This is a genomic window from Phragmitibacter flavus (assembly GCF_005780165.1).
Lineage (GTDB): Bacteria > Verrucomicrobiota > Verrucomicrobiia > Verrucomicrobiales > Verrucomicrobiaceae > Phragmitibacter > Phragmitibacter flavus.
This window is the reverse complement of the sequence record NZ_VAUV01000006.1, coordinates 288,090-385,024: the sequence shown is the minus strand read 5'-3', so window position 1 is coordinate 385,024 and position 96,935 is coordinate 288,090. Positions and strand designations below refer to the sequence as shown.

At 59.0% G+C, this 96,935-nt stretch carries 71 protein-coding genes (1 of these 71 only partly in view); 25 read left to right on the top strand and 46 right to left on the bottom strand.

What is annotated here, in order from left to right; all coding sequences use genetic code 11:
- A partial coding sequence (locus FEM03_RS09940; RefSeq protein WP_138086089.1) for a transposase family protein occupies nt 1-793 on the bottom strand: 793 nt, incomplete at its 3' end.
- Nucleotides 794-956: 163 nt separating this feature from the next.
- Here FEM03_RS09940 and FEM03_RS09935 point away from each other — a divergent pair.
- Nucleotides 957-2,264 carry a polysaccharide pyruvyl transferase family protein gene (locus FEM03_RS09935; protein ID WP_138086088.1) on the top strand — a complete coding sequence of 436 codons (1,308 nt, stop codon included), beginning with the start codon at nt 957-959 and terminating at the stop codon, nt 2,262-2,264.
- A 41-nt stretch (nt 2,265-2,305) separates the two neighbouring features.
- Here the strand turns inward: FEM03_RS09935 and FEM03_RS09930 are convergent, their stop codons facing one another.
- The 4 genes from FEM03_RS09930 to FEM03_RS09915 all read right to left on the bottom strand — a co-directional run bounded on the left by FEM03_RS09930 (nt 2,306) and on the right by FEM03_RS09915 (nt 8,586).
- Complete coding sequence (locus tag FEM03_RS09930; protein ID WP_138086087.1) at nt 2,306-3,202, bottom strand: helix-turn-helix domain-containing protein; 897 nt, start codon at nt 3,200-3,202, stop codon at nt 2,306-2,308.
- 64 nt (nt 3,203-3,266) lie between these two features.
- A complete protein-coding gene (ruvA, locus tag FEM03_RS09925; protein ID WP_138086086.1) occupies nt 3,267-3,884 on the bottom strand; it encodes a Holliday junction branch migration protein RuvA in 618 nt (205 codons plus the stop codon).
- Nucleotides 3,885-3,934: 50 nt separating this feature from the next.
- Nucleotides 3,935-4,879, bottom strand: coding sequence for a YihY/virulence factor BrkB family protein (locus FEM03_RS09920; protein WP_138086085.1), 945 nt, complete (start codon nt 4,877-4,879; stop codon nt 3,935-3,937).
- A gap of 71 nt (nt 4,880-4,950) precedes the next feature.
- Complete coding sequence (locus tag FEM03_RS09915) at nt 4,951-8,586, bottom strand: PAS domain S-box protein (RefSeq protein ID WP_138086084.1); 3,636 nt, start codon at nt 8,584-8,586, stop codon at nt 4,951-4,953.
- A 224-nt stretch (nt 8,587-8,810) separates the two neighbouring features.
- Between FEM03_RS09915 and FEM03_RS09910 the strand changes: the two genes are divergently transcribed.
- The gene (locus tag FEM03_RS09910; RefSeq protein ID WP_138086083.1) at nt 8,811-10,352 is read left to right on the top strand and encodes a YifB family Mg chelatase-like AAA ATPase; all 1,542 of its coding nucleotides are present in this window, start codon (nt 8,811-8,813) and stop codon (nt 10,350-10,352) included.
- Between the two features lie 112 nt (nt 10,353-10,464).
- On the opposite strand, the gene FEM03_RS09905 is transcribed toward FEM03_RS09910, so the two are convergent.
- Together FEM03_RS09905 and FEM03_RS09900 are read right to left on the bottom strand one after the other, a co-directional pair.
- Nucleotides 10,465-11,058: a hypothetical protein gene (locus FEM03_RS09905; RefSeq protein WP_138086082.1), complete on the bottom strand. Its 594-nt coding sequence runs from the start codon at nt 11,056-11,058 to the stop codon at nt 10,465-10,467.
- Between the two features lie 100 nt (nt 11,059-11,158).
- On the bottom strand, nt 11,159-13,981 hold the full coding sequence (locus FEM03_RS09900) for a peptidylprolyl isomerase (protein WP_206170946.1): 2,823 nt from the start codon (nt 13,979-13,981) through the stop codon (nt 11,159-11,161).
- A gap of 477 nt (nt 13,982-14,458) precedes the next feature.
- Here FEM03_RS09900 and FEM03_RS09895 point away from each other — a divergent pair, with 477 nt between their 5' ends.
- Complete coding sequence (locus tag FEM03_RS09895; protein WP_138086080.1) at nt 14,459-14,941, top strand: peptidase associated/transthyretin-like domain-containing protein; 483 nt, start codon at nt 14,459-14,461, stop codon at nt 14,939-14,941.
- A gap of 133 nt (nt 14,942-15,074) precedes the next feature.
- Here the strand turns inward: FEM03_RS09895 and FEM03_RS09890 are convergent, their stop codons facing one another.
- On the bottom strand, nt 15,075-15,989 hold the full coding sequence (locus tag FEM03_RS09890) for a PEP-CTERM sorting domain-containing protein (protein WP_138086078.1): 915 nt from the start codon (nt 15,987-15,989) through the stop codon (nt 15,075-15,077).
- Between the two features lie 408 nt (nt 15,990-16,397).
- On the opposite strand from FEM03_RS09890, the gene FEM03_RS09885 reads away from it, so the two are divergent.
- Nucleotides 16,398-17,750 carry a Gfo/Idh/MocA family protein gene (locus FEM03_RS09885; RefSeq protein ID WP_138086076.1) on the top strand — a complete coding sequence of 451 codons (1,353 nt, stop codon included), beginning with the start codon at nt 16,398-16,400 and terminating at the stop codon, nt 17,748-17,750.
- Here the strand turns inward: FEM03_RS09885 and FEM03_RS09880 are convergent.
- Nucleotides 17,717-18,586, bottom strand: a complete 870-nt coding sequence (locus FEM03_RS09880; protein ID WP_138086074.1) for a PEP-CTERM sorting domain-containing protein — start codon at nt 18,584-18,586, stop codon at nt 17,717-17,719. The genes FEM03_RS09885 and FEM03_RS09880 overlap by 34 nt on opposite strands.
- 147 nt (nt 18,587-18,733) lie before the next feature.
- Between FEM03_RS09880 and FEM03_RS09875 the strand changes: the two genes are divergently transcribed.
- The 3 genes from FEM03_RS09875 to FEM03_RS09865 are packed head-to-tail and all read left to right on the top strand — an operon-like array spanning nt 18,734 to nt 20,738.
- Nucleotides 18,734-19,219: a hypothetical protein gene (locus FEM03_RS09875; RefSeq protein WP_138086072.1), complete on the top strand. Its 486-nt coding sequence runs from the start codon at nt 18,734-18,736 to the stop codon at nt 19,217-19,219.
- Between the two features lie 12 nt (nt 19,220-19,231).
- Nucleotides 19,232-19,930 (top strand): pseudouridine synthase, encoded by a 699-nt coding sequence (locus FEM03_RS09870; protein ID WP_138086070.1) that lies wholly within the window; start codon nt 19,232-19,234, stop codon nt 19,928-19,930.
- 19 nt (nt 19,931-19,949) lie between these two features.
- Entirely contained in the window at nt 19,950-20,738 is a 789-nt protein-coding gene (locus FEM03_RS09865; protein ID WP_138086068.1) for a hypothetical protein, read from the top strand.
- Between the two features lie 21 nt (nt 20,739-20,759).
- Here FEM03_RS09865 and FEM03_RS09860 read toward each other — a convergent pair whose 3' ends face one another.
- The gene (locus tag FEM03_RS09860; RefSeq protein ID WP_138086066.1) at nt 20,760-20,987 is read right to left on the bottom strand and encodes a DUF4332 domain-containing protein; all 228 of its coding nucleotides are present in this window, start codon (nt 20,985-20,987) and stop codon (nt 20,760-20,762) included.
- A 211-nt stretch (nt 20,988-21,198) separates the two neighbouring features.
- On the opposite strand from FEM03_RS09860, the gene FEM03_RS09855 reads away from it, so the two are divergent.
- Complete coding sequence (locus FEM03_RS09855; protein ID WP_138086064.1) at nt 21,199-22,437, top strand: class I SAM-dependent rRNA methyltransferase; 1,239 nt, start codon at nt 21,199-21,201, stop codon at nt 22,435-22,437.
- A gap of 70 nt (nt 22,438-22,507) precedes the next feature.
- Here the strand turns inward: FEM03_RS09855 and FEM03_RS09850 are convergent, their stop codons facing one another.
- On the bottom strand, nt 22,508-23,215 hold the full coding sequence (locus tag FEM03_RS09850) for a PEP-CTERM sorting domain-containing protein (RefSeq protein WP_166442753.1): 708 nt from the start codon (nt 23,213-23,215) through the stop codon (nt 22,508-22,510).
- A gap of 490 nt (nt 23,216-23,705) precedes the next feature.
- Nucleotides 23,706-24,905: an FG-GAP repeat domain-containing protein gene (locus FEM03_RS09845; RefSeq protein WP_138086060.1), complete on the bottom strand. Its 1,200-nt coding sequence runs from the start codon at nt 24,903-24,905 to the stop codon at nt 23,706-23,708.
- Between the two features lie 136 nt (nt 24,906-25,041).
- Between FEM03_RS09845 and FEM03_RS09840 the strand changes: the two genes are divergently transcribed.
- Complete coding sequence (locus FEM03_RS09840) at nt 25,042-26,487, top strand: UDP-N-acetylmuramate--L-alanine ligase (protein ID WP_138086055.1); 1,446 nt, start codon at nt 25,042-25,044, stop codon at nt 26,485-26,487.
- Here the strand turns inward: FEM03_RS09840 and FEM03_RS09835 are convergent.
- Together FEM03_RS09835 and FEM03_RS09830 are read right to left on the bottom strand one after the other, a co-directional pair.
- Nucleotides 26,479-27,978: a hypothetical protein gene (locus FEM03_RS09835; protein WP_138086053.1), complete on the bottom strand. Its 1,500-nt coding sequence runs from the start codon at nt 27,976-27,978 to the stop codon at nt 26,479-26,481. The genes FEM03_RS09840 and FEM03_RS09835 overlap by 9 nt on opposite strands.
- A gap of 15 nt (nt 27,979-27,993) precedes the next feature.
- Nucleotides 27,994-29,109 carry a glycosyltransferase gene (locus FEM03_RS09830; RefSeq protein ID WP_138086051.1) on the bottom strand — a complete coding sequence of 372 codons (1,116 nt, stop codon included), beginning with the start codon at nt 29,107-29,109 and terminating at the stop codon, nt 27,994-27,996.
- Between the two features lie 274 nt (nt 29,110-29,383).
- Here FEM03_RS09830 and FEM03_RS09825 point away from each other — a divergent pair, with 274 nt between their 5' ends.
- The 3 genes from FEM03_RS09825 to FEM03_RS09815 all read left to right on the top strand — a co-directional run bounded on the left by FEM03_RS09825 (nt 29,384) and on the right by FEM03_RS09815 (nt 32,733).
- Nucleotides 29,384-30,472 (top strand): alpha/beta hydrolase family protein, encoded by a 1,089-nt coding sequence (locus FEM03_RS09825; RefSeq protein ID WP_206170945.1) that lies wholly within the window; start codon nt 29,384-29,386, stop codon nt 30,470-30,472.
- 196 nt (nt 30,473-30,668) lie between these two features.
- A complete protein-coding gene (locus FEM03_RS09820) occupies nt 30,669-31,763 on the top strand; it encodes a bifunctional chorismate mutase/prephenate dehydratase (protein ID WP_138086047.1) in 1,095 nt (364 codons plus the stop codon).
- 58 nt (nt 31,764-31,821) lie between these two features.
- On the top strand, nt 31,822-32,733 hold the full coding sequence (locus FEM03_RS09815) for an MBL fold metallo-hydrolase (RefSeq protein ID WP_138086045.1): 912 nt from the start codon (nt 31,822-31,824) through the stop codon (nt 32,731-32,733).
- A 48-nt stretch (nt 32,734-32,781) separates the two neighbouring features.
- Here FEM03_RS09815 and FEM03_RS09810 read toward each other — a convergent pair whose 3' ends face one another.
- The 4 genes from FEM03_RS09810 to FEM03_RS09795 form a co-directional block, all read right to left on the bottom strand.
- Nucleotides 32,782-33,450, bottom strand: a complete 669-nt coding sequence (locus FEM03_RS09810; protein ID WP_138086044.1) for a Uma2 family endonuclease — start codon at nt 33,448-33,450, stop codon at nt 32,782-32,784.
- A gap of 221 nt (nt 33,451-33,671) precedes the next feature.
- Nucleotides 33,672-34,523, bottom strand: coding sequence for a PEP-CTERM sorting domain-containing protein (locus FEM03_RS25575; RefSeq protein ID WP_138086042.1), 852 nt, complete (start codon nt 34,521-34,523; stop codon nt 33,672-33,674).
- A 30-nt stretch (nt 34,524-34,553) separates the two neighbouring features.
- Nucleotides 34,554-35,978 carry a DUF1501 domain-containing protein gene (locus tag FEM03_RS09800; RefSeq protein WP_138086040.1) on the bottom strand — a complete coding sequence of 475 codons (1,425 nt, stop codon included), beginning with the start codon at nt 35,976-35,978 and terminating at the stop codon, nt 34,554-34,556.
- 53 nt (nt 35,979-36,031) lie between these two features.
- Nucleotides 36,032-39,184, bottom strand: coding sequence for a PSD1 and planctomycete cytochrome C domain-containing protein (locus FEM03_RS09795; protein WP_138086038.1), 3,153 nt, complete (start codon nt 39,182-39,184; stop codon nt 36,032-36,034).
- Between the two features lie 179 nt (nt 39,185-39,363).
- Here FEM03_RS09795 and FEM03_RS09790 point away from each other — a divergent pair, with 179 nt between their 5' ends.
- The 3 genes from FEM03_RS09790 (at nt 39,364) to FEM03_RS09780 (ending at nt 42,467) form a co-directional block, all read left to right on the top strand.
- Nucleotides 39,364-39,900, top strand: a complete 537-nt coding sequence (locus tag FEM03_RS09790) for a sigma-70 family RNA polymerase sigma factor (RefSeq protein ID WP_240772730.1) — start codon at nt 39,364-39,366, stop codon at nt 39,898-39,900.
- Nucleotides 39,852-41,357 (top strand): DNRLRE domain-containing protein, encoded by a 1,506-nt coding sequence (locus tag FEM03_RS09785; RefSeq protein WP_138086037.1) that lies wholly within the window; start codon nt 39,852-39,854, stop codon nt 41,355-41,357. The genes FEM03_RS09790 and FEM03_RS09785 overlap by 49 nt, the downstream gene beginning before the upstream one ends.
- Nucleotides 41,358-41,450: 93 nt before the next feature.
- The gene (locus tag FEM03_RS09780; protein WP_166442752.1) at nt 41,451-42,467 is read left to right on the top strand and encodes a DUF5077 domain-containing protein; all 1,017 of its coding nucleotides are present in this window, start codon (nt 41,451-41,453) and stop codon (nt 42,465-42,467) included.
- 368 nt (nt 42,468-42,835) lie between these two features.
- Here the strand turns inward: FEM03_RS09780 and FEM03_RS09775 are convergent, their stop codons facing one another.
- Entirely contained in the window at nt 42,836-43,696 is an 861-nt protein-coding gene (locus tag FEM03_RS09775; RefSeq protein ID WP_138086034.1) for an alpha/beta hydrolase-fold protein, read from the bottom strand.
- Here FEM03_RS09775 and FEM03_RS09770 point away from each other — a divergent pair.
- Nucleotides 43,677-44,117: a DUF3127 domain-containing protein gene (locus FEM03_RS09770; RefSeq protein ID WP_240772729.1), complete on the top strand. Its 441-nt coding sequence runs from the start codon at nt 43,677-43,679 to the stop codon at nt 44,115-44,117. The genes FEM03_RS09775 and FEM03_RS09770 overlap by 20 nt on opposite strands.
- Before the next feature lie 36 nt (nt 44,118-44,153).
- On the opposite strand, the gene FEM03_RS25570 is transcribed toward FEM03_RS09770, so the two are convergent.
- The 3 genes from FEM03_RS25570 to FEM03_RS09755 all read right to left on the bottom strand — a co-directional run bounded on the left by FEM03_RS25570 (nt 44,154) and on the right by FEM03_RS09755 (nt 51,811).
- The gene (locus FEM03_RS25570; RefSeq protein WP_138086032.1) at nt 44,154-50,384 is read right to left on the bottom strand and encodes a beta strand repeat-containing protein; all 6,231 of its coding nucleotides are present in this window, start codon (nt 50,382-50,384) and stop codon (nt 44,154-44,156) included.
- Nucleotides 50,385-50,493: 109 nt separating this feature from the next.
- On the bottom strand, nt 50,494-51,339 hold the full coding sequence (locus FEM03_RS09760; protein ID WP_138086030.1) for a CvfB family protein: 846 nt from the start codon (nt 51,337-51,339) through the stop codon (nt 50,494-50,496).
- Nucleotides 51,340-51,589: 250 nt separating this feature from the next.
- Nucleotides 51,590-51,811 carry a hypothetical protein gene (locus FEM03_RS09755; RefSeq protein ID WP_138086028.1) on the bottom strand — a complete coding sequence of 74 codons (222 nt, stop codon included), beginning with the start codon at nt 51,809-51,811 and terminating at the stop codon, nt 51,590-51,592.
- A gap of 53 nt (nt 51,812-51,864) precedes the next feature.
- Here FEM03_RS09755 and FEM03_RS09750 point away from each other — a divergent pair, with 53 nt between their 5' ends.
- Nucleotides 51,865-52,521 (top strand): TVP38/TMEM64 family protein, encoded by a 657-nt coding sequence (locus FEM03_RS09750; RefSeq protein WP_138086026.1) that lies wholly within the window; start codon nt 51,865-51,867, stop codon nt 52,519-52,521.
- A 71-nt stretch (nt 52,522-52,592) separates the two neighbouring features.
- Here the strand turns inward: FEM03_RS09750 and FEM03_RS09745 are convergent, their stop codons facing one another.
- The 4 genes from FEM03_RS09745 to FEM03_RS09730 form a co-directional block, all read right to left on the bottom strand.
- Nucleotides 52,593-53,087: a hypothetical protein gene (locus FEM03_RS09745; RefSeq protein ID WP_138086025.1), complete on the bottom strand. Its 495-nt coding sequence runs from the start codon at nt 53,085-53,087 to the stop codon at nt 52,593-52,595.
- A 31-nt stretch (nt 53,088-53,118) separates the two neighbouring features.
- Nucleotides 53,119-53,958, bottom strand: coding sequence for a prephenate dehydratase (locus FEM03_RS09740; protein ID WP_138086023.1), 840 nt, complete (start codon nt 53,956-53,958; stop codon nt 53,119-53,121).
- A gap of 116 nt (nt 53,959-54,074) precedes the next feature.
- The gene (locus FEM03_RS09735) at nt 54,075-55,226 is read right to left on the bottom strand and encodes an SGNH/GDSL hydrolase family protein (protein ID WP_138086022.1); all 1,152 of its coding nucleotides are present in this window, start codon (nt 55,224-55,226) and stop codon (nt 54,075-54,077) included.
- A gap of 38 nt (nt 55,227-55,264) precedes the next feature.
- Nucleotides 55,265-56,200, bottom strand: a complete 936-nt coding sequence (locus FEM03_RS09730) for an AEC family transporter (protein ID WP_138086020.1) — start codon at nt 56,198-56,200, stop codon at nt 55,265-55,267.
- 556 nt (nt 56,201-56,756) lie between these two features.
- On the opposite strand from FEM03_RS09730, the gene mtnA reads away from it, so the two are divergent.
- The 5 genes from mtnA (at nt 56,757) to FEM03_RS09700 (ending at nt 62,866) form a co-directional block, all read left to right on the top strand.
- Nucleotides 56,757-57,866, top strand: a complete 1,110-nt coding sequence (mtnA, locus tag FEM03_RS09720; protein WP_138086018.1) for an S-methyl-5-thioribose-1-phosphate isomerase — start codon at nt 56,757-56,759, stop codon at nt 57,864-57,866.
- A 250-nt stretch (nt 57,867-58,116) separates the two neighbouring features.
- The gene (locus FEM03_RS09715; protein WP_138086017.1) at nt 58,117-58,509 is read left to right on the top strand and encodes a hypothetical protein; all 393 of its coding nucleotides are present in this window, start codon (nt 58,117-58,119) and stop codon (nt 58,507-58,509) included.
- 120 nt (nt 58,510-58,629) lie between these two features.
- Nucleotides 58,630-59,892, top strand: coding sequence for a transporter (locus tag FEM03_RS09710; RefSeq protein ID WP_138086016.1), 1,263 nt, complete (start codon nt 58,630-58,632; stop codon nt 59,890-59,892).
- An 8-nt stretch (nt 59,893-59,900) separates the two neighbouring features.
- The gene (locus FEM03_RS09705) at nt 59,901-60,584 is read left to right on the top strand and encodes a C39 family peptidase (RefSeq protein WP_138086014.1); all 684 of its coding nucleotides are present in this window, start codon (nt 59,901-59,903) and stop codon (nt 60,582-60,584) included.
- A 92-nt stretch (nt 60,585-60,676) separates the two neighbouring features.
- Nucleotides 60,677-62,866 (top strand): AMP-binding protein, encoded by a 2,190-nt coding sequence (locus FEM03_RS09700; protein ID WP_138086013.1) that lies wholly within the window; start codon nt 60,677-60,679, stop codon nt 62,864-62,866.
- A gap of 32 nt (nt 62,867-62,898) precedes the next feature.
- On the opposite strand, the gene FEM03_RS09695 is transcribed toward FEM03_RS09700, so the two are convergent.
- The 15 genes from FEM03_RS09695 to rfbA all read right to left on the bottom strand — a co-directional run bounded on the left by FEM03_RS09695 (nt 62,899) and on the right by rfbA (nt 85,756).
- Entirely contained in the window at nt 62,899-63,816 is a 918-nt protein-coding gene (locus FEM03_RS09695; RefSeq protein ID WP_138086011.1) for a cation diffusion facilitator family transporter, read from the bottom strand.
- Between the two features lie 253 nt (nt 63,817-64,069).
- On the bottom strand, nt 64,070-67,756 hold the full coding sequence (locus tag FEM03_RS09690; protein WP_138086009.1) for a redoxin family protein: 3,687 nt from the start codon (nt 67,754-67,756) through the stop codon (nt 64,070-64,072).
- Nucleotides 67,757-67,802: 46 nt separating this feature from the next.
- Nucleotides 67,803-68,969 (bottom strand): prenyltransferase/squalene oxidase repeat-containing protein, encoded by a 1,167-nt coding sequence (locus FEM03_RS09685; RefSeq protein ID WP_240772728.1) that lies wholly within the window; start codon nt 68,967-68,969, stop codon nt 67,803-67,805.
- A gap of 5 nt (nt 68,970-68,974) precedes the next feature.
- Nucleotides 68,975-71,347 carry a hypothetical protein gene (locus FEM03_RS09680; RefSeq protein ID WP_138086008.1) on the bottom strand — a complete coding sequence of 791 codons (2,373 nt, stop codon included), beginning with the start codon at nt 71,345-71,347 and terminating at the stop codon, nt 68,975-68,977.
- Entirely contained in the window at nt 71,344-74,754 is a 3,411-nt protein-coding gene (locus FEM03_RS09675) for a hypothetical protein (protein ID WP_138086006.1), read from the bottom strand. The genes FEM03_RS09680 and FEM03_RS09675 overlap by 4 nt, the downstream gene beginning before the upstream one ends.
- A gap of 20 nt (nt 74,755-74,774) precedes the next feature.
- Nucleotides 74,775-75,101 carry a hypothetical protein gene (locus FEM03_RS09670; protein WP_138086005.1) on the bottom strand — a complete coding sequence of 109 codons (327 nt, stop codon included), beginning with the start codon at nt 75,099-75,101 and terminating at the stop codon, nt 74,775-74,777.
- Nucleotides 75,102-75,258: 157 nt separating this feature from the next.
- Entirely contained in the window at nt 75,259-75,891 is a 633-nt protein-coding gene (locus tag FEM03_RS09665) for a hypothetical protein (protein WP_138086003.1), read from the bottom strand.
- A gap of 63 nt (nt 75,892-75,954) precedes the next feature.
- A complete protein-coding gene (locus tag FEM03_RS09660) occupies nt 75,955-78,150 on the bottom strand; it encodes a hypothetical protein (RefSeq protein ID WP_206170944.1) in 2,196 nt (731 codons plus the stop codon).
- A 112-nt stretch (nt 78,151-78,262) separates the two neighbouring features.
- Nucleotides 78,263-80,296: a BatA domain-containing protein gene (locus tag FEM03_RS25565; RefSeq protein WP_138086002.1), complete on the bottom strand. Its 2,034-nt coding sequence runs from the start codon at nt 80,294-80,296 to the stop codon at nt 78,263-78,265.
- The gene (locus tag FEM03_RS09650) at nt 80,293-80,727 is read right to left on the bottom strand and encodes a hypothetical protein (protein WP_138086000.1); all 435 of its coding nucleotides are present in this window, start codon (nt 80,725-80,727) and stop codon (nt 80,293-80,295) included. Before FEM03_RS09650 ends, FEM03_RS25565 begins: the two co-directional genes overlap by 4 nt.
- 181 nt (nt 80,728-80,908) lie before the next feature.
- Nucleotides 80,909-81,817 (bottom strand): DUF58 domain-containing protein, encoded by a 909-nt coding sequence (locus FEM03_RS09645; RefSeq protein WP_138085998.1) that lies wholly within the window; start codon nt 81,815-81,817, stop codon nt 80,909-80,911.
- A 33-nt stretch (nt 81,818-81,850) separates the two neighbouring features.
- The gene (locus tag FEM03_RS09640; protein ID WP_138085997.1) at nt 81,851-82,273 is read right to left on the bottom strand and encodes a four helix bundle protein; all 423 of its coding nucleotides are present in this window, start codon (nt 82,271-82,273) and stop codon (nt 81,851-81,853) included.
- 75 nt (nt 82,274-82,348) lie between these two features.
- Nucleotides 82,349-83,380, bottom strand: a complete 1,032-nt coding sequence (locus FEM03_RS09635; protein WP_138085995.1) for an AAA family ATPase — start codon at nt 83,378-83,380, stop codon at nt 82,349-82,351.
- A 206-nt stretch (nt 83,381-83,586) separates the two neighbouring features.
- Complete coding sequence (locus FEM03_RS09630) at nt 83,587-84,711, bottom strand: LOG family protein (RefSeq protein ID WP_138085993.1); 1,125 nt, start codon at nt 84,709-84,711, stop codon at nt 83,587-83,589.
- A 136-nt stretch (nt 84,712-84,847) separates the two neighbouring features.
- Entirely contained in the window at nt 84,848-85,756 is a 909-nt protein-coding gene (rfbA, locus tag FEM03_RS09625) for a glucose-1-phosphate thymidylyltransferase RfbA (RefSeq protein ID WP_138085992.1), read from the bottom strand.
- A gap of 101 nt (nt 85,757-85,857) precedes the next feature.
- Here rfbA and glf point away from each other — a divergent pair, with 101 nt between their 5' ends.
- Nucleotides 85,858-87,027, top strand: coding sequence for a UDP-galactopyranose mutase (gene glf, locus FEM03_RS09620; RefSeq protein WP_138085991.1), 1,170 nt, complete (start codon nt 85,858-85,860; stop codon nt 87,025-87,027).
- Nucleotides 87,028-87,112: 85 nt separating this feature from the next.
- Here the strand turns inward: glf and FEM03_RS09615 are convergent, their stop codons facing one another.
- Nucleotides 87,113-88,645 carry a sulfatase family protein gene (locus FEM03_RS09615; protein ID WP_138085989.1) on the bottom strand — a complete coding sequence of 511 codons (1,533 nt, stop codon included), beginning with the start codon at nt 88,643-88,645 and terminating at the stop codon, nt 87,113-87,115.
- Nucleotides 88,646-88,778: 133 nt separating this feature from the next.
- Here FEM03_RS09615 and FEM03_RS25110 point away from each other — a divergent pair, with 133 nt between their 5' ends.
- On the top strand, nt 88,779-92,312 hold the full coding sequence (locus FEM03_RS25110) for a sulfatase-like hydrolase/transferase (protein WP_240772727.1): 3,534 nt from the start codon (nt 88,779-88,781) through the stop codon (nt 92,310-92,312).
- A 127-nt stretch (nt 92,313-92,439) separates the two neighbouring features.
- On the opposite strand, the gene nrdR is transcribed toward FEM03_RS25110, so the two are convergent.
- Nucleotides 92,440-92,934 carry a transcriptional regulator NrdR gene (gene nrdR, locus FEM03_RS09600; protein WP_138085988.1) on the bottom strand — a complete coding sequence of 165 codons (495 nt, stop codon included), beginning with the start codon at nt 92,932-92,934 and terminating at the stop codon, nt 92,440-92,442.
- A gap of 68 nt (nt 92,935-93,002) precedes the next feature.
- A complete protein-coding gene (locus tag FEM03_RS09595; protein WP_206170943.1) occupies nt 93,003-93,965 on the bottom strand; it encodes an ADP-ribosylglycohydrolase family protein in 963 nt (320 codons plus the stop codon).
- A 9-nt stretch (nt 93,966-93,974) separates the two neighbouring features.
- Between FEM03_RS09595 and FEM03_RS09590 the strand changes: the two genes are divergently transcribed.
- On the top strand, nt 93,975-95,009 hold the full coding sequence (locus FEM03_RS09590; protein ID WP_138085986.1) for a threonine aldolase family protein: 1,035 nt from the start codon (nt 93,975-93,977) through the stop codon (nt 95,007-95,009).
- 204 nt (nt 95,010-95,213) lie between these two features.
- Here FEM03_RS09590 and FEM03_RS09585 read toward each other — a convergent pair whose 3' ends face one another.
- A complete protein-coding gene (locus FEM03_RS09585; RefSeq protein WP_138085984.1) occupies nt 95,214-96,077 on the bottom strand; it encodes an ADP-ribosylglycohydrolase family protein in 864 nt (287 codons plus the stop codon).
- A gap of 37 nt (nt 96,078-96,114) precedes the next feature.
- Nucleotides 96,115-96,935, bottom strand: partial view of a S8 family serine peptidase gene (locus tag FEM03_RS09580; RefSeq protein ID WP_138085983.1) — the end only. Its footprint extends 4,879 nt past the window's final position; 821 of the gene's 5,700 nt are visible here — the last part of the coding sequence; its start codon lies beyond the right edge, outside the window; its stop codon occupies nt 96,115-96,117.

Below are 96,935 nucleotides of genomic sequence, written 5' to 3'. Positions count from 1 at the left end.
TGTGATAGGGCCGGCTGCGCGTAAAACCCACGGCTTTGGGGCGTTGTTGAAAATAGCGCACCAAATGCCAGTTGAGGAACTCACTGCCGTTGTCGCAGTCGAAGCCCTCAATGGCGAAGGGCAACGCGGCTTCCACTTCGCGCGTGGCTTCAACGATGCCATGTGCGCCTTTGTTCCACACCGCTCGCAGGCTGGTCCAACCGCTGTAGATGTCGGTGTAGGTCACGCTCCAGATAAAGTCTCCCTCCAGAGAGGTGCCGCAGTGAGCGACGGTGTCAGCCTCAAGCCACCCGGGCTGGGTGATGTCCCAGTTGTCGGTGCGGATCGGGATGTGGTGTTTGAGCAGGCTGCCGGGTTTGGTGCCGCTGCGGCCACGGTGCTTGATTTTGGCTTTGCGCGGGGCCAGCAGCCGATCTGCCTGTGCGGCACTGATGCACAGCACCTGCTGACGAACGGCGGCTTTGAGCTTTCCTGCTTCAGCCTCGTAATGCGGCAGCCATAGCGGCAGCAGCTTCACCAGGCGCTTGCCGCAGGGCTGTTCCGCGCACTTCCAGATCGCCCAAAGCACCTCGACCACCTCCGTCGTGTAATGCGCTGGCCGTCCTTTGGCCTTGGCGGGATCGCCGCCCCAGCCCGCCTTGGCTCCCAGCAGTTTGATGGCGTGTTTGCGACTGTAACCAAACTGCTCGCACAGTTCATCAATGAGCCGTGAACGCCCCTGGCGACCACGGTTGGCATAGCGCTGCCGTAGGCGCGGCAGCATTTCTTCTCGGACTTTTTGACTCATCGGCATGGGTATGGGTTGCCGGTGTCATCCTTTTTGAGTCAACGACCTTTTTTCCTCCGCCCATCCACCCCGCCCCCGGTGTCAAAATTTTTGAGGCAACAGGGCCTGACCATCATCCGCTCGATTTTTAGTGCCTCCCCAAAGCCGATGCGATAATCTCCCAATCGCCATGTCCATCGACTTCCCGCTCCATCCCACGCGCCGCCAGTTTCTCCAAAACAGTTTCGCTGTCGCACTGGCCGGCATCCCTGCCATTGCCGCCGCTCAAGCGCAAGGCCGCAAACCACGCATCGTTCTGCGCTCCTCATGGCAAACCGTCAACATCGGCGACATCGCCCACACGCCGGGTGTGCTGGCCTTGCTCGAAAAACACCTCCCCGATGCTGAAGTTCGACTTTGGCCCAGCAGCGTTGCCGATGGCGTTGAAGCGATGCTGAAAGCGCGCTTCCCCAATGTGGTCATCATGGAACGCAGCCAGGAAGCGATCAAAGCAGCCTTCGAAGAATGCGACTTCCTCCTGCACGGCTCCGGCCCCTCATTGGTGGCCTATCGCGATGTCGCACGCTGGCGCGCCGAGACCGGCAAACCCTATGGCATCTACGGCATCACCACCGGAACCGTCAGCGACGAGCCACAAAACGTCCTGCACAATCCCGGCAAACAATTCACCCTGCGCGAGCTTTTTAACGACGCCCAGTTCACCTTTTTCCGCGACACCGTTTCGCTGCAAAAAGTCAAAGACGCCGGTATCACCTGTCCCATCATGGAATTCGGACCCGACGGTGCTTTTGCCGTGGACCTGCGCAATGACGCAGCCGCCGAAACCTTCCTCAAAACCAACGCCCTTGAACCTGGCAAGTTTCTCTGCGTCATCCCGCGCCTGCGCAACACGCCGTATTGGCTGATCAAAAAAGGAACGGTCTTCAATCAGGAAAAACACGACCGCAACGAGGCCATGAAGGAACACGATCACGCCCAACTGCGTGCCGCCATCATCGCCGTCACCCGCGAAACCGATCTTAAAATCCTCATCTGTCCCGAGGATCAAACCCAGATGGCCATCGGCAAAGAAATGCTTTACCAGCCGCTTCCCGACGACGTGAAAAAGAAGGTCGTCCTGCGCGAAAACTACTGGCTCACCGACGAAGCCCTCAGCACTTACGTGCGCAGCGCCGGATTGTTTGGCAACGAGATGCACAGTCCCATCATGTGCATCGGCAACGGCATTCCCGCCATCGTCTGCCGCTGGGAGGAACAGACCAGCAAGGGTTTCATGTGGCGCGACATCGGTCTCGGCGACTGGCTTTTCACCCTCGACAACGAGGACGAACTTCCCGGCATCGCCCCTGCCGTTCTCGCCATGGCCAAAGACCCTGAAGGCTCGAAAGCCAAAGCCCTCAAAGCCCGCGAAGTCGTCCTTGATCGCCAGCAGAAAACCATGGCCATCCTCAAGCAAAAACTTCCCGCAACGGCTTGAACGAACATTGGCCGACAAACCTCAGCCGACCTCCCACTTCCTCACATCCCCGAACTCTGCTGAAACTCGCGCCGCCAGTCGCGCGGAGTTTTATGCGTCGTTTTCAAAAACTGCCGGTTGAAATTCGCCAGGTTTTCAAACCCGCATTCCGCCGCGACCTCCACCACCTTGCGATCCGTCTCCGCCAGCAGCAAACAGGCCCGACCAATGCGCAGCTCATTCACATACTGCGGCAAGGTCCGACCCGTGCGAGCCTTGAAAAATCGACTGAACGCCCCTTCGCTCAAATTCGCCCGACGCGCCACCTCGTCGCGATCAATCTCCTCCGACAAATTTGCATGGATATACTGCAACACCCGGTGCATCCGACCCTGCGTGCCCACCTGCACACTGGTGGCCTGATAAGTCGGACTCGACAGCGGCGTCAAGTCACACGAATGCGCGAGTAGCTCCAACACCCCCAGCAACTCAATCAACCGCGCCAGACCCTCGCACTCCACCAGTTTCAGCAGCCTCGCCTCCGCTTCCACTCGCGTCTGCCCCGTCACCCTCAACCCCCGGCCTGCCTTGCGAAGCAAACCGCGCACCGCCTCGAGCTCTGGTCGCTGCATGAAGTCCGCGCCCATGAAGTTATCCAAAAAGCGGATCACAATGGCATGCACCGCATCGTCCGATTTGGGTGCCGTTTCATCCTGATGCCACACATGCGGCAGATTCGACCCCACCAGCACCAGATCCCCCGGCTTCAACCTCTCCATGCTGTCCCCCACAATCCGGTAGCCCTTGCTCTTCAATACCAGCGTGATCTGATGCTCCGGGTGAAAATGCCACAACGCCCCATAGCCCGTTCCTTTCACCACCTCGCACAAAAACGAAGCCTGCGGCGTCGGAGGCACCTGCTCTAAAATAGGCTGTCGCAACGCCGTGCGGTTCATCATCCATCCACCTTAACCGGAACGCCCCGCCCGACGCAACCCTCCAGCAAAAACTGCCCACACAACGCTAAACCCCGCGCAACACATCGCGCACCAGCCGGTCCGAGGTCAGCTCTGCCGACCCATCCCCTGCCTTCTTCACCAATGCCATCACCGCCTTCTGCGCCTCCGCCTGCTTGTAACCCAACGAGATCAGCGCCAGCACCGCATCCGTCTGCGCCTCCTGTTCCGGTCCCATCGACAAAGCCCCGGCCCCGCTCGCTTCCTGCCAGGTGCTCACAATGCCCACCTTGTCCTTCAACTCCAAAACGATCCGCTCCGCCGTCTTTTTGCCCACACCACTGATCCGCGACAGCGCCGTCACATCGTTGCGAATCACGTTGTCCTTGAAGTCCGCCACGCTCATCCCGCTCAGCACCGCGAGTCCCATCTTTGGACCAATCCCGCTCACCCGGTCGATCAACAATCGAAACAAATCCCGCTCCTCACCGCTCGCAAATCCATACAACGAATGATCCCGCTCCGTCACATGATAGTGCGTCAGCAACTTCACCTCGCCCACCTTTCCCGCCAGCTTGTCATACGTGCTCAACGGCACCAGACACAAATAACCCACCCCATGCACATCCAGCAAAATCTGGTTCGGCAAAGCTTCCACAATCGTGCCACGAAGTTGAGCAATCATCCTTCACGATGTGCGCGGAACCACCACCCAGCGCAACCACAAACATCACATCATTCATCGCGATCCTTCAGCTTATCCTTCAACGTCTTTCGCGCCGCTGCCATTCTCGCATCCGGCAAAGTCTTCGGCATCCCCGCATCCTTGCGCGAGCCCACCACGGTCGCATACGAATGGGTGATCTCCGCCCCAAAATAGAAAATCAACGCGCTGTAATAGATCCACAAGATCACCGCGATGAACGATCCCGCCGCCCCATAAGCCGACGCCACCGCGCTCTGACCCAGGTAATACCCGATAAAATATTTCCCCATCAAAAACAGCCCCGCGGTGATCATCGATCCCAACCACACATCCTTCCACGCGATCCGCGTATCCGGCAGCAGCTTAAAGATCAGCGCAAACAACACCGTCAACACCGCGAACGAGATCGCAAAATCCGTCCCCGTATCCATCAATCCCGCCAGCGGCAGCCCCTGCTCCATCGACAACACCCCCGTCAGCAAACGCTCCGCCGCCGCCAGCCACGCACTCAACAACAACGATGCCAGCAACACCACCCCAACGCCCACCGTCATGGCAAACGACAGCGCACGGCGATGCAAAAAATCCAAAATCCCCATCCCGCGCGTTTCCTTCATCCCCCAAATCATGTTCAGCGACTCCTGCACCTGCACAAACACCGCCGACGCCCCGAACAACAAAATTCCAACGCCCACCAAAGTCGCCGTCGACCCGCGACCCGACTTGCTGGTGCTCTCGATCAACCCCTGAATCGTCATTGCCGCCTCACGTCCCGTCAGCGACTCAATCTGCTCCACGATCTGACCCTGTGCCGCATTCTCCCCGAACACCAGGCTGATGATCGCTATCGAAATCACCACCAGCGGTGCCACCGACAACATCGCAAAAAACGCCAGCGCCGCCCCATGGGTGGTCGCACTGTGATTCACCCACCGCGTCGCCGCCTTGCGCACAATAATCCAGGCCGTTCTCATAATATCGATGCAGCGGAATTCCTCATCCGCGTTTCATGACATCGCATCATCCACGCCAGTTGGCCCTGTGGTCATGCTTCCATCCGGCTTTCGCCCTCACGCCCGCTTTCACTCACCCGCTGGATCGCCGCCACCAGCTTGCCCACATCAATCGGTTTCACCAGATGTTCGCTAAATCCCGCCTCGCGACTGCGCCGCATGTCCTCCTCCATCCCAAAGCCGCTCATCGCAATTCCCGGCAGCGGCTTCACTGCTTGAATGCGTCGCATCAATTCATAACCATTGCCATCCGGCAGGCCCAAATCGCTCACCACCAGATCAAACGCGTTCGACTCCACCGCCGCCAGCGCACTGCCGACATTCGAAACCGCCATCACGCGATATCCTGCCTTCTTCAGCATCCGGCTCAACATGCGCAACGTGTCGGCATGATCCTCCACCAGCAGCAACCTCGCGTGACCGTGATCCTCCTCCGGCACCTCGACCGATCCTCCTCCTTTCGTCGGAGCCTGCGCCATCGGCACCTCAATGATGAACGTCGAACCCTGGCCCTCACCCTCGCTCTCCGCGCGAATCGATCCTCCATTCAAGGTCATCACCGACTCACAAATCGCCAATCCTAAACCCAATCCCCCAAACTGCCGCGTTACGTCCGCCCCGCCCTGCTCAAACGCGTCAAAAATGTGCGGCAACGCCTTCGCCGGAATGCCGATGCCGCTGTCGCGCACCCGCACCTCATACCGATCCGTCGAAGCCGACAACTTCGACACCGTCACCTCCACCGTGCCCCCCTCAGGCGTGAACTTGATCCCATTTCGCACCACATTCCAAAGCACCTGCTGCAACCTCGCGGCATCCGTGCTCACGAACATCGGCTCATCCACGACCTCTTGGAATCGCAAAATCACCCCCCGCTCCCGCGCCTGCGGCCTGCAGATCCCGCACACATGCTTCACCGCCTGATGCAGATCCACCGTCTCCACCTTCAGCACCAGCTTGCCCGTGGTGATGCGGCTTAAATCCAGCAAATCATCAATCAACTTCGTCTCCAGCTCGATGTTGCGTTTCATCATCGCCAGATCCTCCCGCACCGTCACGGAAATGCCCGGGTCATGCTCCAACGCCGCCACCGCCATCAGCACCGGCGTCAACGGCGTGCGCAACTCATGACTCAACACCGCCAGGAAATGATCTTTTGCACGCGACACCCGCTCCGCCTGATCCCGCGCCACCCGCAACTCCGCTTCCGTGCGTTTCTGCACACTCACATCCGTGCACGCCCCCACCCATTCCCGCACACTTCCATCCGACTCCCGCAACGGAGTCGCCCGCGCCACAAAATGCCGCCATTCACCACTGTCCGCATGCCACAACCGGCCAGGCGATTCAAAAACGCCCCCCTGCTCACGTGCCTGCCGCCACCGCAAAGCGAACTCATCGCGATCCTCCGGATGAATCGCATCGAACCAGCCCAAGCCCCGGTGCGCCTCCCAACTTTGACCCGTAAACGCCTCCCAAGCCGGTTGGGGATCCGCAAACGCCCCTTCCGCATCCGCCATCCACACCACGTCTGCAATCACCGAGACCAGCGTGCGCAACCGCTCCTCGCTTTCCTGAATCCGCTCACGTGTCTCGACCTGCGCCGAGATGTCCATGAAATAACACACCACCCCATGTCGACCATCCGGCAGGGTGATCCGGTCTGTTCGCCAGGCATAAAACTCCCGCTCGCCCGTGTCCAACCGACGCTCCCCGCGCTCGGGCGACGCATACGCCTCACCCGTTTCCAATGTGCGTCGAAAGATGCCCATCACATCATCCACCATCTCCGTCGGCCATAAGCGCCGCAGCAACCCATCCAGCTCCTGTCCAATTACCTCTGGAACATCGCCAAACATCGTCTTCGACAGCGGATTCGCCTGCGCCACCCGCAACGCATCGTCCACCAGATACACCCCCAGCGGTGCCTGATTTAGTAATGTCTCAAACTGCGCCGTGCGCAGTTGCACCGCCTTTTCCGACCGTTTGCGTTCCGTCACATCCCGCGTCGTCCCCGCCACCGCCACCACCTCGCCATCGTCCCCCAGCACCGGCACCAGAATGTAGTCATAATCCCGCAACCCGTCCGTCTCATGCACAAACGGCACCTCCCCGCGCACCGAATGTTTGGTCGCCACCACGTGGTCAATTTCCCGGTCGTGCATCTCTGCATGCCAGGGCTCGTAACCCAGCTCAAGGCAATGTTTGCCGATCGCATCCCCCCTTGACCGGCCCCACATTTTCAGCAACGCCTCATTCGCATAAGTAAAGCGGTGGTCCAGCCCCCACACGTAAACCAGATCCGGCGTGTTCGACAACACCGTCTCATACAAACGCCGCTGCTGATCCGACTCCCTCGTCAGCTGCCCCAACGCCGTCTCCACCTGCTTGCGGTGCGTGATGTTGTTAAAAACGATCGCCACCCGGCGGCTCCCCGATCCCCCAATCCGAGATGCATGCACCTCAAACCAGCGGTTCATCGGCTTCGCCTCCTGCTCGAAACGCACCGCCATTCCCGACATCGCCACCCGACCATAAGTCTCCACCCAGAACGGCTCCAGATCCGGCACCAGTTCCAACGCCGTCCGACCCAGCACGCCCCTCAACCCGGTGAATTCCTCAAACGCCGGATTCGCCTGCTCAAACCGGTAATCCACCGGCCTTCCCTCACCATCGAAGAGCACCTCGATCACACAAAACCCTTCATCAATCGACTCAAACAAGGTCCGGAACCTCTCCTCCGAAACCCGCAACTCCTCCTCCACCCGCGCCCGTTCAATCAACGGCCACACCCGTGCCACCACATTCTCCAGCAAGCGCACATCCCCATTCTTCCATACCCGCGGCACATCCGAACATGCCTTCACCGAGGCCACCCAGCGCCCCTCATACAAAAACGGAGCCACCGTGTAGGCACGAATGTCGAGCGCCTCGTAATTGTCTGCAAAATCCCTGGTCCATTCATGCGCGCGCACATCATCAATGACGATCCTTCCCCGATACAACGCCTCACGCCATTCCTCCGTGCCCAACCGATCCATCCGATGCACCCCCGCCAGATCGTTCCCACTGCGCCGCCAGTCCGGCATGATCTTCAAAGCCCCACCCTCTGGCAGCACGTCAAAAAAATAACACCGGTGCAGTCCTAAAAACTCCCCCACCTCCCGAGTCGCCATCGCATTGATCTCCGCCGGATCCGTCACCATCGCCAGCTTCTGGCTCAGCTGACTCAAAAACGCCGCCTCCTGCTGCGCCTCCTGCCTTTCTGTAATGTTGGCAAAATAACACGCCACTCCCAGCCTCCCATCCGGCATCGCCACCCGCTCAATCTTCCATTGATATGTCTCCATCACCCCCAGATCCTGCCGCAACGCCGTGCTCCCCGACGTCTCAAACGCCTCCCCCGTCTCCAGCGTGTTGCGGAACACCTTGATCGCCTCCGTCGCAAACGGCTCCGCCCACACCACCCGCAGCACCTCATTAAAATCCCTGCCAATCAACGGCCTCACCTGCTCAAAAATCTTCATGGCCCCCGCGCTCACCTGCCGCAGCCGGAAATCCGCATCCACCAGATACACCCCGAAAGGAGCGTTCTCGATCAACCGGAACAACAGGTCATGCTGTTCCCCAGACAAGGAGGGTTCCGTGGTGCTGTCGATCGAGTTCACCGGTGCATGAAGATCAAAGATTGGGATGAGGCCTGTCAGTCACCCCAACCTTCCGCCCGTGTTTACCCACACGCGCGTCCAAGTCAAGCCATCGCAACCAACCACCTCCGATTCGCAGCCAGCCAAACACGCGGATGTATGCAACAAAATCAAAAACACCTTCGTTGCGGTTTTTTCCACACCACTCATCAAAAACCGTGCTACTCATGCATCAACACCCCCGTATGATTGCCCGCACCTATTCCGCCACCCTGCTCGGCGTCAACGCCGTCGAAGTCGAGATCGAATGCCACGAATCCCACGGCAACCAGTTCCGCATCACCATCGTCGGTCTCCCCGACACCGCCGTTAAAGAAGCCCGCGACCGCGTCATGGCCGCCGTCATCAACAGCGGTTTTTACATGCCCACCAGCGGCTACATCACCTTCAACCTCGCCCCTGCCGACCTCCGCAAGGAAGGCCCCGCCTTCGACCTCCCCCTCGCCCTCGCCCTCGTCTCCGCGCGCGAAAACCTTCCCATCGAAGCCTTGCGCGATTGCAGCATTGTCGGTGAACTTGCCCTCGACGGTGAACTACGACCCGTTCGCGGCGTGCTTGCCATCGCCCTCGAAGCCCGCGCCAAAGGCCGTCAGCGCCTCCTCGTCCCCAAACGCGTCGCCGTCGAAGCCAGCGTCGTCAGCGGCATCGACATCGTCGGCATCAACAACCTGCGCGAAGCCGTCGAATACCTGCGCGGCGACAAAAACATCGAACCCGAACCCTGCCGCGCCGCCGAGTTTTTCCAGGCCCATGAAAACTACGCCATCGACTTCAACGAAGTCAAAGGCCAGCAGGAAGCCAAACGCGCCATCGAAGTCGCCGTCGCCGGTGGCCATAATCTCTTGTTCGTCGGCCCGCCCGGCACCGGCAAGTCCATGCTCGCCAAACGCATCCCTACCATCATGCCTGCCATGAACGAGGAGGAGGCCATCGAGACCACCAAAATCCACAGTGCTGGCGGCCTCCTCGACGAAAACTGCAGCTTCATCGCCACCCGACCCTTCCGCGCCCCGCATCACACCATCAGCGATGCCGGACTTCTTGGCGGCGGCACCAATCCCGGTCCCGGCGAAGTCTCCCTTGCTCATCACGGCGTGCTCTTCCTCGACGAACTCCCCGAGTTCCGCCGCTCCACCTTGGAAGTCATGCGTCAACCCCTTGAGGACGGAAAAGTCACTATCTCCCGCGCCGCCGGTTCCATCACCTTCCCCGCCAATTACATGATGGTCGGGGCCATGAACCCTTGTGCTTGCGGCTACTACGGCAGCATTAAGATCCAATGCCGCTGCAACTCTGCCTCCATCCAGAAATACCGGCAGCGCCTCAGCGGCCCGCTTCTTGATCGCATCGATCTCCACGTCGAAGTCCCTGCGGTTGAATACAAAACGCTCACCTCCACCGAAGAAGCCGAATCCTCCACCATCATCCGTAAGCGCGTTGACCTCGCCCGTTCCATCCAGCGTGAACGATTCAAAAACGAACGTGGTCTCCACACCAACAGCGCCATGACCCCGCGCCTCATCCGCAAACATTGTGCCCTCGATCCTGAAGGTGCCGGATATCTCGAGCATGCCATGACCAGCATGAACTTCAGCGCCCGTGCCCATGACCGTATTCTCAAAGTTGCCCGCACCCTCGCCGATCTCGCCAACGAAGACCGCATCATCGCCGACCGCGTCCTCGAAGCCATCAACTACCGCGCGTTGGATCGCGCCTTGTGGAGTTGAGTGTTTGGAGTGCGGCGCTCCGCGCCGCTTTGGATCTCATCTTGCCAACGCCACCTCCACCCAGGCTTCCCTCCCCCAAAGCGGTGCCAAGCCCCGCACTCCAAAAAATCCCTCAAAAATCGTCCAGCACATTCACCTGATCCGTGTTGAATCCATAGATCGTCTTTACCACTGACGGAGCCGCCACTTGCTCAAACCAAGCCGCGCTGCACCAACGATACAAATTTGCCACCGGCACCAGCCCATGTTTTACCGCATTCTGATGCACGTAGTTCAGCCTTGCCAAATAGCTCTTCTCATAAGTCAGCCGCGTCTCCCAGTAGTTATTCCATACTTTGCGACCCCGCATCGCATCCAAACCATTGACCCATCCCGCACTGTGCTGATGAAAATCCGCCAGGAACCCTCGTAGCGAAACCGCCCCGTCTTCCGCTTCCTTGGGCGAATGACCGATGAAATGATAATGATTCGGAAACACCGCCCAAGCCTCCAGATCCCATCCGTATTTCGCTGCATACTTCAACAGACCATCGTGAAGCCCCTTTAGTCGCTCATTGCCAACAAAGAACGCTTCTTTCTGATAAGTCCCCGCCGTCACAATAAACGTCCCACCTTCCCCCAACCGATGTGCCGGCGCATGCGGCCAATATGGAGTGCGGCGCTCCGCGCCGCTTTGGATTTTTGGGGTGGGATCTTCCGGGGGCATTGATCCAGTTTATCGATGGCGCATCCCTTTTTCAAATCCCAAATCCAAAGCGGTGCCGAGCCCCGCACTCCAAAAGAATTCGAGGGGGGCGCTGATCCGGTTAATCCGGATCGGAATCCTTGATCAGACGCACTCTCAGAAAACGTGGATTGCCCACCGACACAGGGACCGGATCCAAAATCTTGAATTCGTAGTGAGTGTCGTGGTCGATGAAACGCGTGGGCAAATTGATGGCGGCAGTCTCCACTCCGGGTTGTGGAGGCCACGAATCAGCGGTCCAGGACCACACCGGTTCCCACGAAGCGGCTGACAGATTGCCCGAGACCTCCACCACATACTTCAAGCCTGGACCGAATTTGCGGGCATTGAACTGGATGCCCTGCCGGTCGGTGCCTGACACGTCCACGGTCACGGCCGTGGGTCGCACGGAGGCATCGTCGGCTTGAAGCACCGAACCCATGAAGGCAAACTCTTCGATATTCGTAAGGCCGTCAAAGTCCGCGTCGTCATCAAAGCCCTGCTGACCCACTGGCAGATTCCCCGCAAGCAACCATTCGTCGACGGTTTCACGCACCAGCACCGAAACCTCCCGGGTCACCACATTGCCGTCCAGATCAGTGACGGTATAAGTCACCGTGCTTTGTCCCGGTGAAAGACTGGTCATTTGCAACTCATCGTCCTGCAGGGTCACGGCCACGACAGCCGGGTTGGAGTTGTTGGTCATCGCAAAGTTCAACACTGGCACGGAGGTGATGGAATTGATCGTTACCGGAGCGGGTGGGGAAACTGGCAGGTCGGGAAAAAAATCCAGGACACTTCCGCTCGCTCCATCAATGGTGACGGTCCGGTCGCTCGTTGGCTGAGTGGAAAGCAGATCGGGCACGGTCATTGGACCAACCACACGGCCAAAGACGGTAAAACCGCCATTGGTAGCATCCAGGCCATCGGAGTTATCAACGAGATTGATAAAAAACTGGCTGGTAGCGCTGTCGGGATCGCCCCCAAATTTTGCCATCGCCACCGTTCCACGGACATTGGTGAGCCCCGATTCATTCTGAAGATCGGGCCTGGACGCAATTGAGGTCAACACATAGGGGGTATTCGGCACTTTATATCCGCCTGCTTGAACCACAAAACCGGGGATCAAACGGTGGAAAATCGAATCGTTGTAGTTCCCCGCCGGGTTCGGATCATTCACATAAGCCAGGAAATTCGAGACCGTCAGCGGCGTCGCTTCAGGGTAAAGCGCCATGTGATAGTTTCCGAGGTTGGTGTTTACCCGCACGGCAGAGGGGGTGTCGGGATCGGAAAACATCAGTCCGAGATCCCACTCCACCACTGCGCCCAATCCCATCGCCACCTGGTTCTGCGGAATCACCTCCACCGGCGCACCCGGGGCATGGATGGTCCGAATCGTCACCGTTTTGTTGGTCACCCAGCCATTTTGAAAGGTGGCTGACACCGGGACCTGAAACACGCCTGCCGATGGCGGAGTTCCTGAAAATACCCCGGTGTTGCTGTCAAATGAGAGCCAGCCGGGGAGGGCGGAGGCGCTCCAGGAAACCCTGGGCGAACCGGTGGTGACGGTCATCGGATGGGACAGATTCTGCCCAACCAGTCCTTGAAACTGGGGTTGGGGAAAGGTGTCTTTGGTGGTGAAGATCAGAGGATCTGACAATGCCGAGAACGTGAATTCCGTTTGTCCCGCCACATCAAATTGGAAGAAGGCCCGCACGGCGACCTGCACACCAACACCGGGTGGCAGGCCGGTCATGTTGTAAGTCGTTTGGTTGGCTGCCACCTCATCCCAATAAGTATACTGGGATTCACCGGGGTATTTGATAAGGATGTCGTAGCCACTCTCGGTCGCCGAATTGTCTGTCCAATTGAGAGTAGCGGAAGATTCGGTAATGCCAGCATTGGGTGCCGTTAAGCCGGTAGGTCGGTGAAAGGGCATTTGCACCGTGCTTATGTTCGAGGGAGCGGAATATACCCAGGTGCTTTGGTCATCAATCGTTCCATTTCCAATGGACACCGCACGCACGCGAAAATCATAGGACATGCCTGGAAAAAATGGACCATCGGGAGTCGTAACGATCGGATTCAAATGGCCTGGGGCCCCCGGAGGAGGATTGCCATTATACAAGTTCACCCGCACATATTCGACGGGCTCTCCAGTGATTTTTCCCTGCACTTCAAATCCCGACTCGCTCAAAAAGGGATCGACCCAGCTGTATTGAACACTGTTTTCACTGGCTGCGGTAGCAACAAAGTTGGTCGGCACGGTGGAAAATGCGGCGGTGGTGCCTACGACCTCAACGGAACTCGAATAGGTTCGCGTGTTGCCTGATCCCACCCGGTAGGCCTTGAGGCGGATTTTGTAGCTGGTGTTGGCCGTCAGCGAAGAGATGGAAACCGATGGTGGTAAGAGAAACAACCGGTCTCCAAGATACTCAAAGGGCCCGTTGGGCAAACGTTGCAACTCCAGTTCGACGCCGTCGTCCATGTGGGAGTTGTCAACCCAACTGAGATTCAACTGGCTGTCGCTTGCCGGAACCGCAGCCAATGACGAAGGGGCTGCGATGTTGGCGACGTCAGCCGCTGTGACGATGGTCGCTATCGCGGAAGCGCTTGAGCCCTCTCCGTTGACGGCAAGTAGACGAAATTGAAGGGTGATGCCAGCGTTCCACTGGTTGATTGTCCCATCTTCGAAGTTACTGTTTTGCGGAAGGTTCGGGATCAGATCAACAAAGTCTGGGTCTACCCCGATTACCTTGATTTGGAGTTTGTAACTGGTTTCGTTGGGTGAGTCGTCCCAAGTAAATGCGTAGTGGCGCAGGTTTCCGCTGACGTTCTTGATTCGGACCGAAAAGTTAGCCGGCGCCACCGGGGGAGCTGCGAAGGCGGGAAAAGAGACCAGCAAGAGCGCCAAAACTTGGAAGCAGCAGAGGGTGGAATTGGTTATCCGAATCATGGAGAAAAACGTGGATTTTCAGTATAGGTTTGCGCGCGATTGAGTCCAATCACTTTTTCGCTTCCCTCAAACCGACCCGCACTTTACGAGTCGAATGATGATTGACCAGGTCGAGGTCGACCAGGAGTGACGGTCCTCTCCGCCACCTCCTGGTCCGAAAACACTCGATCTCACCAGATTATTTCGAGATTTACCGCCAAGCCAGTCTTTGGCATGGTCCTCGCATCCGCTGTCGCGGAGGCAAAATCACCTCGCAGATTCTCGTCAACTTTGATCGGCTCTGGGCATCCGTATTGAGCCACGGACCAAGTCCGCTTCTCAGGACTAAAATACACTTTTGTGGATAGAAGACAGATTTACCGTCATTAAAGTCTAATTTAGGGTCGCCTTGGATTGCCCACCAACTGCTGAATAACAAATTGCTCGATGGATCCAACGCCGACCAACGAACCTACTAACACAGGATGTTTAAAGTGGTTCTTTTCGGTTTCTGCCCTGGTGATTTTATGCTTGATGCTGGTTCCAAATTTTTCGTGGACCGGGGCTTATCCACTGGCGATCCATATTCGTGTGATTGATGCCACCACCAATCGACCCATTAGCGGCGCGTTAGTGACTTTGCATCCCCATCCTCCAGGTTCATTGGATGAAATGGTGGCATCTTCTTTCGTCCGGACCGCCAAAACCGATGGGCGGGGTCGCGCAAGATTGAAGCACATGTTCGGGGCTGGCGGCAGCACTTACGAAATTTCGATTGGGGTAAGGCAGTCGGTCGTTTCTGGTGAGGCGACCGGTTATCTACCTGCCAAGGTTCGAATCTCGGAGAATGAGCAATTGCGTTTCTTTGATACTCCTTGGATTAAACGCCAACACCGCACAAGTTTGGTGATCAAGCTAAATCCAGAATAGCCACCTTAACACTTCTGCAACCAGCGTGCTGTCGGGCCTCCCGCGGAGGTTCTCAGACATAAGCATTCAGGGGGCGTCGAAGAAGTGGCTCGAATCGATTCTTCCCGTCCAGTGGTGGCATTGGTGACCTGCTTCACGCCTGTGCACGGCGGCGTCTGCCGAAGAGGCATCCTAGACCGGTCATTACCATGAGGGCGCTGGTGGGTTCCGGGACTTCGACGCCGATGAAGAAGCCGTTGGAAAGATCGCCTCCCTGGATGAAGGGATATCCGCTGTAGATCAAAGTTGGAGCGCCGGTGGTGGTGTCGATGCCGCCATATCCATTGATCACGGTATTGTAGCGGTATCCATATAGATCGGTGCCAGTGACATCGAAGAAGATGCCGTTGTAACGGTCGCCAGCGGGTTCGATGGTCTGTTGATAATCGAAGGTGTTGCCTCCATCAGCGGTTGAAAAGCGCCACAAGCGGTCGTCAGCAGGACTGCCATCATACTGGTTGAATCCAGCGATCCAGAGGTCGCCATTGGCGGCAAACGCGATGTCGCCAAGAAACATGTCCCGGCTTCCAGGGAGGTTGATGTTTATTTGGGAGGTGATCGTGCCTGCGGCATCGAAGCTCACCTTGCGCAAGCTGTCCGTGCCATCAATGAGAACGTAATAGGAGCCATTGTAAAAACTGCCACCGTAGACTTCACGGGGGCCTTCAAATGACATGGTGCCAAGGTTGACGGCTGCGCCGGCGCTTACGGTTCCGCTGGCAGAGAGGGTGACACCGGACAGATCCACCGCGTAGATGGCGCGGTTGGTCAAGGTGTTGCCGTGGACAAATAGCAGGCGTTCGTTGTCGGTATCATAAGCGAGGGCGTTGCCCTCCAACCAGGGGGGCAATCCGGTCACTGAAATGGTGTTTTGAATGCTTGGGTCATCAACAGAAAACCAAGTCAACAGGTCGTCCTGAATGGAGAATGCCACTTCCAATTGCTGAGCCTTGGCATCTGGTCGGGTGAACAATATCAACAGTATCGAAAAAAGCCAGAGCTTATACATAAGGAAAAATGATGGACGGTTCAGTTGTTCAAGTGTTCATATCGGCGCTCAAATTAGCGACCATGATAATTGGAGCCTAGCAAGCGGTTGCATTAGCACCTGTAAAAACTCATGATTGCCAATTTATGCGTGCAATGTCGAAAAAAACGCGCAGGTCAGGCGTGGTGAGGACGAGTTGAGACCCGCATGCCGCCGTTACTCATGGCTCCTCCAAATGGCAGGCGACTGTTGCCGCTGGTTTTCGAATGCGAGCGAAGTCCCAAGCGTCATGCACGCGTGAACAGACGGTGCGGCTCCGAGACGAAAATCCGGTGATTTTGTATGGTTTTCCGTTTTTTGGCCCGCCGAAGAAAAGAACAGCGCGGGTGGGGTTTATAGGTTCATGACAATGATCGAATCTCTCCTTCCATGAGCACTGAATTTTCTACTTTCTCCGGTTCGCATGCCGGCGTTTCCCGTCGTCGGTTCATTCAGCAAGGGTTTGCTGGTTTGATGGCGGCTCCGTTTGTAACTTCAGGGGCTCGTGCGGCGTCGCCAAATGGCAAGCTGCGGCATGCGAGTTTTGGGGCGAGCGGGATGGCGTGGAGCGATATGACGCAACTCGCCAGGCATGAGTCGTGGGAGCTGGTGGCAGTGGCGGATGTGGATTCGCGAAATTTCGCGAGGGTGAAAAAGCAGTGGCCCAATGTGAAGGTGTATGCGGACTGGCGGGAGCTTCTGGCGAAAGAGGAACTGGACAGTGTCAACATCTCGACGCCGGATCACATGCATGGTCCGATTGGGATGACGGCTCTGCAGAAGGGTTTGCATGTCTACGGCCAGAAGCCGCTGACACAGACGCTGCATGAGTGTCGTGTGGTGACCAAACTGGCGCGGGACAAGGGGGTGATGACGCAGATGGGGATTCAGGTTTCGTCGTCGTTCACGGAGCGGCTGGTGGTGGAGATGATCCAAAACGGCGCGATTGGAAAGGTGAAGGAGGTGCATAGTTTTTCGCACAAGTTCTGGGGGGAGATGAATCCGTTGCCGGTGCGCGAGGATGCGGTGCCGGAGGGGTTGAACTGGGACCAGTGGCTGGCGGTGGCGGCGGAGCGTCCGTATCTGAGCGGGGTGTATCATCCGTCGAACTGGCGCAAGCGGAGAGATTTCGGCACGGGGACGCTGGGTGACATGGGCTGCCACATGTTCAGTGGCTGGTATCGGGCTTTGGGCTTGGGGAGTCCGGTTTCGGTGAAGTCGACGGGACCGGCACCGGTGGACAAGGACAGTTGGGCGATCAATGCCAAGGTGGAATATGTGTTCCCCGGGACGCAGTTCACCGAATCGGACAAGGTGAAGGTGACCTGGTATGATGGCGCGTCGTTGCCGCCGCAGGAGGTGATGGCGATGATTTCAGGGAAATTCCCGGACCAGGGCAGTGTATATATTGGGACGGAAGGGGTGTTGCTGTCCCCGCATGGCAGCACGCCGACCTTGCATCCGAAGGAGAAATTTGCAGACTTCAGGTATCCGAAGCTGGAGCCGCGCGATCACTATCTTGAGTATGTTGACGCATGTTTGAAGGGCGGTGAGAAGCCGAGCGCGAATTTTGATTACAGCGGACCGCTGACGGAGGCGGTGTTGCTGGGATGTCTGGCTTCGGTGTTTCCGAACGAGACATTGGAGTGGGACGCGGCGAAGCTGTCGTTCGCAAATTCAGAGGCGGCGACCAAGTTGGTGACGCGGGACTATCGCAAAGGCTGGGAGGTGGCGGGGTTGTAGGAGAGAAACCGGCGGCGTCGGAGGGTGAAGGCGCCGATGGCAGCAAGGAAAAGCAGACCGCGCGCGGGTTCGGGGACTGCGGCGGTGAAGGTGACGTCGTCGATGCCAACCATGGAGAGGGTGGCGTTGTTGCCTGCGTCCGTAGCGGCGTTGGTATCGACCCATCGAATCCACAGGGTCTGGCCGACCTGCCAGTTGATGTCGAAGACGATGCCGGAGATGACTGAACGGTTCTCGGGAAGGTTGCCATTCTGCCCGGTGTTTCCGGCGGGAATGGTGGTGGAGGTGTAGTCGAGATGGTCGGCATCGAGCCAGCCGGAGGCTTCGGTGAGGCTGCCGGGTCCTGTAGTGAAGACCTGGTATTGCAGCTGCAGGGTGTTGGGGCCGAAAGTGTCGCCAGTGATGGCACGCCAGTGCTCGCCGGTGTAGCCAAGAGTGAAATTGTTGAGGGTGTTGCCGGTGGCGTTGGTGAAGGAGAGGCCGAAGGTGATGGATTGGCCGGCGACATTGCCATTCTGGCTGCCAAGGGCACGGTCGGCATTGTTGCCGATGCTAAGGATGGCGCTCTGTGCCGGGCCTGAGCCATTGGCAGCGGTATAGGTGGCAGGGGTGCTGTATCCGGTGGGCGGGGTGTTGCTGATGGCCCAATGCCAGCCGGGGACGGTGACATCGTTGATCCAGGTGGTCGGACCGGTGGAAGCGAGTCCGTTGAATCCTTCGCTGTAAGGCGTGCCGGAGTAGGTCAAGGCGGCGTGGCCTGGTATTGGCAGAACGCAAATGAGGCTGATGACCAGGCCGAGAACTGGCAGGAGATGAGAGAGGGCGGGATTCTTCATGATGGATCGGTATCGCGGGATGAAGCGGTGAGGGTAGAGAATAGAATAGGAGGATTGGGTTGGCGGAGTCAAGCCTGGAGCGAAGGCAGACGAGTTGGTCAAGGTGACTGACTTGTGTGAATCTCGGCGAGGCGCTAAAGTCAATTTATGATCTCGCGTCCGTTTATTCTTCTTATTCTCTTTTTGCAGTTGGCGGTGACTGTATCAACTACAAAGGCGCAGGATCGATATGATGCGCTCATGCCACATCTATCGATTGAAGACGCCCTTGCTGCGTCGCGCAAAGCCGTGAAGGCGGAGGGGTTTAATCCTTTGATGTTTGAGGTTCATAACGCCGATTGGGTCGCCAAATTTAAGCCTGATGACAATGTGGAGCATCATGCAAATAATCAGCATTCTGGCAGCATGCAGGTGATGGCCATGGTGAAAGAGTTTGGAGAAGGGCCATTTTGGAGATTTGAGTTCTGGCGAACCAAGCGGTTGAGCCAGACTGGGAATTGGGACAACGATCAACGCTTCGGACTGATCGTATTGGTATATCATGCCAAAAAAGTGGCAATTATTGATACGAGAACATGGAAATCACCGGAAGACAAATTCGAGAAACCGGCTGCGGTTGAGCGCAACAAGTAGTAGATCTCATTTATGAGCAAGCTTCGCCGGTTGGATCAATTGTTGGGTTCGTTGGGGTATGGGACCAGGCGTGAGGCGCAGGGGATGGTGGCGGATGGGTTGGTGACGGTGAAGGGCGTGGTGGCGGAACGGGCGGATGTGCGGGTGGCGTCGGAGGATGTGTTGGTGAAGGGGCAGCCGCTGGAGGCAGCAGAGGGCTTGCTGGCGATTTTGCACAAGCCGCTGGATTTCGTGTGCACGAGATCCGACGGGGAGGGGGCGACGATTTATGAATTGCTTCCCGCGCAGTGGTCGGATCGAAAGCCGGCGGTGACCAGCGTGGGACGGCTGGACCGGGACACGAGCGGGTTGTTGCTGGTGACGGATCGGGGCGATCTGGTGCAGCGCTGGACTTCACCGAAGTCGGAGGTGGAGAAGGTGTATGAGGTGACGGTAGAGAAGCCGTTGGACGCGTCTTTGGTGGAGGTGTTTGCGAGTGGCACGGTGATGTTGCGCGGCGAGGAGAAGCCTTGTTTGCCAGCTCAGTTGGAACTGGTGGATGATCTGCATGCACGGTTGACGTTGATGGAGGGGCGCTATCATCAGGTGCGGCGGATGTTTGCGAGTCAGGGCTGGAAGGTGACGGCGTTGCACCGGTCGCGATTTGGGGAGTATTCGCTGGAGGATGTTGCGGTCGGGGAGTGGCGGTTGCTTGACGTGGGGGCGCGATGAGCGGAGGGTTGGGCACGGCATGAGTGATTCCTTGATACCCCCGGATTATTTCGAGCAACAACGCGCGGGTGGAAGGCGGTCGGGACGCATGGGTTGTTTTGGCGCGTCGGCGCTGGTGTTGATCGTGCTGATGCTTTTGGGAGCGGGGATGGTGTTTTATTTTGGCATGCCGTTGAAGCAGTTGTTCGACAAGGTGGTGATGGCGGTGGGCGCGGGTGAGTTCTTCAAGACCAAGGGGTCGGTGAGTGAACATCGCGATGTGATCCTGGAGATCCTGCCAACGCATGGCGATGTTTTGGAGGTGGCGTCGCCGATGAAGACGACGGAGATCTTTCGCAAGTCGGACTCGCGTTATGGGGCGTGGGGCTGGGTGTATCTGGGAACGGCGACGAGCGAGATCCGGGTGCCCGCAGTTTACCGGTTTCACATCAAACTGTCAGAGATGAAGAAGGCGAGGCTGGAGGACGGGGTGCTGACGATTGAAGCGCCACCCGCACAGCCGAGCCTACCGGTGGCGATTGATACGTCGGGACTGGAGAAAAAATCTGACGGCACGTGGCTGCGTTTTGATTCGGCGCAACAGCTGGATGAACTGGAAAAATCGATCACGCCGGAACTGAATGCGCGGGCCGCGAGGCATCTGACAACGATCCGCGAAACCGCGCGGAGTGACATACAAAAATTTGTTCAGAAGTGGATCGTAGAGGCACATCCGAGTTATCAGTCGGAAGTGAAGGCGGTGCGGATTGTGTTTCCGGACGAACCGCTGGAGATCGACAAGCCTGAGCCGGTCATGCCGGTGCCTTGACCTGGTTCGGTTTGGGCTTGCTTAAGCGGGTTGCAGGGAGCGCGCTTCGTTAATCCACTGGGCCACTTGATTGAGATCAGGAAGTCGGCGCACGATGCGTTGATCTGCGTTGACCTCGGTCATCCAGCGCAGCAGTTTTTCGGGGTGGTTTTTGGCCAAATCTTCGGTCGATTTGACGCCGGAGGCTTCCAGCAAGCCAGCTTGCGAGCGGGTTATGCCCGGGATGTGGTGCAATGATTCGGTTTGCATTTCGATTAAAAATGGAGGTGATTAATAACATCAACATCTCACACGAGATATGAGGTTTTTGCCATTGGATGTCTGGAAATGCTTGAGATGGCGGGATGGAAGGCGGCGCTCTGTGGGCGCGGTTTAAGCAGAGTAAGGGTATGGCTTATGAAATGAAGGGGAGTGCTATTTGGTTGCGAGCGGGATTAGCTTTGCGTATTAGCCTCGCGACATGCCTCGACCTCCTTCACGCCAGCCCTCCCGTTCCCGTCCATTGCCTGCTGAAAGTGTGGACTGGCAGGCGCCGTGGGTGCAGATGAAGTATTTTTCGTTTCAGCCCAACGTGTATCCGAACATGATCCTCGCGGCGTCGCCGGATGCCAGACGCGGGGATGTGGTGACGGTTTATGACAAGGAAGGCAAGGTGTTTGGGCACGGCTTTTTTAATCCGGGTGGACGGGTGCCATTGAGGATTTTTCAGCACGGATCCGAGCCGCTGGCGGCGGATCATTTTGAGCGGTTGCTGCGCGAGGCGGTGTCGCTGCGGAAGGATTTGTTGCGGCTTGAGGAAACGACGGATGCCTTTCGGGTGGTGCATGCGGATGCGGACCGGATTCCGGGCCTGATGGTGGACAAATTGGGGGACGTGCTGGCGGTGGAGGTGAGCAATGGAACGGCGCTGCGGAAGGCGAAAGAATGGGTGCCTATTTTGCAGGAGTTGTTGGGAACCAAGCAGGTCACCATTCACATGGACAACGCAGCGCAGCGGGCGGAGGCGTTGTCGGAGCGGGAGATTGAGGAGGCGCTGGAGATGGTGGGAACCGGGGTGGAGAGCGGTCGGATCACCGAGAACGGCATGCGTTTTCATGTGGATTTTCAGCACGGGCACAAGACGGGATTTTTTTGTGATCAACGGGACAACCGGGCGAAGTGGGGATCGTGGGTGAAAGGTCGTCGGGTGCTGGATGTGTGCTGTTATTCGGGAGGATTCTCTGTGGCGGCAAAGATGGGGGGAGCGGAGGAGGTGACGGGGGTGGACCTGGATGAGAAGGCGATTGAGCTGGCGAAGAAAAACGCGAACTTGAATCAACAGCGCGTCAATTTTGTGCATGCCGATGCGTTCACCTGGATGCGGCAGATGCAGAAAAACGGGGAGACTTGGGATGCGGTGATTCTTGATCCACCGAAACTGATTTTTTCACGCGAGGCGTTTGAAGAAGGCAAGGCGCGCTATCATGACCTCAACAAACTGGCGTTGTCACTGGTGGAGACGGGCGGGTTGTTTGCGACGTGTTCTTGTTCGGGATTGATGCCGGTGGAGGTGTTTGAGGAGATCGTCACAGGGATCGCGCACCGGGCCGGGCGGAAGCTGCAAATTCTGGATCGGACAGGACCCGGGGCGGACCATCCGGTGATGTCGAATTGTCCGGACAGCCGCTATTTGAAGGTGCTGTGGGCGAGGGTTTGGTGAAGGCCCCGGGGTGTGATGAGTGATGAGTGGTGATCGCTTGTTGAGTTCAATCACCACCGGAGTGTCGGAATCAGCAGGCAGGCCTTTTGCGGTGCATGATGCCCAGAACTCCCACGACGGCCAGGAGCAGAGCAGAGGAGGGCTCGGGGGTGGGAACGGGGTCGTCGAAATCGTCGGTGTTTCCATTGAACAGGCTCAGATCGCCGTCGATGGCGGAGAAGATCCCGTTGGCCGAGTTTCCACTGGTGGTGTTGGCTTCCATCTGCAACCGGATCGACGAGGTATCTGCGAAGATCAGGATAAACGCTCCGCTGGGATCGTCTTCCGCGCGATTGGTCCCCGGACCGGTGAATAAAAAGTCGCCAGCGTTCTCAGTGACAGATATGCCGCCAATGGTGGGCAACTGATAGGCGACAAATCCATCTTCTTCGAAGACACGGACGCCTTCGCTTTGGACGGCTTCTCCATCCACATCATAGATCATCAGGCGGAACAGTGGAATCGTAAAAGGGGTGGTGAAATTGGTGCCACCTTCAAAAAAATCCAGGTTGTAAGTCAGACCGCCTGCTCCGAAGGGCGCGCCGCCAAGGTGTTCATAAAAGTAACCGAGGTCACCGTTTGGTTCGTTGGAGCTCCCCTGCTTGTAATTGGGAAAAGAACCGATGAATTGATAGTTCCCAATGACATCGGTGACGGTGAGTCGGAGGTCGATGTTTTGTCCAGAGGCCGGGGCAATGTCGGTGAAATTAAGGGTGGTTCCATCGAAATATGGACCCAAAGAGGGGTAGTTTTGATTGGTGCTTTGGACTGCGTTGTCGAAACTGATGTCGAAGTAATCCTGTGAACGGACTTGTTGAGCGACAAAGAAAGGAAGAGTGGCGATGAATAAAATAACTTTTGTTATAAATATTGATAATTTCATAGGGATAACTTTGCTCCGTTGAAATTCAATATGGGTATGGCTTTTATAGGGATCAATTATGGAGAATAAGTCGAAATTGCTAAAGCTTGACCAGATATTGCGCTTTGCATGATTATCAATAAGAGTGAATTATAAATCGAAAATCGCCTTATAACATTCTTTTGCAAATATAGAGGGGTTTCTCCTTAGAACCTTATAGAGAACCATGAGCATGGCCCATGGCAGTTTAGCCGGTCAACGGCCAACCAATTTCAGGTAGAGTCGGTTGATGGCGCGCCAGAGAGTAGCACCTTGTTGACATTGGTGTCCTGCAACACGGACAAGAATGGTGAGGATGATAACCCCGCTAATTTTTTGTGGCGGAGGCGGAGGTCACTGACTCGTTCCAGTAAATGATGACGTTCTGGGTGCGGCGGCCGGAAGCGATGATGTCGGGTTTGTTGTCGCCATTGAGGTCGGCGATGATGAGGTCTTCGCAGGCCATGGTGTTATCATCGATGAGATGGGTTTCCCATTCGCGGCCGTCGGTGTCTTTGGCGATGAACATCTTGATGCCGACTTTGGCGAGGCGGTTGGACATGGCGCGCCAGCCGACGATGATTTGATCGTGGCCAAGGTTGAGGAGGTCGGCGGTGGCGAGGGCGTGTCCATCGGCTAGGGTGTCGTCGAGGACGGAGCGGGTTGCGCCGTAGGGACCACCACGAGTAATCCCGGAGACTGAATACAGGACTAGTTGGTTGCCATGCATGGGTTCGATGGTGGCAACTAGCAGTTGGCGGCGAAATTGCCGAATTTCTCCGATGCCTTTGAGCTCTGGTTGGTTTTGGTGGGTGAATTGGGAGATAATTCGGACTGGACTAACCGGACTTAACAGGAAGCGACTTTCCCAGCCTTCTTTTCCGCTGAGGAGGATCTTCTCCTGGTGTTCATCTCCCCAGGTGACATCAAAATTGTGGGTAAGGTGCATGTCGTCGCTGATGACTTCGGTGGGCCAGGGGTGGCGGGGGTTGGCGGGTTTTTGATAGGCGAGGATTTTCACTCCGGCACCTTCGCCGTTTTTGTTGCCGCGTCCGTGGAGGGGGACCACGACGAGATCAAAACGGTCTTTGCCGCGTTTGACCCATTTCATGCGGTGGGTGGTGGGTTCGTGGGGAAGGGCGACAGGTTCCCATTTCTGGGTGCGGTCAGCTGGAGGAATCAGATAGAAGACGGCGCCGCTGGTTTCGGTGTCGGAGGGATTCCAGCCGGCGCCGACGGCGATTTCGCATTTTCCGTCGCCATCGATATCGCGGGCGGCGATGCAGACGTTGTCTTTTTCGGTGAGGTTCTCCGCGATGACGTGTTTTTGCCAGGTGGGGTTTTCATACCAAACGATTTGGGTTTTGTCGGCGAGGAGGATGTCAGGTTTGCCGTCGCCCTGGACGTCGGCAATGGCGAGTCCGTAGCCGATTTGGATGGCGGAGTCGATCGTTTGGGGGCGGAATTGGGGGGTTTGGGCGTTGACGCTCGTGGTTAGCAGGGCGATGAGGCAAAGGTGAAAACGCATGATCCATTTTAAGCTGGGGGGATCAGGATTGTGAAGCATTGAAAAAATTAATGAAAATGCGGTCACCTTTGAAAATATTTGGGCAACTAATAAGTAGGCAATCTACGCCGAACGAAAAACAGGTTGGACGATTCAAATGAGCAACAACACCAAACAGCGGCTTCACTTCATTGGTGTTTGTGGCAAGGGAATGGCACCGATTGCGGCCGCGCTGGCTCGGGAGGGATGGCGGGTGACGGGATCTGATGAGGGTTGTTATGCTCCGATGAGTGATTATTTGGTGCAGGCCGGACTGGTGATTTCAACGCCTTACAATGAACACAACATCCCGGCGGATACGGATCTGGTGGTGGTGGGCAAGAGAGTGACTGAAGACAATCCTGAGTTGCAGTGGGTGATGAGAAATGGATTCGACTACTGCTCGTTTCCGCAATTTTTGAACCGCCATTTCTTAATGAATTCGCGCAATGCGGTGGTGGCGGGGGCGCTTGGCAAAACAACGACGACGGCGATGCTGGCGTGGATTTTGGAACATGCGGGCCGGTCACCGAACTACTTTGTGGGGGGGCTGGCTGACAACCTGAAGTCGCCCGCGAGGTTGCGGAGCGGGGCGGCGATTGCGGTGCTGGAGGGGGACGAATATGCATCGTGTTTTGATGATCGGCAGCCAAAGTTCATGCACTATCGTCCGGAAGGAGTTTTGGTGACGAATGTGTTGGAGGATCACCCGGACTTGTATGATGGGATGGAGTCGTTGCTGGAGGTATTCATCGATTTGGTGAAGTTGCTTCCGGAGTCGGGGTGTTTGGTGTTGTCGGAGGATGACGAGGCGACGCCGCGTTTGCGAAGGGAGGCGGGTTGCAGGGTGATCTCGGTGGGATCTGATGAGATGGCAGATGAGCGAATCGAGGATGTAAAATTGGAGAAGGAGTGCTCGCGGTTTCGGTTCGGCGGGGTGGAATTCAAGCTGGGCCTTTTTGGGCGCATGAACGTGAAAAATGCGGCCATGGCGGCGGCACTGGCGGACCATTTTGGGGTTTCGTATGCGGAATCGGCACTGGCGATGGCGGAGTTCAAGGGCATTGCGAACCGGCAGGAAAAGACGTTGGTGGGGAGCCACGTGCTGGTCTCGGACAAGGCGACGCATCCTTCGGCGTTGCGGGGATTTTTGCAGAGTTTGAGGCAGCAGTTTCCGGGGCGGCGGGTGGTGCTGGTGATTCAACCAAGGGCGACGGGCGGTCAGGACTGGGTCTACCAAAAGCAGTTACCAGGGGCTTTGGCCGGGGCGGATGAGGTGATGTTATTGCCGTCGTATGAGCATCGGCCAGGCGCGGGAAGAGTCTGGAAGGGCGGCAACTTTAGTCTTGAGCGTTTGCACCAAGAGCTGGTGGCGGTAGGCACGGCTTGTGTGGTGTTGATGGGAGGGGCAGGTTTGTCTGAAGCGCTGATGGCGGGGTTGAAGCCGGGCGATGTGGTGGCGCTTTCGTTGTTGGAACAGTCACGTCATCTGCTCGGTGTCGTCGAACAGGCCCTTGGCCGCAGTCCAGATACGAGGGTGGCGGTAGACATGACTTTAATCTGATTGGGTTCTGAACGGCTGCCACCAACGGCGGACGGGGCGCTGAAGTGATTGGATGGTCTGCTCGAGAGACTGAATCTTTGCAATGGTTTGGTCGCGATGACGTAGGAGTTCGAGATGATTTTTGCGTGCTTGAACCAGACTGTGATGCATGACGGTGCGCATGACCTGAAGTTGTCTTGATTCAGATTGCGGATCCTGATGTCCGGGGCCGTGATCGAGCAGCTCCCGAAGGTTGGCGGCAAAGATCTCGGGGTGATGAAGGCGTTGGTAGGACTCGCGAATGGCGACGGATCGATTCTCCAGAGAGGTTGGCTCGGCGATGAGGGTTTGGAGGGTGGCGATGAGGTCGTCCCAATTGCGCCACGTAAGCCCGCCTTCGTATTCGAAAAAATCGGGAGAGGCCGGGGTGCCGGGATGGCAAAGCCGGCGGAGATGCGGAGTGGATGAGGCGGCAACCTCCGCATTGGCGCGGGCGCCGTCGATGGGGTAGGAGGAGAGGTAAAGATCGCAATGGTGCTCCCACAGGCAATGGGCGAGGGAAGGGGCCCAGCGAACGTGGGTGAAACGGTCGGGGGGAATTTGGAAGCGGTCGAGTCCGGCATGGATTTCAGCCAGCAATGTCTCGCTGAGGGGGCCGATGTGAATATGCCAGCCGCCGGTGGTTCTGAGGATGACAGCAACGGCCTGGGTGTAGGGGCAACTGGTGGCCCCGATATATTTGTGTTCGCTCCCGCAGGTGGCGGTGACGAGTTTGCCGCGGCTCAGGAACCCGGTGGGGCGTGGACCGGGATCGGGACAGGTGGGGATGAGCAGTCCGGGATCGAGCCCCTGGCTGCGCGAGAGCGCGGCGGCGTAGGGATTGAGTTCGATCACCGGAGTGTCGGGAAGATGCAGACCGAAAGAGGGGGTGGCATCCGCGTGGTGAACGAGATAACGGCGGGGGCAGATGGCATCATGCGCGACGACGCAGGGAAGGGGGTCGTCGGGGTGGTGGAAGAGAAAGAGGCGCTTGGGTCGAAGCGTGATGAGTTGGGTAAAGAGCTGATGCAGCCGCTCGTCGAGGGTTGGACCGGTAAGGAGGGTGATCTGATCGGAATGGAAGTCGAGCCGGTCGAGGATTGCCTGCGAGATTTTTGGTTTGTTGTGGGCGAGGAGGTTGGTGACGATGAGATGGGGCGGGGCCGAGTCTCCGGTGTTTTCGTCGGAGGCGAGGGCGCGGGCAAAGTCGCCGATGAGCGGGGTATGGCCGCCTTTGTCGTAAATTTGAGTGGTGAGGTAAACGTCGCGGAGTCCAGTGGCGGGGGTGAGCGGAGGATGCTCGCGCAGCCATTCCTGACCGAGCATCCAAAGTTGCATGTCGAGATCAGCAACGCCGAGGCCGAGGCTGCCGAGGCCGGGAGTGGTGATGAAGGCGCGAAGTTCCTGGAGGCAACTTTCGAGAACCGGTTCCCATCGTGTTGGCGTGTCGGATAGTGGGATGGGGTGGCTCATGGAAAGGCGGAGTTGTTAGGGATGCCGGATGATGTTGACGATGTTGAGCAAGTGGTTGCTGAGTTCGTCGATGGCTTCGGCTTTGTAGGCGGGCATGCCGTTTTGGCATTGGTTGTCGTCCACCATTTTGATGAGCGGCACCAGGGTGCGCAAGTAGTTGGAAAGGCCGAGCATCTGGTCCTCCAGGCTGGGCGGATGGTCGTGGTATTGCTGGATGACGGATTCGTAGATGCGGATGAGGTCGCGGGTGGAACGTTGCTGATCGGCATCGTGACGGAGGGTTTGGCAGATGGCGGTGGCGTCTTCCTGGGAGTAACGGCGGATTTCTTCGATGATCCCAGCGACGGATGGGGGCGGGGAATTGATGGGAATGGAGAAGTTGACGGTGCGAAGGCGGTCGTAGTTTTCGCGGCAGATGAGGGGACCGCAGCCGTTGGCGCCGACCACGATGACGGCGCAGCCGCTGGCGAGGGCATCGATCGCGGAGAGGCCGGAGGCGAAAACCACGTCATAGGTGGAGAGCACTTCCTGGGGGTTGTTGATCATGTTGCTGAAGTGGTAGCCGATGGCGTCGAGAGTAAGTCCACAGGTTTCGGCGGCTTCGCGGATGGTTTGGTAAACAGGGCTTTGGGGGCCGTGATTGGGATTGTAGAAGAGGGCGCGAAGGGGTTTTTCGGGCAGGTTGCGAATGCGTTGGAAGCGGTGAAGATCGACGCTGTTGAGAAAAACGGTGATATCGGATGGGGGGATGTTGTTTTCGATCATGGCCCGCTCGCGAATGGTGCGGGACATGGCGAGGTAATGTTTGATGGCGGGGTGGATGGGCGGTCGGTCGCGCCAGACGGCACCGTGAATGTGGTAGACGGCGGGAACGCCCGGAAGGGCGGCAATGGCGGTGATGGCATCCAGGTGATGCTGGGCGTGGATGATGTCGGGTTTGAAGGGGAGGTTGGCGAGGTCGGTGGTGACGGGAACCTGGTCGTAGGTGAGGAGCCGGTCGCGCTGGCCGAGGTCGCTGCTGTAGGCCATGACGGTGTGGCCAAAGGATTGCAGGTTGCGGGCGAGGTCGCGCACAAAACTTTCGGCACCGCCACGAAACTCGAGGCGGTTGTTGGTGATAAGAACTTTCATGGGAACAAACGGTCGAATCGGCGGACTGATGGCGGGAGGAGATGTGGCGATGATGACGTCCACGGTGAATGCGGAAAATGAGATTTTTTAGTCTCACAGAGGCGGAGTGCAACTGTAAGCTGGGGTTATGTAGGTGGCGGATGGGCAGGGAAGGTGATTTAAAAACGACGAAGGATGCGCTTTTTCGATCGAAACAGGAACCGGGTGATGGATGAGGTTATAGGAGTGGCGTTTGTAGGTGATGACAATCAGGTGGCGATTTTTCAGATGTCTTTTGGCGATTTTGCTGGGTGTTGTTCAGGGGTCGGCACAGGAAGCGGAGCTGCCGGGGGAGATCCGTAGTTTTTTTGAGGTGCCGGGGGAGTTTGCGGGGAAGCTGAGCGGGCATCGGTCGCCGTTGGTGTTTGAGGATGGGCGGGTGGTGAAGTCGGCGGAGGAATGGAAGGAGCGAAGGGCTGAGATTTTGGAGACGTGGCATGGATTGATGGGGGAGTGGCCGAGGTTGTTGACGGGTGATGAGCTGAAGCTCGAGGTGCTGGAGCGGGTGAAGCGGGAGAATTTCTGGCAAAGTCGGGTGCGGGTGCCGATGGCACCGGGGAGGAGTGAGCTGGGGTATCTCATGGTGCCGGAGGGGGAAGGTCCGTTTCCGGCGGTGGTGGTGCCGTTTTATGAGGCGGAGACGAGTGCGGGATTGGGCGGGAAGCCCTTGCGGGATTTTGCGTTGCAGCTGGCCAAGCGGGGGTTTGTGACGTTGAGTTTTGGGTCGCCGGGTGGGGATGCGCGGAAGCCGGTGCTGAGTGAGGGGGCGGCGTGCCAGCCGCTTTCGTATCTGGGGTATGTGGCGGCGAATGCGTGGTTGGTGCTGGCGAATTTAACGGAGGTGGATGAGAGCCGGATTGGCATTGTGGGGCATTCGTATGGGGGAAAGTGGGCGATGTTCGGGTCGTGCTTGTGGGAGAAGTATGCGTGCGCCGTGTGGTCGGATGGTGGGGTGGTTTTTGACGAGGAGAGGCCGAGTGTGAATTATTGGGAGCCGTGGTATTTGGGGAACGAGCGGGGGGCGGTGCCGAAGCGGGGGTTGATCACGAAGGAGAATCCGCGTGGCGGGGCGTATAAAAAGCTGGTGGAGGGGGGGCATGATCTGGTGGAGTTGCATGCATTGATGGCACCACGGCCGTTTTTGGTATCCGGGGGTTCGGAGGATTTTCCTTCGCGCTGGATGGCGCTGAATCACGCGGTGGCGGTGAACCGGTTGCTGGGGGTGGAGAACCGGGTGGGGATGACCAATCGGGAGAAGCATGATCCGACGGTGGAGTCTAACGCGGCGGTTTATGCGTTTTTTGAATGGTGGTTGAAGCGGTAGAGAAAGGCAGTTTATCCGGGTTTATCGGTGTCCATCTGTGGTTTTACAAGACTGGAGTAGAACCACAGATCGACACAGATAACCACAGATGGGAGCATCTGATGGGGGGAGGTTTCGAGGCAAAACGAAACTATCGGTATTTTCTGCTTTCCAGCGCTGGATGCCTTGCTCTAAGTCTTACAGGGAATTTTTTGCCATGAGCCTTGAAGACATCCGCACCAAGATTGACCGCGTTGACCGGGAGCTGCTGAAGTTCCTGAATGAACGGGCGGATTTGGTGCATCAGGTGGGCGAGATCAAGCGCAAGGAGGGGCTGGAAATTTATGCCCCGGATCGTGAAGAAAAGCTGCTGCTGAAGCTGATTGAGCTGAATCAGAAACACAAGGGGAGGTTGCCGGAGAAGTCGATCAGGGCCATTTATCGTGAGATCATTTCGGCGGCGCTGGCGCTGGAGCAGGATTTGCGGATTGGGTATTTGGGACCGGCGGGATCGTGGACGCATCAGGCGGCGATCAGCCGGTTTGGGAATTCGGTATTGTATGTGTCGGAGGCGAGCACGGAGGATGTGTTCGAGTGCGTGAATTCGCAGGAGGCGGATTACGGGGTGTTGCCGATTGAGCATTCGACGGAAGGGGCGGTGCATCACACGCTGGATCATCTGGTGGATTCGCCGTTGCAGATTTACTCGCAGTTTCTTTGGCGAACGGAGACGGTGCTGATGTCAAACGGGTCGCGCGATACGGTCGATTACATTTACGGGCATCCGCAGGTGATTGCGCAGTGTCGCAAGTGGCTGACGGTGAACTTCCCGGATGCGGAGCTGCGCGAGGCGCCTTCGACGAGTCAGGCGGCGGCGTTTGCGTGTGAGCATCCAGCGTCGGCGGCGTTGGGGACGGCGTTGGGAGCGGAGTTGCAGGGCTTGAAGATCATTGCGTCGTCGATTGATGACAGTGCGTCACAGGCGCGGTTCATTATTTTGGGTCGGCGTCCGGCTCCGGCGACGGGGAACGACAACACGCTGTTGATGGTGACGGCGCATGACAAGGTGGGGGCTTTGTTTGAGATTCTTGAAGCGTTTGTGAAACAGGGGATCAACGTGCGGCACATTGAGAACCGTCCGGTGACGACCGATGAGGTGGGGCTGCCGAGCCGGGTGAGGTTTTTCCTGGAGGTGACGGGGCATTGTCACGATGAAGGACTCAAAAAGGCGCAGGAGGATGTCGGTGGGGATGGCGCGCACATCAAAATTTTGGGGAGTTATCCGGTGTCGAACTGGGGCGACAGGGACTGAGAGGGAAAGGATAAAGGCGAAAGGATAAGGGCTAAAGGCTGATGGTTCTTGAGGCGCTATGAGCAAGGTTCACACGCTGGATTTGAAGTTTCGGGGGATGGCGGGGACGATTGCGGCGTTTTTGGTCGAGTGTGGAGCGGGGGAGCTGGCGTTGGTGGAGACGGGGCCGGGGTCGACTTTGGAGAATTTGTTGGTGGGCATTCGAGAGGCGGGATTCGATCCGGGAGACGTGAAACATGTGCTGGTGACGCATGTGCATTTGGATCATGCGGGGGCGGCAGGGTGGTGGGCGCAAAAGCAGGGAGCGAAGGTGTATGCGCATCCGCGGGCGGTGGGACATTTGATGGATCCGACAAAATTGCTGGGAAGCGCGAAGATGGTTTATGGGGAGCGCATGGAGGAGCTTTGGGGGGAGATGCTGCCGGTGCCGGAGGAGCAGATGGTGACGGTGGAGGATGGGGGGAGGATTGAAATTGGGGAGACGGTGTTCGTGGCGCATGACACGCCGGGGCATGCGCGGCATCATCATGTGTTTGAGATCGAGGGCGAGGGGGTTTGTTTTACGGGTGATGTGGCGGGGGTGAGGTTGCAGGGGCAAAACTACATCAGCGTGGCGGCGGCACCTCCCCAGTTTGATCCGGTGGCTTATGAGGCATCGATTTTGAAGTTACAGGCGATGAAGTTCAAAAGGCTGTATCTGACGCATTTTGGGGCCCTGGATGACGTCGCTGCGCACATGGAGATGGAGCGGCTGCGAGTGGCGCAGGTTCATCAGACCGTGGGTTCTTTTTTGCGCGCGGGATATGATGCGGAGAAGGTGCGACGCAGTTATGAGCAGAGCGAGCGGATGTTTGCGGGCCTGCAGGGGGTGGTGCGGGATGCGGACTGGGATCTATACCAGTGTGCGAATCACACGGACATGGGCGCCGATGGGATTGCGCTTTATTGCGAGAAGCGGGCGGCGGGGTAATGTCGGAAGGGGCCTTTTTAGAAAGAGCCTCCTCACGTAGGCTGCTACTTACTGAAGGATGGCGAGCAGGGCGCGGCGGTTTTCGACGGGGTCGAAGGCAGCTGGCACGGGGAGGATGAACCCGGCGAGGGCGTGGCTGGGAAGGGTGCCTTGATCGACTTTGCGGGCCAACTGGAAGGTGAGACCCTCGGGGCCGGGCAGGTATTGTTCGATGAACCCACCGACGGCATCAACGAGCCAGTATTCGGAGACGCCGTGGGCGGCGTAGTCTTCCATCTTGATGCCGCGATCGCGGTGTTCAGTGGTTTCGGAGAGGACTTCGACGATTAGGTCGGGAGCAGGGAAGAGGGTTTGATCGGGAGTGAACTGGTCGGCGGTTTCCTTGCGGAAATAGCAGATGTCGGGTTCGTAGCTGTTGCGCGGCAGGCGGATGAGCGCCTTTTCGGTGAAGACGGTGCCGAGGGAATGGGTTTCTGCGTAGGCGTCGAGGAGCCGCGCAATGAATTTCACGGCATTGAGGTGGCGGGTTTTGGCGGGGGAGTGCATGATGATTTCGCCGTTGATGAACTCGGCTTTAACGGAGTCGTCGATCTCGTCATGGAAAAGTTCGCGACGGCTCTGTTCGTCGGCGAGGGAGGCATGCAATGCCTTCTGCAACTCGGTGAGCCGGGCGGAGCGCAGCAGCGGGGCCAGCAGGGTTTCGGTGGAGGCATCCATGATGGGGTGGCGTGCCTCAATCTATACACGATGAGGCGGGGCTTGGCAATGCAAGCGGGTTATGGTTTTCTTGGGGGATTGGGGGGTCAGGGAAGACTGGGTGCTCTGTTCCGCAAGGAGGTTGAGCGAGGATGTCATGGCGCGCAGCCGGTCGGGCGCTTCGCGTCCGTGTTTTCGGCGGGACGCCAAAAACGACACGCAAGATGCGTGTGCTCCCCTCGTTACGACCGTCTGCGGTGGAGCAGGAGGCCGCAGAGGGCGAAAGAGAGGAGCAGGGCGCGGGTGGGCTCGGGGACGAGGTCGCCGGTAATGGTGATGGCATCCAGTCGCAGAGTGATGTAACTCTCGGCAGTGCCTCCAGCAACGGAGGTGGCGACGGCGGCTGGGAGGGAGTCGATGTAGATTCCAACTGCGGTGATGTTGCTGCCGAGCCCCGTTAGGGCGTTGTAGTTGAGAAGGCTGGAGGTGTCGACGGCGAGTTCAAAAGAGGGGGCGAAGTCGAGGGAATACCAATTCTGGGTGAGGATGTTGGAATTGAAGGCGCTGAAGGTGGTGTTGCCTTGTGATCCGGGTCCGGTGTTGGTGTTGTTGGTGACATACCAAGAGCCGTTATCGAGCTGAATGGCAAGGCGGCTGCTGGTATTGCTGTTGGAGGCACTCTGGTGCCACTGGATGTTGAGGGAGGAATAGCCATCCAGATCAAGGATCGTGGGCAGCGTGGTGTTCATGTGCAAAAAGTAGTTGGAGGCGGCGGTGGTGACGGTGCCGGAAGTGGAGATGGCGTAATTTTGGGCAAAGATGTATCCGGCAACGGCGGGGCTGGCAGAGGCCGGGGGTCCGGGGGTGTCGGGCAGGCCGTTGTTGTTGATGGAACCTGCGCGGTAGCTCCCCGAGGTGCTGGTGACCGGAATGGCGGTGGCGGATTGGTAGCCGAGCCAGTTGTGGACTCCAAGATTGCCGCTGATTCCGACGAAGTTTTGCTGGTAGAGGGTGGCCGCGGAAAGAGAAAGGGGCGCAACGAGAATGCCTGCTGCCATGATGGCGAGCAGCGGGATTAGGCGTGAAATCGGCATGGGTGCGTGAAGGGAAGGCAAAGCAAAGCACTATACAGCAGCTATTTTGGTATAAGCGTGGCCTTCGTTTTGGTCAATGCGTTCGGGACGGCCTTTGTTGTTGTAGATGACCTGGGTGTGGTCGAGACCCATGAGGTGCATGATGGTGGAGTGGATGTCGTGGACGTGAAGGCGGTCCTCAATGGCATAGAGGCCGAGTTCATCGGTGGCTCCGATGGTCTGGCCGCCTTTGACGCCGCCGCCAGCCATCCACATGGTGAAGCCGGTGGGGTTGTGGTCGCGTCCGCCGCCTTGTTCGCTCATCGGAGTGCGGCCGAATTCACCGCCCCAGATGACGAGGGTGTCTTCGAGCATGCCGCGCGATTTGAGGTCGGCAAGCAGGCCGGCGATGGGCTGGTCGACGGAGTGGCAGAGTTTGGAGTGGTTACCTTCGAGGTTGCTGTGGCTGTCCCAGCGGCTGCCGGCTCCGGAGTAAAGCTGGACAAAGCGGACACCGTTTTCGACAAGACGACGGGCGAGGAGGCAGTTGCGTCCGAACACCGCGGTGTTTTCCTGGTCCATGCCATAGAGTTTTTTGGTGGCTTCGGATTCGTTGGCGATGTCGACCGCTTGCGGGGCTTCGGCCTGCATTTTATAGGCGAGTTCGTAGCTGCGGATGCGTGCTTCGAGGTCGCTGTTGTCCTGGCGGCTGGCGGCGTGAAGCTGGTTGAGGTCGCCGAGGAGATCGAGTTTGGCGCGCTGGCGTTCGAGGGTGACGCCTTTGGGGTTGGTGAGGTTGCGGATGGGGGTGCCTTCGGAGCTGAACTCGACACCTTGATAGACGGCGGGCATGAAGCCGGTGCCCCAGTTGCGGACGCCGTTGATGACGCCGCGTTCGCTGTCCTTGATGACGACAAAGGCGGGGAGGGTTTGGTTTTCTGTGCCGAGTCCGTAGGAGACCCATGCTCCGAGGGAGGGGCGACCGCCGAAGATGGAGCCGGTGTTCATGGAGCAAACGCCGCCGGCGTGGTTGATGCCGCTGGACCAGCAGGATTTGATGACGGCGAGGTCATCGGCGTGCTGTGCGACGTGCGGGAACCAGTCGGAGACCCACAGGCCGGACTGACCGTGTTGTTTCCACTGGCGTGGAGAGCCCATCAACGGAGCGTTGTCTTCGCCCATGGCCAAGATGGGTGGTTTGAAGCTGGAGGGGAGCTGCTGGCCGTGGAGTTTGTTGAGCTCGGGTTTGTAATCGAAGGTGTCGAGATGGCTGGGGCCGCCTTCCATGAAGCAGAAGATGACGCTTTTGGCCCGTCCGAAATAGTGGGGGATCTTGGCGGCAACAGGGTTGGGGGCGTTGCTGGCGAAGAGGGACTGGCCGGTGAGCGCGGAGAGGGCGACGGCTCCGAAGCCGGTGCCGGCGGTGCGCAGGAAGTCACGACGGGAGGTGACGTAGTCGATGTTGTTGCAGGACATATCGGGAAAGGATAATGGCTAAAGGATAAGGGCTAAAAACTGACTGACACGGCTTAGTGGAGGTAGAGAAACTCGTTGGAGTTGAGGAGGACGTGGCAAAGGTCGGTCATGGCGTTTTGAAGGGGGTTGTTGGAGTCGGATTTGCCGTCGAAGCCGGACCATTCGCTGCCGGGGGCGAGGGGTTTGGTGGCGTTCCAGTTGACCAGGGCGTTCTTCCAAAGGTTGGCTTTGGGGTGGAAGCGGTCTTCGTCCTGGGCACCGAGGCTGAGGCGCAGCGCGTCGATGCGACCGTCCCAATGATGAGTGGGGGTGCGCTGATTGAGGCCGCCGATGACGAGGGATGAGGCGCCTTTGCTGATGCCGCGTCGGATGTCGTGAGGGATGACAACCGAGGTGGGTTTTTGGTTGGGCTGGCTGAGGTCGGTGACGCGGAAGGTCACGGTTTTGGCGGCGCAGGAGACGGTGACGGCGAGGTAGTAGGGGGTGTTGAGTTTGAGGTGGAGGTCGGAGGGGACGACTTCATAACCGATGTTGGTGTTTTCGTCTTCGCCGACCAGTTGAACGATGAGGTTGTTGGGTTTGTAGCGGGACTTGATGCCGGTGACGCCGAGGCTCCAGCCGAAGGACTCGAGGTTGTCTTTGCCGAGGTTCCAGCGGGAAACGATGGTGCGGACGGAGGCGTTGACGTCGATGCTGTCGAGGGTGACGAGCGCTTCGATGGTGAAGTCGTCGCCTTCTTTTTTCGCGTCTTTGACGAGGATGCGTTCGTGAGGCGTGCCGTCTTTGAAGAGGGCTTCATCGGTGTCCTTGGCGGTGCTTTGGTCGAGCTGGTAGGCGTCTTCACCGGCGCGGTTGCGCAGGAATTGGTGGGCGAGTTCGGCTTCTTTGGCGGTGGGGGAGCGACCGAGGGCGTTCTGCCAGGCTTCGTCGATGGTTTTGGAACGGGTGGCGAGTTCGCGGGCACGAGTGAGGACCCAGTCACCATTAAGCATGAAGAGGGCTTGGGTGGGGGTGGTGGTGGTCTGGCGTTCCGGGGCGCTGAGGAAACCGGCGGGGGCGTCGAGGTTGCGCAGGAATTCATCCTGGTTGTTGCGCTTTTTGGTGACGTAGATGGCGCGGCGGGTGGTTTTGGCGGCGTCTTTCACTTCGCCGCCGAGGGTGACGTCGATTTCGCCACTGGCGGTGAGCATGGAGTCGCGGGCCTGTTCGGCGTCGAGACGGCGGGGATGGAAGCGCCACAGAAGCGTGTTGCCCGGGTCGGTGGTGTTGATGTGGGCGTCGGCGGTGCGCAAGGCGGTCTGCCGGTAGGTGGCGGAGAGCATGATGGTGCGGTGGAGTTTCTTGAAGCTCCAGCCGTTGCTGACAAATTCTTGGGCGAGCCAGTCGAGAAGTTCGGGATGGGTGGGTTTTTCGCCCATGTTGCCGAGGTCGCTGGTGACGGAGGAGATGCCGCGGCCGAAGTGATAAGCCCAGATGCGGTTGACGATGGTGCGGGTGGTGAGTTGGTTGTCGGGGCGGGTCATCCAGTTGGCAAGCGCGGTGCGGCGGCCGGTGGAGTTGCCGATGGGGGCGGGGTTGATGTCGCCGGGTTCAAGGATGGTAAGAAAGCCGGGGGCGATGTCGGTTTCACCGGCACGGGTTTTGAGGATGGTGGGGGGAAAGGTGGCTTTGGCGTCGGTGGCGACGAAGGCGTCGAGGAGGGGTTTGGGTTTGAGGTGGTCGAATTTTTTGAGTTCGGCTTCAAGGGCCTGGTAGGCTTTTTTGTCCTCGTCCTTTTTGAGGGAGGTGAGCGGGGTGAAGCGTTCTTCTTCGTATTGGACCTGGCGGTAGGCGAGGCTGGCGAGCTGGTGCTCGAGGGGCTCGCGGTCGTTGGGGTCCTTGTGCATCATGACCTCGATGTCATCGCGGAAGCGTTCGAAGGCGCTTTTCTTCTTGGATTCGAGGTATTTGCCGACCATTGCCTGCATCTGGGCGCGGGTTTGAACTGTGGCGGCTTCCCATTCGGCAGTTTGTTTGGCGTGGGCGGCTTTTTCTTCCGGGGTGGCGAGCTTGAGGTCGGTGCGCCACAGGACGGGGGTGAAGAAGGCCTGGAGACGGTAGTAGTCTTTTTGCAGGATGGGGTCGAACTTGTGATTGTGGCAGCGGGCGCAGCCCATGGAGAGGCCGAGGAAAAGTTCGCCGGTGGTGTCGGTCATGTCTTCGACGATGAGCTGGTGCTGGCCGCGAACGTCGCGCTGGTTCCATTCGTAGATGCCGTTGCGAAGGTAGGAGGTGGCGACGAGGACGTTGGGATCTTCGGGATTGATTTCGTCGCCGGCGAGCTGGTAGCGCACGAACTGGTCGTAGGGCATGTCGTTGTTGAAGGCGTTGATCACCCAATCGCGATAGGGCCAGGCGGCGGGGCGGTAGGCGTCGGCGTTGTAGCCATCAGATTCGGCAAAGCGGACGAGGTCGAGCCAGTGTTGGGCCCAGCGTTCGCCGTATTGGGGAGTGGCGAGAAGGGTGTCGATGAGTTTGGCGTAGGCGACATCGCTGGGGTCTTTTTCAAACGCGGCGACTTGCTCGGTCGTGGGAGGAAGGCCAGTGAGGTCGTAGTAGGCGCGACGGATGAGTTCGCGGGGGGTGGCGGTGGGGGCTGGGGTGAGTTTGGTTTCGGCGTGTTTGGCGGCAATGAAGCTGTCGATGGAATTTTTCGCCCAATTCTGACCGACATTGGCGGGTGGGGTGGGTTTGGCGAGGGGTTGCAGGCTCCAGAGGGAGCGGTCTTCGGCGGTGAAGCCGAATTCGTCACGAGCGCCGGCTTTGGCCTGTTCGGCGGTTTGCGGCCAGGGGGCACCCATGGCGACCCATTTTTCGAGAAGGGCGATTTCGTTGTCGGGGAGTTTTTCCTTGGGGGGCATTTGGAAGTCGGCGTTTTGGTAACGCACGGCTTCGATAAAAAGGGATTTGTCGGGGTCGCCTTTGGTGAGGGCAGCACCGGTGTCGCCACCGGCGAGGAGGTGATTGATATCGTCGACACGGAGTCCGGCTTTTTGTTTGTCTTCGCCGTGGCAGGAGTAGCAGCGGTTGGCGAGGATGGGGCGGATGTCGTTCTCAAAGAAGAGCATGGCCTCGCGCTGGGCATCGGCTTCTGCGGTGACGTCGGAGGCGGCGGAAGCGTTGAATGAGGCGCTGAGGAGCAGCAGCAAGGTAAGCGTTTTCTTCATGGACGAAGGATGGGTGCGGTCGTGTAAGAGCAGAAGGCGGGTGAGGTGGGTGTTTTGGACAGTTTTTTTTGCGGGAGGGATGATTTTTTTGAAGCGGCGTGGATTGGCGAGGGTGTTTGTTGTCCAAAATGGTTGGGCAGGTGGCCTTTGGGGGTGATAGGGTGGGGATTATTAATTTGATGGAGACGGATCGATCCACAGAATTTTTGACGTTGTTGACGCAGCATGATCGGGCGCTGGCGTTGTATGTTTATGGGCTGGTGACTCCGGCGGCGGATGCGGATGACATTTTGCAACAGGCGAAGATGGTGATGTGGCGGAGTTTTGATCAGTTTGAACTGGGCACAAACTTTTTGGCTTGGGCGCGGAAGGTGGCGTTTAACCAGATTTTGACGTATCGGCGTCAGCGCAAACGGGATCATTTGCCGTTGAGTGATGAGACGCTGGAGGCGATTGGCCATGAGGTGGCGAAACTTTCGGATGATGGTGGCGATGTGCGGCGTGAGGCGTTGCAGGAGTGTGTGAACCGCTTGCCGGAGGAGCAGCGGCAGATGGTGTTGCTGCGCTATTATGAAGATCTTGAGGTGGAGGCGGTGGCGGCGAAGATTTCGAGCACGACGGGGGCGGTTTACCGGGCGTTGAGCCGGGTGCGGTTCACCTTATTGGAATGCGTGGAGCGTCGGGTGGCGGCGGAGAAGAAGGGGGCTTCGGCATGAGTGACGATCGGCTGGATGTTTCGAAATCGGCGGATGCGTGGCGATTGCTGGAGCTTTGTGAGCGGGCGGCGGATGGGAAGCTGACGGAGGAGGAGCGGGTTTTTTTGGAGGAGACGCTGAAGGGGAATGAGGGGGCAAGGAGATTGTTTGCGAAGTCGCTGCATCAACGGGCGGAGCTTCGGTATGATCAGAGCTGGGCGAAGGAAAAGGGCAGTGAGTTGCCGTCGGTGGAGGAGAGCGCGCAGCCGGGGGAACGCTGGCGTTGGGTGGCGGTAGTGCTGGTGGGTTTGGTGGCGATGGGAGCGGGCGGATTTTGGCTGGCGAACGGGATGGAGAAGTCGAAGGGGTTGAAGGTGGCAACGTTGAGTCGGACCATCAACAGCAAGTGGGGCGGGAGCACGCTGCCAACGGTGGAGGGTTCGCGCATGGGGGTGGGGCGGTTGGAGATTTTGGAAGGGATGGCGGTGATCGGTTTTGATAGCGGGGCGGAGGTGGTGATGGAGGCGCCAGCGACGTTGGAGGTGGTGGATGGAAGGCGTTGTCGACTGGAGCGCGGAACGCTTGTGGTGGAGGTGCCGGAGAAGGCGCTGGGGTTTACGGTGGAGACGCCACAGGCGACGGTCGTGGATTTCGGGACGAAGTTTGGGGTGAGCGCCGGCGAGGATGGCAAGTATTTGGTGAAGGTGTTGGAGGGATCGGTGGAGGTGACACCGAAAAATGGGGATGCGGTGCGGAGGTTGAAGGGCGGTCAGTCGATGGACACGGGGTTGCGTCGGAGTCAGCTGAATCCGCAGCCGGACGAGCAGGAGTCGTATCGCTGGCAGCCCAATTTGATTTTGGACGCGGGGGATGGCTGGCAGGTGATTTCGACGGCGTATGGCCGGGGCAAGGACAGTTATATTCAGAGTCAGACGAACAATCGCAACTTTGGGCGTGATCCGTTTTTTCGGGTCAAGCACAGCGGGATCGTGCCCAATCTGGATCGGAAAGGGTATGTGGGATTTGATCTGGACCGGTTCGACAAGGAGATGATCGAAGATGCGGAGCTGGTGCTGACGATTGAGCCGAGTGACCTGGGTTTTGCAACGTTGGTTCCAGACAGCACCTTTTCGGTTTATGGAGTGACGGCGGAGGCGGAGGACGAGTGGGAGGAGGGGGAGTTGACGTGGCAAAAAGCTCCGGCGCATGATGCGAATCAGAAGGCGTTGAACCAGCCGGACATGTTACGGGTGGTGAAGCTGGGTGAGTTCAAGGTTGCCCAGGGTGGGGTGGGGACGAGGCTGTTGCGGAATCAGGCGCTGGTGGATTTTTTGAAAGCGGATACGAACGGGCTGGTGACGTTCATCATTTGTCGCGAGACGGCGGAGGTGGATCGCGACGGACTGGTGCATGCCTTTGCGACGAAGGAGAGCCGGAACAACACGCCGCCGTTGTTGAGGGTGAAGTTGAAAGGATAATGGCGCAAGGATAAGGGATAAAGGCTAAGATTTAGCGGGCTGGATCGTTTGAGGCTGTTGCCCTTGCGTTTTATTTCTGCTTGTCTCTTTTATATGCTTCGCCCTGTTCTTGTTTTTGCTGCGGTTGTTTCGGTTGGTGGGTTCGCGGTTTCCTGCAAGGAAAAACCGGGGGCGGAAATGGCTGAGGTCACTCTAGAACCAGAGGGAACAGTCGTGGTTGAAGAAGAGACTCCCGAGGCGGAAGCCCCTGCTTTTGATTCGGATGCGCCGAAGGGGATTATTTCGGAATTGGGAGAGTTTGGCAGCGAGGATCCGGTGGAGCGGCAGGATTTGCCGGGGCGTGGAATTTTAAATTTCACCATCACCGATCGGAACCAGACGTTCATGCCTGGGGAGCATTGGGAGCAATACAATTTTCCCTTTGAGGCGCGCCGCTCGGGTAGATACCGCGTGAGGCTTACTTACATGCTGAAGTCATCAGGCATGGGGGTGCAATTGAAGCTGGGGGATCAGCGGGTGAAGAAGCAGTTGAAACACACGGGGGATGGTCAGGCGGTGATGTATCTGGGTGAGGTGAACATTGCGCAGGCGGGCAGCCAGTTCATGGCGCTGTATACGCCAAGTGCGATGGGGTGGTCGAAGTTTTTCCTGCATGAGATTGCCCTGGTGCCGACGCAAGAAACGGATTCGGATGCTGAGGTGGTGGCCGAGGAGAATGGGGCGGTGCATTTGCTGGCGAAGCAGGCGACGACGTGGAGTGAGCACATGCGCTATGAGCCGAAGCCTGAAAAGGATTGTCTGGGGTTCTGGACGGAGAAGGACGATTTTGCGGAGTGGGAGTTCAAGGTTGAGAAGGCGGGCAAATACGAGGTGATCGTGCATCAGGGTTGCGGTGCGGGCGGCGGAAGCCAGGTGGCGGTGGAACTGGCCGGTCAGCAACTGGAGTTCAAGGTGGAGGACACGGGCGGATTTCAGAAATGGAAGCCGGTGACGGTGGGGCAGGTGGAGATCGATAGCGCGGGAGTTTACCGATTGGCGGTCAAACCAAAGACGAAAGAGGGCGCGGCGATCATGGATGTGCGCAAGGTGGTGCTGGTGCCGGTGTCGTAAGTGGCCGGAAAGTTTGTTCGGAATGATGTTGGCACAAAAAAAGCTGAGGCTTTCGCCTCAGCTTATTTTACGGGGATTAACCGGGGATTGTCTGAATCGGGGATTAGTCGGGGGTCGTTAGGTCAGGGGTTATGTAAGTGGGGGAGTGGTTCGGGGATTGTCGCAGCCTGTGGGGAAACTGGTAATAATGCTTCAGCGCCTTATTATGATCCTAGCTTATATCAGCTTAAGATGTTCGGCTGCGCATATATTGGTTTTGATCGCGCAAATTCATGGAGGACTGTCATTTATTCGACGAGCCTGAATAATTCCGACAGCCGAGGGCGTTGAAGATAAGACAAGCATTGAGATAAATTGAATCAGATCACCTAATAATTAAGATTGGTTGGTGAGCTGTGGTCGATCGGTGTCGAAATGTCGTTGTGCGCGGGCATTTTGATAAGGATTTCGCGCCATGTTGGCCAGTCGTGGGTGCCTGCGCTGATCCATTGTTGTTGCTCGGGAGGGAGGAAGGATTGGGCAAAGAGGCGGCTGGCCGGGGCGAGGCGGTCGTTGGTTCCGCAGCCGAGCAGGATGCGGGGAGGATGCAGGAATGATGGGTTGCCACGGTGACGCGGTTGAGGTTGGAGCTGGCGTTCGCGCAGAGATTTCCACAGTTGGCGGCTGAAGTCCTCGGCGGCGGGAGTTCCTGGTTGCCATTGAGTCAGACCTCCGGCGTCGTTGATTTCGTCGATGATTTCGGGGTCGCCAAGGAAGGGGGAGAGCAGGAGGATCTCGTCAATCTCGCCGGGATGTTCAAGGTCGTAGATGAGGGCACCGAATCCGCCGAGGGAAATGCCAACAAGACGGATTTTGGTGACTCCGGACTTTTTGGCAGGTTGGATGATGTCGTGATGGAGGCGTTGGGTGATGGTGCGGTTTTTGTAATAACCGAGGTGCAGGTCGGGAACGATGATGCGGGCACCGGGCCAGCGTTGTTGGGCGATGTCGAGCATGCCTTCGCGTTTGAGTTCGCTGATGAGGCTCCAGCGGCCGGGGAGGATGACAATGAGTTCGTCGACAACGGCATCGGGGCCGGGGTTGCCTGCGGTGATTTGGTTGACGGGAACGGGGGTGGGGCGTGGGAGGATGGCGCAGGAATTTAGGAGGAGCAATGCAGGGCCGAGGAGGACGAGGATGTGGGGCACAAAGGTTTGACTTCTGCGTGTGATGGGAAAGTATCTGCTCATGTATGAAGCCAGCGGCAGGATTAAGTTGATCAATGAGGTGCAATCGTTCCCCAGTGGTTTTACGAAGCGCGAGTTCGTGGTGACGACTTCGACGGACAAATATCCGCAGGATTTGAAATTTGAGGTGGTGAAGGACAAGTGCTCGATGCTGGATCAGTTTGAGCCGGAGCAGGAGGTGGTGGTAAGTTTCGACATCCGTGGGAATGAATACAACGGGAAATATTTTGTGAACCTGTCGTGCTGGAAGATCCAGGTGGCGGGTGGCGGCGGTAGTGGTGGCCGGGACGAGGAGTATTCGCAGGAGCCTCCGGCGCGGGGCGGCAACCGACCGGCCCCGAGGAAAAATCAAGTGGCGGAGGCGGAGCCATCCTTGGCGGATTTGCGCAAGGAAGATGATTTTGATGACGACATCCCGTTTTGAGGCGGAATGTCTGTAGCAGGGCCCGGGACGAGCCTTCTACTTTGAGGTGCGACGGCGGCGGGTGAGGTTGAGGAGGGTGCTGCCGAGGAGGATGAGGAGGGCGCGGGAGGGTTCGGGGACGACGTAGATGACGCCGTCGCTGAGAAAACGGTCGCGAGCCCAGGTCTGACCGTCGTTGAGGACGGCGTTGGTGAAGTCGAAGTCGGTGTCGGGATCGAAACCGTTGGGGAGGGCGTTGCCGGCGATGGTCCAATCGAAAAGGTTGAAGACATCGCCGTAGTTGGGGATGTAATTGAGGAGGTCGATTTTGATGGTGGTGTCGGTGGCGAGGTTGAGGGTGCCGGTGATGTCGATGTGGTCATGGTTGGCGGGGGTGCCGTTGAGGAAGGTGGGGTCGATGGCGAGGGGGTCGGTGAAGGTGCCGGTGGCGGCGGAGAGTTGGAAAGTGGTGATGGAGCCGGTGTCGAGGGTGAGGTCGCTGTTGAAGGTGAGGGTGCCGATGTCGTCGCCGAGGTTGTTGCCGGCTTTGAGCTGGCCGCCGGTTTGGATGGTGGTGCCGGTGGTGCTTTGGATGGTGCCGGCACCGGCGAGGGTGGCGGTGTTAAGGATGGTGGTGGTGCCGGTGCCGGAGGTGCCGCGGACTTCGAGGACGCCTTCATTGACGAGGGTGGCTCCGGTGTAGCTGTTGGTGCCGAGGAGGAGGAGGTTGCCGCCGGTGGTTTTGGTGAGGGCGGCGGGCGTGGCGCTGTCGCCGGTGTTGATTTGGGCGACGTCTTTGAGGGCACCGGACTGGGCGTTGAGGGTGTCGGCGTTGATGGTGCCGTCGGTCATGTCGAGGGTGCCGCCGTTGACGGTGACGATGGAGGTGGAGTCGGTTTTGTTGGCGGTGGTGATGTTGCCGCCGACGATGAGGGTGCCGCCGGTGAGGTTGATGGTGCCTTGGGCGAGGGTGCCTGCGGTGCCGGAGGTGTGGATGCCGAGGCCGATGTTGGTGGCGATGGTGAAGGTGCCGCCGGCCATGTTGAGGGTGCCCTGGGTGGTGGTGGTGGATCCTGCGACGAGGAGGTTGCCCAGGATGAGGGTGTCGGCGGTGATGTTGTGGTTGGCGGTGCCGAGGGTAAGGGTGCCGGTGCCGGAGCCTGCGCCGCCGCTGCCGGTGCTGGTGCCGTCGTTGCCACTGCGTTCGCCGATGATGACGATGCCGAGGGTGGCGTTGAAGGTGCCGTTGGTGAGGTTGAGGGTTCCGGTGGCGTGGGTGCTGGTGCCGGTGTTGTTGTTGCGGCCGAGGTAGAGGTTGGTTTTGCCTGCGCCGTTGCTGAGGTTGAGGGTTCCGCCAGTGGCGATGGTGGAGGTGGCGGCGCTTTTGCGGCTGCCGATGGTGAGGCTGGGGGTGGTGATGTTGTTGATGCCGGAGCCGAAGTTGAGCTGGCTGGTGACGCCGGTGTTCCCAAGGGCGGGGGTCATCTGGCCGACGAGGATTTCGGTGCTGGCGATGATGTCGTTGTTTTGGGCGAGGGTGACGATGCCCTGGGTGGTGCCGGTGGCGCTCGCGGTGTCAGCGACGCCGATGTAGAATTTCCCGACGTTGGCGGTGAAGTTGGTGGAGGCGGAGAGGTTCATGGTGCCGGTGGTGGCGGCGGTGCCTGCATCGGTGGTGCGGGTGCCAACGTAGAGGTAGCTGCTGGAGCCGTTGCCGACTTTGAGATCGCCACCGGCCTGGACGTTGAGGGTGGCGCTGCTGCGGTCGGCGATTTGCAGGCTGTTGGCGGTGGGGGTTGCGACGCCGATGGAGCCGCCGTTGGCAATGGTGGTGGTGCCGGTGAGGAGGGTGGTGATGCCGGTGTAGGTGTTGGCTTTGGAGAACACGAGGGCGCCGGTGCCGCCGGATTTGGTGAGGTTGCCGGTGCCGGTGATGATGGCGTCGACGGTAAGGGTGGTGCCGTTGTTGGTGTTGAAAGTTCCGCTGCTGGTGCCGAGGGTGATGCCGCGGTTGGGGTCGTTGATGGCGAAGGTGGCGGTGGTTTGGAGGGTGCCGCCGTTGAGGGTGAGCTGGTCGGGGGTGGGGGTGTCGGGGTTGGCGCCGAGAGCAGCTTCGGAGTTGATGACGAGGGTGCCTTCGTTGACGATGGTGCGTCCGGTGTGGGTGTTGGTGCCGGTGAGGGTGAGGGTGCCGAGGCCGGTCTTGGTGAGGTCGGTGGTGGAACCGCCACTGATGGGGCCGCTGACGGCGAGGGAGGCAGCGAGGTTGGAGACGTTCCAGGTTTGATCAGCCCCGAGTTGGAGGGGGGCGGTGATGGTGATGGTGCCGGCGTTGTCCTGGACTTGAATGCCGGTGGTGGGGTCGGTGGGGTTGAGGGTCAGGGTGCCGGTGGTGCCCTGGGCAATGGTGACGGAGGTGACGGGGTTGGGGTTGGGGGTGAAGATGAGGTCGTTGATGGTGAAGTTGTTGTCGAGGGTGGTGGTGATGGTGGGGCCGGTGGCGTTGGTGGTGCTGAAGTAGACGGTGGTGTCGGGCCCGGGACCGGCTTCTCGGTCGGTGGTGCCGGTGTTGTCGGTGGCCCAGTTGGTGTTGTTGGTGGGGCCGAGGATGATGCTGCTCCAGCTTGAGGTGGGGAGGTCGCCCTGCCACCAAGCGTCTCCGGTGATGGCGGCGAGGGTTTGGAGCTGGACCTGGGTGTCGGTGAGGTTGAGTTGATATTGGTAGCTGCCGGCGAGGCTGAGGTTCCAGGTGTAGGTGGGGTCGTCGAAGTTGCTGCCGGTGCCTGCGGTGACGAGGTTGTAGGTGGTGTTGGGGGTGATGTCGGCGAGGGCGGTGACGAGGAGGGTGATGTTGGCGTCGGGGTCGAGGGTGGCGACGGCGGTGGTGTTGATGGAGTCGAAGTTGGTGAGGGAGCCGATGTCGAAGGCGAGGGCGGTGTTGTTGCCGAGGGAGAGGGGGGCGGTGCCGAGGTTGATGGCGGTGCCGATGTGGTTGACGAAACTGAGGGTGCCCTGGTCGAGGTCGAGGCCGCGATTGTTGAGTCCGGAGAGGTCGGTGCCGGCGAGGGTGAGGGTGCCTGCGCCGGTTTTGGTGAAGGTGCCGGGGCCGCTGCCGGTGATGTCGCCGGAGAGGATAAGGTTGCCGTTGGTGAAGGCGGTGTCGATGGTGGCGGTGCCGGTGGAGAGGATGAGGTCGCGGTTGGTGCCGAGATTGGTGGTGATGGAGTCGTTGTATTGAAGGGTGGCGTTGTTGATGCCGATGGTGTTGGCGGTGGCGGTGGAGTCGCCGAGGTTGGCGCTGGTGAGGAAGGCCAGGGTGCCGCCGTTGATTTGGGTCTGGCCGGTGTAGCTGTTGTTGCCGGCGAGGGTGAGTTTGGCGGCGCCGGTTTTGGTGATGCCGGCAGTGGTGGCGTTGCCGTTGTTGATGTCGGGATTGATGGTGAGGTCGGCGTTGGTTTCGATGGTGCGGTTGACGGTGCCGGTGGTGGAGCTGAGTTCGATTTCGGACTGGGCGAAGGTGCCGGTGGTGGTGAGGATGGCGGAGGGGGTGGAGCCGTTGACGGTGAGGTTGCCATCGAGGATGAGGCGGCTGCCGAGGTTGACGGAGCTGGTGGCTTTGAAGAGGTGGAGGTTGCTATTGTTGAGGGTGAGGCCGCCGGGTCCGACGTGGAGGGTGGATTGGAGGGTGTTGCTGTTGCCGAAGACGGTGAAGCTGTTGGCTTTGTCGACGTCGCCGAGGCCGGTCATGTCGGTGAGGGAAAGGGAGTGGGTTTGGAACTGGCCGCCGCTGTTGCCGATATACATGGTGCTGTTGCCGGGGGCGGTTCCTGTGGTGCCGGTGTAGGCGGTGGCACCGGTGACGGTGATTTGGGAGCCGGTGGGGCCGCTGTTGACGACGCCGCGGGTGACGGTGAGGGAGGCGATGGTTTCGATGGGGATGGCGATGTTGGCGTTGGTGCTGGTGCCGTTGAAGGTGCTGTCGTTGCCGTTGATGGTGATGTTGGTGGTGTCGGCGAGCTGGTTGGTGTTGCCGGAGAAGCGGAGGTCGCCACCATTGGTGAGGAGGAGGTCGCCTGAGATGGCGTCGGTGTTGGAGGTTTTGGCGAGGAGGATGCTGCCGCCGTTGACGGTGGTGAGGCCGGTGTAGGTGTTGGCGTCGGGGCCGGCGAGGGTGAGAATGCCGTTGCCGGTTTTGGTGAGGGTGCCGCTGCCGCTGATGGTTCCGGAGTAGGTGGTGGCGGCGTTGTTTTGGCCGATGGTGAGGTTGACGGGTTGGGCGGCGGAGTCGTTGAGGGTGATGCTGGCGGTGGTGTTGCCGGCGAGGCCGCCGAGGGTGAAGTTGGTGATGGTTGAGGCGAACTGGAGGCCGGTGGGGGTATTGACGGTAAGCGTGCTGTTTTGGACGGCGAGGGCGTGGTTGAGGATGAGGAGGCCGTCGCTGACGGTGGTGGGTCCGGTGTGGGTGTTGGCGTTGCTGAGGCGGAGGGTGCCGGTGTTGGTTTTGTTGAGGCCGCCGGAGGTGCCGGTGCTGGTGATGATGCCGGTGATGTCGAGGTCGATGGGTGCGAGGGCGTTGTCTTCGATGTTGAAGGTGCGGATGGCGTTGCCGAGGTTGAGGTTGCCGCTGAGCGTGGCTCCGCTGGCGGTGGGGGTGGTGGCTTCGTAGTGAACGTTGCTGGTGGTGGCGCCGGTGAGGGCGATGTCGAAGGCGAGGTTGTAGTCGCGAATGATGAGGGCGTCGGCGGTGTTGCCGGTGCCGGTGGTGGTGGCGTGGGCGTCGAGGGTGACGGAGGTGACGTTGCCGAGGGTGCCGCTGCGCACGGCGAGCTGGCTGGAGGTGATGCTGCCGCCGGTCATGTCGACGTTGGCTCCGTCGATGATGATGACGGCGGTGGCGGTGGTTTTGTCGGTTTTGGTGATGTTGCCGTCGACGGTGAAGGTGCCGCCGGTGAGGTTGAGGGTGCCACGGGCGTTGCCGCCGTTGGCGGTGTGGTTGGCGAGGGTGATGTCGTTGGCGACGGTGAAGGTGCCGCCGGCGAAGTTGAGGGTGCCCTGACTGGTGCCGCCGACTCCTGAGCCGTGGCTGCCGAGGGTGAGGGTGTTGGCGGTGATGTTGTTGGTGACGGAGGTGCCGATGGTGAGGGTGCCGGTGGCGCTGCCGGTGTTGGCCTGGGCTCCGGAGGTGCGGGTGCCGATGGTGAGTTCGTCAAGGGTGGCGATGAAGGTGCCGTTGCCGAGATCGAGGTTGCCTTCGCTGGAGGTGGCGGTGTTCTCGACGTTTTGACGGCCGATGTGGAGGTCGGTGCTGCTGGCGCCGTTGTTGAGGGTGAGGGTGCCGCCGGCGGCGAGGGTGGAGGTGGCGCGGGTGCGGCTGCCACCGATCACGAGGGTGGGGGTGGTGATGGTATTGTTGCCGGAGCCGAAGTTGAGCTGGCTGGTGTTGCCGACGGCAGAGTTGTCGAGGGCGGGGACCATGTCGCCGACAATGATGGCGGTGCTGGCGTTGATGGTGTTGTTGGTGGCGAGGTTGACGATGCCGCGGGTGGTGCCGGAGCCGGAGGTGGTGCCGACGCCGATGTGGAATTCGCCGACGTTGGCGGTGAAGTTGTTGAGGGCGGAGAGGTTGAGGGTGCCGGTGGTGGCGGCGCTGCCGGCGATGTTGCCGCGGGAGCCGACGTGGAGGAAGTCGGCGGCACCGGAGCCGACGCTGAGCTGGCTGCCGGCCTGGGCGATGAGGGTGGCGGTGGTGCGTTCGGCGACTTGCAGGCTGCCAGGAGTGCTGGCGACGCCGATGGAACTGCCGCTGGCGAGGGTGAGGGTGCCGTTGAGAACGCGGGTGAGGCCGGTGTAGGAGTTGGCTGAGCCGAGGGTGAGGTTGCCGGCACCGAGTTTGGTGAGGCCGCTGGTGCCGGTGAGGAGGCTGTTGATGGTGGCGGTGTGGAGGGCGTTGGTAACGGTGATGTTGCCGGGGCTGCCGAGTTCGAGGGTGCCGCTATTGAGGATGTAGCCGCTGGCGTTGAAGGTGAGGGATCTGGCTTGTTCGCCGTTGGAAAGGGTGAGGGTGGCACCGTCGACGGGGATGGGGGTGGGGAGGATGGCGTCGATGAGGAGGGTGGGTTCGCCGGCGCTCCAGTTGGTCGGGGTGCTCCAGGTGGAGTCGGTGGTGGCGGTCCAGGTAGTTTGGGCAACCACGGAAGCAAAAGGCAGGGCAAGAGCGCAGCAGCCCAGTGCGAACAGGGCGGCAAAGGACGAAAATGATCGGAGGAGCTGGCTGCGTGAAGCTTGCATGGTGTTGAATTGTTCTAAACGAGTCAATTCGACACTTTTGAATAGAAATAATTCCGCGTGCTGACGACACCGGGAAAAGGGGTGGAGAGGACGATAAAGTTATGAATCCCTAGTCAGATGCGCGGATCAGGTTGATGCCGTTTTCGGAGAAGCCTATCTTGTTTTGTCGGAGGAGCTGGCCGAGGGCTTGTTTGAAGGCTTTTTTGCTGACGCCAAAAGTGAAGCGGATGGCTTCGGGGGGGCTGGAGTCGTCGAACTCGAGCCGGCCGCCGTTGGCTTCGAGTTTTTTGAGGATTTGGTCGGCGAGAGGTTCGATGCGGGTGTAGCCGGCGGCGTCGAGTTTGAGATCGATTTTGTCGTCGGGTCGGACGGTGGTGACGAAGGCTTTGAGGCGCTGGCCGATTTGGAGGTTGGCGTTGAGATCGGAGTGGTAGAGGAGGCCGCGGTGGGCGTTTTCGACGATGGCGTTGTAGCCGAGCGGGGTTTCTCCGGCGATGAGGACGTTGACGGTCTGGCCTTCGGCGTAGCGGGGTTTGGTGTGGTTGAGGTGGCGGTCGAGTCGCATGGTGGCGACGAGGCGGTCGGTGTAATCGTCGAGTTTGATGTAGACGACGACGCGGTCACCGGGGGCGACGTGGCCTTTTTGTTCGCTGATGGGCAGCAAGAGGTGTTTGGCGACGCCGAAGTCGAGGAAGGCTCCAACGCCGGTTTTGTAGTCGACGATTTTGAGAAAGGCGAATTCGTCGACAAAAGCGACGGGGGTTTCGGTGGTGGCGACGAGGCGGTCTTCGGAGTCGCGGTAAAGGAAGACTTCGAGTTCGCCGCCGGGAACGCTGTTGGTGGGGACGAAGCGTTGGGGGAGGAGGATTTCGCCGTATTGGCCGCCATCGAGGTAGAGGCCGTAGGGGCTGTCGCGGACGACGCGAAGGAGGTTGTTTTCACCGATGGCGGGCATGCGGAGAGGGTCAGGGGTTCAGGGTGAAGGGTCAAGGGGAAGATGAGCACCGCGAATCAATCGTCCTCGTTCTCCTACTCCTACTCGTCCTCGATTTGGTCGGATGTATGAATTAGGGCAAGCGCCATCCGCATGAGGCGTCCTTGCAGGACGCGGGTCATCTGCTGACAGGAACCCGGCACCTCGTGCCGGGCTGGTATGAATTGTCCCGATGGGACAAAGGGAAAATGTGCTTTTGAGGCCTGATGGGTTATTTTTTATCGTCGTCGTCGTCGTCAGATTGGAAGGCGACTTGGGAGGCAAAGTAGAAGAGGGGCAGGGTGGCGAGGCCTCCTGAGTAGAGAACGATGAAATATCCGGTGTCGCCAAACGAGTGTTTTTCTTTGAGAACCACCATGATAACTCCCGCCAGGATGCCTAGCAGGCAGGCGGCGAGGAGGATTTGTTGGAAGCGTTTGATTTTGGGATTCATCGCGATGATGAAGTGTAACAAATCGAGCTTTAACGCGCGAAACTATTCTTTAAATGACGGCACGATCAGATTCGCATTCTCGTTGGTGGGTGCTGGTCGGCGTTTTGCTGGCGCTGATCATTGGTCCTTTTGTCATTTGGGGGGGATGGTTTGAAGGCTTCTTTGATTTGATGGGGGTTAAGGTGTGGCTGGAGGGGCTGGGTTCGTGGGCGTGGGCGGGGGGAATGCTGTTGTTGATGGCGGATCTGGTGCTGCCGATTCCAGGGACGGTGGTGATGTCGGCTTTGGGATTGGTTTATGGGTGGTTTTGGGGCGGAGTGGTGAGCGTCGTCGGATCGGTGTTGAGCGGGATGCTGGCGTATGGGGTGTGCCGATGGTGGGGACACGGGGCGGCACGATGGCTGGCGGGCGAGGAGGGGTTGCGCCGGGGCGAAGTCTTTTTTAAGAAGGAGAGTGCCGGGTGGCTGGTGGCGTTGTCGCGATGGATGCCGGTCTTGCCGGAGGCGGTGGCGTGTCTGGCCGGATTGGCGCGGATGCCTTGGTGGCGTTTTTTGCTGGCGGTCGTGACGGGGAGTGTGCCGCTGGGATTTGCTTTTGCGGCAATTGGGGCGCTCGGGGTGGTGGAGCCGGGTCTGGCGCTGGGATTGAGCGCGGGGTTACCGGTGCTGCTTTATGGAGCGGCGTTTTGGTGGATGCGAAGGAGAAGATAAAGTAGAAGGGCCGTCCCGGCCCTTGCATTGGGGAAATGAAAGGCCCGGGACGAGCCTTCTACTTTCTTTCTTTACCTGATGTTGGGCTCGTTGCGCAGGAGGCGGCGGCCGTCGAAACGTTCGTTGGGTTTGAAGAGCCAGCCGGGGGTGGGGGTGATGAGCTGGTAGCTGGCAAGTTTGAATTCGGGAACGAAGATGTCGCTGTTGGGATCGTAGACGGTGTCGCCGGTGAAGTAACCGAAGATGCGGTATTCGTAGTTGTGATCGTAACCGTAGGCATTGCCGGCAGCGGGTTCTTCGGGGAGGCGGTCGGGCTGGATGGCCTGGTGTTCGTTGAAGATCACGAGCCGGGATTCATCCCAGGACTGACCGGGACGACGGAGGTAACCCCAGAACTGGGTGCGGGGAATGTGGTAACGACGACCGATGAACCAGTCGCCGCGGGGCTCGGAGGCAATGGCGGCACGACGGGCTTCGAGCTGGACCGCGAGCATGGGATCGGTCGTGGAGCAGGCGGGGAGAAGGGTGAGGACGACGGCGAGCAGGAGGAGAAGCGGGCGGGACATGGGAATTTGATCTGGGATCTGAGATTGGAGATTAGGATTCGAAGCGGATGCCGGTGGGATAGGAGCCGAGTTGATGGATGCGGGAGGCGATGGTGTTTGCCCTTTCGAGGGCGGTGGCGACGGCGGGATGGGCGGGGGAGCCTTCGATTTCGATGTAAAAACGATAAGTGTTGGGTTGGCCGCGCACGGGGCGGGATTCGATGCGTTTGAGGCTGACGGCGGCTTCGGAGAAGGGGGTCAGGAAGGAGCAGAGAATACCGGGTTTGTCGGGAAGTTCAACCACGAGGGCGGTGCGGTTGTTGTCGGTGGAGGGTTGGGCGGGCTGGTGGCCGATGAGGAAGAACTGGGTGATGTTGATGATGTTTTCTTCGATCGGATACTGCAGCAGCGCGAGGTTGTGGCGCTCGGCGTTTTCACGGCTGCCGATGGCGGCGGCGTTGGGTTCCCTGGCGGCGCGTTCGGCGGCGTGGGACGTGCTGGCGACGGGGACGCGGCGGGCGTGGGGATGGTTTTGTTTAAGCCAGTCGTCGCAGTGGAAGAAGGGCATGTAGTGGGAGTAGATGACTTCGATGGTCTGGTCGGGGCGGCCGAGCAGGGCGAGTTTGACGTCGAGGGTGAGTTCTTCCTGGACGTGGAAGGGGCAGCGTGGGTCCATCAGGCGGTCGATGGTGGCGAGGATGATGCCACCGGAGGAGTTTTCGATGGGGACAATGCCTTGGGCTTGGGCGTCGGATTCAGGTTGGTCGGCGAGCCAGGTGAAGACGTCCTCGACACTGGCCAGCAGGGTGGGCTGGGTGTCGGGGAAACGTTTGGTGGCAATGAGGTGGGAGAAGCTGCCTTCGGGGCCGAGACAGGCGATGCGGTGGGGCATGGGGGAATTAGAAATGAAGAAGGGACAATTAGAAACGGGAATTTTGGGGTTTTCGTGGGGTGGGGCGGGTGGGCGGCGGGGGTTTATGAGGGACAGGAATGTCCCTCCTCCTCCATCTAGGCGGCTTTCTTTTGCTGGACTGGCTGGGGTTTGGGTTCGGCTTTGAAGGGGATGGTTTTGGAGAGGGCGTGGATTTCTACTTCGAATTGGGCGGCTTTGGCGTCGAGTTCGGCGCGTTTGGCTTCAAATTCGGTGCGCCAGGTGGCGTAGGCGGCGGGGTTGGTGTTTTTTGTGTTGAGCATGCCTTTTTGTTTTCCCCAGAGTCCACGGAGAGGGTTCACGGCTTCCTGATTGCGCTTTTGGTTGAGGGCGATGATTTTGGCGGCGGTGCTGTCGGGGGCGGGTTGTCCGTTGAGGTTGCGAACGGGAACTTTGCCGATGTGGATGGCTTGGGAGGGTTCGGTGTCGATGCTGAGGGGAGCTTCGCCGGTTTGTTCGACGAGGGATTTGGCCATGACATATTGACCGTGGGAGCCGGGATGGATGGCGTCGGCAACGAGGGTGTAGGCGGGATCGGTTTTGCGTTGGTGGACGGTGATGTCGTTGAGGGGGCCGAACAGGTCGACGAAACCGTAGCCGCGGTCGAGGGCGGTTTGCTGGAGCCATTTTCCGTAGTAGCCGAGCACGGCGTTGTATCCAGTGACGATCCGGCCTTTGGCGTAATCGGGTTTTTGTTTGATGGTGATGTCCCAAGATTGGTGGTCGAACATGGTGGGGCTCATGATGACGACGCGGCAGTTAATGGCGTCGAGTTTGTCGAGGAGTTCGGTCATGCCTTTGGTGTAGGTGTCGAAGACGGCGCGGTCGAAGTCCTTGTAGCTGCCGTCGTTCATGCCGAGGAGGATGGTGGCGATGGTGGGTTTGAAGGCGGCGATGTCTTCATCGAAGCGATTGAGGACGTCCAGGGCGCGGTCGCCGCTGATGCCGGCATTGCGGAACTGAATGCCGAGTTCGGGACGATTGATGTAGAAAAAGTTTTCGACGTATTGGGTGTAGAGGCACTGGTGGGTGATGGAGTCGCCGATGAAGATGAAGCGGTCGCCGTGCTTGAGGTTGAGGGTGGCACCGAAGGTTTTGGCAGAAGTGGTTGGGGCTGGGGCGGGAGGTGCTTCGGTGGGTTGGGTCTCGGCGGTGGCGAGGTGGGGAAGCAGGCCCAGGGCGAGGATGGCGAGGAGGCGTCGGGTGGTGTGCATGATGATGGTTGGCATGAACGTGAGAGCTTAAGGGTCTTTTGCGATTTTGTTTCTTACAAGCCGAGGAAACGCATGCCGAAGCGGATGGCGACGGGGATGGTGAAGAGGCTGACGAAGGAGGTGGCGAGCACAACGAGGACGGCGGTGGGGGCGTGTCCGCCGTAGTGTCGGGAGATGACGATGGTGAAGACGGCGGCGGGCATGGCGGCCTGGACGCAGAGGACTTGTTTGAGTTCGTGGCTGATCGGCATGGCAGCGGCAATGGCAAGCATCATGATGGGCAGCAGGATTTGCCGCATGAGGGCGGAGGTGATGGCGACGTTCCAGCGGATGGGTTCGGTGCCGATGAGGTCGGCAATGCTGCCGCCGATGAGCAAAAGGGAGAGCGGAATGGCGCAGGCACCGAGGGTGGCGAGAAAGGTGTGGATGGCTTCGGGAATGTAGGGTCCGGCGCCACCGTAGTGGAGGGCAAGGGCGACGAGGGTGCTGATGACGGGGGCGTTGACGGCTTGGCGCCAAGGGGCGTTGCTGAAGCCGGTGAGGAGACCGACGCCAACGGTCCACATGGCAAATTCGACGCCGACGCTGAAGGTGAAGAGGACGCCGATGAGGTCGGGACCGAACAGGGCCTGGGTGACGGGGATGGCGACGAAGCCGTAGTTTTGGAAACCGGTGGCGAGTCCGAACGTGCGCGCTCCGGCACCGGATTTCATGCCGAGGAGGCGGGCGATGAGGTAGCTGACGAGAACCGCGAGGGCGGCGATGGAAAAGCCGAGGACGGCCGCGAGGAGGACTTGCGAGGGGTTGGCGAGGGCACTGTTGCCGACGATGCGCTCAATGATGAGGCAGGGGAAGAGGAGTCGCACGGTGAGGTGCATGACGCCGGTGTCGGTTTCCTTGGGCATCCAGCGCAGTTTTCGCGCAACACCACCGGCGATCATCATCAAGTAGATGGGGAGGGTGGCAGTGAGGATGGTGAGGAGGGACACTGGGAAAGGCTAAAGGCTAAAGAATAAGGGCTAAAGGGGGGAGAGTGAAATGCTCAGGTGAGGAGGGTTCAGGGTCAAGGGGGATGCTCGGGAAAAATCATGGTCGTCCTCGTCCTCGTTCTCCTACTCGTCCTCGAAAATAGCAGACAGGCCGACACGCAGCATTTCCAATGAATCACAGCGGGTGGGGCCCCTCCTACTCTTACTCTTCCTCCTACTTCCCGCGAGGCGCGACTGAAGCTTCCATGTTGCCCATTCACCATGGAATTGATCCGCCTGGGAGCTGATGATGACGTGGATTTCGAGGACGAGTTCGAGTAGGAGGACGAGGACGATGGTGGGAAGGATGCGTTGGGAGTTTGATGGCGCGGAGGGTGATGGGGCTTTTGAGTGGGGAGTAGGAGTAGGAGTAGGAGGAGGAGTAGGAGTAGGAGTAGGAGTAGGAGTAGGAGGAGGAGTAGGAGGAGGAGTAAGAGCAGGAGGAGGAGTAAGAGCAGGAGGAGGAGTAAGAGCAGGAGGAGGATTGCACGAAGAACACGCAGGGCTAGAATGAGGAATGCTTGTGGATGGACAATCTTTTCAAACGGTGTGGGCGGTGACGGAAGGAACTGCGAGGGTGAGGATCATTGATCAGCGGTTGTTGCCGTGGAAATTCGAGGTAGTGGATTTGAACTCGGTGGAGGAGGTGGCAATTGCGATCAAAGACATGTGGGTGCGCGGGGCGGGATGCATCGGGGCGACGGCGGGATTTGGGATGTGGCTGGCGGCGATGGAGGCGGCAGGGGAGGAAGATTTTGCAAGAGGGCTGAAGTCGAGGGCGGATCGGTTGAGGGGGACAAGGCCGACGGCGGTGAATCTGGCTTATGCGGTGGATCGTCAGCTGCGGGCAATTGGGGAAGTAGCGGACCGAGAAGTGGCGGTGAGGGTGTCATTGGAGACGGCGCTGGCGATTGCGGAAGAGGACGTGGCGGCTTGTCAGGCGATTGGGGAACACGGATTGAAGGTGATTGAGGAACTGTCGCGGGCGAAGAATGGGGGAGTGGTGAACCTATTGACCCATTGCAATGCAGGGTGGCTGGCGTTTGTGGATCATGGCAGTGCGACGGCTCCGATTTATGCGGCGCAGCGGGCCGGGATTGCGGTGCATGTGTGGGTGGATGAGACGCGGCCACGGAATCAGGGCGCGCGTTTGACGGCGTGGGAACTGGCGCAACAGGGGGTGCCGCACACGGTGATTTGCGACAACACGGGCGGGCATTTGATGCAGCATGGGATGGTGGACATGGTGATCACGGGAGCGGACCGGGTATCGTGTCAGGGCGATGTGGCGAACAAGATCGGCACCTATTTGAAAGCGCTGGCGGCGCGCGACAATGGGGTGCCGTTTTATGTGGCGCTGCCTTCGAGCACGATTGACTGGAACTTGCGCGATGGAGTTCGGGACATTCCAATTGAGCAACGCGGCGATGAGGAGGTGCGCATGATGGAGGGATGGTCGGCCAGCTCAAACGAAGTGGGTGAGGTGACGCTTTTTCCCGCGCAAAGTGCGGCGGCGAACTATGCCTTTGATGTGACCCCGGCAAGGCTGGTGACGGGATTGATCACGGAAGCCGGTATATGCGCGGCAGCGGAAGAGGCTTTGCTATCCCTGCATCAAATCAGCTGATGCAGGCGGAGAGGCGGGCGGGAGTAGTCAAGGAGGACGATGGGCCAAAGGCATTCAGAGAAAAATTTGCCCTAATATAGTATAAGTAGCTCTCATTTATATTGACCTGTTCAATAAGTAAAGCTTATCGTCAGTTGGAAGCTTTGGCACTCGGCTGACTGCCTCGCGGTGGTTCGGGGGGTGTTGGAGGTGCAGTGATACAATCCTGATACAACCCAAAAAAACTATGAAAACGAAATCTCTTACTCTGATGGCAGTCCTTGCTCTCGCTTTTGGCGGCACCGCTGCCAAGGCTGAAGAAAACATGCCGGCGATTCTCAAGAATGTCGCCAGCAAACATCAAGTGGTGAAACTTGATAAATCGGAGATGAACGAAGTGCGCGGTGATCTGGTCCTTCCAATCAACCTGATTGGTTCGACTTTGACGATTACCTTGTTGGAGCAAAACGCCGTTTTGCGTCTGACTTCGGTAGGAACCAGCGGTGCCCGTCCAGCATCAACCACGAACACCAACATCCTTGGCTTGCTTTTCAGCGGCACGTCTACTCCTGCCCAAGGCAGCTTCACCACCACCACGAACCTTGGTATTTTGGATACCGGTCGTTTGGTGAACTACCAAAGCACGAAAGTCGCAAATCCTTGAGTGTGATGATCTAAATTGAGAGCCTTGCCCCGACGTAGATGGAAGTTTGCGCCGGGGTTTTTTTGAATCAAAAAAGCTGCCGCTTAGGGTGCGGCCTGTTCAGCAAAAGTTTCTTTTCTCATGTCCCGCGCGTTTGTTCGTCATTGTTGTTTGTGGATGGTTGCTTCGACCTTGGTGTCGACGGGTTCGAAATCGATGCAGGCTTCTGAAGCAGGGTCGGGGGTGGCGCTGAATTATGGAAGGCCGATGTCAGTGACGCTGGCCAACGGCGAGCGTTTGGTCGGAACGGCGACGACGTTGGGAGAGGGGAAGCTGGTGGTGAATTCGCCGCGATTTGGATCGGTGACGGTGGATTGGGCGGATGTGGCACAGGTGTCGGGTCGTGAGCCGACCATGCTGACGGAGGCGGACATGGCGAAGATTTTTGGGGGCAGCACGGCGACGGGATCTGGTTCGGGGTCGACGGTCACGGGTGAGTCGACAACAACGGCTGCGGTGGAATCAACGACGACGGGTTTGCCGACGCAGCCACTGGGTCAGGAGCCTGAGGAGGCGGATTCGCGCTTGCTGTTTTTGCGTCAGTCGAGTGTGTTGCTGAGGCCGGGGCAGTTTGATGTGGAGATTGGGCTGAGCTATCGCCGGGATGAGAAGCAGAGTTTCATTGCGGAGCTGAATGAGGACAACACCTTCGTCGCGAATGATGAATTGCGGCGAGAGTTTGAGTCGCGAGTGAGTGTGAGGCTGGGACTGATGGACCGGGTGGAGGCGTTTGCGAGTTTGCCTTTGTTGTATGCTTCGGAAGAGGAGGTGCGTCAGGGAGGCACAAAGTCGGACAATGATGAGTTTGGAATTGGGGACACGGTTTTTGGGTTAAAAGCGATGCTTTTGCGTGAGAAGGAGGGTCGGCCCGAGGTGATCTTGAACCTCACGGGCCTGGCTCCCACGGGAGATGATCCCTACAGTGGTGGTGAGAACGTGGTGGCGCTGGGTGATGGGCATTGGGGCGTGGGGGCGGGATTGACCTTGATCAAATCGTATGATCCGGTGATTCTGTTCGCGGGCTTGGATTATCTTTACCGGTTTTCGAGGAATGCGTTCAACACAAGGATCGAGCCCGGACACCAGATTGGTTACAATTTTGGGATGGGTTTTGCGGTGAACGAGGCGGTGACGTTGAGCGCGCAGTTGCAGGGCAATTTCCGTTCGAAAACGGAAGTCGGCGGCGTGGAGCTTGAGGACAGCGAGCTTGAGCCGATTTCGATTCGTTTTGGTCTGACCTATTCGCTGGCGGCGGGCCGGTATCTGGATTCGTTTGTGTCGTTTGGAGTGTCGGACGATGCGGCGAGCAGCGTGTTCGGAGCGTCGGTTACCCAACGTTTTTGAAATCAATCATGATGATCTTGATGAGGACGCAGGCGTTGATGCTGGCGGGGGTTTGTGTTTTGCAAACGGCCTGCAGCAGCGGCAACAGCAGCGGCGACACGACGGTCAGGCGTGAATGGAACTCGTGGCGGGAGTTGCGGGATTTGAATGTGGTGAAGCAGCAGATGGATTACTCCTGCGGGGCGGCGGCGCTGGCGACGTTGATGAAGTATTATTTTGATGATGAGGTGTCGGAGGCGGAGTTGCTGAGAGACATTTTTTTGCACCTGACACCGGCGGAGTTGAAGAACCGGGAGCAGGAGGGGTTGTCATTGCTGGATTTGCAGAACGCGGCGGAGCGGCGTGGGTATCAGGCGGTGGGGGTGCAGTTGCCGTTTGAGTCGATTGGCGAGCTGGGCGGTCCGGTGCTGGTGCACTTGGAAACGAAGGATTATCGTCATTATGCGGTGCTGCGCGGCACGGCAGGGGACCGGGTTTTCTTGGCGGACCCGAGCCGGGGCAACATCCGGATTCCGATGGACCGGTTCAGCAAGCAGTGGACGACGGTGGCATTGGTGCTGGGCAAGTCGGGGTTTGGACTTCCGGCGGATCATGCGTTGGCGGTGAAGGTCGGGTCGGAGGTGCGGCCTGAGGTGCTGGCGGCGAAAAAGGCGTTGAATGGGGTTCCGGTGGCTGGATCGGCGGTTTTTTAAGGCGCGCCGGGGCGGGGCCTGCGATTTTATCTCAAGTCATTCTTTGTAATCAGATGGATTCTGGTTACGGTGAATGTTTCGTCCCACTGAAAATGTCCACGACCAAAGCTCCCAAACTGATTTCGATTCCTGTCCACGGCCGGGAGCACATTCCTGCTAGCGGAGCGCTGATTGTTCCCAGTCATTTGAATTTCGAGGAGTTGCGGGTTCTGAACCACCTTTTGGAGGGTCGCCCTCTGGCGTATCTGGTGCAGCAGGGAGCAACGGTTCCGGCGTTGGACAAGCTGCGTGAAGAGCAGGAGGACGTGATGATTTTGAGGATGCCGGACAGCCGGCTGGATTATGACCTGGGGCCGTTGCGGCAGCGCGTTTCGGAGGTGCTGAATGCGGGGTCGGTGTTGATTTACCTGCCATCGGAGATGGCGGTTCAGCCGGGTTCGCTGACGAGCGTGTTGGGGGCGCAGTTGGAGATGATGGTGCAGCTGGATGCGCCGATTGCGCCTTTGTTTGTGCAGCGTAACCAGGAGCTGGTGCTGGCGATTGATTCGAAATGGGCGGCAGGCAAGGCGGTGTTTGCGTTCGGTCCGTTGTTGAGTGGAGAAACGTTGTCGGTGGCGAACTACCAGCAGTCGATTCTTGAGTTGAGCGAGGCGGTGTTTTCGGCCAATCCGAAGCTGGGTCGGAATCTTGCCTATGCGTTGCTGAAGGGGCTGAAAAAGCATGGTTCGAAAGCGTCGCTGATTGACGGCAAGGACGAAAAAGTGTGGCCGTATGACAAGGTTTTGGCGATTGCGATCGCATTGAGCAAGGAGGTGAAGAAGGCCACCCAAAAGCCGCGGGTGGGCATCATTTTGCCGCCGGGATTGGGTGGGATGGTGGCGAATTTGGCGGTGTTGTTTGCGGGCAAGGTGCCGGTGAACTTGAACTTCACGGCGGGGCGTCCGGCAGTGGAGAGCGCGATGAAGCAGGCGGAGCTGGATCATTACATCACGGCGGACATGTTTGTGCGCAAGCTGCAGACCTTTCCTTGGCCTCCGAACCGGCAGATGATGTTTTTGGAGCGCCTGGTGCCAGGATTGAAAAGTGCGATTGCGCGCTGGTTTGTGGTGGCGAAGATTTTACCGACGCCGGTGTTGGCGGCGATGCTGGGGATTTCGAGGAAGGGTGGCGACGAGGAGGCCTTGCTGCTGTTTACCAGTGGGAGCAGTGGCGATCCGAAGGGGGTGTCTTTGACGCATCGGAATTTGCTGGCCAATGTGACGCAGTTCAGTTCACGGATTGCGATGGATCATCGGGACGGCATTTTGGGGTGTTTGCCGTTGTTCCATAGTTTTGGCTGCACGGTCACGCGTTGGTTCCCGGTGATTCAGGGGTTTAACCTGGTGACTTATCCGACGCCGCTGGAGAGCAAAAAATTGGCAGAGCTGATCCACAAATACAAGGTGACCTTGTTTGTGACGACGCCGACGTTCTTGCGCGGGTATTTGAAGGGGGTGAATCCGGAATTGTTCACGTCGCTTAAGATGATCGTGACGGGGGCGGAGAAGCTGCCGAAGACGGTGGCGGATGCGTTTCAGGCGCGTTTTGGGATTGCGCCGATGGAAGGGTATGGACTGACAGAGACCTCACCGGCCAGCAACGTGAATTTGCCGAATTTGACGGGAGCGGATGGCGAGCCATCGAGCATTCCGGTGTTTCCAAGTCATCGTTTTGGCAGCGTGGGGCAATTGATGCCGGGTCTGGCCTTGAAGGTAACCGATGTCGATACCGACGAGCCGCGCAGCCTGCATGAGAGCGGGATGATCTGGTTCAAGGGGGCAAATGTATTCAACGGGTATTTGAAGAATGCGAAGAAGTCGGGAGAGGTGATCAAGGACGGCTGGTTCCGCACGGGAGACATTGGCCGGGTGGACTCGGATGGGTTTGTGTATGTGGAAGGCCGCTTGAGCCGGTTTAGCAAAGTCGGTGGCGAGATGGTGCCGCACGAGACGGTGGAGGAGGCGTTGGTGAAGGCGCTCAATCTGGAGAGTGAATTGACGCGCAAGATCGCCGTGGTGGGCGTTCCCGATGAGGACAAGGGGGAATCGTTGATCTTGTTGAGTTCGATCCCGGGTGGGAGTGTGCAGCAGGAGATTTTGGATTTGCGTTACAAGCTGCTGGATCGCGGGGTGCCGCCGTTGTGGATTCCGAAGAAGCTGGTGCGCGTGCCGGAGATTCCGATTTTGTCGAGCGGCAAGCTGGATGTGAAGGCTTGCGAGGTGTTGGCGAAGGCGAATACGTAGGGGAGGATGGATGCCTGAGGCGGTTTGGCCTATTATTCTTTAGGTGGGTGGATTGCCGACGGGGAGAGGGGTAGGGCGGTGCTTTGATAGGGTTCGACGTGGACAACGACGTCGACGATTTTGTGGTCGGAATCGAGCAGGGCTTGTTGGACATCGTGGCCGATGCGGTGGCCTTCTTCGACGGTGAGGGTGCCTTCGACCTGAACGTGGATGTCCATCAGATAACCGAGGCCGGATTTCTTCATGCGCAGTTTTTCGATGAGTTCAACGCCCGGGACGTCAGTGGCGATGGCGCGGACTTCGTCACACTGTTTTTGGGGCGGGGTGCCGTCCATGTTTTCGTGAACGGCGGTGCGCAGAAGGAGGATGCCGTTGGTGGCGATGATGGTGCAGCCGATGAGGGCGGCGATGTCGTCGGCTTTCTCATAACCGTCGCCGCCGATCAGGGCGATGGTGATGCCGAAAAACGCGGCGGCGGAGGTGATGGCATCGGCGCGGTGATGCCAGGCGTCACCTCTGAGGGAAGTGCTTTCGGCCTCGGTGCTTTTGGCGAGGGCGTAGCGCGACATGAGTTCCTTGACGACGATGACGAGGACGAGAATGGGGAGCGTGAACCAGGCGGGGGAGGTGTGACGATGGATGATGTTGTGGATGCTTTGCCAGGCGATGACAAAAGCGGCGGCAAGCAGTGACAGGGCGGAGAACAGGGCGGCGAGTTGTTCCGCTTTGCCGTGACCATAAGGGTGGTCTTCATCGGGGGGTTTGGAGGCGACTTTGAGCCCGATCAGCACGAGCAGGGAGGCGAAGACGTCGTTGATGGATTCGATGCCGTCGGCGACGAGGGCGTAGGAATGGCCGAGGATGCCGGTGACGAATTTGATGGCCGCCAGCAAGGCGTTGACCGCCATGCTGGCGATCACGGTGCGGATGGCAAGGTTGTGACGGCTCATCGGAAGAATAGATGAGAGTGTTGGCACAGGAGAGGGGGATTTGCACGCTATTTGGCCGAAGGCGGAAGCGCGATTCGTCAAAGCAAGCTGCGGATCGTTTCGTAGATAGGGCGGGCTTTCAGCCCTCTACAATCCTGCCCGCGCAACCTTGGGCGTTGCCCAAGGCTGACATAGCGCCGCTCCTTTGGCGCTTTGGACTGAAGAGGACGTTGATGTCAGGCACCCAAATGGGATTAGGCAGATCGACGGATATTCACTTGGAGAGAAGCTTGGCGATGACTTGGGCGGCTTGTTCGGCGGTTTGGGGAGAGTAGCCGGTCTGGACCCAGGCGATTTTCCCTTCGGCATCGACGATGACGGTATGGGGAATGCCTTCAACCCCGAATTTTTGGCCGATGTGCTGCTGCTCGTCGAGGGCAACGGGAAATTGCCACTGGCGGCGGTTGAGGAAGGTGCTGATGTGCGCGGCAGGTTCGCCCTGGTTGACGCCGATAAAGAGCGCTTTTTCGGGAGGGAGGGCTGACATCAATGTGATCATGTCGGGGAGGGATTTGATGCAGGGGGCACACCAGGAGGCCCAGAAGTCGAGGACGATGACTTTGCCGCGGTGCTCTTCGAGTTTGAATTCGCCGCCGCTGAGCAGGGGAAGGGTGAAGGCGTCGGCGGTTTTGCCGATGAGGGGGGAGTTTTGGGCTCCGGCTTCGGGGATGATGGGTTCGGTGGCGTAGGCGATGTTCCAGTCGTTGAAGTAATCCTCGTTGGGTGAGTCGTCTGGTGCGGAGAGGCGGATTTGGTAGAGGTGGTTAAGGGGGATGCGGCAGGAGCCGAGGAGGTCGGAGTGGCCAATGATGGCGTCGCTGGCAAACTGATCGACGGTGATGGCGAACTGCGAACCGTCGAGGAGGTGGAGGTGGTGGGTGGGTGGTTTGGATTCAACGGTGGGTTCGGGACTGGGGAGAGGGCGGGGGAGTGCGAGGAGGCGGGGTTTGGGGTTGGAGGGATGGCTTTTGAGAATCATGTGAAAATCACCAATGTCGATAATTTCGCTGATGGCACCGGGTTGGAGTGAGAAGGCGATGGTGGCGAGACTGGAGTGGAGGACACCGCGCTTTTGTTCGCCCCAGTCGCCGTCGTTTTCTGCTTTGCTGTCTTTGGAGTGGCTGAGGGCGAGTTTGGCGAAGTCTTCGCCTTTGAGGGCGGATTTGCGGATTTCTTCTGCGTGTTTGAGCTGGCCGTCGCCTTTGGGAATGGAGATGGTGCTGAACCGGATGAGGTCGTCATCGTGGCTCGGGTTTTGCAGCCAGACGGCGGCGGAGACGCGGTCGAGGGGGATGGTGTGTTCTTCGAGGCCAACGCGGAAGCCGAGATGGCTGGCGGTGGCGGATTGGAGGTGACCGCGCAGTAGGTCGCCGTTGTTGGCAATCAACACATGATGGGGTGGGGCGTTCTGCTGAAGACGGGGAATGAGGAGGGCCTGGGCGCGGGTGGTGGGATCAACCACGGGGAGGTGGAGTTTGGCGGGGTCGGGTTGGACCGAAAAGTTGTGAAGGGTGATGTTGGCGTCGCCGTTGCCCCAGAGGTTGGCGGATTCGAGCACCACACCGAGTCCGGATTGAGGGATGGGGTCGCTTTCGACGGCGGCGTTGCCGCGACGGACGCGGTTGCGGTTCTGGGTCTGATTGGTGGAGAACTTGCCGATGGAGAGATCGTTGACGAAGACTTCGACTTCGTTGTTGTTGGATTGGAAAACGAGGCGGTAGTGGGTGTCTTTGCCGCTGGTGACGTTGGTGCCGACTTGTTCGCGCAGTTGGCCTTCGGGTTCTTCGAGGCCGACGTAGATTTGGTTGCCGTGGTATTGGGCGATGACGATGCGGAGGTGGGGTGCGGTGATGTCGACCCCGGCGCAGTAGAGGCGAAGGCGGAGGGTGGCGATGGTTTCGCTGGGTTTGAGGGTGAGGCGGACTTCGCTGCCCTGCATGAGGATGGGGTGGCCGAAGGAGGTGCCGGGTTTGAGAAGGAGGCTGTTGTCTTTGTTGTTGATGACAGCACCGGCCGCATCGCCTTTAACGACCTGCCAGCGTGGGTCGGAGAAGCCGACGGCGTCGACTTCGGGTCCGGCGAACTGGACGGCACGCAGGCGAACGGCGGGGAGCTGGCGGACGCCGAGCAGTGGGGCTTCGAAGTGGATGGTGTCGCTGTCGAGGGAGGTGAGTCTGGCGGGGATGATGTCGCCGCTGTCGAGGTGAAACCAGGCGGGGGCGCGGGGAAATTTGCCGTCGGCGGGGAGGGCGCGGGTGATTTTAAGCTGGGAGCTGGGGAGGAGTTTGACGGGTCGCACGCCGCCGATGGGGAGCCACTCGAGGGAGGCGGAATTGGAGGGGCTGAAGTGTCCGGGGAGGCGTTCGTTTTCGCCTGGGCCGTAGGTGAGGAGGTCGGTTTGTTGGGGGGTGGGGATGGGCGGACTGTTTTCAGGTGGGGAGACGAGGAAGTGGATGTCGGTGAGCGGTTTGCGGAGGATGGAAAGGGGTTCGGTGGTGAAGGAGGTTTGAAGGTGAAGGGTTTCGGCATCGGCTTTCTGAAGGCGGCCGCGGAGGTGGGCTCCATCGGCGAGGCGGACTTCGGTGTTGATGGCGGGAACGATGTGCAGATCCGGGAGATCGAGGTGGAGATGCTCGATGTCGCTGAGGGGGAGAGTTTGTTGGTTTGCGAGAGACACTCGACCATCGCGGATGGTGAGGACCGGATGCTGGAAGTTGCTGCCGTTGTTGAGGATGAGGTGGGGTTTGCCGGGATCGATTTTGCCGGGGGCGTCGCCGGTGCCGCGTCGGATGAGGAGTTGTTGGAGGGTGAGATCGGGGCCTTTGTTGACGAGGACGATGCCGGTGTAGATGGGGGTGGTGGTGGCGCGGGCGCGTGTTTGGGCAAAATTGGGGGCGAAGTCGTCGGAGACTGGGTCGGTTTCTTGAAGGGGTTGGCTGGTTTGCCACTCGCAAAGAGGGGTGCCGTCGGAGGCGAAGGCGGCGTAACGGTGGGTTTTGCGGTCCCAAATGATGCGCAGCGAGATCTGGCGGTCGTCGTCGGCGAGTTTAAGGAGGGGAGTGAAGTGGTTTTGGTAGACGAGGACGAGTTCGTCGTCCCAGGTTTCAACGGTAAGCCGACCGTAGGGTTTATCGCCGATGAGGAGCGCAAATTCGGGTCGGGTGGTGGAGCTTAGGTGGATTTGCAGGTCGCAAATTTCGGGAGGTGGGGTGTTGAGGGTGGCGCGGCTGTTCCATGATCCGGTGTTGAGGGTGCCGCCGGGACCGCTTTGCCAGATGGGGGATTTGAGGTCGTCTTTGTTTTGGATTTCGGTGGCATCGAACCAGCCGGTTTTGCCGCAGGGTCCGGCGTGAACGAGGCTGCCGCCGTTCATGCGCTGGAGGTGGCTGACTTCGCTGCGACGGAGTTGGGCGGTGCCGTGGACGGGGCTGTTGATGGTGAGGGTGTTGGCGTCGAGGGCGGTGATGTCGGCGTGGAGCCGGCTGCCGTCGCGGAGATGGATGGCCCAGGGTTGCTGGGTGAGAGTGGGGTTGGCGTCGAAGCTGAGTCGGCGGATGCTGTGGAGGTGGAGAGGGGCGGCTTCGAGGAAGGCGGTGGGGTGCCAGTGGAGGGTGGTGCTGTCGGCGGAGGTGAGGGTGCCTTTGAGGGTGCTTCCGTTGTTCCAGGTGAGTTCGTCGATGGCGGGGAGGGGTTTGGAAAGGCAGGTGAGGGTGAGGAGGATGAGGAGGGTGAGGTGGAAGAATCGTCCTCGTCCTCGTTCTCCTACTCGTCCTCGTTCTCCTACTCGTCCTCGATGGATTGAGGGAGGTCGGGGGCGTGGGGATGTTCGGGACAGGCAAAATGCCTGTCTCACCCACAGGCTACAAGCCTGTGTCACTTTTGAGGGTCGACGTGGAGTCATGGAACGGTTTCGAGGACGAGTAGGAGAACGAGGACGAGGACGATTTTTAACGCTCGTAGATGGGAAGGAAACGATAGTTGAGGGCAAGGGAGAGAAGGTTCATGCCGGTTTGATAGGAACTGCCGAAACCGCCGTCGGATTGCTGGAGGGTGCTGAGTTTGCGGGCGATGGCGTTGTTCCATTTTTGCCAGGCTTCGTAATCGGTCTGGAACAGGGCCTGGGCCATGTAGTAGCGGAAGTATTCGGGATAATGGGTTTCGTCGCCGGCCATTTCGTCGACAATGCGCTTGACGGTGGCGGGGTATTTTTCGTCGTCTTTTTGTTTCGAAACGGTGGCGATGAGGGCGGCGATGGCGCTGAGGTTGATGCTGCCCCCGCCTCCGCCGATGCCGCCGGAGTAGGCGACAGAGCCGTCTTTGCCGGTGCTGCGGCGGATGTATTCGACGGCACCGTTGATGGACTCATCAGGGACCTCCATGCCGGCATTGCGGGCGGCGAGAAGTCCCATGAGCACGGCACCGGTGACGGAGGTGTCGGCGTCGGTGTCGTCGGGATTGTAGCGCCAGCCGCCGAAACGGTTTTTCATCTGGGAGGTGGAGGCGCAACGCACGGCGAGGTCGAGGGCGGCGGCGATGGAACGTTTTTTGGTGGGATCGGTGACGCCCTGCCAGAGGAGGGTTTCGTCCACGGCTCCATAGGCTTCGGCGAGGGCGAGGGTGGCGAAGCCGTGGTGATACATGCTGTTGGGGATGTAGCCGGTGGTGCCGTCCTGGCTTTGGATGATGGCGCGCAGGGCGCGGCGGATGTGGTTGGCGTGTCGGCCGAAGTTGGGGTCTTCGCCGCTGGCGAGGAAGGCCATCAGGCAAATGCCGTCGACGCCGCCGCCGTTCTGGTCGTCCTGCCAGCTGCCTTCGGGGGTTTGGCTGGCGGCGAGCCAGGCGAGTCCGTTTTCGTAGATGCGGTCGACTTCGGGGGGGATGGGGGTGCCGAAGCGGAGGGCGGGGTCTTGGGCGTTAACATTGCAAAAACAGGTGAGGGTGAGAAAGATGAGGAGGGTGGTTTGCAGGAATCGTCCTCGTCCTCCTACTCGAACTCGTCCTCGATGGATTGGGGGAGGTTGGGGGCGTGGAGACGTTCGGGACGACAGGCAGAATGCCTGTCTCACCCACAGGCTGCAAGCCTGTGTCACTTTTGAGGGGAGACGCGGAGACATGACGATTACTTTTTCGCTTTGCGGCGGCGCTCTTCGTTTTTCAGGCGTTGTTCGCGTTGTTGTTTGATGCTGTCCCAGTAGGACTGGCCTTGGGCGAGGACGGTTTCACGAAGGGTGGTGAGACGTTTTTCGGTGAAAGTGGTTTTGAGCACGTCTTCTGGGACGCCGCAGATGGGGGTGAGGACTTGATGGGGGCTGTAATACCAGCCGTCGGAGAACCAGCCGAGGAATTCGTGCGAGTGGTCGGTGAGGACTTCAATGATGTGAGGTTTGAGGGTTTCGGCGTGGTCGGTGGAGATGGGAGACTGCTGGTTGAGCTGGGCGAGGACGTTGGTGGCGATGGCTTCGTTGAGGTAGCGGGCTCTGGCGGACTGCTCATCTTTCCAGGTTTGACGGCGGTCTTCGGGAAGGATCTGGACGACGGCGGTTTTCCAGATGGGATGATCTTCGGCCTGGGGTTCGTTGTTGGAGAAGCGCATGGAGCCGAGCCCGTTGAGGCGCTGCTGGAGCGCTTCGGGGGTGGTCTGGCGGGTTTGCTGGCGCATGTAGTTGGCCATGCTTTTGCGCCAGAAATCCATGGTGGATTCCACGGCTCCCTTGGCGGCGGTGTTGAGGTGGGCGGCGGCTTTTTCGGAAAGGGTGGCGATGCGGGTGGCTTCGTCGGTGTGCATTTGCATCTGGCTGAGGCGCTGGGCTCGCTCGCGTTGATCGAGGTGATGGAGGTGGCGGGCAATGATGATTTCGGGGTCGAGTCCGGCGAGATCTTCGCTGGGTTTGGGGGGCTGCTGGCGCTGACGTTCGCGCAGGCTTTTCCAGTGTTCCCATTGACGCGGGGTGAGGACGGTGGCGAGTTCCTTGCCGTCCTCGGTTTCGGTCATGTTGAGGAAGTAGGTTTGGTGGAAATGGGTGGGGGTGGTGTAGTCGAAGTTGAATTGTTCGAGCTGTTTGCTGACGAGCTTTTGGGTGATGGGAAAGAGGGGGGCGCGCTGGGCGCTGCTGAGGGCGACTTGTTTGTCGATTTCGGCAATGAAAAGATGGGCGTAGGCGTCGCAGATGCGCTGGCGGCGTTCTTCGAGGGAGGTTTTCCAGCGTTGGGTTTCTTCGGGAGTGAGGACGAGGTTTTTGCGCTGTTCCCAGGCGGGGTGTTTGCGGGGCTGGTTTTCGGATTCCATGCCGAGCGAAAAGCCGCGGCTGCCACCGAGAACCTCTTCGCGCTGGGCTTCGGGGAGGGTGAGCAGGTGGGTGACGAGAGCCTTCTGCCAGTCTTCAAAATAGTCGTTGAGGGCGTCATCGCCGGCTTTCTCCAGCAGTTTTTTGCGGTCGTCGGGGAAGTCGAGGGTGGCGACGATGTTGGCCACTTCCAACTGAAATTGCTGCTGGAAGGATTCGCGGTATTGCCCGGCGAGGGGTTTGGTGTTTTCGACGAGTTCGCGGCGGAGTTTTTCGTCGCGTTCCTTGGCACCCGTCCGCCAGGTGGCGAGTTCCTGCGGACTAAGGATGGCGGCGGCACCGGTTTCAAATTCGTTCTGGAGGGCGATGGACGGGAAGATGAGGGTGGTGTTGAGGCCGCCCTGTTTGGCGTGAGATTTGCGGGTTGGGGAGGGAATGTTGCGCTGCAGAGCGGTGATGTCGGCGAACATGGCGTTGGAAAAGGAGTCGACGAGGCGGTTGGAGAGTTTTTCGAGCTGGTCAATTTTTTCGATCGGGGCTTGGGTGAGGGAATTGATCTCCACGATGAGCGGATGCAGGGTTTCCTGCATGGACTCGCGGACTTTTTCGAATTTGGGTTTGAGGTGGTTTTGAAGGGTTTCTTCGTTGGCAGCGCGATTTTTTTCGACGGTTTGCTTCCATCGGGCGAGGGCTTCGGGGCTGAGGACGGCGGCGAGTGCTGTGTTCCAGTGGTCGGACTGATCGGGGAGCGGTGGGTCGGGAACGGGATTGACGTTGACCAGATGTTGCGGCGACCAGCCGGAGGATGCCTTGAGTGAGACGGGGGTGAGGCTGTCGTGGATCAGGCGAAGGGGGCCGATAAAGGCGGTTTTCCAAACGGGGAGGTATTGCTCGATGGCGGTGGTGGCCGATTTTTCGAGGGAGGTTTTTTGGTCGGGGGTGAGCTGGACGGTTTCATCGATGCGCTGGATAAGCTCCTGCATGTGCTGTTCGACCAGATTTTTTTGCTCGGGGAGACAGCGGTCGGCGAGTTCAGCGATTTTTTTCTCGAGTTCTGGGCTGAGCGGCATGGTGCGTCGCTCGACGCGGGTGTGGGTGAGGTTGCGCGGGGGAGTTTGAGTCGAGGGTGGGGTTTCGGGAACTGGCACTTCGCTGGCAGAAGCGGTGCTGAGGAACAAGATGAAAGGGAGAAAAAGGACGGCTTTCATGGGGCTTGGGCGTCGGCTTCGGGGCTGGACTCGAGAGTGTTGAAGTAGGTATCGAGGCCGTTCTTGAATTCTTCGGGGAACTCGCGGCCCGCTTTGCCGGTGGATTGTTTGACCTCGCGTTGGACGGGTTGGGCTTTGGCGTCGGAGCCGGGGCCGAGTTCGCTGAGGGCGGTGGCGGAGGCGCTTTGGGCGGTGCCGCCGCCGCCGGGATCGCCACCTCCGCCGCCACCGCCGCCGGGAGGTTGGCGTTGGGCTTGAAGGAGGAGTTCGATGGCTTCGGTTTCGGCAGCGACGGTGGGGGCGCCGGTGTCGGGTTTGGCGAGGAGGTCGCGGGCTTCGGTCATGACGAAGGTGACGCGGGTGAGCAGGGCGAGTTCTTTTTCGAAGTTCTGTTTGGCGCGGGGGAGGGCGTTGATGTCGTCGATGGCGCTGTGGGTAAGGTCGCGGATGGCCTGTTGTTTTTTGGTGAGCTGGGCGGCACTCTGAACATACAGCTCGGCGGAGAGGGCGGATTTGGCGGTGTCGAGTTCGCGGGTTTCGTCGCGCAGGTTCATTTCGTCGCGCAGGGCTTGCATGACTTTGAGGACGATTTCGGGGGGGAGGCTGGGTCCGCTGGCGGCGGAGCAGTTGGAGCAATTGCTGGCGGCGACCATTTCTTCGGCCCAGCGGTCGAGGATGTCGGCCCAGTGCTCGGCACTGACAATGGATTGTCCGCTGAGGTTTTTTTCGGTGCGTTCGGGGGTCTGGCTGAGGGCGCGGACGATTTCGGTTTCGCGCATCTGGTCGAGGACTTTGCGGAAGTGGAGGTCGGGTTTGCGTTGCTGGAAGGCTTCGAGGTCGGACTGGATGATGCGGACGGTTTCGGCTTCGGTTTTCTGGCGGGTGACGATGGGCGTGGCGTTGGCGGGGGTGGGATTGGTGGTGAGACCGAAGGCGGTGAGGGTCTTTTGATTGAGGTCGGTGGAGATGGTGAGCTGTTTTTTGGAGGCGGCCTTGAGGCGTTTGACGAAGGTGCTGGCTTCGAGGCTGGAAAGGATTTCGCTGAGCTGGTCGGTGACTTTGGCAAATTCTTCGAGGAGGTCTTTTTGTTCGGTCACGGCGTTCTCCATGGCGCGTTGGGCGGGGGACTCGGGCGGAGGAGGCGGAGCGTCGCCAGGGGCGGCACCAAGGGTGGTTTTCGGGAGGGAGAATTTGGGGGGGGTTGGGGGTTTGGGTGGGGAAGGGGGAGTTGGGGGTGGGGGAGTTTGGGTATGGGAGGCGAGTTTGTCGGGGGGGAGAGATGGGGAGGGAGGTTGGGGAGGGGTGGGTGACGGAGAGGGGCTTGATTGGGTGTCGGGATCGCTGGGTTTGGAGGGGGATTGGGGTGTTTGCGGATCGTTTTTCGGGGACGAGGAGGAGAGCGAGGACGAGGACGATTTTACGGGGGAGGGTGATTGGGGAGAATTGGGGTCGGTGGGGGCGGATGATGAATCTGGCTTGGTGGCTGAATCCGTTGGCGAAGGTTTGGGTGGGGAGGAAGAGGAAGAGGAGGATGGTTTTGTGGGGGCAGTGCTGCTTTGTTTGAGGAGGTCGGCGACGCTGGGCATGCGGGTTTCGGCGATGCTGTCGAGACTTTTTAGCAGGGTTGCGAGGCTTTCGAGACGAGCGCCATCGAACTCGGGATTGCGGGTGGCTTGTTTGACGAGGTCGCGACCGGAATCGGTGAGCTGGTCGAGACGGTTGGCGTTGGCGGTTTCGGCGGCAGCTTGTTGCTGGGCGCGACGACGGTTTTCGGGTCGGTCGAGTTCGGAGGGAGAGAGGGCGCGGAGTTCGCGGTTGGTTTCGTGGAGCTGCTGTTCACGGTCGTAGCTTTCACGGGCGACCTGCAGCCAGCGGGAGAACTGGTCGGTGAGCCAGAGGGCGTGGTCGGTGGGATTGAGGATGTGAAGAAGGAAGGGGGTGGAGCGGGTGCGGGGTCGGTCCGGAAGGTAGTCGGTGGCCCAGGCACGGAGTTCGATGGTTTGAGGGGGGACCTTGTCACGGGCGGGGCTGAAGGTGGCGCGGGTTTCGAACTGGCGGGCTTCGGGATTGCCGCCGCCGGTGATTTTGCTGCCGGTGAGGGTTTTGCCGTCGGGCGCAGGGGAGAGTCCCTGCCATTCGAGGCCGGCTTCGCGGACGCCGTAGTCGTCGTTGATGTTGAGGTCGAGGGTGATGGTTTCGGTCTCGAGGATGACTTGTTCGTTGCTGTCGCGACGGGCGTTGACTTTGGGGGGCTGGTCCTCGGTGGGATTGAGAGTGAGGGTGAGGGGTTCGCGGGGGGTGAGGCCGTGCTGGTCGCGCCAAGTGAGCTGGTGCTGGGTGGGGTTTTCGATCTGTCGGTAGGAGGTGCGGATGGTGGCGGCTTTGACGGTTTGGATCTGGCCGTCCATCTCGGCGTGGGCGAGGTCGCGACTGGCGGTGGCTTCGATGGCGGCTTCGGTGCCGCGCAGGAGGGTGAAGGTGCCGCTGTGGATTTCTTGCTGGGGTTCGGTTTTGTATTGGAGGTAGGAAGGGAGACGGAGATGGGCGGTGAGATGGGTGAGTTCGGGTCGGGGACGGGGATGGAGTTGCAGAGTTTGACGGATGTCGCCGAGTCGGAGGGAAAGGGTGGTGTCGGCTTTCTGGGCGGGGAAGGTGAAGGGGTAGGTTTTTTTGGGGTCGAGTCCGGCGGTTAGCGTCGGTTGATTGGGAATGCGGGCGTTGGCGCTTTGGGGGGTCCACTGGGTGTTGGCGGCGAGCTGGATGTTGAGGTCGAAGTTCTCGGCGATGGGGACAACGAGGGTGGAGGGGAGTTTTTCGACGCGGGCAAAAGTGTATCGTTCGATGTTTTGCCAGGGGGTGAGCCAGCGGGCGAGGGCGTTGCGGGCGGCATCGGGGACGAGGATGAGGGCGGCGATGGCGATGGCGAGCAGGGCGGTGCAGGCGAAGGCCCAGGGTCGATGGCGGGCGTGGGGGACGGCTTCGGTGAAGTCGCGATCTTTGACGGCTTCGGCGGTTTGCTGCATGGCGGCGCGCACGAGGGTTTCGCTGCGTCCGCCTTGGCCGCTTTCGAGATGGGCGAGTTCGACGAGACCGAGGAGCTGGTCGCCGAGTCGGGGGAATTTTTTACGGATGAGTCGGGCGGCATCTTCGAGTTTGCGCTGACGCCAGACCCAGCGGTGCCATTTGAGTGGGAGGCCGAGGGCGAGCACGGAGGTGCCAGTGAGGAGGATGGCGAGTCGGACGCTGGTGGGGGTTTCGAAGAAGCGGTCGAGGACGAAGACGAGCAGGTAGGAGAGGGCGAGACCGAAGAGTCCGGCGAGAAGACCTTCGGTGAGTTTGATGAGCCACACGCGCCGACGGAAGGCGGCGAGTTTTTCCTCAAGGATGGGTGGGAGAGGAGTGGTCATGGCGGGTTGAGATTTGAGATTTAGCGGGTTGGCTCTGCTGGCGAGATTTCAATTTTCTTTAGACCGTGAACTTCGAAATGATCTTGATGAGGTGAAAGCTGGAAGTGCTTGCCCCAAGCCTGATTAGTGTATCCCCCAGCGCGTAGCATTTTCTTATAAATTCCATTTCCTCGGTTGGATCCATCGGTAATAAGAAGTCCTCCAGAAGGGTTCATGCGCCTCATAATTTTATCTAGATAGGTTTTAGATAGAAGGAAAACACCACTGCCTCCCTCGCCATTAGAATCACGACGATAGAAGAAAACATCAATCTGCGGTAGGAGTGATAGATCGTTTCGAACATCCATGATAACAAAACGAGCTTGAGGGAGATTTGGGCTAGTTGCGAGTGGTTCCCAAGATTCGTATTCCCGAATATCACAGAAAATTATTTCATCTACAATTCCGGATAGCAGATGTCGCGGTTCCTCGATATCGGTTGCGCAGCAGGGATAAAATGCTAGTTTAGGCGGCATCTGATTCGAGAAGCTCTGATCCGAATTGACCTTCGATGATGGTTGCATGATCAATTTTTAATTTTTTCAGCATCGTCGCCCAATTTTTCAGAAAGCATCGCAAGCTATCTGGAGTGCATTCCAGGCGATTATAGTTCGGAGACTCGTATATACCGGACAAGAAAACCAAGCGATCGATGGGATTTCCGTTCGTTCGAAGATTGCCATGCGCAAGTGCGTTTCGAAGGATTTTAACAATCGTGAGGGCAAGCTTATCTTCGACTGGCCTCATACCAGGGACGGCTTCATGGTTCACTTGATCCGGTGCACATTCTTTGTAGATCCAAGCATGGGAATTGTAGGATCCATTTTCATCTTTAAATAGCCTGGAGTCTTTGCATTTTTTAGCTAACTCCTTTTGAAGATCAGACCTCGCGGTTTCAAATTTTTCGAAGTCTTTTGAGGGGTGCTTGTTTTTTGAGTTGTTTAAATCCAGCCTCTCGTAAGGCATGAAGATCGCTTGTCCGGCGACCACAAGAAGCAACGTAACCTCAAGATTTTTGTTCTTTGCCTCCATTTCAAACTTTAGTAAGTCTAGGCATCGACTGGGAAAGTCTTTAACGAAATTGGTGTAGTAGCTCATAGTTTTGGCGGGCTTGATTGAGTTCCGTCGATTCAATATTTGCAGCAATTGAGAATTAAATTTTCAAAAAGCGCCGGTGGCTTTGCGGCCGATCCAGAAAAGGGCCATTAATGTGAGCAATATACCAGCCCAAACGGGGTGTGCCCAGAGAGGAATACGTCGCTCGGTGGGTTGGGGTTCGGGGAGGTTGGTGAGGGTGGCGAGGAGGGCGGTGGGGTCGGTGGTTTCGAGAAGCTGGCCGCGGGTGATTTGGGCGAGTTCGCGAAGAAGTTCTTTTTTGATGGGCTGACCGAGTTTTTCACGGGTGCTGCCCTGGACGGAGAGTTTGGTTTCGAGACTGGCGTTGGCGCTGGGACTGGTGAGGTTGATTTGATGTTCGCCGGGTTCGGTGGGGGTGAAGGTGGCGGTGAAGAGTCCCCAGGCTTCGTCGCCGGCGGGGGTGAGGCGGATGCTGCTGGTCTTGCCGGTGGGGGTGGCGATCTGAGCGATGACGGCACCGTCGCGCTGGGGTTCGCCGCTGAGGGTCATGACGTTGGCGTTGAGGGTGAGGGTGTCGCCGGTTTTTGGTCGGTCGGGGGTGTAGAAGAGGCGGATGCGGTCGCCGCCGGCCATGTTGCGTTGGTAGGCCATCCAGCGGACGACCTGGCCCCAGAAGCGGTAGTGGTGGCGGTCTTCGACGCCGCGTCGCCAGCGCCAGGCTCCGTCGGCTCCCATGTAGAGGATTTTGCCGGCGCCGTAGGTTTTGGTGACGATGAGGGGGATGCGGCCGAAGCGGTTGGATTCGCTGCCGTGGGTGGCGAGGACTTCACTGCCAGCTTTGGCGCGGAGGGCGGGGGCGTGCCATTGGAAGCCGGGGAGGGTGGCCCAGACGGAGGTGCTCAGCTCGTCGGTGTCGCCGAGTTTGGTGAGGAGGGATTGGGCGCCGGTTTCGGTGAGGACGATTTTGCCGGGGGTGGTGGAGCCCCAACCGCGGGGTTGGGTTTCGTCCCACTGGATGGGGAGGAGGTCGGCGAGGGGGGTGTTGGCGAGGGTAAGCTGATGGCCGTGGATACCGGGGAGGAAGACGAGTCCGGTGGCCTGGTCGCGAATGAGTTTTTGCAGGGCGACGACGTTTTCCTGGGTGAGTTGACCGGGGGTGAGGCCGATGTCGCCGAGGAAGATGACGTCATATTGGGCGAGCTGGTCGTCTTTGGGAAAGGCGGGGAGGTAGCCGTTTCCGGTGGCGGGTTTGCCGAGGCCGGGATGGAGAAGGAGGCAGTGGACATCGATGCCGGGGTCGCGGTCGAGGGCGTTGCGGAGGTAGCGGTATTCCCAGCGGGGATAGGTTTCAACGAGGAGGACGCGGAGCTGTTCTTTGCGGATGGTGAGGGGGGCGCTGAGGGTGTTGTTTTCGAGGTAACGTTCGGCCCCGGTTTTCGGAAGGGTGAGGGTGAGAGTGGTTTCGCCGGGATCGGCAGGTCGCCAGGCGATGCTGTCCTGGTGGGTGGCCATGGCGGGGAGGGTGAGGGTCTTGCTGATGATTTCGCCGCCGGGGGTTTTGAGTTCAACGGTGAGGGTTTCGTCGCGCGGGAGTGAGCTGGTGATGGTGAAGGGGATGCGCAGGGGTTTGCCGGCGATGGCGAAGGTGGGGACATCGAAGGCGGTGAGTTCGAGGTCGGGAAGTTTGGTGTCGGAGCCAATGGGGACGGTGAAGAGGGGGGTGTCGCGCATGCGCAGGCGGGTGGCGGCCTGGGCGGGTGGGGTGCCGGTGTTCCAGTCGCCGTCGGAGAGAAGGAGGACGGCGGCGAGGTTGGGTTGTTGTTCGAGGAGGGACTGGAGGGCGGCATTGATGTCGGTGCCTTCTTCGGGGGGAGTTTGGGCGGAGGAGAAGGGGCCGATGAGGATGTTGAGGCGTTTGGCGAGGGGCTGCCAGAGATTGGGGTCGATGAGGGGAGGGAGGGTTTCGGCGCGGGAGCGGGGTTCGGAAGCGGGAGTGGCGGGGTCGATGACGTCGCGGGTTTCCATGCTGCGGGAGTTGTCCCAAAGGATGGCGAGCACGGGTTTGGTGTCGGGGGTGAAGGTTTGGTGCCACTCGGGCTGGTTGAGGGTGAGGGCGATGCCGGTGGCGATGCCGAAGCGGAGGAGTTCGAGCCAGCCGGTGGTGCGTTTGTAGTTGGAGCGTTTCCAGCCGAGGTAGCTGAGGAGGGCGATGACGACGACCAGTCCGATGCCCGCTGTGAGGGACAGCGGGGTGGGATGGAAGACGAGGGAGGATTTCAAAGTGGGAAGTGGGAAGTGGGAAGTGGGAAGTCGGAAGTCGGAAGTCGGAAGTCGGAAGTCGGAAGTCGGAAGTCGGAAGTCGGAGGTGGGCAGTGGGCAGTGAGAGTGCTCGTTACGCGGGGATGGGTTTGGTGGCTTTTTCTTTTTGAGGGAGGCAGAGGAGGGCTTCGGCGATGAGGAAGAGGGCCATGACGAAAAGAAGGGTGCGCCAGATTTCGCTGGTGAGGCTGCTCTGGTTTTCGAGGTTGTCTTCGATGCGGCGGTGGTCGAGGTCTTTGAAGAGTTCGTCGAGGGTGGAGTTGGGAAGGGGCGTGTAGTGGTCTTCGGCGGGAGGTCGGTTGAGGGCGATGAGGCGGTCGGTGGAGGTGTAAATGCCGTCGTGAATCGCGTAGGGTGGGGTGATGGGGATGGTGGGTGAGAGAGGGGTCCAGGGGGTGAGGGGTTCGTCGCCAAGGGCGGTGAGGGAGGCGATGCGTTGCTGGGTTTTGCCGAGGGTGCGGGCGCCGTCGTTGAGGAGTCGGTGAAGGAGGGCGAAGAGGTTGACCCCATCGCGGGCGAGGGTGGAACTGCCAGAGCCGGGAAGGGTGGTGAGGAACCAGGCGTGGTGATTTTGGGTTTGATCGGTGTTGGCGCGGAGGAGGAGAGGGTGCTGGTTGGCGAGGCGGGCAAAGGGGGTGGCGGATTCGCCGAGGAGCTGTCGATGGCGGAGGATTTCGAGTTCGCCGAGCGGGAGGGCTTTGCCGTCGCGGGTGTTTGCCAGTGGGCCGGTGTCGGTGCGCCACCATTCGACGGATTGGGTTTGATGGGTGGGAGAGGTTTGCCAGGGGCCCCAGGTGAGGTTGAGGAATGGAGTGGTGCTGGTTTCGATTTCTGATTCCGGAGGGAGGAAGAGGAGAGTGTGACCGGCGGCGAGGTGGTTTTGGAGTTGTTTGGCGATGAGGGTGTCAGCGGCGGGGAGGGGGGATTGCCAGACGATGAGGGCGGTGGTTTCCCAGTCGATTTCGGCGCTGCGGGTGGAGGGAAAAGTTTGGGCGCTGTAGCGGCGGAGGGGATCGGCGGGAGCGGTGAGGATGGCCTGGAGTGGGGCGGTTTCTTCGGGGGTGTCGGTGATGATGACGGAATGGAGAACGGGGGGCTGGTCGAAGGCGAAATGAGCGATGTTGTCGGCGGGTTGGGTGTCGTTGGGGAGTTCAATGCGGCCCCAGCCGCGGGTGGTTTGCTGGTCGAGGGGGATGTTGTGGCCCTGGAGGAGGAGTTCGCGTTGTTGTTCTTTGAGGGTGACGGTGGTGGTGGTGGCGGTGCCGTTGATGACGAAGCGGAGGGGGAGTTCGATAGGGTTGAGGTTGGTGGAGGTGTCGTGGCGGGCGATGCGGAGGTCGAGAAGGAGTTCGGCTTTGTCGGTGGACTGGCGTCGGGTGAGGTTTTCGAGGGTGATGGAGAGGTTGTTTTGGGCGGGTTGGGGATAAGCGAGAAGGTGGAAGCGGAGGCCGGGGAGGGTGGCGAAGGCGGTTCGGAGGTTTTCCCATCGGCCGCTGGACGGGTCCCAGTCGGACGATTGCAGGTCGGAGAGAATCCAGAGGTCGGTGCGGCCGGTTTGGTTGGTGGTGATGTGGTCGAGGGCGGCCTGGAGGAGGGAGGGGAGGTCGGCGGTGGTGCTGGTGGCGGCGGTTTGGGGGAGATCGGGAAGTTGGGCGGCTTTGGTGAGGGGGATGGGAGTGAGGGTGGCGCTGTCGATGAGGATGAGTTGGGAGCGGTCGCGATAGGTTTCCTGCATGGCGGCGGCAAGTTTTTGCAGGCCGGTGTGGCGTTTGCTGCTGCCGGTGAGGGGGTTGATTTGTTCCATGCTGGCGGAGCGGTCGAGCAGGATGAGGACGGTATCGGGACTGCCGCCGGTGAGGCCGAGCCAGCCACCGGCGAGGGGGCGGGCGATCATGAAAAGAAGCGCGAGAACGGCGAGCGTGCGCAGGGCGAGGATGAGCCACTGACGCAGGCGGGTGAAGCCTTTGTTCATCTTCTGGGCGGCGAAGAGGAACATCATCGCGGCCCACGGGATGGTGCGGCGGCGATGGAGATGGATGAGGTGGATGAGGATGGGCAGCGCGGCAAGGGGGAGGGCCCAGAGGAGGAGAGGTTGGAGAAAGGTCATGGGGGGCCTCCTTGGGTGGGGGTTTCTTTGGCTTTACCGTGCTGCCACCATTCTCTAAGAACGCCGAGAAGCAGGCCGATGGTGATGAGCAGGTAGGCGATGCGGATGTTTTGCTGCGGTTGGTTTTCGGCTGGCTGGAGCCAGTGATAAAATGCTGACGAGAGGAAGAGGATGAGAAGGAGTTCAGAGAAAATTCCGCGATGGAGTTTCCTGCGTTGATACAGCAGGATGGAGCACCAGAGGGCTCCGGACAGATAGATGATAGCACTGACCTCGAAAGGCGATTGATCGGCTGGTTTGGAGAACTGCTGGGCAGTGTGCAGGAAGTAAATTCCCAGAGCGATGAGTGGGAGGATGAAGAAGGCGTTGAGAGCGTTTTTGACACCGAAAGTGATGGAGGTTGCCAGGCGATCAATTTGTTGGTCGTTCATGATCGGGCTCCTTGGTGACGGGTTGGCTTTGGGGCCTGGGTTGATGGGGCGAAGTGAAACTTCGTGGTCTGGGCTGATGGCCGACGAAACGTCGGTGGTCCGATGGGGGGGAGTCTATGCCGACGATACGTCGGCGCTCCATGGTTTTCTGACCGACGAGACGTCGGGGGGACTAGAGAGGTCATGAGCGGGCTCCTCTCTTGGGGGTGCGGTTGAGGAGGAAGCGGGCGAGGACTTCTTCGGGGTTTTCGTGGAGTTTGATGCGGTGGTAGTCGATGCCGGTGTCGCGGACGATGGTGTCGAGTTCGCTGAGGTATTGGGCAATGGCTTCGCGGTATTGGCGGGTGACGAGGGAGGGGTCGGCGAGCACGTGTTCGGTGCCTTCCATGTCGACGAAACGGGCGGGGCGGTCGATGTTGAAGTCGAGTTCGGCCTGGTCGAGGAGATGGAGGATGACGGTGTCGTGATTGCGGAAGCGCAGGTGCTGGAGGGCGGGTTTGAGTTCGGCGGGGGGGATGAAGAGGTCGGATAGGATGACGGTGAGGGAGCGTTGGCGGACTTTTTCGGCGGCTTCGTGAAGGGCGGGGATGAGTCGGGTTTCGCCGCTGGCCTGGGTTTCACCGATGCGGTCGAGGACGAGACCAAGGTGGGTGGGGCCGCGTTTGCAGGGGATTTCGTGGGTGGTGTCGGGATGGACGGTCCAGAGTCCGACGGCGTCGCCTTGACGGGCGGCGAGCCAGGCGAGGGAGCCGGCGAGCTGGCGGGCATAGTCGAGCCGGGTGTGGCCGGGGGGGCCGAAGTTCATGCTGCCGCTGGCATCAAGGATGAGGTTGAGGCGGAGGTTGGTGTCGGCTTCGAATTCTTTGATGTAGAAGCGGTCGGTGCGGCCCCAGGTGCGCCAGTCGAGGCGGCGGGTGTCGTCGCCGGGGACGTATTTGCGGTATTGGGCGAATTCGAGGGAGGAGCCTTTGACGGGGGACCGGTGTTTGCCGGAGACGCTGCCGATCATGGCCGTGCGGGCGTGGAGGGGTAGGGCACGGAGACGGGCGAGGAGTGCGGGATTGAGGAATTGGCGGGTGGGGTTAGTCATGGTTGGATCTTCCTCCTACTCTTCCTCCTCCTCCTACTCCCCGTCTGTGGAACCAAGGGGTTTTGAGGGTAGTGGTTTGTCTAATTTACCTTCGAAGAGTTCGATCAGTTTGGTGAGCATGGAGACGATGCTGATGAGGAGATCTTTGCCGCTGTCGATGCGGGGTGGGGATGTTAGACTTTTTGCGACGAGAGCATCGAGACACGCGGCGCATTCGGTGGCTGAACCGCGGGCGTCGTCCAAGAAGCGGATGCGTTGTTGAGTCGCTCGTCGACCGTTTCCTTCGGCGGTGTTCAGGAGGACGGAAAGGCTGGCGCGGTCGAGTTGGTCGATGATGGTGGTCATGCCGCGTGGGTGGGATTGTTTGAGTTCGGCGAGGAGTTGGGTGAGCCAGGTGATGAAGTGGAGTTCGAATTGGTAGACCTTGAGTTTTTCGTGATCGAATTTGGGGGGCATTCGAGTTGTTGGGGGTTTGGTGTGGGGAGTAGGAGGAGGAGTAAGAGGAAGAGGAGGATTGGCAGAAGGTTACTTTTAAGACTTCTCAAGTTCACTGACCAGACGGCGGGTGACGTCCTGGCTGGAAACGCCCTCGGACTCGGCGGTGAAGGTGGTCATGACGCGATGACGCAAGACGGGATCGGCGACGGCAATGATGTCTTCGTGTCGGACGATATAACTGCCGTGCAGGGCGGCGCGGGCTTTGGCTCCCAAGATCAGATACTGCACGGCACGAGGTCCGGCACCCCAGCCGACCAGGGGTTTCAACCAAGCGGGGGCTTCGGGTTCGTTGGGTCGGGTGCGACGGACGAGATCGACGGCGAATTCATAGATATGGTCGGGCACGGGAACGCGACGGACGAGGTTCTGGAAAAAGAGGACTTTTTCGCCGTCGAGGATGTGGTTGAGCTGGGGCAGGGTGGCTCCGGTGGTGCTGCGGGCGATGGCGAGTTCTTCTTCGCGACTGGGGTAACCGACGCCGATCATGAACATGAAGCGGTCGAGCTGGGCTTCGGGCAATGGATAGGTGCCTTCCTGTTCGATGGGGTTTTGGGTGGCGAGGACAAAGAAGGGGGAGTCGAGGGTGTAGGTGCGGCCGGCGACGGTGACGCGGTGTTCCTGCATGGCTTCGAGCATCGCGGCCTGGGTTTTGGCGGGGGCGCGGTTGATTTCGTCGGCCAGCACGATGTTGGCGAAGACGGGTCCTTTGGCGAATTCGAAGGCGCGTTTTCCACCGGGGAGTTCCTGGAGGATGTCGGTGCCGGTGATGTCCATGGGCATCAGGTCGGGCGTGAACTGGATGCGGCTAAAACTGAGGGACAACGTTTCGGCCAAGCGGCTGATGAGCAACGTTTTGGCGAGACCGGGAACACCCATGAGCAGGGCGTGGCCGCGGGCGAAGAGGCAGATGGCGAGCTGCTCAATGACCTGCTGCTGGCCGACGATGATCTTGCCGAGTTCAGCCGTGAGTCGGCCGTAGACGGTGCGGAGTTCGTTGATGGCGGCGACGTCGTCCTGCTCTTGCGGAGGCGACCCGGTGGTGGTGGGTTGACTGGGGCTGGACATACGGGTCGGAACTTCTCTTTGATATCTGGTATCGAATGTGGCATCCCAACAAAAAACAAGGATGGCTGCAAGGCAATACGTGAGTGAACTGCCATCTTTGGAAAAAACCGCGGTTTCACTCCGCAGGTCCAGTCGGATGATTTCCACGTTGGCGCCGACGGTCGCCGATGCTGATCAGCCTCCTGATGATGTCGCTTGCTGCGAACTCAAGGCTTTTTCGGCCACACTTCGGCGTCATTGATCGCATCAATCAACACGCGCCAGCGTCCATAGTTGGCGCGTCGCAACGTGGCGATGAGGCGCGGAAGGTGGGCGAGGCCGGGTTCGTTGGCTTCATCCGGCAGGGCGGCTCCCTGCTCAAACTTGCCTGACTTGAGAAGATCGGCAAAATCGTGATTGAGTTTCTCCAGTGCGTCGGGCGTCAAAGGATGCTTCAAACGGAACACCGTTTTTTCCTTCACCAGCCGGTAGGAATGGAAGGTGTGATAAAAATGGGTGATCTCGCGCACCGCTTCTTCGATGTCATCCGTGATGCGCATCAGACCAGGATCTTCCGGAGAGATCAACCCGTGAGCCAGAAGATGCTCGTTGAGAAAACTGAGGAAGGACTGCCAGTAAGTGCCGCCGGGCACATCGACCAACACTACGGGCAGAATGTTGGCCTTGCCGGTCTGGATCAGCGTGATGCTTTCAAACAGCTCGTCCATGGTTCCAAACCCGCCCGGGAACATCGCGAACGCATCCGCCTCTTTCACAAACGAGAGCTTGCGGGTGAAAAAGTAATTGAAGGTGATCAGCTTCTCATCACCCACGATGGTATGATTGGCCGACTGTTCAAAGGGCAGCTTGATGTTGAGTCCAAAACTTTTTTCCCGCCCTGCACCCAGTTGTGCGGCACCCATGATGCCTTCACCGGCGCCGGTGATGACCATGAATCCCTCCTCCACCATGCGTTGGGAAAACTGCCGCGCGGCCATCGATGCTGGATGATCCTGGGGCGTGCGGGCGGAACCAAACACGGTGATCTTGCGCACATGCCGGTAAGGATGAAACACCTTGGCCGCGTAACGCATTTCACGCAGCGCGCGGTGCATCAGCTTCAGGTCCGCCATGCCGAGTCCATCGCGACCAATTTTCAGACTGGTCATCAACAAGCCTGCAATCAGATCACGCTTGCGCGGGTCTTCCGTCCAGGTGGAGGCCAGATCGCGCAATTGATCATCCAGATCCTCATCGCCCGTGCTGCCGCGGGGTTTTTCCGAGAGATCCAGGATCCCGCCGGCCGTGAAATCCTTCTCAAGACGTTGTGCAGATTCAGCAAAAGGTTTCATGACACGGAACAAGATGGGTGAGACCGGGGATGACGAATGATCAATCCAGTCAGTCCATGCTAACGAAAGGATGTCGTCCTAAGCAATGCCTGATTGGTGATAAGTCTGTCAGACTTGGATCGAATCCAAAATTCGGTCAGTAAATCGGTCCGTGGGAGGCGGTGGTGTGATCGTATTGCGCCAGTTTGCGCAAGTAATCTCCATACTCGGTCTTGCCGAATTTGTCCGCCGCCGCCAGCAGATCCGCTTTGGTGATCCACTGCTTGTTGTGGGCGATTTCTTCGATGCAGGAAATCTTCAATCCCTGACGATGCTGAATGACCTGAACGAATTCGGCGGCCTCAAGCAACGAGTCCGGCGATCCGGTATCGAGCCATGCCACGCCACGGCCCAGCACTTCCACGCGCAATTCTCCAGCGTCAAGATAGATGCGGTTGAGGTCGGTGATCTCCAACTCACCGCGTGGGCTTGGTTTGATGGAACGCGCGATTTCGCAGACCCGCTTGTCATAAAAATAAACCCCCGGCACCGCGTAGTTGGACTTGGGCTGCTTGGGTTTTTCCTCAAGAGAAATGGCCTTGCCTTCCTTGTCGAACTCCACCACGCCATACTGATCAGGTGTCGCCGTGTAATAACCAAAAATGGTCGCGCCGTATTCTTGAGCTGCCGCGCGTTCCATTGCCTTGCGAAATTGGGTGCCGTAAAAAAGGTTGTCGCCGAGAACGAGGGCCGCCGCGCTGCCATCAAGGAATTCTTCGCCAATGATGAATGCCTGGGCGAGGCCTTCCGGTTTTGGCTGTTCCGCGTATTCGAATTTCACACCGAACTGGGAACCATCACCCAGCAGTTTCTTGAATCCGGGCAAATCGTGCGGGGTCGAGATGATCAAAATTTCTCGGATGTCCGCCAGCATCAAAGCCGACAGGGGATAATAGATCATCGGCTTGTCGTAGACCGGCATGAGCTGTTTGCTCACTGCGATGGTCAACGGATAGAGCCGGGTGCCCGAGCCTCCTGCGAGTATGATTCCTTTGCGTGCTGACATGTGCCCGGACTTTGGGCGGTTTTTGCTGGCCTTGCAACCGTCAATGCATCCGTCAACAACGGCAATTGACTCCCTCCCCTCCCTGCGTTAGGCCACGCAGGATGCCCGTAGATAAAGATGTGGATGTTTTGATTGTTGGCGCAGGCTTTGCCGGTGTGGTGGCTGCCGAGCAGCTGGCCACCCAGCATGGTCTGCGGTCCCTGATCGTGGAAAAACGCCATCATTTGGGCGGCAACGCCTACGACGAGAAAGACGCTGCTGGAGTTCTGCTGCACCGCTATGGTCCCCACTATTTCCGCAGCAATTCCGACAAGGTCGTGCAATACCTTTCGCAATTTACCGAGTGGCTGCCCACGCAATACCAAGTGCTGTCATTCACGAATGATCAATACTGGCAGTTTCCCATCAACCTCAATACTTATGAACAGTTGATTGGTCGCCCAGCCACCGAAGAAGAATTTCAGCAGTATCTCAACGAAAAAAAAGTCCCCATCGCCGAACCCGCCAACTCCGAGGAAGTGATGATCTCCCAAGTGGGCTGGGAGCTGTATGAAAAATTCTTTCTCGGCTACACCCTGAAACAATGGAAGCGTCATCCTCGCGAGCTGGATGCCAGCGTGTGCGGACGCATCCCGGTGCGCACCAATCGCGACAACCGTTATCTGAAGGAGGACTTTCAGGCACTGCCCAAAGAAGGTTACACCCGCATGTTTGAATCCATGTTAGCGGCGGCAGGCGACCAGGTTCAGGTGTTGCTGAACACCGACTACCGCGACGTGCTTTCCGGCATCCATTTCAAACACATGATTTACACCGGACCACTGGACGAATTCTTCGACCATCGCTTCGGCGCGTTGCCCTATCGATCGCTCCGTTTCGAAAACGAATCCTTCACTCCCGAACAACTGCAATTGCGCGAACCCATCTCCCGCAAAAAAGGTTTCTGGCAACCCGCCATGCAGGTGAACTATCCCAACGACGAAGACTTCACGCGCATCGTCGAAATCAAACACGCCACACGTCAGGACTGCGAAAACACCACGATTGTGCGCGAATATCCAGATGACTACGGCCCCGGCAAAGAGCCTTATTATCCCGTGCCCCATCCAGAAAGCGATGAGCTTCGGCGACGCTATGTGGAATTGACCAAACAACACCCGAACCTCAGCTTCATCGGCCGGCTTGCCACTTATCGTTATTACAACATGGACCAAATTGTTGCCATGGCACTTACCGAGAGCCGCAAGATCGGCGAAGCGCTTGTTTCATGACCCACAACGGAGCGTGGTGTAGAACCTGAATCCTTCGCCCTCGCTCTTGGACAGCTTGGCTTAAGCGACCGGAGCGGTCGAAATTTTAAGGTTGTTTCCGCGCTCCCTCATCCACCAGAATCTTCCGCATTTGTGCCGCGATCTCTGGATGCTGTTCGATCACATTTCTCTCCTCTGCCAGGTCCTTTGACAAATCATAGAGCCGTTCGCCTGGAATCGCTGTCTCCGTTTCCTTGCCTTTGCGATACTGGGCGCGACCGCCACGTTCGATGAACTTCCATTGGTTCATGCGCACCCCAAACGGCCCCTTGGTGCCGCCACTGTGCATGATGAAGGTCTCGCGCAACGGTTTCGTCAATTCGCCTTCTCCCGTGAAAGCCTCCAGCACATCCAAGCTGTCCCGACATTGACCTGCCGGAATGGTCGTGCCCACCAGCTTCGCCAGGGTTGCCGCGATGTCGACGGCCGTGATCAATGCGTCCGAATCTGACCCTGCCGCAATGCCTTTTGGCCAGCGCGCCATGAAAGGCACGCGATGCCCGCCCTCATACAATCCGCCTTTGTAGCCCGTCAGCGGCGCATTTGGGTGATAATCAAAACTTCCCACATCCTCATAGCCATCATCCATCACCCCACCGTTGTCGCTGGTGAAAATCACCAGTGTATTTTCCACCAAACCATTCTTCTCGAGCGCCGCCAGCACCTGTCCAACCGCGTCATCCAGTTCCTGCAGATGGTCCCCGCGAGTTCCCACAGCACTGCTTCCCTTGAATCGCGCATGGGGCACCCGAGGCACATGAACGTTGTGCGGCGTGAAGCACAGGAAAAACGGCTTCGACTTGTGCGCATCAATGAACTTCACCGCCTCGCCAGCAAAGGTGTCCGACATGTCTTCATCGACCCATCGCGCCGACTTCCCGCCGGTCATCCATCCGATCCTGCCAATGCCATTCACGATCGTCATGTCATGCCCATGCGTGTGTTTCAGCTTCAGCAATTCGGGATTCTCTCTTCCCGTCGGCTCGTTGCCAATTTTCTGCTTGTAACTCACTTGGATGGGATCGTTGGGATCAAGCCCCACCACCCGGCGATCCTTCACATAAACCGTTGGCACCCGATCCCCCGTCGCCGCCATGATGAACACCTCATCGAACCCAAGATCCATTGGCCCCGGCCGGATCTCCCCATTCCAATCCGGCCCGCCCTCCGGCCCCAATCCCAGGTGCCATTTGCCCACGATTCCCGTGCGATAACCCGCCGACTTCATCAATGTCGCAATCGTGGTCGTGCCGGGCGCGATCGTCATCGCCGCATCCCCGGGGGCAATGGCCGATCCCGGCTGTTGCCGCCACGAATAAACTCCCGTCAGCAAAGCGCGACGCGAAGGCGTGCAGGTGGCGGCCGGGGAATGCCCATCGGTGAAACGGCGCCCCTCTTTCGCCAGCTTGTCCAGATTCGGCGTCTTTGCATGTTTGCCCCCATAACATCCCAGATCGCCATACCCCACGTCATCCGCCATGATCAGCACCACATTCGGTTTTTGCTGCGCCTGCAATGACAACGAAGCAGCCGACCAGGCAAAAGCCAGCAGACCAGAATAGAAGCGCGACCATTTCATAGGATCCCTGTATCGTGTGCAAACAGGGTTGATCTTTCAGCAGAATTTTGCTGTCCTGATCCCTGCGCAACAATTGCCGAAATGTCCCCGCACTTTCGTCGTTTAAAAACTCCACCATTCGCCCTCGCTCCTCATGACACGCTTTCATTTCCATTTCCTTCTCCTCCTCCCCCTGGTGTTTTTTGGCCGACTCCACGCGTCTGCCGCCGAAACTTCCCAACCGCCCAACATCCTCTTCATCTTCTCCGATGACCACGCCTTCCAGGCCATCAGTGCCTACGGCGAAAACCGCAAACTCATCGACACTCCGAACATTGATCGCATCGCCAAAGACGGCATGCGTTTCAACCGCTGCCTCGTCACCAACTCCATCTGTGGCCCCTCCCGCGCCACCATCCTCACCGGCAAATACTCCCACCTCAACGGCTTCCCGAACAACTCCAACAGCCACTTCGACGGCTCACAGCCCACCTTCCCCAAACACCTGCAAAAAGTCGGCTACTCCACCGCCATCATCGGCAAATGGCACCTCGAAACTGATCCCACGGGATTCGACCACTGGCAGATTCTCCCCGGACAAGGTGCTTACTACAATCCGCCGATGATCCGCAATGGAGAAAAAATCACGGAGCAAGGCTACGTCACCGACATCATCACCGACCGCTCCATCGAATGGCTTGAGAAACGCGACAAGACGAAACCCTTCCTGCTCATGTCGCAGCACAAGGCCCCCCATCGCGAATGGGAACCTGCCCTGCGCCACCTCAATCATGACAACGACCGCGTTTATCCCGAGCCTGAAACCCTTTTTGACGACTACGCCAATCGCGGTCTCGCCACCAGCGACCAGGACATGTCCCTGGAAAAAACCTTCACCGATAAAGACGCCAAACTCATCGCCCCACGCAACCTCACCCCCGAACAAAAAGCCCAGTGGGATGCCTATTACGAACCCCGCAACGCCGCCTTTAAAAAAGCCAACCCCCAGGGCAAAGACCTCGTCCGCTGGCGCTACCAACGCTACATGCACGACTACCTCGGCACCATCAAAGCCGTTGACGAAAGCATCGGCAGACTGCTCAAATACCTCGACGACAACGGCCTTGCTGAAAACACCATCGTCGTCTACGCCTCCGACCAGGGATTCTTCCTCGGTGAGCATGGTTGGTTCGACAAACGCTGGATCCTCGAAGAATCCCTGCGCACCCCCCTCGTCGTCCGCTGGCCCGGCCAAACCAAACCTGGCAGCGTCAACAACGACATCGTTTCCAACCTCGACTTCGCCCAAACCTTCCTCGACATCGCCAAAGCCGACCCCATCCCCGATGCCCAGGGTGCCAGTCTCGTCCCCATTCTCAAAGGACAAACCCCGGCCGACTGGCGCAAGAGTTTCTACTATCACTATTACGAATTCCCCGTGCCCCACCGCGTTCGTCCTCACTACGGCGTGATCACCGAACAGCACAAACTCGTCCACTACTACGCCCCTGACGTCGATTACTGGGAACTCTACGACCGCCAAAAAGATCCCAACGAAGTCCGCAGTTACTACGACTACAGCGACTACACGCAGGTCCAGGCCGAACTGAAAGCCGAACTCGACCGACTTCGCAAAGAACTCAAAGTTCCCGACCCCGATCCCCCCGGATTTCAAGGTGGCCGCAAAGACAAAAAAGCGCGCAAAGCTCTCAACGCTCCCGTCCTTAAACTTGATTTCAGCGCCGACTCTCTTGAGGACAGCTCGGGTTTCAACAACCACGCCAAACTTCAGGGAACGTCGCGTGTTCATCAGGATGAAGGCACACGTGCCCGCCATTTTGATGGCAAAACGCACCTCCAAATCGACAAAAGCGACTCGCTCGACCCCTCCGACATCCCCCTCACCATCACGGCCAGCGTCAAGGCAGCGAAACCCTCCGGCATCATTCTCGCCCGTGGTGGTGAAGGGCTAGGTTACGCCCTCTACATTGACGCCCAAGGCAAACCTACCTTCACCGTCAATACCGGCAGCACTCCCGTCACCATCAGCGGCAAAACTCCCATTCTTGACCGATGGACCGAACTCACCGCCGCCATCACCAGCGACCAAAAGGCCCAACTCTTCGCCGATGGCCAGCTTCTCGCTGAAGCGTCTGCCGCATTCATCGCCCGCGATCCCGCCGACTCCATGCAGATCGGCAGCGACACCGGCAGTCCTGTCATCAACCCGGACCTCGCCCAGAGTTTCATCGGCTCCATTCAAAACCTTGAGATCTACAGCGGCCAACGACTTCCCACGACTTCCGCGAGTGGCGCAAAGACCCCCAACGTCGTGCTCATCTTCACCGATGACATGGGCTACGCCGATCTCGGCAGTTATGGTTCCAAGACCAACCGCACGCCTCACCTCGACCAGCTTGCCAAAGACGGCACCCGCCTCACCCGTTTCTACGTTCCGCAACCCGTCTGTTCCGCTTCTCGAGCCGCCCTGCTAACCGGCTGTTACCCCAGCCGCGTCAGCATCCAGGGAGCCCTCGGTCCCGGTGCAAAAACCGGCCTCAATCTCAACGAAACCACCCTCGCGGAGATCGCGAAACAAAAAAACTATGCCACCGCCGCCATCGGCAAATGGCATCTCGGTGATCACCCCACCCTGCTCCCCACCAACCACGGCTTCGATCAATACTTTGGCCTTCCCTACTCCAATGACATGTGGCCGCACCATCCCGAAAATGCCAATCGCAAAGTTCCGTTTCCTGCACTCCCTCTGATCGAAAACACCACCGTCATCGATCCCGACGTCACCGCTGAAGACCAGACCCATCTCACCACCCAATACACCGAACGCGCCGTCCAGTTCATCCAGCAAAACAAAGAAAAGCCCTTCTTCCTCTATCTCGCCCACAGCATGCCCCACGTCCCTCTTTTCGTGAGCGCCAGGCATGACAAAAAATCGCCCCACGGACTTTACGCCGACGTCATCGAAGAAATCGACTGGTCTACCGGCGAAATCCTGCGCGCCCTCAAAGAGAACGGCCTTGATGAAAATACCCTTGTGATCTTCACCTCCGACAACGGTCCCTGGCTCAACTATGGCACCCATTCCGGCGTGGCGACTCCACTCCGCGAAGGCAAAGGCACCGTCTGGGAAGGCGGCGTGCGAGTCCCCTTCATCGCGCGCTGGCCCGGAGTGATCCCCGCCGGCACCACCATGAACGAGCCCGCCATGACCATCGACATGCTCCCCACCATCGCCAAAATTCTCGATGCCAAACTCCCCGATCACCGCATCGATGGTCTTGATGTTCTGCCGCTGTTGACCGCCCAATCCGGGGCGAAAAACCCCCACGCCGCGTATTACTTCTACCACAAACAAAACGAGCTCCAAGCCGTGATGAGTGGCGACGGGGAGTGGAAACTTTACCTGCCCCACGCCTATCGAACCGTAGCGGAACCCACCCGCAGCGACGGCCAGCCCGTTTCCTATGGTCAGCGCAAACTCGAAGCGCCCGAACTATATCACCTCGCCACCGACATCAGTGAAACCACCAATGTTGCTGGAAAAAATCCCGCCGTTTTGGATCGGTTGCTGATGCTCGCCGAATCCGCCCGCGAAGATCTTGGCGACCGCTTGAGTGATCGCCACGGAGTGGGTGTTCGCGAAGCTGCCAAGATTGCCGCGCCGTAACCCAGGGGCGTGCTCGGAGCGCGATGGATTTTGTATGGTTTAACCTGCCAGCGGGTTCTCGGCAAGATGCCGGGAACAACACACAGGCTGCGAAGCCGCGCAGTGATCCGTGTGCTCCCCGGGTTGCTCACTTTTTGCTGAACAACTCCGGCTGTTTGGCATCTTTGGGCACGCGGGTGCCGAGGGAGTGAATTTCGTCGATGAACTCGCCCACATCCTTAAATTCGCGGTAGATGGACGCATACCGCACGTAGGCGATGTGGCTGATTTTTTCCAGATGCTGCATCACCTTCACGCCGATGATTCGTGCCGGCACTTCGCGGTATCCTTCCGTTACAATTTCAGCCAGGATCGCGTCCGCTGCATGTTCCAGGGTGACAATGCTCACCGAAAGCTTGCCACATGCCTTCTTCATGCTGTCGATCAGCTTGTCCCGATCCCACACCTGGCGCGAATCGTTGCGTTTGATGACGCTCAATTCATCATGCTCGACCTGTTCATAGGTGGTGAAACGATGATTGCAGGTGGTGCATTCGCGCCTCCGACGCACGGAAGCACCATCCTTCGCTTCGCGTGAGTCGATTACCTTGTCCTCGAGGGTTCCACATTTGGGACAGCGCATATAAATGAATTAAAACAGCAAACGTCAGTCTGTCAGATGACGGACGCCGTGCAATCGAATTCTCCATCTCAACAGCGCAAACGGGTGGCAAAAACTTTGAACACCGATTTGATCTCATACCGTCTCGCCAGCAGCTCGAGCCAGGCGGGCGGGATCGCTGCATAGCCATAATGCAAACCCGCCAGGGCACCGGTCACTGATCCCGTGGTATCCGTGTCCTCCCCCAGATTCACCGCCTGCAGCAGGGTGTCTTCAAACGACGACCCGTGCAGCAGACACCAGATCGACGCTTCCAAAGTGTGAACGCAATAGCCGCTGCCCCGGATTTCCGACTGGGGAATCTGCGCAAAGGTGGCGGGGTCCAGTCGGGCAAAATGGGACCATTCTCCGGCAAATTCTTCGAGCACGGTGTAATAGGACTTCGCTTGTTGCCAGGCATCCTGAAGTGCCTCCGCCGGGGGTTTGCCGGCAAACAGCGCGCGCACCATCAGGGTGAAAAACCCGCAGGCGATCAATGCCCTGGGATGGGCATGGGTGATGCTGGACACGCGATGGATGGCCTCCAATTGGGTGCTGATGTGGGCGGTGTGAAACCACAGGCAGGCCGGTAACACGCGCATCAATGAGCCGTTGCCGTTGTCGAACTCCTCGCGACCGCCACATCGCTCCGGAGGTTTGCCCGCACAAAATCGCGCCAGTGCCTGACGGGTGGCGATGCCGAGGTCAAACACCTCACCATACGGCGTCCAGTGACCTTCCAACAACCAGCGGCGGAACCGCGTGGCCATGTCGCGGGTGTTGAGCGTGTTGCTGCCCAACAATGACTCGACCGTGCAAATCATCAATGAGGTGTCATCCGACCAGGTGCCGGCGGGTTGTTGATGGGTGCCGTAGCCGCGCATGCCGGAGACAGGATTGGCGGAGATTTCTTCGCGGGTCAGGAACTCGACAGGGACGCCGAGGGCATCACCAACAACCGATCCCCACAACGCTCCCGTAATTTGACTTTCAAACTCGTGCGGTCTCACCATGTTAGAGCCATGATCGCCCCAGGTTGCCAGTTTGCCAGTGACAATACCGCAGGAATTTGCCCCGAGGCTTGGGAGGCCATGGCGGAGGCCAATCAGGGCTTTCATTCTTCCTACGGCGACGATCCGTTCACCCGCAAGGCCTGCGACCAGTTGCGGGACCTGTTCGAGACTGATTGCGACGTGTATTTTGTGTTCACCGGCACCGCTGCCAATGCCCTCGCGCTGGCTTCGCTTTGCCAGAGCTACCACAGCGTCATTGCGCATCAGGCGGCGCATGTGGAAACCGATGAATGCGGCGCACCGGAGTTCTTTTCCAACGGCTCAAAAATCCTTCTCGCCAGCGGGGAGGCAGGCAAGTGTGATGTGGTGGATGTGCAGCGTTTGATCACCCAGCGCAAGGATCTGCATTATCCCAAACCCAAGGTGTTGAGTGTCAGTCAGAGCACGGAATTTGGCACCATTTACCAGCCCAGCGAGCTTCAAACCTTGTGGGACGGCGTGAAAGGACACTGCGTTCATCTGCACATGGACGGGGCGAGGTTTGCCAATGCGGTGGCGTCGCTGGATGCTTCGCCTGCCGACATCACCTGGCGTTCAGGGGTGGAAGTGTTGTGTTTTGGTGGCACCAAGATGGGCATGGCGATGACGGAAGCCGTGGTGTTTTTCAACAAGAGCCTGTCGGAAGATTTTTCCTGGCGCTGCAAACAGGCGGGTCAGCTCAACAGCAAGATGCGTTTTGCGTCGGCCCAGTGGCATCGCTTGCTGGAAAACGGTCTTTGGCTCAAACATGCCCGCCATGCCAATGAGCTTGCGCAGTCCCTCGCCCGGGGCTTGCAGGCCATTGCGGGCGTGCAGTTGTTGCACGAGGTGCAGGCGAATGCGGTGTTTGCGAAGCTGACGCCGGAGGTGGAGACCCGTTTGCGCGAAGCGGGATGGAAATTTTACCAGTTCATCGGCGGCGGTGCGCGATTCATGTGTTCGTGGAAAACGACGCAGGCGGATGTGGATGCGTTGCTGGCGGATGCGGCTGGATTTTCAGTGTGAGTTAGCGAAAGGCCTTAGGGGAGCACACGGATCGCTGCGCGGCTTCGCAGCTTGCGTGTCATTCTCGGCATCTTGCCGAGAATCCGCCAGCAGTTGGATCACACAAAAACTCGTTGATTCGTTCGGCCTGTGTGAGCGTGCAAACGTTCGGGTTCTACGCAAGATGCGCAGAACGACACGCAAGATGCGTGTGCTCCCCAATTCCTAAGCGCGCGCAGCGTGCAAGTTGTCGAACCATGATTCTGGCCAGTGGGAGATTCCATGCCGCGCGCCCAACAGCCAGCCGATGAGCATTCCTCGTGCGGCGGAATCGCCACCAAGCAGGGCGTTGGTGACAACGGCTTTGACGGGATCGTTTTCAAATCGAAGGCAGAGTCCAAGCGCAAGGGGCAAGGCGGCATCGAGCCCGCAGTTGAGTCCCAAGTCTTTTCCGACCATGCGCAGGGATGATAAATCGTCGGACGCCGCTTGAGTGACCTTGTTGGCAAGCTGCAGGACCGGGGGGAGATTCAAAGATGCCTTGTGAAAGGCTTCAGCAAAGGTCTCACCGTTTTCGATGAGCGTGCTGACGCGAACCAACCATTCAGCAACGTCCACTACCTGGGGATCGCCATGGGTCAATTGGGTGGAGTCACGGGCGACACGAACCCTTCGTTCGAGTTGGTCAGGTGGAATGGTCGCGACCACGGCAACGGCACGGACTGCGCCGCCGAGTTCACCGGAATCGGAGGGCTGGGTGGAGCCTTGCTGCAAGTGGGCCAGGGTCTCGCGGGTGGCGTGATCGCGATAGCTGGTGGAGGTTTTCCAAAACGTTTGCCAGTCTTCGCGCCAGCCTTCGAGTGTCCATTGATCGCCGCGTTTTTGGAGGCTGGAGACGAGGGCGAGGGTCTGGTCGCCGTAGTGGGTTTGATCGCCCGCTTTCTTTCCGGGATGATAACTGGAGCGGGGATTTTCGAAGCCGCTGAGGCCGTTGGGGAAATGCTGGTCGATGACGGCGCTGTCGTAGATCCAGTGGGGTCCAAGGGCGATGGAGTCGGCGATCAGAGAAGAGAGAAGAAGCGGGTTCACGGGAAGACTTACGTCCTAAGGACGCCCGCGGGGCTGGTTAATTCCCTAACGTTGGCTCCTGCGGAACGCTGACGCTGACGCGGTAGAATTTCAGGGATGGCGACGTGGAGGGGTCCTGCCAGATGATGGGGGAGCCGGTGCCTGAAAGGTTGGTGGCGGTGGGTTCGGGTTGCCAGTCGTTGGATTGCAGAGTGTCGCTTGAGAGAATGGTGTATTGGCGGCCCAGTTGGGTGGGCCAGGTCAGGCTGGTGTGGCCGACGGTGTCGCGGGTGAGGGTGAGCTGAATGTGGTCGGACACGTTGGGATTGGTTCCAAGGATGAACTCTTGAAGGTCGGAAAAACCATCGTTGTCGAAGTCGAGGTTGGTGGGATTGAGCTGGGTGGGATTTCCGGGCCGCAGACCGGCATATTGGTTTTCCCACCAATCAGGAATGCCGTTGCCGTTGCTGTCGGTGATGGTGTAGTGACCCGTTTTGACGGCGCTTTGCTGGGTGCCATGGATGGCGAGAGCGCGGAGCTGGGTGCTGCGCAGGAAATGCAGAGGCGTGGCCGTGTTGAGCAGCGGGCTGTTGGCCGTGGGGAGGGATCCGTCAGTGGTGAAATGGATGAGGGCGGTGGGAATGCTGCTGCCGATGCTGACACTGACCGGATTCAAAAAGGTGCCGCTGGGCGGATTGAAGGTGAGCAGGGGACCAGTGCCAAAGGCGGTGACGACGCGGGTGGCGGGATTGGTGATGAGAAGGGTGTTGTTGCCTGCGGCAAGGTGGCCGGTGGCGGGGAGAGTTTGGATGGGTTCGGCGTCGCTGAGGCGGATCAATTGGGTGCCGGTGGTGGTCGGGACGACGAGGGTGTCCTGAG

Coding starts and splice junctions, on each gene's coding strand:
- FEM03_RS09820 (WP_138086047.1), top strand. CDS start 30,669: ATGAGCCTTGAAGACATCCGCACCAAGATTGACCGCGTTGACCGGGAG.
- FEM03_RS09780 (WP_166442752.1), top strand. CDS start 41,451: ATGCTTCGCCCTGTTCTTGTTTTTGCTGCGGTTGTTTCGGTTGGTGGG.
- FEM03_RS09835 (WP_138086053.1), bottom strand. CDS start 27,978: ATGAGCCACCCCATCCCACTATCCGACACGCCAACACGATGGGAACCG.
- FEM03_RS09845 (WP_138086060.1), bottom strand. CDS start 24,905: ATGCGTTTTCACCTTTGCCTCATCGCCCTGCTAACCACGAGCGTCAAC.
- FEM03_RS09640 (WP_138085997.1), bottom strand. CDS start 82,273: ATGCCCCCCAAATTCGATCACGAAAAACTCAAGGTCTACCAATTCGAA.
- FEM03_RS09675 (WP_138086006.1), bottom strand. CDS start 74,754: ATGACCACTCCTCTCCCACCCATCCTTGAGGAAAAACTCGCCGCCTTC.
- FEM03_RS09770 (WP_240772729.1), top strand. CDS start 43,677: ATGGGAAAGTATCTGCTCATGTATGAAGCCAGCGGCAGGATTAAGTTG.
- FEM03_RS09935 (WP_138086088.1), top strand. CDS start 957: ATGTCCATCGACTTCCCGCTCCATCCCACGCGCCGCCAGTTTCTCCAA.
- FEM03_RS09810 (WP_138086044.1), bottom strand. CDS start 33,450: ATGGATGCCTCCACCGAAACCCTGCTGGCCCCGCTGCTGCGCTCCGCC.
- FEM03_RS09755 (WP_138086028.1), bottom strand. CDS start 51,811: ATGAATCCCAAAATCAAACGCTTCCAACAAATCCTCCTCGCCGCCTGC.
- FEM03_RS09875 (WP_138086072.1), top strand. CDS start 18,734: ATGATCTCGCGTCCGTTTATTCTTCTTATTCTCTTTTTGCAGTTGGCG.
- FEM03_RS09815 (WP_138086045.1), top strand. CDS start 31,822: ATGAGCAAGGTTCACACGCTGGATTTGAAGTTTCGGGGGATGGCGGGG.
- FEM03_RS09665 (WP_138086003.1), bottom strand. CDS start 75,891: ATGAGCTACTACACCAATTTCGTTAAAGACTTTCCCAGTCGATGCCTA.
- FEM03_RS09790 (WP_240772730.1), top strand. CDS start 39,364: ATGGAGACGGATCGATCCACAGAATTTTTGACGTTGTTGACGCAGCAT.
- FEM03_RS09685 (WP_240772728.1), bottom strand. CDS start 68,969: ATGTCTCCGCGTCTCCCCTCAAAAGTGACACAGGCTTGCAGCCTGTGG.
- FEM03_RS09785 (WP_138086037.1), top strand. CDS start 39,852: ATGCGTGGAGCGTCGGGTGGCGGCGGAGAAGAAGGGGGCTTCGGCATG.
- FEM03_RS25575 (WP_138086042.1), bottom strand. CDS start 34,523: ATGCCGATTTCACGCCTAATCCCGCTGCTCGCCATCATGGCAGCAGGC.
- FEM03_RS09630 (WP_138085993.1), bottom strand. CDS start 84,711: ATGAAACCTTTTGCTGAATCTGCACAACGTCTTGAGAAGGATTTCACG.
- FEM03_RS09855 (WP_138086064.1), top strand. CDS start 21,199: ATGCCTCGACCTCCTTCACGCCAGCCCTCCCGTTCCCGTCCATTGCCT.
- FEM03_RS09905 (WP_138086082.1), bottom strand. CDS start 11,058: ATGCCCCCGGAAGATCCCACCCCAAAAATCCAAAGCGGCGCGGAGCGC.
- FEM03_RS09740 (WP_138086023.1), bottom strand. CDS start 53,958: ATGCCCCACCGCATCGCCTGTCTCGGCCCCGAAGGCAGCTTCTCCCAC.
- FEM03_RS09920 (WP_138086085.1), bottom strand. CDS start 4,879: ATGAGAACGGCCTGGATTATTGTGCGCAAGGCGGCGACGCGGTGGGTG.
- FEM03_RS09930 (WP_138086087.1), bottom strand. CDS start 3,202: ATGATGAACCGCACGGCGTTGCGACAGCCTATTTTAGAGCAGGTGCCT.
- FEM03_RS25570 (WP_138086032.1), bottom strand. CDS start 50,384: ATGCAAGCTTCACGCAGCCAGCTCCTCCGATCATTTTCGTCCTTTGCC.
- FEM03_RS09885 (WP_138086076.1), top strand. CDS start 16,398: ATGAGCACTGAATTTTCTACTTTCTCCGGTTCGCATGCCGGCGTTTCC.
- FEM03_RS09830 (WP_138086051.1), bottom strand. CDS start 29,109: ATGAAAGTTCTTATCACCAACAACCGCCTCGAGTTTCGTGGCGGTGCC.
- ruvA (WP_138086086.1), bottom strand. CDS start 3,884: ATGATTGCTCAACTTCGTGGCACGATTGTGGAAGCTTTGCCGAACCAG.
- FEM03_RS09910 (WP_138086083.1), top strand. CDS start 8,811: ATGATTGCCCGCACCTATTCCGCCACCCTGCTCGGCGTCAACGCCGTC.
- FEM03_RS09695 (WP_138086011.1), bottom strand. CDS start 63,816: ATGAGCCGTCACAACCTTGCCATCCGCACCGTGATCGCCAGCATGGCG.
- FEM03_RS09590 (WP_138085986.1), top strand. CDS start 93,975: ATGATCGCCCCAGGTTGCCAGTTTGCCAGTGACAATACCGCAGGAATT.
- FEM03_RS09750 (WP_138086026.1), top strand. CDS start 51,865: ATGACGGCACGATCAGATTCGCATTCTCGTTGGTGGGTGCTGGTCGGC.
- FEM03_RS09745 (WP_138086025.1), bottom strand. CDS start 53,087: ATGTCCCGCCCGCTTCTCCTCCTGCTCGCCGTCGTCCTCACCCTTCTC.
- mtnA (WP_138086018.1), top strand. CDS start 56,757: ATGCTTGTGGATGGACAATCTTTTCAAACGGTGTGGGCGGTGACGGAA.
- FEM03_RS09860 (WP_138086066.1), bottom strand. CDS start 20,987: ATGCAAACCGAATCATTGCACCACATCCCGGGCATAACCCGCTCGCAA.
- FEM03_RS09890 (WP_138086078.1), bottom strand. CDS start 15,989: ATGTATAAGCTCTGGCTTTTTTCGATACTGTTGATATTGTTCACCCGA.
- FEM03_RS09880 (WP_138086074.1), bottom strand. CDS start 18,586: ATGAAGAATCCCGCCCTCTCTCATCTCCTGCCAGTTCTCGGCCTGGTC.
- FEM03_RS09650 (WP_138086000.1), bottom strand. CDS start 80,727: ATGAACGACCAACAAATTGATCGCCTGGCAACCTCCATCACTTTCGGT.
- FEM03_RS09705 (WP_138086014.1), top strand. CDS start 59,901: ATGATGATCTTGATGAGGACGCAGGCGTTGATGCTGGCGGGGGTTTGT.
- FEM03_RS09710 (WP_138086016.1), top strand. CDS start 58,630: ATGTCCCGCGCGTTTGTTCGTCATTGTTGTTTGTGGATGGTTGCTTCG.
- FEM03_RS09865 (WP_138086068.1), top strand. CDS start 19,950: ATGAGTGATTCCTTGATACCCCCGGATTATTTCGAGCAACAACGCGCG.
- FEM03_RS09700 (WP_138086013.1), top strand. CDS start 60,677: ATGTCCACGACCAAAGCTCCCAAACTGATTTCGATTCCTGTCCACGGC.
- FEM03_RS25565 (WP_138086002.1), bottom strand. CDS start 80,296: ATGACCTTTCTCCAACCTCTCCTCCTCTGGGCCCTCCCCCTTGCCGCG.
- FEM03_RS09680 (WP_138086008.1), bottom strand. CDS start 71,347: ATGAAAGCCGTCCTTTTTCTCCCTTTCATCTTGTTCCTCAGCACCGCT.
- FEM03_RS09795 (WP_138086038.1), bottom strand. CDS start 39,184: ATGAAGAAAACGCTTACCTTGCTGCTGCTCCTCAGCGCCTCATTCAAC.
- FEM03_RS09800 (WP_138086040.1), bottom strand. CDS start 35,978: ATGTCCTGCAACAACATCGACTACGTCACCTCCCGTCGTGACTTCCTG.
- nrdR (WP_138085988.1), bottom strand. CDS start 92,934: ATGCGCTGTCCCAAATGTGGAACCCTCGAGGACAAGGTAATCGACTCA.
- rfbA (WP_138085992.1), bottom strand. CDS start 85,756: ATGTCAGCACGCAAAGGAATCATACTCGCAGGAGGCTCGGGCACCCGG.
- FEM03_RS09775 (WP_138086034.1), bottom strand. CDS start 43,696: ATGAGCAGATACTTTCCCATCACACGCAGAAGTCAAACCTTTGTGCCC.
- FEM03_RS09690 (WP_138086009.1), bottom strand. CDS start 67,756: ATGACTCCACGTCGACCCTCAAAAGTGACACAGGCTTGTAGCCTGTGG.
- FEM03_RS09760 (WP_138086030.1), bottom strand. CDS start 51,339: ATGCCCGCCATCGGTGAAAACAACCTCCTTCGCGTCGTCCGCGACAGC.
- FEM03_RS25110 (WP_240772727.1), top strand. CDS start 88,779: ATGACACGCTTTCATTTCCATTTCCTTCTCCTCCTCCCCCTGGTGTTT.
- FEM03_RS09735 (WP_138086022.1), bottom strand. CDS start 55,226: ATGCCAACCATCATCATGCACACCACCCGACGCCTCCTCGCCATCCTC.
- FEM03_RS09645 (WP_138085998.1), bottom strand. CDS start 81,817: ATGACTAACCCCACCCGCCAATTCCTCAATCCCGCACTCCTCGCCCGT.
- FEM03_RS09635 (WP_138085995.1), bottom strand. CDS start 83,380: ATGTCCAGCCCCAGTCAACCCACCACCACCGGGTCGCCTCCGCAAGAG.
- FEM03_RS09715 (WP_138086017.1), top strand. CDS start 58,117: ATGGCAGTCCTTGCTCTCGCTTTTGGCGGCACCGCTGCCAAGGCTGAA.
- FEM03_RS09615 (WP_138085989.1), bottom strand. CDS start 88,645: ATGAAATGGTCGCGCTTCTATTCTGGTCTGCTGGCTTTTGCCTGGTCG.
- FEM03_RS09595 (WP_206170943.1), bottom strand. CDS start 93,965: ATGGTGAGACCGCACGAGTTTGAAAGTCAAATTACGGGAGCGTTGTGG.
- FEM03_RS09670 (WP_138086005.1), bottom strand. CDS start 75,101: ATGGATGTTCGAAACGATCTATCACTCCTACCGCAGATTGATGTTTTC.
- glf (WP_138085991.1), top strand. CDS start 85,858: ATGCCCGTAGATAAAGATGTGGATGTTTTGATTGTTGGCGCAGGCTTT.
- FEM03_RS09840 (WP_138086055.1), top strand. CDS start 25,042: ATGAGCAACAACACCAAACAGCGGCTTCACTTCATTGGTGTTTGTGGC.
- FEM03_RS09895 (WP_138086080.1), top strand. CDS start 14,459: ATGGATCCAACGCCGACCAACGAACCTACTAACACAGGATGTTTAAAG.
- FEM03_RS09870 (WP_138086070.1), top strand. CDS start 19,232: ATGAGCAAGCTTCGCCGGTTGGATCAATTGTTGGGTTCGTTGGGGTAT.